The organism is Peteryoungia wuzhouensis (genome assembly GCF_003205195.1).
In the GTDB taxonomy this organism is placed as follows: domain Bacteria; phylum Pseudomonadota; class Alphaproteobacteria; order Rhizobiales; family Rhizobiaceae; genus Allorhizobium; species Allorhizobium wuzhouense.
This window is the reverse complement of the sequence record NZ_QJRY01000005.1, coordinates 115,344-228,800: the sequence shown is the minus strand read 5'-3', so window position 1 is coordinate 228,800 and position 113,457 is coordinate 115,344. Positions and strand designations below refer to the sequence as shown.

General features: G+C 60.9%; 111 protein-coding genes (2 of these 111 running past the window's edge). 42 read left to right on the top strand and 69 right to left on the bottom strand.

What is annotated here, in order from left to right:
- The 7 genes from DMY87_RS15020 to DMY87_RS14990 form a co-directional block, all read right to left on the bottom strand.
- Nucleotides 1-182, bottom strand: partial view of a sulfate ABC transporter substrate-binding protein gene (locus DMY87_RS15020; protein WP_110792439.1) — the beginning only. Its footprint begins 838 nt before the window's first position; 182 of the gene's 1,020 nt are visible here — the first part of the coding sequence; its start codon is at nt 180-182; its stop codon lies off the left edge, out of view.
- Nucleotides 183-421: 239 nt separating this feature from the next.
- Nucleotides 422-787, bottom strand: a complete 366-nt coding sequence (gene mnhG, locus DMY87_RS15015) for a monovalent cation/H(+) antiporter subunit G (RefSeq protein WP_110792438.1) — start codon at nt 785-787, stop codon at nt 422-424.
- Nucleotides 784-1,065 carry a K+/H+ antiporter subunit F gene (locus DMY87_RS15010; RefSeq protein WP_110792437.1) on the bottom strand — a complete coding sequence of 94 codons (282 nt, stop codon included), beginning with the start codon at nt 1,063-1,065 and terminating at the stop codon, nt 784-786. The genes mnhG and DMY87_RS15010 overlap by 4 nt, the downstream gene beginning before the upstream one ends.
- Entirely contained in the window at nt 1,062-1,538 is a 477-nt protein-coding gene (locus tag DMY87_RS15005; RefSeq protein ID WP_110792436.1) for a Na+/H+ antiporter subunit E, read from the bottom strand. Before DMY87_RS15005 ends, DMY87_RS15010 begins: the two co-directional genes overlap by 4 nt.
- Nucleotides 1,535-3,169 (bottom strand): monovalent cation/H+ antiporter subunit D, encoded by a 1,635-nt coding sequence (locus tag DMY87_RS15000; protein ID WP_110792435.1) that lies wholly within the window; start codon nt 3,167-3,169, stop codon nt 1,535-1,537. Before DMY87_RS15000 ends, DMY87_RS15005 begins: the two co-directional genes overlap by 4 nt.
- 2 nt (nt 3,170-3,171) lie before the next feature.
- Nucleotides 3,172-3,504, bottom strand: coding sequence for a Na+/H+ antiporter subunit C (locus DMY87_RS14995; RefSeq protein WP_110792434.1), 333 nt, complete (start codon nt 3,502-3,504; stop codon nt 3,172-3,174).
- The gene (locus tag DMY87_RS14990) at nt 3,504-6,419 is read right to left on the bottom strand and encodes a monovalent cation/H+ antiporter subunit A (protein WP_165826260.1); all 2,916 of its coding nucleotides are present in this window, start codon (nt 6,417-6,419) and stop codon (nt 3,504-3,506) included. The genes DMY87_RS14995 and DMY87_RS14990 overlap by 1 nt, the downstream gene beginning before the upstream one ends.
- A gap of 118 nt (nt 6,420-6,537) precedes the next feature.
- On the opposite strand from DMY87_RS14990, the gene DMY87_RS14985 reads away from it, so the two are divergent.
- Nucleotides 6,538-6,798, top strand: coding sequence for a helix-turn-helix domain-containing protein (locus DMY87_RS14985; RefSeq protein ID WP_110792432.1), 261 nt, complete (start codon nt 6,538-6,540; stop codon nt 6,796-6,798).
- A 42-nt stretch (nt 6,799-6,840) separates the two neighbouring features.
- Here DMY87_RS14985 and secD read toward each other — a convergent pair whose 3' ends face one another.
- The 6 genes from secD to DMY87_RS14955 all read right to left on the bottom strand — a co-directional run bounded on the left by secD (nt 6,841) and on the right by DMY87_RS14955 (nt 13,841).
- Entirely contained in the window at nt 6,841-9,357 is a 2,517-nt protein-coding gene (secD, locus tag DMY87_RS14980; protein ID WP_110792431.1) for a protein translocase subunit SecD, read from the bottom strand.
- An 82-nt stretch (nt 9,358-9,439) separates the two neighbouring features.
- Entirely contained in the window at nt 9,440-9,847 is a 408-nt protein-coding gene (locus DMY87_RS14975) for a hypothetical protein (RefSeq protein WP_133253024.1), read from the bottom strand.
- 189 nt (nt 9,848-10,036) lie between these two features.
- The gene (locus DMY87_RS14970) at nt 10,037-11,071 is read right to left on the bottom strand and encodes an extracellular solute-binding protein (protein WP_205908173.1); all 1,035 of its coding nucleotides are present in this window, start codon (nt 11,069-11,071) and stop codon (nt 10,037-10,039) included.
- Nucleotides 11,072-11,090: 19 nt separating this feature from the next.
- Nucleotides 11,091-11,894, bottom strand: coding sequence for an ABC transporter permease (locus DMY87_RS14965; RefSeq protein ID WP_110792429.1), 804 nt, complete (start codon nt 11,892-11,894; stop codon nt 11,091-11,093).
- The gene (locus tag DMY87_RS14960) at nt 11,887-12,780 is read right to left on the bottom strand and encodes an ABC transporter permease (protein WP_110792428.1); all 894 of its coding nucleotides are present in this window, start codon (nt 12,778-12,780) and stop codon (nt 11,887-11,889) included. Before DMY87_RS14960 ends, DMY87_RS14965 begins: the two co-directional genes overlap by 8 nt.
- A complete protein-coding gene (locus DMY87_RS14955; RefSeq protein WP_110792427.1) occupies nt 12,777-13,841 on the bottom strand; it encodes an ABC transporter ATP-binding protein in 1,065 nt (354 codons plus the stop codon). The genes DMY87_RS14960 and DMY87_RS14955 overlap by 4 nt, the downstream gene beginning before the upstream one ends.
- Before the next feature lie 96 nt (nt 13,842-13,937).
- On the opposite strand from DMY87_RS14955, the gene DMY87_RS14950 reads away from it, so the two are divergent.
- From DMY87_RS14950 to DMY87_RS14940, 3 genes are read left to right on the top strand one after another with little or no spacing between them, the layout of a single operon-like run.
- Nucleotides 13,938-14,624, top strand: a complete 687-nt coding sequence (locus DMY87_RS14950; protein WP_110792426.1) for a TetR/AcrR family transcriptional regulator — start codon at nt 13,938-13,940, stop codon at nt 14,622-14,624.
- Between the two features lie 5 nt (nt 14,625-14,629).
- Nucleotides 14,630-16,279 carry an amidohydrolase gene (locus DMY87_RS14945; protein WP_110792425.1) on the top strand — a complete coding sequence of 550 codons (1,650 nt, stop codon included), beginning with the start codon at nt 14,630-14,632 and terminating at the stop codon, nt 16,277-16,279.
- Nucleotides 16,269-16,754 (top strand): DUF3237 family protein, encoded by a 486-nt coding sequence (locus tag DMY87_RS14940; protein WP_110792424.1) that lies wholly within the window; start codon nt 16,269-16,271, stop codon nt 16,752-16,754. Before DMY87_RS14945 ends, DMY87_RS14940 begins: the two co-directional genes overlap by 11 nt.
- Nucleotides 16,755-16,796: 42 nt before the next feature.
- Here the strand turns inward: DMY87_RS14940 and DMY87_RS14935 are convergent, their stop codons facing one another.
- The 9 genes from DMY87_RS14935 to DMY87_RS14895 all read right to left on the bottom strand — a co-directional run bounded on the left by DMY87_RS14935 (nt 16,797) and on the right by DMY87_RS14895 (nt 26,865).
- Nucleotides 16,797-18,431, bottom strand: a complete 1,635-nt coding sequence (locus DMY87_RS14935; RefSeq protein WP_110792605.1) for an FGGY-family carbohydrate kinase — start codon at nt 18,429-18,431, stop codon at nt 16,797-16,799.
- A gap of 23 nt (nt 18,432-18,454) precedes the next feature.
- Nucleotides 18,455-19,150: a class II aldolase/adducin family protein gene (locus DMY87_RS14930; RefSeq protein ID WP_110792423.1), complete on the bottom strand. Its 696-nt coding sequence runs from the start codon at nt 19,148-19,150 to the stop codon at nt 18,455-18,457.
- Nucleotides 19,147-20,595, bottom strand: a complete 1,449-nt coding sequence (locus DMY87_RS14925; protein WP_110792422.1) for an FGGY-family carbohydrate kinase — start codon at nt 20,593-20,595, stop codon at nt 19,147-19,149. The genes DMY87_RS14930 and DMY87_RS14925 overlap by 4 nt, the downstream gene beginning before the upstream one ends.
- A gap of 68 nt (nt 20,596-20,663) precedes the next feature.
- Nucleotides 20,664-21,308, bottom strand: coding sequence for a nucleoside/nucleotide kinase family protein (locus DMY87_RS14920; RefSeq protein WP_110792421.1), 645 nt, complete (start codon nt 21,306-21,308; stop codon nt 20,664-20,666).
- Nucleotides 21,309-21,375: 67 nt separating this feature from the next.
- Nucleotides 21,376-22,224 carry a sugar phosphate isomerase/epimerase family protein gene (locus tag DMY87_RS14915; RefSeq protein ID WP_110792420.1) on the bottom strand — a complete coding sequence of 283 codons (849 nt, stop codon included), beginning with the start codon at nt 22,222-22,224 and terminating at the stop codon, nt 21,376-21,378.
- Nucleotides 22,225-22,236: 12 nt separating this feature from the next.
- Nucleotides 22,237-23,223: an ABC transporter permease gene (locus tag DMY87_RS14910; protein WP_110792419.1), complete on the bottom strand. Its 987-nt coding sequence runs from the start codon at nt 23,221-23,223 to the stop codon at nt 22,237-22,239.
- Entirely contained in the window at nt 23,220-24,242 is a 1,023-nt protein-coding gene (locus DMY87_RS14905; RefSeq protein WP_110792418.1) for an ABC transporter permease, read from the bottom strand. Before DMY87_RS14905 ends, DMY87_RS14910 begins: the two co-directional genes overlap by 4 nt.
- The gene (locus DMY87_RS14900) at nt 24,235-25,749 is read right to left on the bottom strand and encodes a sugar ABC transporter ATP-binding protein (RefSeq protein ID WP_110792417.1); all 1,515 of its coding nucleotides are present in this window, start codon (nt 25,747-25,749) and stop codon (nt 24,235-24,237) included. The genes DMY87_RS14905 and DMY87_RS14900 overlap by 8 nt, the downstream gene beginning before the upstream one ends.
- A gap of 132 nt (nt 25,750-25,881) precedes the next feature.
- A complete protein-coding gene (locus DMY87_RS14895) occupies nt 25,882-26,865 on the bottom strand; it encodes an autoinducer 2 ABC transporter substrate-binding protein (protein ID WP_110792416.1) in 984 nt (327 codons plus the stop codon).
- Between the two features lie 237 nt (nt 26,866-27,102).
- Here DMY87_RS14895 and DMY87_RS14890 point away from each other — a divergent pair, with 237 nt between their 5' ends.
- The 5 genes from DMY87_RS14890 to DMY87_RS14870 all read left to right on the top strand — a co-directional run bounded on the left by DMY87_RS14890 (nt 27,103) and on the right by DMY87_RS14870 (nt 31,781).
- On the top strand, nt 27,103-28,167 hold the full coding sequence (locus DMY87_RS14890; protein ID WP_110792415.1) for a LacI family DNA-binding transcriptional regulator: 1,065 nt from the start codon (nt 27,103-27,105) through the stop codon (nt 28,165-28,167).
- A 279-nt stretch (nt 28,168-28,446) separates the two neighbouring features.
- Entirely contained in the window at nt 28,447-29,877 is a 1,431-nt protein-coding gene (locus DMY87_RS14885; protein WP_165826248.1) for an APC family permease, read from the top strand.
- Nucleotides 29,874-30,254 carry a hypothetical protein gene (locus DMY87_RS14880; protein ID WP_110792413.1) on the top strand — a complete coding sequence of 127 codons (381 nt, stop codon included), beginning with the start codon at nt 29,874-29,876 and terminating at the stop codon, nt 30,252-30,254. Before DMY87_RS14885 ends, DMY87_RS14880 begins: the two co-directional genes overlap by 4 nt.
- 9 nt (nt 30,255-30,263) lie before the next feature.
- Nucleotides 30,264-31,184 (top strand): carbon-nitrogen hydrolase family protein, encoded by a 921-nt coding sequence (locus DMY87_RS14875; protein WP_110792412.1) that lies wholly within the window; start codon nt 30,264-30,266, stop codon nt 31,182-31,184.
- Nucleotides 31,185-31,199: 15 nt separating this feature from the next.
- Nucleotides 31,200-31,781 carry a TetR/AcrR family transcriptional regulator gene (locus DMY87_RS14870; protein WP_110792411.1) on the top strand — a complete coding sequence of 194 codons (582 nt, stop codon included), beginning with the start codon at nt 31,200-31,202 and terminating at the stop codon, nt 31,779-31,781.
- Between the two features lie 22 nt (nt 31,782-31,803).
- On the opposite strand, the gene DMY87_RS14865 is transcribed toward DMY87_RS14870, so the two are convergent.
- The 10 genes from DMY87_RS14865 to DMY87_RS14820 form a co-directional block, all read right to left on the bottom strand.
- The gene (locus DMY87_RS14865) at nt 31,804-32,880 is read right to left on the bottom strand and encodes an ABC transporter ATP-binding protein (protein ID WP_110792410.1); all 1,077 of its coding nucleotides are present in this window, start codon (nt 32,878-32,880) and stop codon (nt 31,804-31,806) included.
- Nucleotides 32,877-33,677, bottom strand: a complete 801-nt coding sequence (locus DMY87_RS14860) for an ABC transporter permease (RefSeq protein WP_110792409.1) — start codon at nt 33,675-33,677, stop codon at nt 32,877-32,879. Before DMY87_RS14860 ends, DMY87_RS14865 begins: the two co-directional genes overlap by 4 nt.
- Nucleotides 33,678-33,680: 3 nt before the next feature.
- The gene (locus tag DMY87_RS14855; RefSeq protein ID WP_110792408.1) at nt 33,681-34,538 is read right to left on the bottom strand and encodes an ABC transporter permease; all 858 of its coding nucleotides are present in this window, start codon (nt 34,536-34,538) and stop codon (nt 33,681-33,683) included.
- A 72-nt stretch (nt 34,539-34,610) separates the two neighbouring features.
- Nucleotides 34,611-35,621, bottom strand: a complete 1,011-nt coding sequence (locus DMY87_RS14850) for an ABC transporter substrate-binding protein (protein ID WP_110792407.1) — start codon at nt 35,619-35,621, stop codon at nt 34,611-34,613.
- Nucleotides 35,622-35,670: 49 nt separating this feature from the next.
- Nucleotides 35,671-36,000, bottom strand: a complete 330-nt coding sequence (locus DMY87_RS14845; RefSeq protein ID WP_110792406.1) for an NIPSNAP family protein — start codon at nt 35,998-36,000, stop codon at nt 35,671-35,673.
- A 5-nt stretch (nt 36,001-36,005) separates the two neighbouring features.
- Nucleotides 36,006-37,469 (bottom strand): aldehyde dehydrogenase, encoded by a 1,464-nt coding sequence (locus DMY87_RS14840; RefSeq protein ID WP_110792405.1) that lies wholly within the window; start codon nt 37,467-37,469, stop codon nt 36,006-36,008.
- Between the two features lie 7 nt (nt 37,470-37,476).
- Nucleotides 37,477-38,514, bottom strand: coding sequence for an LLM class flavin-dependent oxidoreductase (locus DMY87_RS14835; protein ID WP_110792404.1), 1,038 nt, complete (start codon nt 38,512-38,514; stop codon nt 37,477-37,479).
- 4 nt (nt 38,515-38,518) lie between these two features.
- Complete coding sequence (locus tag DMY87_RS14830) at nt 38,519-39,439, bottom strand: flavin reductase (RefSeq protein WP_110792403.1); 921 nt, start codon at nt 39,437-39,439, stop codon at nt 38,519-38,521.
- A gap of 20 nt (nt 39,440-39,459) precedes the next feature.
- The gene (locus DMY87_RS14825) at nt 39,460-40,260 is read right to left on the bottom strand and encodes an alpha/beta fold hydrolase (RefSeq protein WP_110792402.1); all 801 of its coding nucleotides are present in this window, start codon (nt 40,258-40,260) and stop codon (nt 39,460-39,462) included.
- Nucleotides 40,235-40,837: an amino acid synthesis family protein gene (locus tag DMY87_RS14820; protein WP_110792401.1), complete on the bottom strand. Its 603-nt coding sequence runs from the start codon at nt 40,835-40,837 to the stop codon at nt 40,235-40,237. Before DMY87_RS14820 ends, DMY87_RS14825 begins: the two co-directional genes overlap by 26 nt.
- A gap of 98 nt (nt 40,838-40,935) precedes the next feature.
- Here DMY87_RS14820 and DMY87_RS14815 point away from each other — a divergent pair, with 98 nt between their 5' ends.
- Nucleotides 40,936-41,631: a GntR family transcriptional regulator gene (locus DMY87_RS14815; RefSeq protein WP_110792400.1), complete on the top strand. Its 696-nt coding sequence runs from the start codon at nt 40,936-40,938 to the stop codon at nt 41,629-41,631.
- A gap of 96 nt (nt 41,632-41,727) precedes the next feature.
- Here DMY87_RS14815 and DMY87_RS14810 read toward each other — a convergent pair whose 3' ends face one another.
- The 3 genes from DMY87_RS14810 to DMY87_RS14800 are packed head-to-tail and all read right to left on the bottom strand — an operon-like array spanning nt 41,728 to nt 45,721.
- Complete coding sequence (locus DMY87_RS14810) at nt 41,728-42,756, bottom strand: histone deacetylase family protein (RefSeq protein WP_110792399.1); 1,029 nt, start codon at nt 42,754-42,756, stop codon at nt 41,728-41,730.
- The gene (locus tag DMY87_RS14805) at nt 42,756-44,810 is read right to left on the bottom strand and encodes an ABC transporter permease (RefSeq protein WP_110792398.1); all 2,055 of its coding nucleotides are present in this window, start codon (nt 44,808-44,810) and stop codon (nt 42,756-42,758) included. Before DMY87_RS14805 ends, DMY87_RS14810 begins: the two co-directional genes overlap by 1 nt.
- On the bottom strand, nt 44,765-45,721 hold the full coding sequence (locus tag DMY87_RS14800) for an ABC transporter substrate-binding protein (protein WP_110792397.1): 957 nt from the start codon (nt 45,719-45,721) through the stop codon (nt 44,765-44,767). The genes DMY87_RS14805 and DMY87_RS14800 overlap by 46 nt, the downstream gene beginning before the upstream one ends.
- A 194-nt stretch (nt 45,722-45,915) precedes the next feature.
- On the opposite strand from DMY87_RS14800, the gene DMY87_RS14795 reads away from it, so the two are divergent.
- From DMY87_RS14795 to DMY87_RS14785, 3 genes are all read left to right on the top strand, one after another.
- Nucleotides 45,916-46,713 carry an SDR family NAD(P)-dependent oxidoreductase gene (locus DMY87_RS14795; protein WP_110792396.1) on the top strand — a complete coding sequence of 266 codons (798 nt, stop codon included), beginning with the start codon at nt 45,916-45,918 and terminating at the stop codon, nt 46,711-46,713.
- Nucleotides 46,710-47,735: an ATP-binding cassette domain-containing protein gene (locus DMY87_RS14790; protein ID WP_110792395.1), complete on the top strand. Its 1,026-nt coding sequence runs from the start codon at nt 46,710-46,712 to the stop codon at nt 47,733-47,735. Before DMY87_RS14795 ends, DMY87_RS14790 begins: the two co-directional genes overlap by 4 nt.
- A 150-nt stretch (nt 47,736-47,885) precedes the next feature.
- Nucleotides 47,886-48,638, top strand: coding sequence for a GntR family transcriptional regulator (locus DMY87_RS14785; RefSeq protein WP_165826244.1), 753 nt, complete (start codon nt 47,886-47,888; stop codon nt 48,636-48,638).
- Nucleotides 48,639-48,651: 13 nt separating this feature from the next.
- Here DMY87_RS14785 and DMY87_RS14780 read toward each other — a convergent pair whose 3' ends face one another.
- Nucleotides 48,652-49,560, bottom strand: a complete 909-nt coding sequence (locus DMY87_RS14780; protein ID WP_110792393.1) for a LysR family transcriptional regulator — start codon at nt 49,558-49,560, stop codon at nt 48,652-48,654.
- A 108-nt stretch (nt 49,561-49,668) separates the two neighbouring features.
- On the opposite strand from DMY87_RS14780, the gene DMY87_RS14775 reads away from it, so the two are divergent.
- The 9 genes from DMY87_RS14775 (at nt 49,669) to DMY87_RS14735 (ending at nt 57,036) form a co-directional block, all read left to right on the top strand.
- The gene (locus DMY87_RS14775) at nt 49,669-50,661 is read left to right on the top strand and encodes an ABC transporter substrate-binding protein (protein ID WP_110792604.1); all 993 of its coding nucleotides are present in this window, start codon (nt 49,669-49,671) and stop codon (nt 50,659-50,661) included.
- 71 nt (nt 50,662-50,732) lie between these two features.
- On the top strand, nt 50,733-51,515 hold the full coding sequence (locus DMY87_RS14770) for an ABC transporter permease (RefSeq protein ID WP_110792392.1): 783 nt from the start codon (nt 50,733-50,735) through the stop codon (nt 51,513-51,515).
- A 7-nt stretch (nt 51,516-51,522) separates the two neighbouring features.
- Complete coding sequence (locus tag DMY87_RS14765) at nt 51,523-52,296, top strand: ABC transporter ATP-binding protein (protein WP_110792391.1); 774 nt, start codon at nt 51,523-51,525, stop codon at nt 52,294-52,296.
- On the top strand, nt 52,293-53,048 hold the full coding sequence (locus tag DMY87_RS14760) for an SDR family NAD(P)-dependent oxidoreductase (RefSeq protein WP_110792390.1): 756 nt from the start codon (nt 52,293-52,295) through the stop codon (nt 53,046-53,048). The genes DMY87_RS14765 and DMY87_RS14760 overlap by 4 nt, the downstream gene beginning before the upstream one ends.
- Nucleotides 53,042-53,749: an SDR family NAD(P)-dependent oxidoreductase gene (locus tag DMY87_RS14755; protein ID WP_110792389.1), complete on the top strand. Its 708-nt coding sequence runs from the start codon at nt 53,042-53,044 to the stop codon at nt 53,747-53,749. The genes DMY87_RS14760 and DMY87_RS14755 overlap by 7 nt, the downstream gene beginning before the upstream one ends.
- A gap of 10 nt (nt 53,750-53,759) precedes the next feature.
- Nucleotides 53,760-54,539 carry a creatininase gene (locus DMY87_RS14750; protein ID WP_110792388.1) on the top strand — a complete coding sequence of 260 codons (780 nt, stop codon included), beginning with the start codon at nt 53,760-53,762 and terminating at the stop codon, nt 54,537-54,539.
- A gap of 2 nt (nt 54,540-54,541) precedes the next feature.
- The gene (speB, locus tag DMY87_RS14745) at nt 54,542-55,513 is read left to right on the top strand and encodes an agmatinase (protein WP_110792387.1); all 972 of its coding nucleotides are present in this window, start codon (nt 54,542-54,544) and stop codon (nt 55,511-55,513) included.
- 571 nt (nt 55,514-56,084) lie between these two features.
- Nucleotides 56,085-56,585, top strand: coding sequence for a VOC family protein (locus DMY87_RS14740; RefSeq protein ID WP_110792386.1), 501 nt, complete (start codon nt 56,085-56,087; stop codon nt 56,583-56,585).
- Between the two features lie 46 nt (nt 56,586-56,631).
- Nucleotides 56,632-57,036, top strand: coding sequence for a hypothetical protein (locus DMY87_RS14735; RefSeq protein ID WP_110792385.1), 405 nt, complete (start codon nt 56,632-56,634; stop codon nt 57,034-57,036).
- Nucleotides 57,037-57,252: 216 nt separating this feature from the next.
- Here DMY87_RS14735 and melA (DMY87_RS14730) read toward each other — a convergent pair whose 3' ends face one another.
- The 6 genes from melA (DMY87_RS14730) to melA (DMY87_RS14705) all read right to left on the bottom strand — a co-directional run bounded on the left by melA (DMY87_RS14730) (nt 57,253) and on the right by melA (DMY87_RS14705) (nt 66,261).
- On the bottom strand, nt 57,253-58,623 hold the full coding sequence (melA, locus tag DMY87_RS14730; protein WP_110792384.1) for an alpha-glucosidase/alpha-galactosidase: 1,371 nt from the start codon (nt 58,621-58,623) through the stop codon (nt 57,253-57,255).
- A 23-nt stretch (nt 58,624-58,646) separates the two neighbouring features.
- Nucleotides 58,647-60,317, bottom strand: a complete 1,671-nt coding sequence (locus tag DMY87_RS14725) for an ABC transporter ATP-binding protein (RefSeq protein WP_110792383.1) — start codon at nt 60,315-60,317, stop codon at nt 58,647-58,649.
- Nucleotides 60,318-60,327: 10 nt separating this feature from the next.
- Nucleotides 60,328-61,446 carry an ABC transporter permease gene (locus DMY87_RS14720; RefSeq protein ID WP_110792382.1) on the bottom strand — a complete coding sequence of 373 codons (1,119 nt, stop codon included), beginning with the start codon at nt 61,444-61,446 and terminating at the stop codon, nt 60,328-60,330.
- Nucleotides 61,443-62,456 (bottom strand): ABC transporter permease, encoded by a 1,014-nt coding sequence (locus DMY87_RS14715; protein WP_110792381.1) that lies wholly within the window; start codon nt 62,454-62,456, stop codon nt 61,443-61,445. The genes DMY87_RS14720 and DMY87_RS14715 overlap by 4 nt, the downstream gene beginning before the upstream one ends.
- Before the next feature lie 71 nt (nt 62,457-62,527).
- Nucleotides 62,528-64,615, bottom strand: a complete 2,088-nt coding sequence (locus tag DMY87_RS14710; protein WP_110792603.1) for an ABC transporter substrate-binding protein — start codon at nt 64,613-64,615, stop codon at nt 62,528-62,530.
- 173 nt (nt 64,616-64,788) lie between these two features.
- Nucleotides 64,789-66,261, bottom strand: coding sequence for an alpha-glucosidase/alpha-galactosidase (gene melA, locus DMY87_RS14705; protein ID WP_110792602.1), 1,473 nt, complete (start codon nt 66,259-66,261; stop codon nt 64,789-64,791).
- A gap of 191 nt (nt 66,262-66,452) precedes the next feature.
- Here melA (DMY87_RS14705) and DMY87_RS14700 point away from each other — a divergent pair, with 191 nt between their 5' ends.
- Complete coding sequence (locus tag DMY87_RS14700) at nt 66,453-67,373, top strand: AraC family transcriptional regulator (protein ID WP_110792380.1); 921 nt, start codon at nt 66,453-66,455, stop codon at nt 67,371-67,373.
- 154 nt (nt 67,374-67,527) lie between these two features.
- Here the strand turns inward: DMY87_RS14700 and DMY87_RS14695 are convergent, their stop codons facing one another.
- The 7 genes from DMY87_RS14695 to DMY87_RS14665 all read right to left on the bottom strand — a co-directional run bounded on the left by DMY87_RS14695 (nt 67,528) and on the right by DMY87_RS14665 (nt 75,653).
- Nucleotides 67,528-68,076 (bottom strand): cysteine hydrolase family protein, encoded by a 549-nt coding sequence (locus tag DMY87_RS14695; protein ID WP_110792379.1) that lies wholly within the window; start codon nt 68,074-68,076, stop codon nt 67,528-67,530.
- A gap of 94 nt (nt 68,077-68,170) precedes the next feature.
- Nucleotides 68,171-69,541 carry a glutamine synthetase family protein gene (locus DMY87_RS14690; protein WP_110792378.1) on the bottom strand — a complete coding sequence of 457 codons (1,371 nt, stop codon included), beginning with the start codon at nt 69,539-69,541 and terminating at the stop codon, nt 68,171-68,173.
- Nucleotides 69,542-69,568: 27 nt separating this feature from the next.
- The gene (locus DMY87_RS14685; protein ID WP_110792377.1) at nt 69,569-70,951 is read right to left on the bottom strand and encodes an aminotransferase; all 1,383 of its coding nucleotides are present in this window, start codon (nt 70,949-70,951) and stop codon (nt 69,569-69,571) included.
- 51 nt (nt 70,952-71,002) lie between these two features.
- Nucleotides 71,003-72,442, bottom strand: a complete 1,440-nt coding sequence (locus DMY87_RS14680) for an aldehyde dehydrogenase family protein (RefSeq protein ID WP_110792376.1) — start codon at nt 72,440-72,442, stop codon at nt 71,003-71,005.
- 57 nt (nt 72,443-72,499) lie between these two features.
- Nucleotides 72,500-73,255 (bottom strand): SDR family NAD(P)-dependent oxidoreductase, encoded by a 756-nt coding sequence (locus tag DMY87_RS14675; RefSeq protein ID WP_110792375.1) that lies wholly within the window; start codon nt 73,253-73,255, stop codon nt 72,500-72,502.
- Nucleotides 73,256-73,390: 135 nt separating this feature from the next.
- Nucleotides 73,391-74,083, bottom strand: coding sequence for a GntR family transcriptional regulator (locus DMY87_RS14670; protein WP_245408926.1), 693 nt, complete (start codon nt 74,081-74,083; stop codon nt 73,391-73,393).
- 127 nt (nt 74,084-74,210) lie between these two features.
- Entirely contained in the window at nt 74,211-75,653 is a 1,443-nt protein-coding gene (locus DMY87_RS14665; protein WP_110792374.1) for an aldehyde dehydrogenase family protein, read from the bottom strand.
- A 194-nt stretch (nt 75,654-75,847) separates the two neighbouring features.
- On the opposite strand from DMY87_RS14665, the gene DMY87_RS14660 reads away from it, so the two are divergent.
- The 3 genes from DMY87_RS14660 to DMY87_RS14650 are packed head-to-tail and all read left to right on the top strand — an operon-like array spanning nt 75,848 to nt 78,892.
- Nucleotides 75,848-76,771, top strand: coding sequence for a 3-hydroxyacyl-CoA dehydrogenase NAD-binding domain-containing protein (locus DMY87_RS14660; RefSeq protein WP_110792373.1), 924 nt, complete (start codon nt 75,848-75,850; stop codon nt 76,769-76,771).
- 10 nt (nt 76,772-76,781) lie between these two features.
- Nucleotides 76,782-77,480: an aspartate/glutamate racemase family protein gene (locus DMY87_RS14655; RefSeq protein ID WP_110792372.1), complete on the top strand. Its 699-nt coding sequence runs from the start codon at nt 76,782-76,784 to the stop codon at nt 77,478-77,480.
- On the top strand, nt 77,477-78,892 hold the full coding sequence (locus DMY87_RS14650; RefSeq protein WP_205908172.1) for an aminotransferase: 1,416 nt from the start codon (nt 77,477-77,479) through the stop codon (nt 78,890-78,892). The genes DMY87_RS14655 and DMY87_RS14650 overlap by 4 nt, the downstream gene beginning before the upstream one ends.
- Nucleotides 78,893-79,615: 723 nt before the next feature.
- Here DMY87_RS14650 and DMY87_RS14645 read toward each other — a convergent pair.
- The 7 genes from DMY87_RS14645 to DMY87_RS14615 are packed head-to-tail and all read right to left on the bottom strand — an operon-like array spanning nt 79,616 to nt 88,280.
- Entirely contained in the window at nt 79,616-80,533 is a 918-nt protein-coding gene (locus DMY87_RS14645) for an FAD:protein FMN transferase (protein WP_110792371.1), read from the bottom strand.
- Between the two features lie 3 nt (nt 80,534-80,536).
- Nucleotides 80,537-81,136, bottom strand: coding sequence for a nitrous oxide reductase accessory protein NosL (locus tag DMY87_RS14640; RefSeq protein ID WP_205908171.1), 600 nt, complete (start codon nt 81,134-81,136; stop codon nt 80,537-80,539).
- A gap of 8 nt (nt 81,137-81,144) precedes the next feature.
- Nucleotides 81,145-81,966 carry an ABC transporter permease gene (locus DMY87_RS14635; RefSeq protein ID WP_110792369.1) on the bottom strand — a complete coding sequence of 274 codons (822 nt, stop codon included), beginning with the start codon at nt 81,964-81,966 and terminating at the stop codon, nt 81,145-81,147.
- Nucleotides 81,963-82,862, bottom strand: a complete 900-nt coding sequence (locus DMY87_RS14630) for an ABC transporter ATP-binding protein (RefSeq protein ID WP_110792368.1) — start codon at nt 82,860-82,862, stop codon at nt 81,963-81,965. The genes DMY87_RS14635 and DMY87_RS14630 overlap by 4 nt, the downstream gene beginning before the upstream one ends.
- On the bottom strand, nt 82,828-84,156 hold the full coding sequence (locus tag DMY87_RS14625) for a nitrous oxide reductase family maturation protein NosD (protein WP_110792367.1): 1,329 nt from the start codon (nt 84,154-84,156) through the stop codon (nt 82,828-82,830). The genes DMY87_RS14630 and DMY87_RS14625 overlap by 35 nt, the downstream gene beginning before the upstream one ends.
- Before the next feature lie 3 nt (nt 84,157-84,159).
- Entirely contained in the window at nt 84,160-86,088 is a 1,929-nt protein-coding gene (gene nosZ, locus DMY87_RS14620; RefSeq protein WP_110792366.1) for a TAT-dependent nitrous-oxide reductase, read from the bottom strand.
- Between the two features lie 35 nt (nt 86,089-86,123).
- Nucleotides 86,124-88,280 carry a NosR/NirI family protein gene (locus DMY87_RS14615; RefSeq protein ID WP_110792365.1) on the bottom strand — a complete coding sequence of 719 codons (2,157 nt, stop codon included), beginning with the start codon at nt 88,278-88,280 and terminating at the stop codon, nt 86,124-86,126.
- 273 nt (nt 88,281-88,553) lie between these two features.
- Between DMY87_RS14615 and DMY87_RS14610 the strand changes: the two genes are divergently transcribed.
- From DMY87_RS14610 to DMY87_RS14590, 5 genes are all read left to right on the top strand, one after another.
- A complete protein-coding gene (locus tag DMY87_RS14610) occupies nt 88,554-89,486 on the top strand; it encodes a DMT family transporter (protein ID WP_110792364.1) in 933 nt (310 codons plus the stop codon).
- A 449-nt stretch (nt 89,487-89,935) separates the two neighbouring features.
- Nucleotides 89,936-91,417 (top strand): PAS domain S-box protein, encoded by a 1,482-nt coding sequence (locus DMY87_RS14605; RefSeq protein ID WP_110792363.1) that lies wholly within the window; start codon nt 89,936-89,938, stop codon nt 91,415-91,417.
- A complete protein-coding gene (gene fixJ, locus DMY87_RS14600) occupies nt 91,407-92,018 on the top strand; it encodes a response regulator FixJ (protein WP_110792362.1) in 612 nt (203 codons plus the stop codon). Before DMY87_RS14605 ends, fixJ begins: the two co-directional genes overlap by 11 nt.
- A gap of 179 nt (nt 92,019-92,197) precedes the next feature.
- The gene (locus tag DMY87_RS14595; protein WP_133253023.1) at nt 92,198-92,578 is read left to right on the top strand and encodes a hypothetical protein; all 381 of its coding nucleotides are present in this window, start codon (nt 92,198-92,200) and stop codon (nt 92,576-92,578) included.
- A 67-nt stretch (nt 92,579-92,645) separates the two neighbouring features.
- Nucleotides 92,646-93,281 (top strand): helix-turn-helix domain-containing protein, encoded by a 636-nt coding sequence (locus DMY87_RS14590; RefSeq protein WP_110792599.1) that lies wholly within the window; start codon nt 92,646-92,648, stop codon nt 93,279-93,281.
- A gap of 387 nt (nt 93,282-93,668) precedes the next feature.
- Here DMY87_RS14590 and DMY87_RS14580 read toward each other — a convergent pair whose 3' ends face one another.
- The 4 genes from DMY87_RS14580 to nirK all read right to left on the bottom strand — a co-directional run bounded on the left by DMY87_RS14580 (nt 93,669) and on the right by nirK (nt 97,120).
- Nucleotides 93,669-94,109, bottom strand: coding sequence for a pseudoazurin (locus tag DMY87_RS14580; RefSeq protein WP_425353504.1), 441 nt, complete (start codon nt 94,107-94,109; stop codon nt 93,669-93,671).
- 104 nt (nt 94,110-94,213) lie between these two features.
- Nucleotides 94,214-94,915, bottom strand: coding sequence for a Crp/Fnr family transcriptional regulator (locus DMY87_RS14575; RefSeq protein ID WP_110792358.1), 702 nt, complete (start codon nt 94,913-94,915; stop codon nt 94,214-94,216).
- Between the two features lie 100 nt (nt 94,916-95,015).
- Nucleotides 95,016-95,912: an SUMF1/EgtB/PvdO family nonheme iron enzyme gene (locus DMY87_RS14570; RefSeq protein ID WP_110792357.1), complete on the bottom strand. Its 897-nt coding sequence runs from the start codon at nt 95,910-95,912 to the stop codon at nt 95,016-95,018.
- 68 nt (nt 95,913-95,980) lie between these two features.
- A complete protein-coding gene (gene nirK, locus DMY87_RS14565) occupies nt 95,981-97,120 on the bottom strand; it encodes a copper-containing nitrite reductase (protein ID WP_110792356.1) in 1,140 nt (379 codons plus the stop codon).
- A 227-nt stretch (nt 97,121-97,347) separates the two neighbouring features.
- On the opposite strand from nirK, the gene DMY87_RS14560 reads away from it, so the two are divergent.
- The gene (locus DMY87_RS14560) at nt 97,348-98,592 is read left to right on the top strand and encodes an NnrS family protein (RefSeq protein WP_110792355.1); all 1,245 of its coding nucleotides are present in this window, start codon (nt 97,348-97,350) and stop codon (nt 98,590-98,592) included.
- Here DMY87_RS14560 and DMY87_RS14555 read toward each other — a convergent pair.
- Together DMY87_RS14555 and DMY87_RS14550 are read right to left on the bottom strand one after the other, a co-directional pair.
- Entirely contained in the window at nt 98,556-99,080 is a 525-nt protein-coding gene (locus DMY87_RS14555; RefSeq protein ID WP_245408925.1) for a DUF2249 domain-containing protein, read from the bottom strand. The genes DMY87_RS14560 and DMY87_RS14555 overlap by 37 nt on opposite strands.
- Nucleotides 99,081-99,165: 85 nt before the next feature.
- Complete coding sequence (locus DMY87_RS14550) at nt 99,166-99,366, bottom strand: DUF2249 domain-containing protein (protein WP_342588659.1); 201 nt, start codon at nt 99,364-99,366, stop codon at nt 99,166-99,168.
- Between DMY87_RS14550 and DMY87_RS24405 the strand changes: the two genes are divergently transcribed.
- Entirely contained in the window at nt 99,316-99,606 is a 291-nt protein-coding gene (locus tag DMY87_RS24405) for a hypothetical protein (RefSeq protein ID WP_245408940.1), read from the top strand. The genes DMY87_RS14550 and DMY87_RS24405 overlap by 51 nt on opposite strands.
- Before the next feature lie 34 nt (nt 99,607-99,640).
- Entirely contained in the window at nt 99,641-100,993 is a 1,353-nt protein-coding gene (hemN, locus tag DMY87_RS14545; protein ID WP_110792598.1) for an oxygen-independent coproporphyrinogen III oxidase, read from the top strand.
- A 70-nt stretch (nt 100,994-101,063) separates the two neighbouring features.
- Here the strand turns inward: hemN and DMY87_RS14540 are convergent, their stop codons facing one another.
- The 6 genes from DMY87_RS14540 to DMY87_RS14515 all read right to left on the bottom strand — a co-directional run bounded on the left by DMY87_RS14540 (nt 101,064) and on the right by DMY87_RS14515 (nt 106,648).
- Nucleotides 101,064-102,962, bottom strand: a complete 1,899-nt coding sequence (locus tag DMY87_RS14540) for a nitric oxide reductase activation protein NorD (RefSeq protein ID WP_110792353.1) — start codon at nt 102,960-102,962, stop codon at nt 101,064-101,066.
- A 9-nt stretch (nt 102,963-102,971) separates the two neighbouring features.
- Complete coding sequence (locus DMY87_RS14535) at nt 102,972-103,775, bottom strand: CbbQ/NirQ/NorQ/GpvN family protein (protein ID WP_110792352.1); 804 nt, start codon at nt 103,773-103,775, stop codon at nt 102,972-102,974.
- Between the two features lie 61 nt (nt 103,776-103,836).
- Nucleotides 103,837-105,183 (bottom strand): nitric-oxide reductase large subunit, encoded by a 1,347-nt coding sequence (locus DMY87_RS14530; RefSeq protein WP_110792351.1) that lies wholly within the window; start codon nt 105,181-105,183, stop codon nt 103,837-103,839.
- 27 nt (nt 105,184-105,210) lie between these two features.
- Nucleotides 105,211-105,663 (bottom strand): c-type cytochrome, encoded by a 453-nt coding sequence (locus DMY87_RS14525; protein ID WP_110792350.1) that lies wholly within the window; start codon nt 105,661-105,663, stop codon nt 105,211-105,213.
- Between the two features lie 155 nt (nt 105,664-105,818).
- Nucleotides 105,819-106,094 carry a cytochrome C oxidase subunit IV family protein gene (locus tag DMY87_RS14520; protein ID WP_110792349.1) on the bottom strand — a complete coding sequence of 92 codons (276 nt, stop codon included), beginning with the start codon at nt 106,092-106,094 and terminating at the stop codon, nt 105,819-105,821.
- An 8-nt stretch (nt 106,095-106,102) separates the two neighbouring features.
- Nucleotides 106,103-106,648, bottom strand: a complete 546-nt coding sequence (locus DMY87_RS14515; protein WP_110792348.1) for a cytochrome c oxidase subunit 3 — start codon at nt 106,646-106,648, stop codon at nt 106,103-106,105.
- A 124-nt stretch (nt 106,649-106,772) separates the two neighbouring features.
- Between DMY87_RS14515 and DMY87_RS14510 the strand changes: the two genes are divergently transcribed.
- The 8 genes from DMY87_RS14510 (at nt 106,773) to DMY87_RS14475 (ending at nt 113,212) form a co-directional block, all read left to right on the top strand.
- Nucleotides 106,773-106,928, top strand: a complete 156-nt coding sequence (locus tag DMY87_RS14510) for a hypothetical protein (RefSeq protein WP_110792597.1) — start codon at nt 106,773-106,775, stop codon at nt 106,926-106,928.
- 10 nt (nt 106,929-106,938) lie between these two features.
- On the top strand, nt 106,939-107,415 hold the full coding sequence (locus DMY87_RS14505; RefSeq protein ID WP_110792347.1) for a hemerythrin domain-containing protein: 477 nt from the start codon (nt 106,939-106,941) through the stop codon (nt 107,413-107,415).
- Nucleotides 107,412-108,095 (top strand): NnrU family protein, encoded by a 684-nt coding sequence (locus DMY87_RS14500; RefSeq protein WP_110792346.1) that lies wholly within the window; start codon nt 107,412-107,414, stop codon nt 108,093-108,095. The genes DMY87_RS14505 and DMY87_RS14500 overlap by 4 nt, the downstream gene beginning before the upstream one ends.
- A gap of 117 nt (nt 108,096-108,212) precedes the next feature.
- Nucleotides 108,213-109,238, top strand: coding sequence for an ABC transporter substrate-binding protein (locus tag DMY87_RS14495; RefSeq protein WP_110792345.1), 1,026 nt, complete (start codon nt 108,213-108,215; stop codon nt 109,236-109,238).
- 18 nt (nt 109,239-109,256) lie between these two features.
- Complete coding sequence (locus DMY87_RS14490) at nt 109,257-110,057, top strand: ABC transporter permease (RefSeq protein ID WP_425353503.1); 801 nt, start codon at nt 109,257-109,259, stop codon at nt 110,055-110,057.
- A complete protein-coding gene (locus tag DMY87_RS14485; RefSeq protein WP_110792343.1) occupies nt 110,054-110,803 on the top strand; it encodes an ABC transporter ATP-binding protein in 750 nt (249 codons plus the stop codon). Before DMY87_RS14490 ends, DMY87_RS14485 begins: the two co-directional genes overlap by 4 nt.
- Nucleotides 110,800-112,020, top strand: a complete 1,221-nt coding sequence (locus DMY87_RS14480; protein WP_205908170.1) for an NnrS family protein — start codon at nt 110,800-110,802, stop codon at nt 112,018-112,020. The genes DMY87_RS14485 and DMY87_RS14480 overlap by 4 nt, the downstream gene beginning before the upstream one ends.
- 1 nt (nt 112,021) lies before the next feature.
- Nucleotides 112,022-113,212 (top strand): NnrS family protein, encoded by a 1,191-nt coding sequence (locus DMY87_RS14475; protein ID WP_110792342.1) that lies wholly within the window; start codon nt 112,022-112,024, stop codon nt 113,210-113,212.
- 19 nt (nt 113,213-113,231) lie between these two features.
- Here DMY87_RS14475 and DMY87_RS14470 read toward each other — a convergent pair whose 3' ends face one another.
- A protein-coding gene (locus tag DMY87_RS14470) for a UbiX family flavin prenyltransferase (protein ID WP_110792341.1) crosses the window boundary here: on the bottom strand, nt 113,232-113,457 show its 3' end. Its footprint extends 344 nt past the window's final position; only the last 226 of its 570 coding nucleotides appear in the window; its start codon lies off the right edge, out of view; its stop codon occupies nt 113,232-113,234.

The following is a 113,457-nucleotide window of genomic DNA, read 5'->3' as shown; positions in this document are numbered from 1 at the left end:
ACGTCCTCGCCGGTCTCGGCTTTCCAATGGGCTGCAAAGGCCTCGTTGAACTCCTTGTAGAATTCGCGTGTCGGGTCATACGACACGTTGAGCAGCGTGGTCTGCGCAAATGTCGAGGTCGCGCCCGAGAGAGCAAGGCCGATGCTGAGTGCAGCCACCAGGCTTTTGGAGATGAGAGACATTCGTTTCCTCCGTTCGTGGATGGGAGAAAGCCTATGGATTAAATAGACATAGTCAATTGACCAATTTGAGAAGGGAAAACTGGTTTCCTTTGAAGACGTTTCTTGGCAAAGCCTTCAGACCTCTCCGCCGGGAACAGCAAGCAAAACCAAGAAATCGCTCCCACCCGGAATGCCGTTTCTGAAAATCAGGGCCAATACCGCGTCCGGGCGTGCCCGTGGCAGCGTAATGCCCCTGCCGATCACCGTTCTCCAGGCTGCGCGCCATCGTCAGGCACGGACGGATTGCCCTCGGCGCGGTCACGGTGAAGTGCCGCCCTCGCGAGAAGAATCAAGGTCACAGGTGTCGTAAGCGTGACGAAAACTCCGATCAGGATTTCGTGCAGCACGGGGCGCGAACCGGCGACCGAGAAGTAGACGATGGAAGCCAGCATGATCGCGCCGATGCCCCAACTCGTTCCGAGCGTCGGGGCGTGGATGCGTTCATAGAAGGTGGGCAGCCGCAGGAGCCCGATCGCACCGAGCAAGGTCAGCCCGGAACCGATGAGCAGCAGTGCGGAGACGATCAGCACCACCCAAAGAGGAAGATCGCCGACAGGCATGGTCATTCGATCACCTCCCCGCGCATCAGGAATTTCGCCAGCGCCACGGTCGCAACAAAACCCATCAGGCCGATCACCAGCGCCGCCTCGAAATACACCGTACGTCCGCTGCCGATCCCGAAGGTCACGAGCAGCAGCATGGCGATAACATATGCGGCATCCAGTGCCACGATCCGATCCTGGGCCCGCGGACCGATGAAGATGCGCACGACAGCGATCATCAGCGCGACAGCCAGAAGGATCTTGGCGAGCGAAACGGCGGTGAAGAGGATGATGACGCTCATTCGATGATCTCCAGCAACAGGCTTTCGTAACGCAGCTTGATGTTCTTCACCCACTCGTCCTCGTCAATCAGGTCGAGAACATGGATCAGGACGGTCTTCCGGCGTCCGTCATAAGCGAGCCAGGCGGAGCCAGGGGTGCTGGTCAGGATCACGGCCATGATGGCGAGCGCCGTCGGGTGCTCGATCTCGAGAGGCACGGTGATGAAACCGGCCGTGTGTTTCTGCCGCTTGCCACGCAGGATCAGCAGGGCAACCGCGATGTTGGAGCGGATGACATCCGTGAAGACCCGCCAGAAGAGCTTAGGCAGCAGATACCACTTCTTCAGTTTCGGCTTGTCGGGCCTGAGCGATGCCATGGCCCAGCCGCCAAAGACCGCGACCACCGAACCGAGGATCAGATGGCCGAGCGTGAAATCGTTGAGCAGAAGCCACATGACGATCAGAGAAAGCGTCAGAAGCGGATACGGGATCATGGCGCACCTCCGCTCTGAACCGGCTCCGACGTATCCGGGTTTGCAACCACACGGGCGTTGCGCACCGCATCGACGTAGAGCGTCGGATTGGCCAGAGCCCGGATGGTGGTGTCCATATAGGTCATGGCGGGGCGGGCCTGGACGGTCAGGACAAGCGTCAGGGACAGAAGCAGCATAACGGGCAGCAGTTCCACGACAAGCACGCGCGGCACGGCACCCTCGATCGATCCCCAGAATGTACGGATGCCGGCTCGGGTCATGGAAATCAGCGCAGCGAGGCCCGACAGGATGACGAGCACGATCAGGGCCCAGACTGCAGCATCGGGCGTCATGCCGATCGATCCCGTTCCCATCATCGCCGACAGCATCGCGAACTTGGCGATGAAACCCGAAAGGGGTGGAAGACCGGAGAGAAGAATGCCGCAGGCCGCAAAGCAGATGCCGAGGATCGCCATTGTGCCCGGCATAGCCGTGCCTTCACCCTCCTCGATATCGGCCTCCTCCCCGTCGCCATAGGCTTCCATGGTGACGGCAAGCACGTTGGCACCGGCGTCCTGCCCGCGCTCCACCAGCTCGATCAGCATGAAGAAGGCGCTGATCGTGAGCGTGGAACTGACGAGATAGAGGAGCGCGCCGGACGAAACCACGCCGTCATTGATGCCGAGCACCATCAGCAGCGTCCCGGAGGAGACGAGCACGGAATAACCGGCAAGACGCCCGAGTGCCTGGGAGGCCAGAACACCAATCGTCCCGAAGATCAGGGTTGCCATGCCGCCGATCAGCAGGATCTCCGCACCAAACCCGGCCGAGGGACCGTCGCCGAAGAGAAGCATGGTCAGGCGGAGGATGACATAGATACCGACCTTGCTGAGGATGGCGAACATGCCGGCAACAGGCGCGGATGCCGCACTATAGGCCGTCGGCAACCAGAAGCAGAGCGGCCACATGCCGACCTTGATCAGGAAGGCCACGCCCAGAACGGCCGCACCGGCCTCCATCAGGATCAGCCGATCGGGCTCCATGTCAGGCATTCTGAGCGCGAGATCGGCCATGTTGAGCGTGCCCGCCGTCCCGTAAACAAGGCTCACCCCGATCAGGAAGAACAGCGCCGCGACCAGATTGACCGCAATGTAATGCAGCCCCGCCTTGACGCGAAGCGTGCCGGTTCCATGCAACAGCAGGCCATAGGAGGCCGCCAGCATGACTTCGAAAAAGACGAACAGGTTGAACAGGTCACCGGTGAGCAGCGCGCCGTTGACGCCAACCAGCAGAAGCTGGAACAGACTGTGGAAATGCGCGCCGACGGCGTGCCATTTGGCGAGCGAGAACGTGAGCGCAGCAAGTCCCAGGATCGCCGTCAGCAACAGCATCATCGCCGACAGGCCGTCGATCACGAGCACGATGCCGAATGGGGCCGCCCAGTTGCCGAGGAGATAGACGTTCTCAAAACTGTTCGGTCCACTTTCGACCAGGAACAGGATCAGGGCATTGGCCAGAAGAAACACGACGGAAACGAAGCTGACGAGCGCCTTGGTCGTTCTGTTGCGCTCATCGATGAACAGCAGAACGGCGGCTGTCATCATCGGAAACAGGATCGGCGTGACGATGAGGTGGTGGCTCCAGTGTGTCACGGCTATTCGTTCCTCCCGTCGACATGGTCGTTGCCGGTCAGTCCGCGAGCGGCCAAGAGCACGACGAGAAAGAGGGCGGTGGTGGCAAAACCGATGACGATGGCCGTCAGGACAAGCGCCTGCGGAACAGGATCGCTAAGCGTCGTCGACACCACACCGTCCTCAAGGATCGGCGGCATGTTGCTCTTCACGCCGCCCACACCGAAGATGAACAGGTTGACGGCATAGGACAGAAGCGACAGCCCGATGATCACCTGATAGGTGCGTGGACGCAGGATGAGCCAGACCCCGCAGGTGGTCATCAGGCCGATCGCTACGGACAGGACGATTTCCATCAGCGTTTCTCCCCTTTGGCTTCAAGCGCCCTCAGGCGATTGATCCGGATCGACTGGTGGGCAAGGGCGACGAGGATGAGGACGGTCGCGCCGACCACGAGCGAAAAGACACCGAGATCAAAGAGCAGTGCGGAGGCTGCAGGCACCTTGCCGATCAGCGGTATTTCCACATAACGGAAATGCGTGGTCAGGAACGGATAACCCAGGAGCCAGGCCCCGATCCCCGTCAAAGCGGCCGTCAGGATGCCAGCACCCATCCAGCGCAGCGGCAGGATGCGGATGCGATCTTCCGCCCAGCGCGTCCCGCCGGCGAGATATTGCAAGAGAAACGCGATGGACAGCGTCAGACCGGCCGAGAACCCTCCGCCGGGCATGTCGTGGCCGCGCATGAAGAGATAGACGGCGAAAGTGATGATGACAGGAAAGAGCCACTGCATCAGCACGGAGGGCACGAGCAGATACTCGCGCATCATGTCACCGGGCGAACGTTCCGGCTGCTCGTCATCGAAGCGGTTCTGGCTGAGTTGTTGCTCAGGCAGTTCCATGCTGTCCTCGGCCGGACGGAAACGGCGGAGCAGACCATAGACCGTCAGGCCGACGATGCCCAGCACGGCGATTTCGCCCAGCGTATCAAAGGCGCGGAAATCGACGAGGATGACGTTGACGACATTGCGACCGCCCCCCCCTGTGTAGGCGTTCTGCAGGAAGTAGGAGGCGATGGCATCGGGCACCGGCATGGTCATGACCGTGAAGGCCACCATCGACATGCCGATACCGCACGCGATCGCGAGAGAGAGATCCCGGAACCGCCGGAAGCGGCTCTGCAAGGTCATCGCCTCGCCCCGGTCTAGGCTGCGCTTCGGCAGCCAGCGCAGTCCGAGCAGAATGAGGACAGTTGTCACGATTTCGACCAGCAACTGCGTGATGGCAAGATCCGGTGCCGAGAGCCAGACAAAGGTCGTGCAGACGATCAGCCCCACTCCGCCCAGCATGATGAGGGCCGCCAATCGGTGATATTTGGCGGACACCGCAGCGCCGATCGCCAGCGCCATGCCGATCAGCCACAACAGCCCGAACGACGGATCGACGGTCGAGAAGACGATGGGCCTGCGCTCGAAACCCGAGAGATAGAGCGGCAAGGTCGCAGCAACGAAGCCGGTGACAACGATCCATCGGAGTTGGGGCTGGAGATTGCGGGTGCCAAGCCGGCTTTCCGCCAGACGGGCCCAGCGCCAGGAGACGGTCACGAGCACACGCTCGAAAAGTCGTTGTCCGCGCAGCCGGCGGAGATAGGGAGGCCCGTCTTCGCAGCGGGAAAGGTAGTCGCGCATGGCGAAGTAGAGCACGAACCCGCCGATCAGCGCGATGACGCTCATCAGCAGCGGAACGTTGAAGCCGTGCCAAATGCTGAGACTGTATTCGGGCGTCCTGTCACCCAGGACACTTTCGACGGCCGTCTGCAGGAAGGGCCCGATGGAAATCGCCGGCACAATGCCAACGACGAGGCAGACCACCACAAGGATCTCGATGGGAACGCGCATCCAGCGCGGCGGCTCGTGCGGCGTCTCTTTCGGCAGGCCCTCCGGCAACGGGCCGAAGAAGACCGTGTGGATGAAACGCAGCGAGTAGACGACGCTGAAGACGCCGGCAAGCGTCGCGACATAGGGCAGGATCACGTCGAGATAGGAATCCGCGTGGGTTTCCACCGCCTCCGCGAAGAACATCTCCTTCGACAGGAAGCCGTTCAGCAGCGGCACGCCGGCCATGGCGGCACTCGCGACCATGGCCAAAGTCGCCGTGGCCGGCATGAAGCGATAGAGCCCGCTCAGCCGCTGCATGTCCCGCGTGCCGGTCTCGTGATCGATGATCCCGGCCGCCATGAAGAGGGAAGCCTTGAACGTCGCGTGATTGAGCATGTGGAAGATCGCCGCCACCGTCGACAGCGGACTGCCGAGGCTCAGAAGCGTCGTGATGAGACCGAGATGGCTGATGGTCGAATAGGCAAGAAGCCCCTTGAGATCCCGCTGGAACATCGCCAGGAACGCGCCGAGCAACAGGGTCGTGACACCCGCCAGGCCGACGAGGATGAACCACTCATACGTGCCGGACAGCACCGGCCAGAAGCGCACGAGCAGAAAGACGCCCGCCTTCACCATGGTCGCGGAATGCAGGAAGGCGGACACCGGTGTCGGCGCCGCCATCGCATTCGGCAGCCAGAAGTGGAAGGGGAACTGCGCGCTCTTCGTCAGCGCACCGAGCAGGATGAACACAAGGGTCGGCAGATAAAGCGGGTGCGCCCGCACGATGTCCCCGGAGGCGAGGATCTTGTCGAGATCGTAGCTGCCGACAATCTTGCCGAGGAGAAGCATGCCGACCAGAAGGCAGAACCCTCCGATCCCCGTGATCGTCAGCGCCATACGGGCACCGTCTCTGGCCGCCGCACTGGTGTGCCAATAGCTGATCAGCAAGAAGGAGAAGATGCTGGTCAGCTCCCAGAAGATCGACAGCAGGATGACATTGCCGGACACGATGATGCCGAGCATGGCGCCCATGAAGGCCAGCAGGAACGAGAAGAAACGCGGGATCGGATCGTCTTTGCCCATGTAATATCGGGCATAGAGGATGACGAGAAAGCCGATCGAGGTGACCAGCATGGAGAAGATCCAGGCGAAACCATCCAGGCGCAGGGAAAAATCCAACCCGAACTGCGGCAACCACTCCGCCGTGAACCGCAGGACGCCATTCTGCCGGACAAACGGATAGGCGGCTCCGGTCAGGATCAGCGTCAGAAGCGTCGTTGCGCCCGCCACGAAGACCGGCAGATCGCGCGACGTCGTGTTCAAGATGAAAGCCGAGACAACACTGCCGGCAAAGGGAAGGACCAGCAACAGCAGCAAGAGGGTCGAAGCGTCCAGCGTTACCCCAAATCGAATTCCTCCGGTACAATGAGCCTGCGCATGAAGACCACAGACTGGAAATATCTCAAACGTCACCCTAAATAGGCAATATCACCCTAAATGGGCAACTTTGGCGATGATTCAACCCGTTAACGACAATGTTTTTTCACCCGCTCTCTGTCGCGCAGCCCGTGGCTATCTCGGCTGGAGCCAGGACGAACTGGCAAGCCGATCCAGTGTCTCGCGCAGCACCATAAGAGATTTCGAGGGCCACCGTCACGGTTTACATCGCTCCACCGAAGCACAGCTGCGTCTGGCATTTGAAAACGAAGGCCTCCGCTTTACCAATAATGCGGGCTTTCCAGGCCTCATGTGCTGCACCTCGAACGAGGGCTGATCGGGCGAGCCGGCACCGCTCGCCCGATCACGTCCAAAGCCGTCAGACTGCCGGCTGCTCCTGGGCACGCGCATCCATCCGCGACTTGCGGCGCGTCCGCCAGTCTCCGAGGAACAACAGGATCGGCGCTGCGATGAAGACCGACGACGATGCGGCGATGAAGATCCCGAACACCATGGGCACAGCAAAACTCTCTACCGCACTGCCGCCCCAGATCGCCATCGGGACCATTGCCAGGAAGGCCGTCGCCGACGTGTAGAGGCTGCGCGCGAGCGTCTCGTTGATCGACAGGTTGATCAGATCTCTGAAAGGCATGGCCTTGTAGAGACGCATGTTTTCACGCATGCGGTCATAAACCACAACCTTGTCGTTGACGGAGTAACCGACCAGCGTCAGCAGGGCCGCAATCGCCGTCAGGTTGAAGTCAAGCCCGGTCAACGCGAAGAAGCCGATCGTTTTCGTGACATCGAGGATCAGGGTCGCGATGGCACCGACGGCAAACGGCCAGTCGAACCGCACCCAGATATAGACGAGCATCGCGAGCGACGCGAGGATGACCGAGGTCAGACCCGCCGTCGCAAGCTCGCCGCTGACCTTCGGCCCGACCACTTCTGTCCGCTCGATCTTGGCGGAAGCATCGAGGGACTGGATGGTCTGACGGACCTTCTCGACTGCATCGGTCTGTGCCTGCTCGCCACCCGGCTGCCGTTCAAGCCGCAGCATGACATGATTGCTGTCTCCGAACTCCTGCAGTGCCACCTCTCCGAGGTTCAGCCCCTCGATACCGGAACGTAGCCCCGCCAGATCGGCCGGCCCCGTCGTCGAGAGTTCCAGCTGGATGCCGCCCTTGAAATCGACGCCGTAGTTGAGGCCGGGGGTGATGAACAGGATGACGGAGGAGATGGACAGGAAGGCCGACACGCCGATGCCGATCATCCGCGCCTTCATGAAGTCGATCTTGGTTCCGTCCTTGATCAACCGGAATGGCAGGAGCGGTTTGATCGAGATCGTCTTCAGCTTGTAGCGACGGGCAATGGCAATCATCGCCACCCGCACCACCGAAACGGCCGTGAACATCGAAATCGCGATGCCGAGACCCATGGTGACGGCAAAGCCGCGGACGGGACCGGAGCCGAACCAGAAAAGCAGCACCGTGGCAATCAGGGCGGTGACATTGCTGTCGATGATGGTCGAATAGGCCTTGGCAAACCCGTGATCGATGGCGGCAAAGGCCCCTCGCCCCTTCCCCACTTCCTCTCGGATGCGCTCGTTGATCAGCACGTTCGCGTCGACCGCAAGGCCGATGCCCAGCACGATACCGGCGATGCCGGGCAAGGTGAGAGTCGCCCCAAGCAAAGACAGGCCCGCAAAGGTCAGGATGACATTGAGCGTGAGTGCCAGAACGGCAAGCAGCCCCCAGGCGCCGTAAAGGCTCAGGATGAAGACGACGACGAGACCGAAACCGGCGAGACCAGACATGATGCCCATCTCGATCGCGTCGCTGCCGAGATCGGCGCCGACGGTACGTTCCTCGATGACCGTCAGCTTGGCCGGCAGAGCACCGGCCCTCAGCAATGCCGCGAGCGTGTTGGCCTCGTCGACCGAAAAATCGCCGGAAATCTGGCCGGCACCGCCGGTGATCGGCTCGCGGATGACAGGCGCGCTCAGCACCTTGTCATCGAGCACGATGGCAAAGGGACGACCGACATTGTCACGCGTGATGCGGGCAAACCGGTCCGCACCGACACTGTCGAAGCGGAACGAGACCACCGGCTGGCCGCCTTGCGGATCGAACTGCACGCGGGCATCGGTCAAACGGTCACCAGCCAGCAACACGGTCGTCTGCACCGGATAGGAACGCCCTCGGTCATCGACGAATGTCTTCACGCCGGCCGCCCCGGTCTCTCCGAGCAGATGGAAGCTCATCTTCGCCGTGGTGCCCAGGAGCGCGCGCAGCCGCGACGGATCTTGCTCGCCCGGAAGCTGGACGAGGACGCGGTCGGCACCGACGCGTTGAATGGTGGGTTCGGCGACGCCGACCTGGTCGACGCGCTGACGGATTACTTCGAGGCTCTGCTCGACGGCATGGCTCATGCGGGCGGTGATCCCCTGATCGGTGGGGGACATGCGAAGGGTGTCCGTGCCGCTGGTGGTGATCGCAAGTTCGGACGTGCCCGTTCCGGTAAGCGTCGCCACGGGGTTGTTGAGCACAGCGAGCGCGGTTGTCGCAGCGGCAAGCTGCGCGGGGTTGGCAAGCGCTATGTTCACGGCATTGCCATCGCGGCGAACACTGCGCGTCTGGATCCGAGCTTCAAGCAAGGTCGAACGGGCTTCCTGTGTCAGGCTTTGCAGCCATTCGTCGATCAGCGCCGGGCGATCCACTTCAAGAACGAGATGTGAGCCACCGCGCAGGTCAAGGCCGAGCGATACCCGCTGATGCGGCATCCAGGAAGGCAGTCTGGAAAGCGTGGTGTCGGGCAAGACGTTCGGCAAGGCGACGAGCAGGCCGAGCAGGATGACGAGCATATAGCCCATCACCTTCGAAAAGGAGTTTTTCATCGTAAATCCAGCATGTTGCGACCACAGCCATGAGGCGGTGGCACAATCGGGTCGAGCCATCGATCAGATGGCGGCGAAACGGTCAGGCAGGGAGCTGGATTTCAGGGGGCGCGCGAGACCAATAGGGATGCGGCGCGGCGGGATGCAAAAGGGCGGCCGAAGACTGCCGTGTCAGATCGCCAAGACGACACGTCCACAAGCTCGGCACGTCAACCGGAAGGCAGCCGTCGCCAGAGACCCATGGCCGCAGTTTCGGACGCACGGATTGATCGGCGGACGTGAGGAAGCGCGTATCGCCATGACCACCCGCCACGGCCTGCCCGGTGTCAGAACGAGACAGCGCGCCGGCGACGGAGGGACCCGAATGAAAGCGGCCAGAAACATCCCCGCCGAACAGAAGCAGCAGCGACGCGAACAGGCTAACGATGACGGCTGCAAGATGGCTATGCGGTCGGACCCGCGTCTCATCTCTCAGGTTTGGATCGTCCATGATCATCCTTCCACGGATGCATGTGGCACATTTCGCACCATTTTGCCACCCGGCAACGGGAAGGTATTCATGTGTTGATCAGCGCCCGGTCCTGAATGGCGCTCAACCCGCTTTGGGCGGACTTTCTCTCGCGCGCATCTCAGGCAGGGAAGATCCGGCCGACAAGGCAGTCGGCCGGATCGGGGTTTGTTACTTCGTCAGATCTGTCCAGATCCGGGCATAGATCTGCTGCACTTCGGTCGGGCACGTCACCTGGAAATGGGCGGCGGATTTGAACTCGGCCGGAATGTTCATTTCAGGTGCCTTCGGCAGCTCGGGATCCATGAAAGCTTCGGAACCGAGGATCGAATTGGCATAACGTGTGTAGTTGGAGATCAGCGCCGCGTTTTCCGGCTCCATGATGAAGTTCAGGAAGAGCTTGGCATTGTCGACATTCTTCGCATCCGCGAGGATGGCGACATTGTCCTGCCAAAGCGAGAAGCCCTCTTTCGGGAAACCATAGGCAAAGCCGGGGTTCTCGGCGCGAATGCGCATCGTGGCGCCCGACCAGAAGATCGAGGCGTTGAGGTCTTCCTTGATGAATTTCTCGAAGCTCGCATAGTCGATCGAAGCCCAGAAGGGCTTGGCGGCCATCAGCTTGTCGCGGGCAGCTTTCAGGATCGCCTTGTCGGTGGTGCAGGCCTCGCCGCCGACATAGTTGATCGCCATGTCGATGACGTCGTTCATCTGCGGCACGACGTTGATCTTGCCCTTCAGCTCTTCCGGTGGATCGAAGATGACGGCAGAGGTGTTGATGTCGCCCTTGTAGACCTTGGTGTTGACCATCACGCCGGTCGTACCCCAGACCCATGGTGCGGTATAGTGGCGGCCGCTGTCCCAGGAGACGTCGACCCATTGCGGATCGACGTTCTTGAAGTTGGACATCTGGCTGGGCTCGCTCTTCATCAAGAGGCCCTTCTCGATGTAGATCGGCACCACGGAGGCAGACGGCACGACGATGTCGAAGCCATGGCCGCCGGCCTCGATTTTGGCCATGGCGGTCTCGTTGGAATCGTATTCGGTCAGCGTGACCTTCACGTCGTACTTTTCTTCGAATTTCTTGATCAAATCCGGCGGCGTATAGAGGCCGAAGTTGAAGATGTTCAGCTGTCCTTCGGCCAAGGCCGGGAGTGCCGTTGTCAACAGGAGACCTGTCGCCATCGCCAGTCTGGATGCATTGTTCATTGCGTTCTCCTCTGAAAGTTCAGTCTTTCTTTCGCGTTGCTACCCACGACCCGGCCACGATCAGCACGCTGATCAAAAGAAGAAGCGAGGAAATGGCGTAGATTTCTGAGGTGAGGTTCCGTCGGAGTTCACCCATCAGATAGGTCGGCAGGGTTTCCTGCCCTGGAGATTTCAGGAAATCGGTCATGACGAGGTCGTCGAGCGAAACCACGAACGCCAGCATGAAACCGGCCATGATCCCGGGCGCGAGCAACGGGAGCGTTACCCGCCGGAAGGCATAAAAACGGCTCGCATAGAGATCGGCGGCAGCCGTCTCGAGGTTGAGATCCATGCTCGCCAGCCGGGCACGGATCGGCAGATAGGCGAAGGGAATGCAGAAGGTGGTATGGGCCGCGATCAGGAAGCCGAGCCCGGTATAACCCGTGGCCTGCTTGATCTGGCCGATGATGATCAGCAAGGCGATCGCCAGCACGATTTCCGGAACCATGAGCGGCTGGTTCAGAATGACATGCACGATCCCCTCGCCGCGAAAGGCAGCCGTCCGGCTGGTGGCAAGCGCTGCCATCGTCGCCATGATGGTCGCAAGCACCGCCGCCGTCGTGGCAAGAATGAGAGAATTGACGGCCGCATCCATGAATGCCGCATTCTTCAGCGCTGCTGCGTACCATCGCAGCGAAAAGCCTTCCCAGTTGCCGATCACCTTGCCCGCATTGAACGAGTAGGCAACCAGGATCCCCATGGGAATATAGAGGATGACGAAGCAGGTGATGGCCAGGAAGGCCGCACCGGGCAGCCGCTTGACGTTGAAAGTGCCCTCAGCCATGGCTGCGCTCCTTCTTGTCCGAGGTGATGCGCGTGTACCAGACCAGAGCCAGCAGCACGAGAATGGTCAGCGTGATGGCCAGCGCCGCACCCAAGGGCCAGTTACGCCCCTGGCCGAACTGCATTTCAATGAGATTGCCGAGCATCATCGATTTACCCCCACCCATGATGCGGGGTGTAACATAGGCACCCAGCGCCGGTACGAAGACCAGAATGGAACCCGCGATGATGCCGGGCCGAACCAGCGGCAGAATGACCCGGCGCAGGCAGTAGTATCGGGAGGCGTAGAGATCGTAGCTCGCTTCGGCCAGGGTGAAGTCGAACTTCTCGATGGCCGCATAGACCGGCAAGACCATCAGGGGCAGGAAGACATAGGCCATACCCAGAAGCACCGCGAAGTTGGTGAACATCAACTGGAGGGGCTCGTGAATAACTCCGAGCGCCAGAAGGATGCGGTTCAGCACACCTTCGGAGCGGATCATTTCCTGTACCGCGATCGTGCGGACCAGAAGATTGGTCCAGAAGGGTATGGTGATCAGGAACAGCCAGAAACCGCGCTGTGACAGGGGGCGGGTGGCAATGAACCACGCCGTTGGCAGGCCGAAAATCAGGGTAATAAGGGTGGTTGCAAGCGAGAGACCGACCGAGCGGCCGAGGATGACCAGATTGGCATTGGACACCGTCACGGTGTCATCGAATATGTCCCGCTCGAAGAGGACGGAGAACCAGCCGTTTGTGGAGAAGGTCCATTTGACATTGCCGAAATCGCCGGGGCTCAGGAATGAATAGAGGAGCACGACACCGAGCGGCAGGATCGAAAACAGCATGATCGTCACGATCGCGGGCAACAAGAGGCCCCAGCGGCGGGACGTCTCGGTCAGTTTCATGGACGCTCCTCCCCATCTGCAATAATCCGGAGCGCCTCGACAGGCAGCGCGACGGAGATCGCTTCACCTTCGGCGAAACTGCGCCCCCCGTTGAGGCTTTTCTGCACACGGGCGACGAGAGCGGTGCCATCGGGCAGAGCGAGATGCACATGGCTGTCGGTGCCGAGGAAGACGACCTGCGTCACGGTTCCCGTGAGGTTGAGTGCATGGGGAAGGTTTGCCCCCAGCGCCACGTGCTCGGGACGCACCATCAGCGTCACAGGGCCGTCCGCAGCACCTGGCATGGCAACCTGCGCCGTCCCGACATTGACCAGACCATTCGCGGCCCGACCGGACAGGAAGTTGGATTCTCCGATGAAGCCTGCGACGAAACGATTGGCCGGGTTCTTGTAGAGTTCGCCCGGCGTGGCGATCTGCTGAACGCGTCCACCGCTCATGACCGCAATCCGGTCAGACATGGTCAGGGCTTCTTCCTGGTCATGCGTCACGAAGATGAAGGTCAGACCGGTCTCGCGCTGCAGGCGCTTCAGTTCGACCTGCATCTCCTTGCGCAATTTCATGTCGAGTGCCGACAGGGGCTCGTCGAGAAGCAGGATCCGCGGCTTGGCGACGAGCGCCCGGGCAAGGGCCACCCGCTGCTGCTGACCGCCGGACAGCTCGACGCTCTTGCGGTGCTTCAGGTGCGACAGCTGGACCAGCGTCAGCATGGCATCCACGGCGGGGTCGATCTCGCTGCGGGGGCGGCCCAGAGCATCAAGCGCAAAGGCGACATTCTGGCCCACGGTCATATGTGGGAAAAGAGCATAGTTCTGGAACACCGTATTCACGGGCCGCCGGTTGGGCGGCATCGGGGCGATGTCTTCGCCGTCGAGCACCAGAGACCCGCTACTCGGGCTGCTGAACCCGGCGATCAACCGCAACAGCGTGGTCTTGCCACAGCCCGAAGGCCCCAGAAGTGTGAAGAATTCGCCCTCAGCAATGGAGAAGCTTACTTCATGCAGCGCGGTGACAGTCCCGTTCCCATGACCGAACCGCTTGGATAGTTCTCGGATATCAAGCATGTGCCTCTCGTTCCCCAAAGGTCTTTGTAATATGCGTATTGACAAAATTTCTTTAGTCAATAAAATTTTTTATCGAAGCAAATATTTTATGGCGAAATGCTGATGTCCGAACTGTCCAGTCATGTAACCTCAGGGGAGCCCGGGCTGAGAAGTCGGAAAAAGGCAAAGCGACGCGATGAGATCATAGCCGTCGCAAGGACGCTGTTTGATCAGCAAGGGGTCGACGCGACCACCATGGCTGACATCGCCGCAGCAGCCGGCATATCCCCGCCCACGGTGTTCAATTACTTCGGATCGAAGGATGGCGTCCTCATCGCGCTGATCAGCGAGGGGACAACGGAGGCCCGCGAAAGCGACCGGCACCAGCACTGGCGAGAAGGAACGGATCTCGGGGCCCTGCTGGTCGGGCTGTTCCTTCGTGTTTCGCGTCGCACTCTGGAGATCGCAGACAAACGGGTTTGGCGTTACGCGGAAGCGGCAGCCATTCGCCATCCAGACACCGAACTCGCAGTGCAATATCAGGGCGTTTCGGAAGCGTTGGTCGAGGTTGTCGGAGAATTCGTGGCGGATCTCGATATTCGAGCGAAGTCCGGAGAAGAAATCCCGCCGACTTTCGTCGCCAGGCTGTTCCACGATGTCTGGATGCCCTGCTTCATCAGCCTCATCACCAATGAAGACCAGAGCCTTGCGCAGCATGAAGCCGTTCTGCGGCGACGGATACTGCCACTCGTGACCCTGCTGTTCGACGAGCGCAGCATCCAGACTCCCAAGCGCAAAGGATAATCCGCATGACGGCATCGCTGCTCTTCATCAATGCCCGCGTCCTGACGATGGATGCAGGTAAACCGCATGCGAGTGCGCTTGCCGTTGCCGGCGATCGTATCCTTGCAGTCGGCGACGAGGGTGATGTTCGCGCGTTTGCCGGACCAGAGACCCGCATCATCGATGCCGACGGTGCGACCCTCATGCCGGGTTTCGTCGAAAGTCATCTGCACATCTTCTCCGGTGCCTATGGCCAAACCCTGCTGCAGCTTGCCGAGATCAGGGGCTTCGATGCCATGAAGGCGGCGGTCGCCGCTTTCGCCGGCGCACGACCGGATGAAGGCCTTCTGTTCGCACAGGGCGCGGACTACGAAATCCTCGGCAAAGGCACCCGTCTCGATCGCCACGCACTTGACGCCATGTGTCCCGATCGGCCCCTGGCCGTCATGGCCTACGACTTCCATACGCTCTTCGCCAATACGGCGGCCCTTAAGTCGGCCGGCCTCTTGCACGGACGCGACCTGCCGGTTGGGAATGAAGTGGTCATGGGCGACGACGGCCTGGCGACGGGAGAACTGCGGGAGAAGTTCGCACTTCTCCCCGTTCTGGAACTGCGCACCTCAGGCGGACGCGAAATGCTCGGCATGTCCGGCATCGAACCACCCGTGGCGCCCACGCAAACGGAGTGGCGGGAGGACATGGACGTCCTGAAGGCCGGAATGCGTTTCGTCGCATCGAAAGGTATCACCTCCATCCACAATATGGACGGCAACCGGCACCTGATGGAACTGTTGCGCGACGTGGAAAAGGAAGGCGGATTGCTGGCCCGCACCTCCGTCCCGTTTCATCTGACGCGCGAGATGCCGCTCGCTGAACTGGAACGCGCCTCCGCCATGACCCGCGACTTCACGGGAGACACGCTGACCTGCGGCCGAGTCAAGATCTTCGTCGACGGCGTGATCGAAAGCGGCACGGCGGCAATGCTGGCCGACTATGCCGACCGCCCGGGTCACAGGGGTGAGCCGATCTTTGACAGCGAGAGTTTCCGGGAAGCGGCAATCGAGGCGGATCGTCGCGGACTGCAGATTACCGTCCATGCCATCGGCGACGCAGCTGTGCGCATTGCACTCGATGGCTATCAGGCCGCCCGAGACGCGAACGGTCCCCGTGACAGTCGCCATCGCGTCGAGCACGTGGAAATGATCGACCCCGCCGATGTGCCGCGATTTGCCGAACTCGGCGTGATCGCCTCGTTCCAGCCGCTACACGCTCCGGTCGGTGAGACACCGACATCTCGCAGCATCGGGGCGGAGCGCGCACCGCATGCCTATGCCTGGCGCACCCTTGCAGAAGCCGGGGCGACCGTTGCCTTCTCCTCGGATTGGCCGATCGTGCCGGTTGACCCGCTGCTTGGCATCCAGACGGCACTCACCCGGGAACCGCACATCGCCGGATTGCCGGACCAGCGTCTGTCACTGCACCAGGTGCTCGAGACCTTCACCTGCAACGGCGCTTATGCCGGCCATATGGAGCAGAAGACCGGCCAGCTGAAACCGGGCATGTTTGCCGACCTCGTGCTCCTGTCCGGCAACATCGAAACGACACCGGCGCAGGACATTGCGTCACTCGGCATCGCCATGACCGTCTGCAACGGAAGGATCACCCATGAAGCCTGAGGACGTCTCCGCCGACATGACCAGCCTCGGTGCCGGGGAGACACTGGGGCCACCGACCCTCGTCAAGGCTTGCGTAATCCGCGCGGATATCGGTCCGGCGATCGAATATACGACGACGGACGGCCACGTCCGTGCCTTCTTCCCCATCGCCGGCGGCGAAGCACGCGGCGCTGGCTGGAAGGGACGCATCCTGCCGGGCGGTGCCGATTTCGCCATTGCCTTGCCGGATGGCTCCTATGCGATCGAGGCTCGATACTTCCTCGAACTCGAAGACGGCACACCGCTCATGGTCACCAATGCCGGCAAGATGGTCCGGCAAGCCGATGGCAGCTATCGCGGGCGGACCCGCGCCACGCTCGAGGTGCCAGAAGGTCCTCATGCGCATCTCGGCAAGCAGGTGTATTTTGGCACGGCACTGGCCGAGCCCGACGACCAGGACCACGTCTATATCGAGCTGTGGGCAGCGCCGATCTGAAGGCGAACGACCCACCCTTCGCCAGCTACGACGGCCGAACCGTCAATCGGATCGGGCCGTTCTGGCAACGTCCTGAAGGCTGAGAAAGGCACGGTAACGTCTTTCATGGATATCTGCGATGTCCCCGCCGCTTGGATCATATTGAGCGGCCATATGGGAAAGTGCGGCCATCGCATCGCGAACATCGGCGAAAGCACCTGCCGCTACGCTGCCAAGAATAGCCGAACCCAAAAGCACAGGTTCGGCTGCAGCCGTTGCAACGACAGGCTTGCCGCACGCGTCAGCCAAGATCTGCCGAACAAGCGGACTTGCCCCGGCACCTCCGCTGATCACGACCCGCTCGACGGAAGCACCGGCCTTGGCCTGAGTTTCGATGATCTGACGCAATCCATAACCGATACCACAAAGGCCGGCGACGTAGAGCGCGACCAGATTGTCGAAGTCTCGCTCCATTCCGAGACCCGCGATGATCGCCCGGGCATGCGGATCGGCAAAGGGAGCACGGTTGCCGAGGAACTCCGGCACGACATGCAGACCGGCCGCAAGCGTAACCGCCTCTGACGCCGTAGAGACCTTGCCGGCTGCGATCCCGGCCATATAGGCCGGAAGTGCCTGGCCCGCTTCACGCGCCTGGGCGGCTGCTTCAGCGGCGGCCGGATGAAAGGACAGCAACTGATCGATCGCCGCACCGGCGGCACTCTGGCCACCCTCGTTCAACCAGAGACCGGGGACCATGGCGGAGTAATAGGGTCCCCAAACCCCCGGCACGAAGATCGGCTCGGTGGTGGAAGTCATGGTGCAGGACGAGGTGCCGAAGACGTAAGCCAGGTTTTCCGACGGATTTCCGCCGATGCCGACGGTGCCGATGCCGCCGGCATGGGCGTCGATCATCCCTGCGGCCACGGACGTACCGGGCGTCAACCCCATCGCTTCGGCCGCCGCCACGGTGAGCCCCCCCTCCAGGCGCGCGCCCGGCTCCACCATCTGCGTACCGATACGGGAAAAACTCTCGGCCGCGAATTCCTCGAGGCCGATCTTCTCGAAATAGCTCGCATCCCAGCGCGCCTCATGGGCGAGATAGGTCCATTTGCAGGTGACCGTGCAGGTCGAGCGGGAGAGATCGCCCGTCGATTTCCAGGTGAGAAAATCGGCCAGATCGAAAAACTGCCATGCGGCCGCAAAGGTCTCCGGCCGGTTCTCCTTGAGCCACAGGATCTTTGGCGTTTCCATCTCCGGCGAAATGCGCCCGCCTACATAGCGAAGCACATCGTGCCCCCCGGCATTGATCCGCTCGGCCTGGACTACGGCGCGATGGTCCATCCACACGATAATGTCGCGCTCGGCGTCTTCCGACGGACCGACAGCGAGCGGCATTCCCCCCTCGCCGAGCACGACGAGCGAGCAGGTCGCGTCGAATCCGAGCCCGATCACGTGCGCGGGATCAACACCCGACCAGGCGACCGCCTCGCGGATGGTGGTGCAGACAGCGCTCCAGATCTCCGTGCTCGACTGCTCGACGATCGAACCCGCCTCACGAAAGAGCGTGATGTCGCGCTTGGCGACGGACAGCATTTTGCCGGTAAGATCGAAAAGCCCCGCACGCGCGCTGCCGGTTCCGACATCGACGCCGATGACGTAGCGGGGCGCGCCCTCGGTCGAGTTCTGTGCTGGGGCCATGATCATCCGCTCGGTTGTTCGTATCAATTCGAAACCCTGGGACGCGCGATATCGTTCGAGCCTTCCGCTTCGGGACCCAATCCGTAGCTCATCCGCTTCATCTGTTCGATCACGCGCGACATTTCCTCATCGGACAGGATCGGAGGTTCACCCAGCGTCAGCACCTGCACATACATGCGTGACAGGGTCTCGACCTCGATCGCCAGCCACAGCGCCTGTTCCAGGTCCTTGCCGAGCGAAATCTGGCCGTGCTGACCAAGCAGGCAGGCGAGGCGGCCGTCGAGCGCCTTCAGGGCGTGATCCGAAAGCGCCTGGGTGCCAAAGGTGGCGTATTCCGCGCAGCGAACCGTCGTTCCGCCGGCAACGCCCACCATGTAGTGGAAAGCCGGAATGGTCTTGTGGTGGCAGGCGAGCGTTGTGGCATACATCGAATGGCAATGCAGCACCACGTTGATATCAGGCCGGTTCTTCAGGATGTCGCGGTGGAAACGCCATTCGGAAGAGGGTCTGCGGCCGACATAGGTGCCGTCGAAATCCATCTCCACGAGATCGTCCGGCGTCATGATGTCATAGGGCAGCGAGGACGGGGTGACTAGAAAACCCGTTCCAGAACGGACGGAGAGATTGCCGGCCGTGCCCTGATTGATGCCGCTGGAATTCATCCTTCGGCAGATCTCCACCATCTTGCGGCGCAGGTCCTGGTTTTCAGTATCGGTCATGGGAATGTCCTTTCAGAAGAAGGTTTTGCCTGGCGGGCAAGTTCACGCCAGCGCCGGTGATAGGAGGTCGTGATATCAGGGGGCGCCTGGAAAACGTCGGCGCTGCGCAGATGCAGACTGTCGGAAGCGCTGCTCGTGCCGTGGGATGCGAGAAGTGCCGCACCCGTCGCAACGCCATAGGCGTCGAGATTGAAAAGCGTCTCGCCCCTGCCGCGAAAGGCGGCAACGAGAGGGGCAAACAAGGGGTCTTTCAGATAGGTGCCGTCAAGAACTGCTGTTCCCTCGACCTTCAAGGCATCCAGACACTCGGCCGAGAGTTGAGCCACGTAGATGAGCGCCAGGGCGCGGCGCTCGACGGCGCTCTGTGGTTCGGGCCCGACGACATGCCCGAGCCGGGCACTGCCGGGGAAAAATCCATCGCCGTCACCGAAGCTTGGCACCGCCATGGTACCACGCCCGATCAGCGCCATCACCGTGGCAGGGTCGACGGCAGCACTTCCGGTGCCCTCACCTGCAACATGAACGAATTCCCGGCCACCCATGGCCAGGGCACCCGCAACCGGATGCCCGAACACGTCGCTGTTGATCGTCATGCCAGCCGCTTCATCGAGATCATCCAGCCGGGTCCTGCGGCTCATGCCGACAATCCAGGTGCCGGTGGACAGGATCGCGGCATCGGTCAGACCGGCAGCCTGGTAGCGGTAGAGATTGGCGCTGCTATCGTGGATGCCGACCAGCACGTCGAGGGCGGGCGGCAGTCCGTAGCGCTGGGCCAGGGCCGGACGCACAGGACCAAGGCTGGACCAGGCCGGTGCGAAGGGAGGCAGCAGACGTTCCCAACCCCTCGTCGTGACGATAGGCGTCGGCCTGTTGTCCGGGATGTTCCACAGATGTGATTGCGCGCCGAGGCATGAGGCTTCCGAAACGGCGCTTCCCGTCATCCGCCAGGCCCAATATTGCGGCAGGCAAAGGAACCAGCGGGCGGTGGCGAAGCGCTCCGGCTCGGCCATCTCCATCCACAGCATCTGACGTGCCTGATGGGTCGCGCCGTGCATGATCGCACTGCCACGATCACGAAAGGATCCGGCAAGCGGCGCATAGGCCTCCCGAACCGCCGACGGCAACGGCTGTTCATAGTCGATCATCGGCAGCACCGCGCCATCCCCTGCATCGGGATCGGAACCGACCAGCACGCCACCGGAACCATGGGCGGCAGACACGAAGGTCTTGATCGGATGCCGGCGGGCGAGCGTGGCAAGTCCTTCGAACACCCAGTCGCCAAGTGCTGCGAGATCGTGGTGCTGCCACGGCGGGCCGGGCCGGACGGGATTTGCAATGGAGAGCGTCTCCACCACGTCACCCGTCGCCGTCATGGCGTTCAGCTTCACATTGGTCTTGCCGACGTCGAGGACGCAGATGCTGGCTGATGCCGTGTGATCAATCATCGTCGCCCCCCGGTGAACGCTGGGAGAATGCCTGCGGATCGAAATCTTTCATGGCGCTCCCGTCTCCCTCAGTTGGCGAGCCGCAGGTCCGGATCGGCACTACCCTCGATGATCGCGACGCCGTTTGGCAGATCGTTCTCCTCCAGCTTGAACCGGATCTGCTCCGGCGAAAGACCGTATCCCTGCCAGCGTTCCGTAAGACGCCGCCGAAGCTCCGCCTGCGTCACATCGACGAATACGGCAAAGTCGAAGATCGGCTTCAACCTGTCCCAGGGTGGCTGCCGGAGCAGCAGATAGTTCCCCTCGCAAAGGATGATCCCGGTCCCACGGTCGATCAGCCGTCCGCCTGCCCGTGCGATCTCGATCTGGCGGTCGAAGACGGGCACCGCGATCGTCTCCTCGGCGTTCTCCTTCAGTCGCAGCAGCATGTGCCTCAAGCCATGGGCATCAAATGTGTCGGGTGCACCCTTGTGGGCTCGCCGTCCCATCGCGTCGAGCACATGATCGTCGTAATGGTAGCCATCCATCGGGAAGACAGCGGCAAGCCCCGGCCGGTCACGGTTGATGCTGTCGGCGACGGCTTCGGCAATCGTCGACTTTCCCGATCCGGGCGCGCCGGCAATGGCAAGCAGGACCCGCGCACCGCCCCTGCCCGCATGCAGCCTCAGGGCTTCCCGAGCCAGTATGCTTATATTGTCTTCGATCGCCGCCATCGACAGCACTCCCTGGCGAGGTCGGACCCGGCCAAATGCCGGATGCCGACAGATCTCTTCCTATCGATCAGATGAGGCCGTATTGCGCAGCCTTGTTGCGCAGGAAGGGAAGGCCATTGTCCATCACCTCTTCCATGTCGCGCGCCACCGGCCGCCAGACGGCAAGCCCGTAGGCCACTTCGGGCGGCATGTTGATGAAGCTTTCCATGGCGAGTCCGCCCTTGAAGCCGATGGCAGCAAGCGTTGCGTAAATCTCGTCCCACGGCACATTGCCGTATCCGGGCGTGCCGCGATCACTTTCCGAGAGGTGGATATATTTCAGGTGGTCACGCGCGACGAGAATGCCGTTCGCCGCACCCTTTTCCTCGATATTCATGTGGTAGGTATCGAGATGCACGAAGACATTGTCGGCACCCACCCGCTCGACGACATCGACCGCCTGCTGCGCCGAATTGACCAGGTGGTTCTCGTAGCGGTTCACCGCCTCGACGCCGAGCTGTATGCCGAAGCGCTTGGCGTGCTTGGCTGCGGCATCCAGAACGCGGGTGATATTGTCGTATTCGGCTTGGGTCGGCGGCACGCCTGTCCTTTCGCCGATCCCGCCATAGATGACGCCTGAAAGCGCTTCGCCGCTCATCTCTGCGGTCTTTTCGATCGCGACCTTCAGATGGTCGATCGCCGCATCCGGACGGACCGAGGCCCAGGCGCTCTCCGGCAGCCCGAGCGAGCAGACGGCCCTGAGCTTGTTCTTTTCCAGAAGATCGCGCGTATGCTTCGCATCGACGGCCGGTGCGTTGAGCAGGGCGATCTCGATGAAATCCATCTTGTAGTGGACAGCCCCCGCGATCGCCTTTTCCGCGCCTGCGCGATCCCAGTTCATGGTCCACATGCTCGTGTGAACGCCAAAGCCTTCCATAACCATACTCCTCTATTTGTTTTTCTTAATGAATTTGACCGAAACCCAGCGCAGCATCATGACGGCGATGAGCAGCAGCCCCCAGAAGGCCGTCGCGAGATGCTGGTTTGCACCGAGCAGATTGAGCCCCGACGACAGCAGTTGCAGGACGACGAGGGCGACAAACACCGGGATCACCCGTCCGAAACCGCCGAAGGGATTGATGCCGCCAAGGAAACAGGCGAGCACCGTGATGAGCAGGTAAGATTCGCCATGGCCGACGCGCACGGAGTTGAAGCGTGCGAGCATGATGATCCCGGCAATTGCCGCGATCGCCCCGGACAGCACATAGACAAGCACCAGCACCTTGCGCGTATTGATGCCGGAATAGCGGGCGGATTCGATATTGGAGCCGATCATATAGGTCGAAAATCCGAGCTTCGTCCGCGACAACACGACGTGTGTCGCGGCCACGCAGCCAAGAAGGATCAGCAGCGGCACCGGCATTCCGAGTATGCTGCCATGGCCGATCGGCGCGACGAAGCTCGGGAAGCCCGAGATATCGCCGCCACGGGTCAGAAACTCGCCGAGACCGCGCAGGAAGATCATCATCGACAATGATACGAGGATTGGATGGGCTCGGGTAAACGCGATGACCAGCCCCATCACCAGTCCGCTGGCCGCTCCGACACCGATGGCAAGCATGGATCCGAGAACGAACGCCGCCGGACCGGCATCGATGCCACCATTCGCTTGCAGAACCCAGGCGAGCGTCAGACCCGCTATGTTGGCGGTGAAGGTGATTGCAAGGTTCAGACCACCGGTCAGGATCGGCATCAGCATGGCGAGCGTCAGGATCCCGAGTTCCGGCAGCTGGAACGCAACGGAGCCGAAGGTGGCGGCGGTAAAAAACTGCGGCGAAGCGAGGCCGAAGACGATCAGCACCGCAAGGAGTGCGGCAAGTGGCCCGGCCATGTCAGGCCCGAAGATGGCGTTGAAACGTGCGACGAGCCTATTCATGCCGCCCCTCCCTTTGAATCGGTATCGGACAGAGCCTGTTTGCGCGGGCCGAAAAGCCCATCAAGGCGCCCGCTCGACAGCGTGATGGCGACGAGGATGATCGCGCCGACAATCATCTTGAAGGCGAAGGGCGATACGCCCATCAGGTTCAGGCCGTTCTGGGTGATCGACACCAGCAGCACCCCGAGCACGCAGCCCATGACCGAGCCCTTGCCGCCGCCCAGGCGGGCACCGCCCAGAACCACGGCGGCCAGCACGTCGAGCTCCCGGCCGTAAAGGGCATTGGGCACCACTTCCTGGGCATAATGTGCCTGCATCAGCCCCGCGATGCCCGCCATCAGCCCGAGCCAGCCAAAGGCGATATACTGCATCGCGCCGACATTGATGCCGAAGCGGCGCGCCCCTTCCGGATTGTCGCCAAAGGCATAGAGCTGGCGGCCGGTCGTGGTCCGCGTGACGAAGAGCCATGTGGCGACGACGCAAATCAGCATGACGACGACGGGAAGCGTGATTTCAGCCCAGCTGCCGTCGGCCATCTCCCGCTCATAGACAATCACGCGCGTCGTCAGCCAGTCGGGCAGGTTGTAGATCGACACCCCCTTGGTGAAGAACATCAACAGACCGAAATAGACATTGAAGGTCGAAATCGTCGCAACGATCGAGATGATGTTGAAGCGGTGGATCAGGAAGGCATTGATCAGTCCGAGAGCGATACCGAACACTGAGGCGATGAGCAGCCCCGAGATCCAGTCGCCGCCGCCGATCTGGGCGAGTGCAAGCGCGGTCGCGTACTGCACGACCGAAGCCGCCACGGCAAACGAGATATCGATGCCGCCTGCGATCAGCACCACGAGCAGGCCCACGGCGAAGATGATGTTGACCGCACTGATGTTCAGCAGGTCGAAGGCATTGCCGAGGGTGAAGAAGCGATCGGTCAGGAACGAAAGCGCAAGGCTCATCGCCGCGATCACCAGGATCAGGACCATTTCGGTCGTGTGGGAAACGAGCAGCTTACGCATATACGGCCGCCTCCATATCCGTGAGCGTCGTCATGCGCGGATCATAGCTCGCCTTGATCCTCCCCTTGTCCATATGAAGGACCCGGTCGGCGTTGAAAAAGACTTCCGGCACTTCGTCCGAAATCAGGATGATGGCGAGACCCGCCTCGGCAAGACGAGCCACGATCTCGAAGATGCCGGCCCGCGCGCCGACATCGACGCCCACAGTCGGGGCATCGAGGATCAGGACCCGCGGGTCCGTGGCCAGCCATTTGGCAATTGCCACCCGCTGTTGATTGCCGCCCGAGAGCGTGGAAATCGCGTCTTCGGGACGTCCAATCTTGACGCCAAGGTCAGCAATCCAGCGTGAGACGAGTGCCTTCTTGTGATCAGGTGCGATCAGCCCGCGGCGCATGATGCGGTTCAGAGACGCCATGACCAGGTTGTCGGCAATCGATTGCGGTTGATTGAGGCCGAGCGCCAGCCTGTCCTCGGAAAGATAGGCGATACCGGCCGAGATCGCCTCCCGGTTCGACGCAAACGACAGCGGCCGCCCATCGAGACGGATCTGCCCCGCATCCGGACGTCGCATGCCGAAGAGGGTCAGTGCGAGTTCTGTGCGCCCCGACCCCAGAAGGCCGGTGATGCCGAGCGTTTCCCCGCGACGCAGATCGAAACTGATCTGCGAAAACTCCCCGTCCCGGCTCAAACCCTCGACGGAAAGCACCACCGGTTCTTTTTCCATGTCGCGGGCACGAACGTTCTGATCGAAGGTCCGACCGGTCATCAATTCCGTGACCTTAGACTGGGTCATGCCTTCGACCGGGTAGACGCCGACGAGTTTTCCATCCCGCAGCACGGTCAGGCGCTGCGAGATTTCCAATACCTCGGCCAGCCGGTGGCTGACGAAGACGACCGCCACGCCCGACGCCGAGAGATTGCGCACGATGTCGAGCAGATAGTCCGTTTCGGTCTGGGTGAGCGAAGCCGTCGGTTCGTCCATGAAGACGATCCGGGCGTCCCCGACCAGCGCGCGCGCGATGGCGACGATCTGCCGTTGCGCAATCGCGAAATCCTTGAGCGGCCGGTCGACATCGAAGGTCACGCCAAGTCGCGCGAGCGCCTTCTCTGCAATGTCCCGGATCCGGGTATAGTTGACGAGCCGTGGCGTGGCACCAGACAGCGTCTGGAAGGCAATGTTTTCGGCCACCGTCATTTCGGGAAACAGGGCAAGGTCCTGCCAGATGACCTGAATGCCGAGGGACTGCGCCTTGCCGGGGCTCATCTGTGCGACGGGCTCTCCGTCGAACACGATCTCGGCGCCGGGCGCCGGACGATAGACGCCGGTGATCACCTTGATGAGTGTGCTTTTGCCGCATCCGTTTTCGCCGGCCAGGCAGTGCACTTCACCGGGCATCACCTCGAACGAGACGTCTTTCAGGGCCTGCACGCCTCCGAACGTCATGTTGATGCCGCGCAACGAGAGAAGCGGCCGGGCCACCTTGCCCTGATCCGTCACGGTATTCATGGAAGAACCTGTCTGCTGTCATGCCGGGTTGGGTCCGGTGTCCGGCTAAGGGCTGCCGGACACCGGTTGCTCAGCGAAGATCCGGAGCTGCAGGGGGCTACAGGTCCGGAACCGGGGAGGTCTTTCGCTGGATCAGAGCCCCATGGCCGCGAGTTCGTCGACGGTATCCTTGTTGATCGCCAGCAGCTGGTCGACGATGATGTCGTTGCCAGCCGGCTTGATCACGCCGAGACCCGGGATGTCGTCGCCTTCCTTGATGCTTTCACCCTTGATCAGGCGGTCCGCCATGGTGACGAACACTTCGCCAGCCTGCTTCGGATTCCACATGAAGCCGCCGGCAATGGCATCGGCCTTGATCAGCTTCTGGCCCTGGCCTGGCGAGAAAGGACCGATGACGAAGATCTCGCCTGTCTTGCGGCGTTCTTCGACGGCACGGCCGGCACCGATCGGTCCCTGGCTGCCGAAGGCGAGGAATCCCTTGAGATCCGGATGCGCCGCGATCAGATCGAGCGCGGTGGAGCGGCTCTTGTCGACATCTTCTGCGACACCGTAGCGATCGCCGACCAGTTTCATGTCGGGATAATTCTTCTGGAGATAGGCGATGGCCGCATCTGCCCACGCGTTGTGGAGCGGGACGGTGAGCGAGCCGACATAAACGGCATACTCGCCCTTGCCACCCATCTTCTCGGCAAGCAGCTTGGCATGCGCTTCACCGAAACCTGTCGATGACGCGAGTTCGAAATTCCAGTCGGCGCCCTTCTGCGAGGGCGATTCATGCGTCACGACCTTGATGCCGGCCGCCTGCGCCTTTTGAAGTACGGGCTCAAGGACCTTGGCGTCGTTCGGAACCACGCCGATGACCTTGACGCCCTGGGCGATCAGGTCTTCGATGGCACGGACCTGCAGAGCCGGGTCCGCACTGGTCGGACCGACCATGAAGGCGTCGATCCCGAGCTTCTGCCCCTGTTCCTTGATGCCGGCCTCCATGGCATTGAACCACGGAATGCCACCGATCTTCACGACGACACCGACTTTCGGCGCATCGGCCGCGTAGGCGACAACGGCACCGGCAAGCGAAAGCGATGCGGCAAGAGCCGCCACGATAAGCCTTTTCATGTTCTCTCCTCCTCAAGGATCGTCAAAAACGATCTCCACCCGCAGCCTTCGCTCACGGACGTCTCAGGTTTCCTCTTGGCCCGGGAATACCCTTGCCTCCCATCGCCTCCTCCGGCGAACCACCCTGCACAATCGATGTTTCTTTTTTGCACAATCGATGGTGCAATCAATATCCGTCAAGGTTACACTTTCGTCAAGAGGGGAATTTTCCTAAAGAAGGCCGGCAGGGAGACGCAGATGAGTGACATGGGGAAAAAGAAGGCGACGATCTATGACCTTTCGGTCCTGTCGGGATGCTCGCCATCGACCGTGAGCGCCGTCTTGAACGGCAGTTGGCGCAAACGGCGCATCAAGGAAGCGACCGCGCAGCTGATCCAGGGGCTCGCGGAAGAGCATCAATACACCGCGAATTTGCAGGCCCGGGGACTGCGCTCCTCACGTTCCGGCCTTGTCGGCCTGCTCCTGCCCATCCATGACAACCGCTACTTTTCGTCCATGGCACAAACCTTCGAGGCGGAGGTCAGAAGCCGCGGGCAATGCCCCGTCGTTGTCAGCGCATGCCGTGACCCTGACGAAGAGCGGCAGATCGTCGAAACCCTTATTTCCTATTCGATCGATGAGCTGTTCATCGCCGGCGCCACGGATCCGGACGGCGTCCACGAAGTTTGCATCAAGGCAGGCCTCAGGCATGTCAACATCGACTTGCCCGGCACACGCGCGCCCTCGGTGATCTCCGACAATTTTGAAGGTGCGCGCATGTTGACCCGCGCCATCATCGAGCAGGCCCAGCAGGACGGTGCGGTCCCGATCACCGCAGACGAGGTCTACCTCTTCGGCGGTCGTGACGACCATGCGAGCCGCGAACGCATTCGTGGCTTCCGCGACATCAAGATCGCGATGCTGGGAGAGAGCCCGGAAGCCTGCATCCAGCCGACAGGTTACTCCCCCGCCATGACAGCGCGCGCCTTTGAAACATTCTACGAATCCCATGGCAAACTGCCACGTTGTTTCTTCGTCAACTCCTCGATCAACCTCGAAGGCCTGATGCGCTTTCTCGGACAGCATCCACACGAGACCTTCGCCGACATCGTGGTCGGCTGCTACGACTACGACCCGTTCGGATCATTCCTGCCCTTCCCCGTTTACATGATCCGGCAGGACAGCGAGGCCATGATTGCCGAGGGGTTCCGGATCCTCGACTCCACACGCCCTCCGGCGATCACGCATCTCATTCAGCCGATGCTGGTGCCTCCAAGGACCGCGCTCACCGGACCGCTTGATGCCCTGAAGGACATCGACTGAAGGCAGGTTGCGCTTGCCCCGGTGACGGGCAAGTTCTGCAACCCGCTGAATTGGCGGCCCATTTTCGTGCCGCGTTTGTCTCAACTCCAAAATACGAAACCTGCCGCCGGTCGCGATCCGCCACGCGTCCGCGCGCTCCCTTGCCCTGCCATGCGGCATATCGGGCATGGCGCGTGCGGTGGCCTCGATCACCCAGAATTGAGCACGATTGACAATCGACGCAACTCTCAAATAGTCTCCCTATCATTTGATAGGGAGACTCAAATGGGAGAGCAGACTATGAAAACATCGACACAGGGAGACGCCAGCCAACTGGCTGACCTCGGGTTCAAACAAGAGTTGAAGCGCGATATCGGGTTGTTCTCGGTATTCTCGATCGGCGTGGCGACAGTGGCGCCCGTCGTCGGCCTCTACGCGATCTTCTCGCTTGGAATTCAGCTGACGGGACCGGCCTGGATCTGGCTGCTTGTTCTGTCCTTGGCCGGCCAGTTGACGGTTGCCTTTGTCTATTCGGAACTGGCATCCGAGTTCCCGGTGGCGGGTGGGCCTTATCACTGGACGAGCCGGCTGGCGGGCAAGGGCTATGGCCTGGTGACCGGCATTATCTATGCCCTGGCGGTCACCGCCGCCTTGGCGACCGTTGCCTATCTGGCAGCCCCGTGGGTCAGCCTGCTCTTGACCGGGACCGAACCCAAGGGAATTGCACGAGCGGCCATCGCGATGGGGCTGCTTCTGGCCGCGCTCATCGTCAATGCCCGCGGCATACGCCTCGCGTCGTTCCTGGTGAACATCGGCATTGCGGCAGAGGTCCTGGGTTCGCTCGGCATCGGCCTCGTCCTGATCCTGTTCTTCCAGAACCAGCCGGTCAGCCTCCTTGTCGAAAACCTTAGCACGGCCCCGACGCTCGCAACCTATCTGACGGCACTTGCCGTATGCGGCTGGGCCTTTGTCGGTTTCGACGCCAGCGCCTCGGTCGCCGAGGAGACGGCGGGCGCCGGCAGCAACATTCCAAGAGCCATCATGGGGGCGACGGCCACCGTCGGCGCACTCGTCGTCCTCGTTGCCGCAGCCATCACCCTGGCCAGTTCGAACGTCCAGGCGCTGGTCGCCGGAGAGATTGCCGATCCCGTGACGGCGGCGGTGACCGAAAACCTCGGCGCCTGGTCCGAACGACCGTTTTACGCGATCGTCGTCACCACCTTCATGGCCTGCATCGTTTCCATGCAGGCCTATACGGGCCGCATCGTTTTCGGCCTGGCCCGTGACGGAGCACTGCCCGGCTCCAAAAAGCTTGCCGGCGTGAGCACCGGCAGCAAAGTCCCCCTCGCGGCGATGGCACTGGTAACGGTGGTGGCGGGTCTCGCCCTGCTACTCGGTTTGAATGACCAGGCGATCGGCACGATGATTTCCTTCGGCACGATGGGGCTTTATGCCACCTTCTTCCTGGTGGTGGCAGCCGCGCTCTATGCGCGGGCAAGCGGACGATGGAACCCGGCAGGCGCATTTCGCTCTGGCGCGCTCGGCATGCCCATAAACACCATCGCCTTTCTCTGGCTGGCCTTTGAAACCGCCAACATCGCGTGGCCACGTCCCGAACTCGCACCCCCCGGAGCCTCAAGCCTGCTGGTGGCTGCACCGCTGATCATCTTCGCGCTTGTCACCGCTTTCGCGATCATCCTCGCCACCCTGAGACACAAGGAACAAAAATGACCTTCATCACCCAAGCAGGGCTCGTGCTTCTGTCCATCGGCGGGATCTCCGGAATGTTGCTCTCCGTCGCTCTGGACAAGCCAAAGGGCTGGTTTGCAATCAAGCAGATCTCGCGCCTTCGCCAGGGTCACGTCGATGCTTTGATCATCGGAACCGTTCTGCTGGCATTGGGCTATGGCGCCACAATGCTGCACCCGGCCATTGGCTGGCTGCTCATCGTCAGCGGTTTCTATACAGCAATCGGCACGGGCGCCCTTGCCTGGTGGCCCGATTGGCCGACGCGCACCCGCCTCGTCTGGTGGCTGGACTTCTGTTCCCTGTCCACCTTCGCATTCGGACTGACGGCTGCAGCCGTTTCCTCCTTTCTTTATTCATGAGGTCAATCCATGACGAAACTTCACATCATTCAAGACACGCCGCCGCTCCTTGATCTCGACGCGGCGATCGCCATGGCGCAGCAGGCCATTCGGGTCGCGGCGCAGGATGGCGCAGATCTCGTAGTCTTCCCCGAAACCTGGTTGGGAGGATATCCGTCCTGGGTATTCGGCATGGCAGGCTGGGACAGCGCAGAGGCCCGCCACTGGTTCGGAAAACTGGTCGAGGCCAGTCTCGTCCTCGACAGCGCACCAGGACGCGCCCTTTGTGATGCCGCACGCGAAGCGGGCATCACGGTGGTCATGGGCATCAACGAGCGCGCCCGGTCTTCGGCGTCGATCCTGTTCAACAGCATGATCACCATTGGCCCGGACGGCACGCTGCTCAACGTCCACCGCAAGCTCCTGCCGACGCACACGGAACGAAACGTCTGGGCACCCGGCGATGCTGCCGGACTGTTGGCCGTCGACACTCCGGCGGGGCGCATCGGAGGCCTGGTCTGCTGGGAGCACTGGCATCCCCTCGCCCGGCACGCTCTTCATGCCTCAGACGAGCAGATCCATATCGCCGCATGGCCGGACATGCCGATCTCGCATCAATTGGCCTGCCGCACATATGCCTTCGAGGGTCGTTGCTTTGTGGTAAGCGCCGCCACCTACCTCCCCGTCGCGCGTGTGCCGGAAGCGCTCCGCGAGGCGTTCATATCAGGTCTTGGCGGCGAGGATGGCCTCAAGGGCGGCTCGGGGGTCGTCGGCCCGGACGGCGAATTCCTCGTCGGCCCTGTATTCGGCGGCGAGACAGTCGTTGCGACAATTGATCTTGCCGACACGATCCGCTTTAAGCACGATCTTGATGTCGTAGGCCACTACGATCGCAGAGACGTCTTCAACCTGACCGTCAACCGACGCCGGGAGATCGGAGGCGCGGTCTAACGCAGGAGAAGCCTCATGGAAACAGCCGATACGAGACAGGAAATCCTGATTCAGGCATCGAAGCTGTTCAAGAGGCTGGGCTACCGCGCCACCACCACACGCGAGATCGCGAAGGCTGTGAATATCAAGCAGCCTTCGCTCTTCCACCACTTCCCCAACAAGAAGGCGATTGTCGAAGAAATCTTCGCCCTGAGCCTGAATGAAGCCGCCATCCGGATCGATGAGGCATGCCGTCAGCCGGGCTCGGTGTCTGAACGTCTGCACCAATACCTGGTCTGGGATTTTTCCAGTCTCCACCGCATGCCGATGGCCATGTCCGCCATCTATACCGGCGACGCCCTCAAGAGCCCCGAACTGGCCGAACTGGCCGACAAGCTCAAAGCCTTTTATCGCTCTCTCGAAGACCTAATTGCCCAGGGCATCCGCAGTGGCGAGTTCGTCGAGATCGACCCCGCGCTGGGCCGACTGATGGTCGCCAGCATTACCATCGCCCATCTTGAATATGCCGAAGAGGCGGTGATCGAAGACCCCGACCGCTTGGCACGCGAGGGCGCTGATTTCGTCTTGCGCGCGTTTCGACGTCCCGAACAGGCCTAACCGCCGGCATCGGATCGTCGCGTCAGGCGAAAGCGTGCGTCGTCTGCGGTTCGAAGCTCAACCAAGCCTGATCGCCCCGGCTGATGCTGGAGATTGCCTCGTGCCCGAAGGGCAGGCGCACGGACAGGCTCTCGCCATTACCCGTCTGCGTACTCACCTCGACATTGTTGCCGAGGAAGGTGATGTCGTTGATCGTCACGGCCAGACCATTGTCGATCCGCGCGCTGGACAGTGACAGGCGTTCCGGCCGCAGCAGCAGCGATGCCGACTTGCCGGCCGCTTTGCCGGCATGCATCGGCACGCCGTCGACGACAGTGCCGCCCGGCAACGAGAGCTTGGCCTTGCCATCCGCCGCCGAAAGCACCTCCGCATTGATGAAATTGCTGTCGCCGATAAAGCCCGCGACGAAATGCGTGGCCGGGTTGGCATAGAGTTCCTGACCGGTGCCGATCTGGTCGATCTCCCCCTGGCTGAAGACAGCGATCCGGTCGGAGAGCCGCAGCGCTTCTTCCTGGTCGTGGGTGACGTAGAGAATGGTCACGCCGGTTTCCTGGTGAATGCGGCGGATCTCGAACTGGATCTCCTCGCGCAGCTTCTTGTCCAGCGCCGAAAGCGGCTCGTCCATCAGGAGGACCGGCGGATTGTAGACAAGCGCACGGGCAAGCGCCACGCGCTGCTGCTGGCCACCGGACATCAGCGCCGGCTTGCGATCTTCGAAGCCTTCGAGCCGCACCAGCTTGAGGGCTTTCTTGACCCGCTCGGTGACCTCCGCCTGGCCGACACGACGAATGCGCAAGGGGAAGGCGACGTTTTCACCGACGCTCAGGTGCGGGAAGAGCGTGTAGCGCTGAAAGACCATGCCGATATTGCGTTTGTGCGACGGGGTCGAAAGCAGGCTCTGACCTTTGAGCAGGATGTCGCCATCTGTCGGATCCTGGAAGCCGGCGAGGATGTAGAGCGTCGTCGACTTGCCCGATCCGGACGGACCGAGAAATGTCATGAACTCGCCCTCGGCCACGTCCATGGTGACATCCTTGACGGCGGTGAAGGCACCGAAGGTCTTACGGATGCCGCGAATGCTGAGAAAGGGTTCGGTCATTTGCTACGTCCCTTGCGGAAAAGTGCGGCCAAAACCATCAGGAGAATGGTGAAGGCGATGAGGAGAGTGGAGGCAGCCGCGATCACCGGCGTCAGGTCCTGGCGCAACGTCGCCCAGATCTTGACCGGCAAAGTCTGCAGGGTTGGGCTCGCCATGAAGATCGCCAGCACCACCTCGTCCCAGGAGGCGAGGAAGGAGAAGACGGCAGCGGCAAAGATGCCGTGGCTGACGGCCGGTACAGTCACCCGCAGCCGGGCCTCCCACGGGCTTGCGCCACACAGAATGGCCGCATCCTCGATCGAGCGGTCGAAGCCATCGAGAGCATTGCCGATCGAGATGATCGAGAACGGCAAAGCGATCAGAAGATGCGCAATAACAAAGGCGAAAGTCGTCCCTGCGAGGCCGAGCTTGAGGAAAAGCGCGTAGAGCGAGACAGCGAGCACGACGACCGGCAGGATCATCGGCGTCAAAAACAGGGCTCTGAGTGCATCGCGACCGTAAAAATCGCGGCGGTTCAGCCCAAGGGCGGCCAGAAAGCCGATGACCACGGAGAGCACGGTGACGATCGAGGCGATCTTCAGGCTCGTCCAGGCCGAATAGAGCCAGCGCGGATCAGCGAAAAGGTCGTGATACCACTTCAGCGTCCAGGACGGCGGCGGGAAAATCAGCCATTGCGACGAGCCAAAGGAGAGCGCTGCAATGAAGGCGATCGGCAGGATCAGAAACAGACAGACCAACGCCGTCAGACCGATCAGGACGATTTTGAGACCGCCGAGCTTATCGAAATCGAGCAGCATGCTTCACCCTGCCTTGTTCGGATTGAAGTAGCGCAGTTGCACGGCGTAAAGTGCGAGCGTGACGACGAGAAGGACCAGCGCCGCAGCGCCCCCCATCCCCCAATTCACCAGCGACTGGACGAATTGCGCGACAAGTTCGGCAAGCATCATGTTCGCGGTCCCTCCAAGCAGTGCGGGCGTGACGAAGTAACCGAGCGACATGACGAAGACCATCAACGCACCGGAGGCGACGCCGGAAGCCGAAAGCGGGAGGAGCACCCGAACAAAACACTGCCAGCGATTGGCGCCACAGAGTGCTGCGGCCCTGAGCGTCGCGGGATCGATCGAACGGATCACACCGATCAGCGGCAGGATGACGAAGGGCAGCATGATATAGGTCATGCCGATAGTGACGCCGACGAGGTTGTTGACCAGTGCCAGCGGCTTGTCGATCAACCCCAACCCGATCAGCGTCTTGTTGATCACCCCGGTGCGCTGCAAGAGAACCATCCAGGCATAGGTGCGCGCGAGGAGATTGGTCCACATCGACAGGATAATGATGGCGAGCACAATGCGCGACCAGCGCTCGGGCATGATGGCCAGCAACCAGGCGACGGGATAGCCGATGACGACCGAGATGAGTGTCACCAGACCTGCCACGATAAACGTATTGAGAAAGATGCGCAGATAGGTGGTCGACCCGAGAAGCGCCTCGTAATTCTGAAGTCCGAGTTCCGGCTCGAGAATGCTGCGCAACAGCAGCATCAGCACGGGTACGATGAAGAACAAAAGCACGAGCAGAAAGGCCGGCATCAGATAGCCGAATGCCCCGTCCCGTTTGGACGGCTTGGCGCCACCGCCGATTTTTGCCGCTAAGGTCATGTCTGGTCTTCCGGTGTTCGCGGTTGGTTGGGCCGGACATGCCGGCCCAACCTTGCGGTCGCGCTTGGGATTTTACTGGGCCTGCCAAGCGTACCAGCGTGTTCCGATTTCATCACGGTGCTCGGCCCAGTAGGTCATGTCGGCATTGACCTGCGTCTCGGCCTGCATGTCGGGAAGCGTTTTGCGGATCTCGGCATCCATCAGAAGATTGGAGTCGAGATTGGTCGGAGCATACCCGGTTTCCATGGCAAAGCGGGCCTGCGCCATGTCGGTTGTCGCATGGGCGATAAATTTCATCGCAGCGTCCTTGTTCTTCGTTCCCTTGGGAACGACGAGGGCATCGGCAGCGGTGATGTTGTTGGTCCAGGAGGTCTCGACATTGACACCCGTTTGGGCGAGCGCTGTCAGACGACCATTCCAGAAGGAGCCGAAAGGCGCCTCGGCAGACGCGAGCAGCTGCTGCGACTGGGCGCCACTATCCCACCAGACGATGTCGGCCTTGATGGTGTCGAGCTTCTTGAAGGCGCGATCGAGATCGAGCGGATAGAGTTTGTCTGCCGCAACGCCGTCAGCAAGCAGGGCAGCTTCGATCACGCCGGGAGCTGACCACTTGTAGAAGGCGCGCTTGCCGGGGAACTTGGCGGTATCGAAAACATCCGCCCAGGTCTTCGGGCACGCCTCGACGGCATCCTTGTTGCAACCGATGACGAAGGAATAATAGAAGCTGCCGACGGAGTAGTCGGTCACGAAACGCGGATCGAGCATCTTCTTGTCGATGATCGAGAAGTCGAGTTTTTCCAGAAGTCCGGCGGCACCGGCCTGGACGGCATAGTCGCCTTCGACGTCGACCACATCCCAGGTCACATTGCCGGCTTCGACCATGGCTTTGATCTTGCCGTAGTCTGTCGGGCCGTCCTGCACGACGTTGATCTGGGTCTGCTCGGTGAACGGATCGGCCCAGTTCGTCTTCTGAGCGTCCTGGGTCGTTCCACCCCAACTGGTGAACACCATGTCGGCGGCATGCGCCGGGCCGGCAAAGGCTGCGGCGGTTGCCATGAGGGCGATAATCAGATGCTTCTTCATGTTTTCTCCTCCCTGAGAAAAGCGATGGATCGCTTGTGAGACTGCGTGCCTAGGCGGGGTTTGTGCCGCCAAGTGGCGAAAAGGCTGCGGGTGACATGATCTTGTTGTCCGCCGTGACGATGAGGTCGCGGATCTTCGGCAGGAAGGCCTGCCAGTCCGGGTCGGCCATCAGACGCGCGCGACGAGCTTGGCGGTCATCAAGGCTCTCGAAACCCCAGATGTGGACGATCTCGTTGATCGGCCCGATTTCCGAGGAAAAATAGCCGACGAGATTGCCGAGATGCTTCTTCTGGATCGCGATGCCGATCTCGCCGACCACCTTGAGGTATTCGGGGATGGCGCCGTTCTTCAGCCTGTAGGTCCTGATCTCGTAGAACATCGCCGTCACCGCATCACGAAGGGGTCTGGGAAGGGTTCGTCGGATGTCCGAAGCCACACGGTCTTTGTGCGGGTGAAATCCAGTGCTGCGGCCATCCCGCCTTCCCGTCCATGACCCGATTGGCCATAACCACCAAAGGGCGCGATCGGCGAGACGGCACGGTAGGTATTGATCCAGACGATCCCGGCACGGATGCGTTTCACCATGCGGTGCGCGCGTGTCAGGTTCTGCGTGAACACGCCGGATGCGAGGCCGTAGCGGGTGTCATTGGCCAGAGCGACCGCCTGATCTTCACTGGTGAAGGAAACGACGGACAAGACGGGACCGAACAGCTCCTGTTCGAACGAGGGCGATTGCACGCCATCGCAGTCGAGGATCGTGGGCGGGTAGTAGAAGCCGTCACCCTCGACTGCCGAGCCGCCTGTGACGACCTTCGCCCCGGCCTCAACGGAAGCAGCGACCACGGTTTCGATATGCGCGCGCTGGCGCGCCGTGCAGAGCGGACCGACTTCGGTCGCCATGTCGAGCGGCGTGCCGATGCGGATGGCTTCCGCCTTTTGCTTCAGCAGGGCGAGGAAAGCGTCCTTCACCGAGTGTTCGACGATCAGCCGCGAGCCGGCGACGCAGCTCTGGCCGGTGGCCGCAAAGATACCGGCGACCTGCGCATTGGCGGCACTTTCCAGGTCGGCATCGGCAAAGACGATGAAGGGCGACTTGCCGCCGAGTTCCAGCGAGGTGCTGGCAAGGTTTTCGGCCGAGTTGCGAACGACCTGCGAAGCCGTGGCCGGTCCACCGGTAAAGGCGATATGGGCAACGCCCGGATGGCGCGTCAGCGCACTGCCACAGGAGGGACCGAAACCGGTGATGACGTTCAACACCCCCTTGGGGAAGCCTGCCTCATGCACGAGACGGGCAAATTCCAGCAGAGGTGCCGGACCATCTTCCGAAGCCTTGACCACCAATGTGCAGCCGGCAGCAAGCGCCGGGCCGATCTTGACCGCCGCGAGGAAGAGCTGGCTGTTCCAGGGCACGATGGCCGCCACGACGCCAACGGGCTCCCGCCGGGTCCAGACATCCATATCGGCCTTGTCGATCGACAGCGTCGAGCCTTCGATCTTGTCCGCGAGCCCCGCATAATAGCGGTAATAGTCGGCCACATAGGCGATCTGGGCGGAGGTCTCACGGATGATCTTGCCGGTATCGCGGGTTTCCAGCTCTGCAAGGCGGGGAGCATTGGCCTGCACGAGATCCGCCAGCCGATACAACAGCTTGCCGCGAGCGGTCGCCGTCATCGCCGGCCAGGCGCCGTTCCACAGTGCCTGCTCGGCAGCCTTGACGGCGCGATCGACGTCCGCTTCGCGGGCTTCCGGCATGGAGGCCCAGACCGCGCCCGTCGCCGGGTCGAGGCTGTCGAACCGTGCCGAACCGTCGTCGAAGACACCGTCTATGTATTGCTGGAACCGCTGCATATCGACCTCACCGGAACGCTGGCATGACATCGGCGATGAAGCGCTCGAGCGAAGCTTTCTTGCGCTCGAAGCTCATGCCGGTGTCGATCCAGAACGAGTATTCGTCCCAGCCCTGGGCCTCGTATACCTTCAGGCGGTCGATGACGGTTCCGGCATTGCCGATCGGCATGTTGGTCGTCATCTTCTCGGGCAGCAGATTGGGATTGGCCGCCAGTTCCTCTTCGCTGAGCGTCTGGATCAGGCCCTGGCTGATCGGGCGCTCGTTCTTGAACCAGGCGAAGAAGTAGTTGTAATAGGTGCTGATTTCCTTGGCGGCCTGGGCGATATCGGCCTCGTCCGATCCGACATAGGTATGCTGCAGCAGCATGATCTTCGGGCGTTTCACCTGCGGCGCCTTCTCGCAAGCCGCATTGAAGCGCTCCATCAGGCTGGCAATCTCGGCCTCGCCATTGGCGAGCGGCGTGCATTGCACGTTGCAACCGTTGGCGACAGCAAATTCATGGCTGTTAGGATCGCGGGCTGCAACCCAGATCGGCGGATGTGGCTGTTGAACCGGCTTCGGCGCCGAAGTGGTTGCCGGAAATTTCCAGAACTCGCCGTCATGGGCATAGTCACCCGCCCAGACACCCTTGACCGCCGGAATGAGCTCACGCATGCGCTGGCCCGCACCCCAGGCGTCCAGGCCGGGCATCAGGCGCTCATATTCAAAGCTGTAGGCGCCGCGGGCAATGCCGAGTTCGAGCCTGCCACCGCAGATGAGGTCGGTCATCGCCGCTTCGCCCGCCAGCTTGATCGGATGCCAGAAGGGCGCAATCACCGTGCCGGTGCCAAGCCGCACGTTCTTGCAGCGGTTTGCCAGATCGGCGAGGCTGACGAAGGGGTTCGGCGCGATGGTGAAATCCATGCCGTGATGCTCGCCGGTCCAGATGGCGTGCATGCCGCCCTTGTCGGCGATCTCGCAAAGCTTGATGAACTCCTCGTAGAGTTCCTCGTGGTTCTGGCTGGCGTTTAGCCGTTCCATATGAACGAAAAGCGAGAACTTCATCGGATTATCCTTTTTTGGCCACGGCGTGGACGCGGCCCTTTTCCTGATTGCCGAAATAGATACCGAAATTGCCGAGCATGCTTTCCTGCCCGTAGCGCTTCACGGTCTCGCGAACGGCTGAATCCTTGATCCTGTCGAGGGGCAGTTGCTGCAAGGGGAACAGCTGCCCGACCTTCGGCACACCCTCGCCGAGCGCCGCCCGGTAAACGATATGCTGACGACCGGCATTGGTGTCGTCATAGATCGAGTAGAGGAGGCCCGTACGGATCGACAGGCCGATCTCGGCTGTGAAGTGCGCCTCCAAAGCCTCCATGCTCTCGCTTTCGGCCTTGTCGAAGAAAGGCAGCGTCAAGCCGTCGTCACCATCGGGCACGAGAAGGATCTCGCCGGACCGTTCAGCGACCGCGCCGAGGCAGAGGCTGCCATCGACATTGGCCAGCAGGTTCTTCTCCGTGAGAGCGGGAGTGAAGTATCCACCCCGCGCATAGCCAAGTCCGGTCCTGCCCGAATTCTCGAAGGCCTCGATCTTGCCGATCAGAATGACATGGTCACCGGCATCGACACGATCATGGGCCGAGCAATCGAACCAGGCGGCAACGTCCGAGAACACCGGCGAACCGAACGGGCCGGCCCGCCAGTCGACTGCGGCAAAGCGATCCTCGACGGGGCGCGCAAAAGTATTGGACACATCCTTCTGATCCTCGGCGAGGATGTTCACGGCAAATCCGCGCGCGGTCATCAGCGTCTGATAATTGCGCGAGGTCTTTGCCAGGCAGACCAGAAGCAACGGTGGATCGAGCGAAACGCTCGTAAAGCTGTTGGCGGTAAAGCCGATCGGCGCGCCCTCGTCAGAGACCGTCGTCACGACGGTCACCCCGGTCAGGAATGCGCCGAAGGCGTCCCGAAGCGCTCTTGGATCACTCATTGTCACTCCTCCCAATCCCTTCATCGCGCCGGCTGCCAGGTGAGCCAGTCGGCCAGTGTCTCACTCGCCTCCTCCGGCGCCGTGAGATTGACCATGTGTCGATGGCCCCTGATAACCACCGCTCGCCCGTGCGGCGCAGCCCTGGCCATCTCCTCGGCCATCTCGGCCGTCGAATTCTTGTCGCCATCGCCGGTCAGAAACAGCGCCGGGCAGGTGACCTGCGGCCAACGATCCGAATAGACGGCATCGCCCGTGGCAAAAGCGCGGTATGCCGCCGCATAGCCCTTGGGATCGACCGCCTGCAGGAGGTCATGCACCAGGCGATAGGCGGCACCATCCTTCTCCGCATCCGAGAACCACCGCTCCAGCGGGGCCTGCCGGTCAAAATTTCCCGAGACGATTTCATCCGCCCGAGCTTCCACGGCCTGCCGCGCTGCCGGCGTACGTTTGTGAACGCCGTTCAGAAGCGCAACCCGGCGAAGCCTGTCACCTTTCGTTGCGGCAAATCCGGCCGCAATCAAAGCCCCCATGGAATGTCCCGCAACACTCACCGCGTCGAGCCCGAGTTCATCAACCAGCCCTGAAAACCAGGCAACGAAATTGGGCAGCTCCGGCGCAGCATCGAGCGGTCGAGAGAACCCATGCCCCGGGAGGTCGACAGCAATCACGCGATGCTCGCGGGACAGGCGCTCGATCTGCGGCCCCCAGGCCTCAATCCGCATGCCCACCCCATGGATCAGAACCAAGGTTTCACCACCCTGGCCCCGGTCAACATAGGCAACACCGGAAGGGGTCTCAGACCGCGGCAGGGTTTGCAGCATCGTGGCCAAGCTCCTTCAGATCCTGGTAACGGTCGCCGATCCGGTGATGCGGACGACCGCCGATCGATGCGCCGAGCGCAACGACGATCTCATCGGCTGCCGGCGCATCCGGGATGGCGCACTGGATCGTCAGGTAATGCGACCGGCGCCCTTCATCGTTCTTGTCCATCAGCGGGATCATGATCGGCGCATTGGCCGGGCCGCGCGTATTGCAGAAGGCGAGATAGGACTTGGCGCCGACAGCCGTGCGGTAGTGGTTTCCGAACCGGAGCGTGTGGATCAGCGCCGACGCATGTTCGATTTCACCATCAAGACCGACCACGGCCGACTTGCCATAGGCCTCGACGACTTCACCCGATCCGGCCGTATCGATGATCATCTTCGTCAACAGTTCGCCGAGGATCGGGGCAACCGCATGAATTTCCGGCTTCAGGTCCTCGACGTAACCACGACCGGCCCACGGGTTCTTCACGACGGCCAGAGCCGCAATCAGCTTGAGCGGTACGGAAGCCTCTTTCCCGCCTTCGATATGCGTCGTTTCAATCTGAAGAAACGTCTTGCGGATCAGCGATGCCATCAATTCTCTCCTGCAAACTCATCTGCCTGTATGTTGGTATACCATCATATCAGATGTCAATGGCTTGCCGGAATCATTTTTACCGACTATGCAAAAGCATGAGCAAAAATGCCGACAGCCTTGCCGCCCTCAGGATCGAAACCCCGCCGGCCACCTTGCGCGAGATCGCTCTCGACCGCATGCGCCGCGCCATCATCAGCGGCTTGTTCGAGCCGGGTGCGCGGCTCGTGGAACGAACGCTTTGCGACCAGCTCGGCGTTTCGCGCTCGGTCATCCGGGAGGTGATCCGTCACCTTGAGGCCGAAGGCCTTGTCGAAATGCTCGCCAAGCAGGGGCCAATCGTGGCACGGCTGGAATGGGATGACGCACGCCAGATCTATGAGATCAGGGCCGCACTCGAGGCGACCGCCGTTGCGGATTGCGCTCGGGTGGCCGATGCCCGGGTGAAGGACGAGTTGCGTCAATCGCTCGATGAACTTGAGCAAACCTCCAGACAGAACTCCCCGCTTGGCATCCTCGATGCCACGACGAGTTTCTATCGAACCATTTTCTACGCAGGCGGCCACACGATCGCCTGGGACATCGTCAGCCGCTTGAACAGCCGCATCTCGCGCCTGCGCGTCATGACACTGTCGACCACAAACCGAACGACGTCGGGCCCCGCGCAAATTCGCGAGATCTTCGCCGGTATCGAGAGAAACGATCCTGACGCCGCAGCGGCAGCCTGCCGCGCCCATGTGGCCGCAGCAGCATCAATCGCCGAGAGCATCATCGGCGGACGGAAATCGACCTAAGGGACCGGCCGCGACGGCATTCCCGGAAGCGGACATGCAACCCGGTGCGTACGGCCTGCGGTTCTCTCCCGAAGCCGGTCACCATGATCTCAGGCCTCACCGGATGGAATTGGACTTGAGGACGCGAGCAACGCAGTCTCCGAGCGCCGCCTTGTCGTACCCACCTTCGAAGACGAACATCTTCGGAGCCTTCAGCGAAGCAATCGCATCGCCAATGCGCGAGAAATCCTCCTCCTGCAGGTCGAGCTTTCCGGAGGGGTCGCCGCTGTAGCCATCGACACCGAGCGCGATGACGACGAAGTCCGGAGCAAATGCTCGGATCCGGCCACTTGCGGCATCGAGCGCTGCCGCATAGGTGCTCCAGGTCGAACCTGGCGCCAGGGGCAAATTCACATTGAATCCCTCCCCCGACCCGCCGCCCGTCTCATCGGCATAACCCGAGAAATACGGGTAGTCGTGAGCGGGGTCCGCATGGATGGACACGGTGAGCACGGAAGGATTGGCCCAGAAGATGTCCTGCGTGCCGTTGCCATGGTGGGCATCGACATCGAGGATGGCAACACGAGCGCCGCTCGATCCGAGCGTGGCTGCGGCCAAGGCCGTATGGTTCAGGTAGCTGGTACCACCGCCCATGTTTCGACCGGCATGATGGCCAGGTGGCCTCACAAGGGCGAATGTCGGCTCGCCGGTCGCCGACAGATGGTTGGCTGCGGCACGAGCAGCCCCGGAAGCCCCCGTCGCCGCGGACCAGACATGCTCGGTGATCGGGCTCACTCCATCGAAGAAATAGTAACCGAGCCTGCCCTCGATCGCCTGCGGTATGCGTGGCGGGCGATTGCGGTGTGGCCACACGAAGGCGATACCGTCGAGATCCGGGCTATAGCTCTTCACCCATTCGTCCCAGGCCGTTTCGAGAAACGACAGGTAATCATGATCGTGAACGGACAGAAGTTCGTCTGACGTCAAACGCGGGCAATCGGTTGGAGCGCCAAAACCCCGCGCAGAAAGGACGTCCCAGACAAGGTCGATGCGATCGGCTGTCTCGATCGTCGGAACGAGCTCACCGGGAATGAGCTCGCACTTCGCTTCGTGGGCGCGATGTGCACCATGCGTGAAGATTTTCATCAGGCCACCTTTGCCTTTCGTGACTTTTCCGGAGAGCAGCTCTCTGCAGCCGCGTTCATGATCCGATCGATCAGAATGGCGAGTGCACAGATGGCCAGACCGGCAACCAGGCTTCGACCCGCCTGAACCTTGGCAATGGCCTCGATGGTCTCCAGTTCCAGGCCCCGCGTGCCGATGAGCGACGTGATGACCACCATGCCGACGGCCATCATCAGCGTCTGATTGAGGGCCAGCAAAAGCCCCGGCCACGCAAGCGGCAGGCGCACCTTCATGAAAGTCTGCCAGTAGCTCGCGCCGAACATGTCGGCCGCTTCCAGCACGCCTTTGTCCACCTCCTTCAAGGCATGGGAGACATAACGGATGGTCGTCGCCATGGAATAGATGGCAATGGCAAGGACACCGGAGACATCACCCGGGCCGAGAAGCATCACGATGGGGATCAGATAGACGAAAGATGGCAGGGTCTGCAGTGTCGTGACGATCGCGTCGGTAAACTTGTAGACCCGTCGCGACGATGACGCCCACATGCCAACCGGCACGCCGACCAGAAGAGACAACAGAGTTCCGGCAAAGACCAGATGCAGCGTGATGATCGCCGGCTCCCAATAGCCGATGGCGGAGATCGCAAGGATGATCACGACGGAGAGCAGAGCAATCTGCGGCCGGCCAAGCGCGAGGCATAGGATACCGATGCCCAGTGCGGCCGGGAACCAGCCGATGCCCTGCATGACACCGAGCAGCGGTCGCAATATCCAGAAGGTCGTCGTCGCCCGGAAGGCCTCGAAGAACCATCCCCAATGCCCGTTCAACCAAACGATGGCTTTCGACCAGATGTCCGAGGACGACACCGTCCAAGCTGCCGGGAACTGACGAAAGGCCGGAACCAGAAGCGCCAGAACGACGGCAAGCAGGACAACGGACCCGAAGACGATGGTCCGCTTTCGCTTCTCCTGGCCGTCCTGATGGGACGGACGCCGGGTGGCGATGGCATGGCCGAAACTGTAAAGGTGTATGGCCATCAGGGTAATGGCGATGCCGGCTTCCAGTCCACGCCCGAACCGGAGTGACTGCAGCGCCTTCAAGACCTCGCCGCCGAGACCACCGGCCCCGATCATCGACGCCAGAATGACCATGGCAAGGGACATCATCACGAGCTGGTTCAGTCCAAGCAGGATATCCGTCCGCGCTGTCGAGATCAGGATCTTCCTCTGCTGTTGCCAGAAATTCGCGCCCGTCATGTCCGCGAGCTCCATGACCGAAACGGGCACGCGCCGGAGCGCATAGGCCGTTGCCTTTGCCATGGGCGGCAGGGCGAAAATCATCGTGGCCACCAGTGCCGCAACCGGACCGAAGCCGAACAGCACCAGCACCGGAACCAGATAGCTGAAAGGCGGGATCGTCTGCATGATGTCGAAGATCGGGTTGAGCACGGCCTCCAGCCGCGGCCAGCGCCACAGCGCGATACCCGCCAGAAGGCCGATCACGACCCCGAGAGCGATGGTGACCGACACCGATGCGAGCGTGAGCATGGCCTCGTTCCACAATCCGAAAACGGCGAAATAGGCGAAGGTCGCAAGGGTGAAGATGGCGAGGCGATAGCCGGCGGCCAGCCAGGCAGCCGCGGCAAAAAATGCCGTCACGACAAGCCAGGGCATAGGTGGAATCGTCGCGCGGGCACCACTCGCATCCGTGTAGTTCCAGCCGTTCGCCAGCGCGCTCTGGATGAACCGCATCGGCACGCCCAGCACTTCACCGAAACTGCGCGTCCACATCCGAAGCGGCTGATCGAAAATTACCGTACGGCGGAGAAGCTGATCGAGCCACTCGTTGGCCGTCGCCTGCAACGGGATACGATAGGCGTCTGGCCAGACATACAGGCTTTCCGGCAAGGCTCCCCTGGCGAAATAGCCGATCAGCACGACAGCGAGCGCGGCCCAGAGCAGAACTTTCGTGCCATTGACCCGCAAAGCGCCGGCGGCCGAAGCCGCCGTGCCTTCTGAACCTGCCATCAACGCAGCCATGACGACCAGATCCCGGAATTCGCGTCGATCCATTCCTGGGCCGCCTGCTCCGGCGTCACGCCGTCGACATCCTGGCGGGAAATTCCCTTCGCAACGTCGTCCGACGTCAGCTTGAACTGATCGAAGATCTTGAGCACGTCGGGCGCCTTCTCGGCGAATTCGACATTGTAGAGCTTGACGATGTCACCGGTCGACAGGGCGCAGTCCCAGACCGCATCGGGGTTTTCGCCCCAGCTCGGATCGGTCGGGCAGCGATCATCGTATTCCGGAAACTCGACGAACTTGCCCTGGTCGGAACCGTAGAGCCAGTGGGGGGTCATGCCCCAGCCGATGATCGGTTCCTTTTTCTGGATCGCACCCTGCATGGTCGCAACCATGGTGCCCACAGTGCCCGGCAGCGTGATGTGAACGTTGAGACCCAGCGCCTTGATGCGTTCATCATCATAGGCTGCAAAGTCGGGCGGCGTCCCGAGATAGTTGATCTGGTCGCCTGAGGCCGATGTCGACAAAGCCTTGATGCAGGCCGGGTCCTTCAGCGCCTTCCAGTCGGGAAGACCGGGGCAAAGCTCGCCCACATAGTTGGGATACCACCAGGTCTCCTTGGTCTTCACACCTGCAGAGCCTGCATTCTTGACCGAGCCGGACTCGACCGTCTTGTCGATCAGATCCTTGCTGGTGCCCCAAACGGCCGGCGACAGATCGACATCGCCGAATTCCAGGGCGGTGAAATGCGCCGTGTAATCGATCTTCAAATATTCGACGTTGTAGCCGGCCTTCTGCAGAACCTGGCCGAATGTGTAATCGACAAAGTCGGAGTCAGGCACGTTGTAGACCGGGATCCGAACGGTGCCCTGGAACTTGGCGTCCTGGGAGAGGGCCATCCCGGTTGAGGAGGCAAGCGCTGCCGCGATGGCTATGGTCAACTTGATACGGTGATTTTTCATTAACGTTCCCCTTTTCACTGCGTCCCAAGTGAGAGCCGATCGAGGCAATCTGTCAATCACAAAATTATCCCAAAATGAAAAAATACCGATATTGACGCGTTTTTCTTATTGATTTGTGATTTTTTTGTGCTTCTTATGGTTTTAACAATGTGAAGGCTTGGCGACGCCGCTACGGCCTGCTGAGAGGGAACCAGATGAAAATCCAAAGAGATACGCCGGTCGCAATGGTCACGGGAGGCTCGCGCGGCATCGGCCGTGCGACGGCAGAGCACCTTCTCAGGGAAGGCTATGACCTGCACGCCACCTACCGGACGAAAGCGGATGCCGCCGCAGGGCTCGTTGCCTATGGCGAGAGCCTGGGTCGACAGGTCACCCTCCATCAACTGGATACGAGCTCGAAAGACAGCCAGAACCGGTTCATTGAGGAGCTTTCCGGCGTCTCGTTCGACTGCATGGTCTTCAATGCCGGCATGATCGAATTCGAGGATTTCTCGGAATATGACGAGGACATCTGGGACAGGACGCTGGAAACCAATGTCAGCTCGATCCTACGCCTGTCGGTTCGCCTGCAGAACTCGTTGGTGGATGGCGGCTCGATCGTGGTGGTTTCGTCCACCGACGGTCTGATCGGCGCCTATGCCAGCATGGCCTATGCTGCATCGAAGGCCGCGCTCAACAACCTCACCCGCAGCCTCGCCTGCAATTTCGGCCCGCGGAATATCCGCGTCAATGCGGTGGCGCCAGGCTGGATCTCCACCGACATGACCAATGAGGGGTCCTCGGACTCCGCCTCGGTTACCCCGCTGGGCAGAGATGGCACACCGGACGAAGTCGCCAATGTCATCGGGTTCCTGGCATCGAAAAAGGCGAGCTTTGTCAGTGGCGCAACGATCGTCGTCGACGGTGGTTACACATCCTCGGATCCCATCATGCTGAACGAGGCCAGGCACTTCCAGGCCTCCAAGGTCGCCGAATCGGGAGAACAGCAATGATTATCGAATGTCAGAAACTGTGGAAGGTATACGGGGACGGCGGCGCGGCTTTCGGCAACGAGGACCGGTCTGTCCAGGAGAGGATCGAACTGGCGGAAAAGGCCGGCGCCTATGTCGCACTCGCCGACATCGACATCGGCGTCGAACGCGGCGAGACCCTCGTTGTCATGGGACTGTCGGGATCGGGAAAATCAACGCTGCTGCGTTGCCTGACCAGGTTGATCGAGCCGACATCCGGCGAAGTCAGGTATGAGGGGCGGCCGATCACCAATCTGCCGCGCACCGAACTGCTGGCCCTGCGCCGGCAACATATGAGCATGGTGTTCCAGAACTTTGCGCTGCTTCCACACCGCACGGTCCTCGGGAATGTCGAGTTACCGCTGGAAATTCAGAAGCAGGATGCAAGGTCTCGCCGGGCGGCCGCGCTCGAGATGATCGAGCTGGTCGGTCTCAAATCCAAGGAAGACCACTATCCGCACGAGCTGTCCGGCGGCCAGCAACAACGTGTCGGCATTGCGCGCAGCCTGTGCAGCAATCCGTCGCTCTGGCTTCTCGACGAACCATTCTCGGCCCTCGACCCCCTCATCCGGCGCGAAATGCAGGACGAAGTTCTACGGCTGCAATCCTCTTTGGCAAAGGCAGTCATATTCGTGACGCACGACTTCGAGGAAGCGGCGCGCGTGGGTGACCGCATCGCCATTCTGCGCCGGGGTCGCCTCGTTCAATGCGGCACGGCAGAAGAACTCGTGAGCAACCCGGTGGACGATTATGTTCGTGCCTTTACTGCCGAGGTGGATCGTGGCCGGGTCTTCAAGGTCGAGCGTTTCATGGAGAGAGGCGAACCCCAGGCTGCCGATAGACTTGTGCCGATGAACACCAGCCTCAAAGACGTCTCGCGCATCTTTGCCGAAGGCGCAAATGTTTTGGCGTTTTCTGACGACAAGCATCAGACGGTCGGTTTCATGCGACGGGAAAAACTCGGCGAGGCCTTGGCGGCTGCCGAGTTCGGTGGCCCGTTCTAGGCGAACGTTGAACGCACCAGCTGGAAGCCGGCTCTTCCTGTCGAGGCATCGTCGCGTTCGAAGTCGGGGAGCACGGTTTTTCGTGCGATGGTCGAAGGAGAAGACCAGGTCGATGCCGTCGATAGGTCTACACTACGGAAAGCCGGAAACATGAAGGATAAGCAGCGCGCCACGGAGGCCGGCAAGGAAACCATTGCCGACCAGATCTACAACTCCATCCGCAAGGATCTGATGGAGTGCCGATGGCCGGCCGGCCATACGCTCAAGATCAGGAACCTTGCGGCGGAATTTGGCGTGAGCGCCATGCCGGTTCGGCTCGCATTGAAACGACTGGGCAGCGAAGGCGCCCTGGCGATCGAGGAAAATCGGTCCGCACGCGTACCCGTGATATCGCAGCGCCGCTTCAGCGAATTCTACGAAGTCACGGTGCGGCTGGAGAGGTTGGCACTCGAAAAGACGTCACAAAGGATCACGCCGCAGCAGCTCGGCGTCCTCTTCGCTCAGGCAGACGCCATCCGGCAGGAAATCGACCAAGGCCGGACTGCCGGCTACGCCCAACGTTTCAATGCGATGCTGATGGAGCTTTACCGCATCGGCGGATCCAGCGCCTTGATCGAGATGATCGAATATGCCTGGGTTCATGTCGCACCACCGGCAAACGCCATTTTCGAATCCCCGGCATTTGTCAGCAAGATCCACATTCACTTGATCGAGATCCTCGAAGCCCTGCGGCGCAAGGATCACGTCGCCGCCGAAACCGCGCTGGCGGCAGCACTCAGCTATGCGGAGCGGGCGATGAACTTGTTGATGGACATGGAACGAAGCTCGAGCTCGCTCCGGGGCCAGAAGCACCGGACGCGGAAAGGAAGCGATCTGGCCGGGACTATCATCACGATCGCCTGAGGCCACCGGCTGCTCAGGAAACGGAAGAGAGCCTGGAGCTTTCGGCTGCCGAAAGAAAGGCGGAAACCACAGCGTTTGAGGCACTTGTCGTCCGAAATGCGATGCGATGGGTGGAAACGAAGTCGAAGGCGCTGGGCTTGATCGCTCGAAGTTCACGCTTGGCGACCCAAGGCTCGGCAAAGTGGCAAGGGAGAAACCCGATGAAGTGCCCCGAAAGGATCATCATCGCCTGAGCCTCCATCTCGACGGCCGATGCGCTCGCTTTCGGATGCCCCACCATGTAGATATCGTCGAAATGCCGATAGCGCCGAACGCAGAAACGGCTGTTCTCAATGTCCTTCGCATCGATGGCGCTATCGGCCTTGCCGAAGAGCGGATGCCCGGCACCGCAATACAGCGAGTGTGGCTCGGACCCGTAATCCCGGTAGGTCACGGTCGGCGCGCGCTGCGACAGCGGACCTATGGCGATATCGAGTTCGCCATCCACGACCTTTTGCTCCAGCTCGGATGGCGTGCCGAGCGTCAGCTCCAGGAAGACGTCCTTCCCATCGGCCAGGAAGCGGCGGATGGTGTGCTGAAGTCCCAGCGTTTTGCTGGTAAAGGTTCCATCTGAAGCCCCCAGACGCAGACGTCCCGCCAGGCTTCCGGTCGCAGACCCTACCCGCCGGGTAAACTCATCGAGATCGAGAAACAGCTTCTGCGCCGCGTTATAGGTTGCCTGTCCGGCCTCGGTCAGCCGGAACTGCTGTTTGCCCCTGAGGCAGAGTTGCGCCCCGAGCCGTTTTTCAAGCTCGGCAAGATGAGTGCTCAAGGTGGATTGCGATAAATTCAGCACAATCTGCGCATCGGCGAAGCCCCTTGCATCGGCAAGCGCCACAAACACCCGCAACAGCCTGATATCGATATTGTCCAGCCTGCGCACGAAACACCCAACATTGAAGATATTCGATACAAGATCGCAAATATTTTGATTTACTTCAATGTGTGGCGTGGCACGCTTCCCCTCATAAAACCAAAAAGGGGAATGACCATGAACAGATTGACCAAGCTTGCCTGCATCGCCACCATATTGTCGTCAACCGCCTCGTTTGCCGACGCGGCGGAACAGATCCGTGTACTGACACCCACCTGGCTCGGCTTCGCGCCTGTGCATGTCGCCATGAAAAACGGCTGCTTCGAGAAACGCGACCTCGATGTCTCCATGAAGTTCGAAGACGATCTCGCCAACGTGATGGCCGCCATGTCACGCGGCGATATCGAGATCCAGATGCGGTCGGTGGGCGAATATCAGGGCCGCCCGCGCGACAAGGATACCCCCGGCGTCATCATCGGGGTGATTGACGAGTCCGTCGGCGGCGACGGGGTCATCACGGATGAGAAGATCAAGACTGTCGCAGACCTAAAGGGGAAGGCGGTCGCTTCCGAGCTCAACATTCCCGCCCGCCTGCTGCTCCAGATGGCCCTCAAGCAGGCCGGCATGACGCTGGGCGACCTCCAGATCAAGGATATCGCCACGGCGGATACCGCTGCAGTCTTCGGCGATGAATCGATCGCGGCCATCGCCACGTATGAGCCGTTCATGTCGCAGGCCGTCCAGAATTCCTCGCGGGTCGGCGCGCGCACCTTGCTGACCTCGAAGGACTATCCGGGCCTGATCATCGACGCCATCATCGCCCGCAACGACGACCTGAAGGCCAGCCCGAAGAAGTATGCCGAGTTCCTGGCCTGCATTTACGAGGCCATCGACTTCATCAAGGCAGAGCCCGGTCAGTTCGCCGAACTGGTTGCCCCGGAATTCGGCCTCACGGCGGACGAAGTGACGAGCGTGGTAAGCGGTAGCCTTGCCTACACGGACCTCGCCACGGCGAAGGGCTACATGGGCACCGATGGCAAGCTCGGCAAACTGGGTGACATCTTCGACACGCTCATGGACCTGAATCTCGAGAACGGCGCTGCCGACACCAAGCTCGTGGCGGCGGACCAGATCGATAATTCGATCATCAGCACCGTCGGCGCCAAGTAACCGATCATCCAACCAGGTCTTCGCCGGGCGGCAACAGCCGTCCGCGAAGCACCGTTTATCGGCGGCAACTCATGATTTCCGGTCTATTCAAGTTCAGGGGCAAGACCAGCCCCGCCATAGAAGCCACGGTCGGTGTCATCGCGGCAGCGGTTCTTCTGCTGGTTTGGGAAGGTGCAGCCCGCGGCGGCCTCGTCAGCCCACAGTTTCTTCCAGCACCCAGCCGTGTGTTCTCCGCACTCTGGAACATGCTGCTCAACCAGTCCCTCCTTTATCACGTCGGTGTGTCGTTCGCCCGGGTATGGGGCGCATTCCTGATCGCCGCCGCCATGGCCATCCCGATCGGCATCATGATGAGCAGCTACCGCATCGTCGGCGCCTCGCTGGAACCCGTGATCGATTTCATCCGCTATCTGCCCGTTCCCGCGCTGGTGCCGCTGTCCATCATCTGGTTCGGCGTTGGAGAGACCACCAAGATCTTCCTTCTCTGGCTCGGAACCTTCTTCCAGTTGGTTCTCTTCGTCGCCGACGACATGCGCCGGGTCCCCAACGAATATGTCGAGGTCGCAAGAACGCTCGGCGCCAGTTCGCGCAACGTGATGACGGACGTTGCCTTGAGATCGATGGCCCCCTCGCTCGTCGACAATCTCCGCATCACGCTCGGCTGGTGCTGGACCTACCTGATCATTGCCGAGATCGTGGCCGCCGATTCCGGCATCGGATATCTGATCTGGACAGCCCGCCGCTTCATCAAGACACCGGAGGTCATCGCCGGCGTCGTTGTGATCGGCCTCATCGGGCTGGTGACCGACCAATTGCTCCGGCTGCTTCATCGCAGCATGTTCCGTTACCTGTGAGGCGATGATGACCGAAACCTATCTCGAGTTCGACAATGTCTCGAAGTCCTTCGGCCCGGTCGAAGTGATCACACCGACCAGCCTCTCCATCGACAGGCAGCAGTTCGTCGTCTTCCTTGGCCCCTCCGGCTGCGGCAAGACAACCCTGATGCGGATGGTCGGCGGCCTGGACACGCCGTCCAAGGGACAGGTGCGTCTGTCGGCGGAGACGGTTGAAGAGCCCGATCGCCGCCGTGGCATGGTGTTCCAGTCCTACTCGTCCTTCCCCTGGCTGACAGTGGAGGAAAACATCCGCTTCGGCATGAAGTACCGGACGGATCTGACTGCGGCTGAAAAGACGGAACGGACACACCACTATCTCGGTCTGGTCGGCCTGGAGGATTTTGCGAAGTCCTACCCGAACAGGATTTCCGGCGGCATGCGTCAGCGCGTCGCGATTGCCCGCACTCTCGCGGCAGGATCCGAGGTACTGATGATGGATGAACCGTTCGGCGCGCTCGACGCGTTGACGCGTGAGCGCCTGCAGGTCGAATTGCGACTGATCCAGGCCCGTGAGCAGAAGACCATCATCTTCGTGACCCATGACGTCGAGGAAGGCGTCTTTCTCGCCGACCGGATCATCCTCTTCTCGAAACGCCCTGCCCGCGTGGTTGCGGATATCGATGTCACAGCGAAGCTGGGTACCGAGCGCACCCTGGAAACGCGCGAACTGCCTGCCTTCTACGAGCTGCGAAACCATGTTCTCCACCTCATCAGAAACGAGACGGGGGACATGTTGTGAGCGGGTCGTTTGCCGGCAAGACGGTGGTGATTACAGGTGCAAGCCGGGGTATCGGGCTGGGCGTCGCAGCCAGCTTCGCAGCCGAAGGCGCCGACATCCACCTGATCGCGGATGACGACGGCGTTGTGGCGGCGGCCGGGACGATCGGCGCCAGTGCCCATCAGGCAGACATCACGGATGCGCCTGCGGTGGAGACGGCCCTGTCCTCGATCTCCCGGATCGACATCCTGATCAACAATGCCGGCTATGAGCGGATGACACCCCTGATCTCAGAAAGCGACCGGGTGGAAGAGACCTTCAAACGCGTGATCGAGGTCAACATCATCGGCACGAGCAACGTAACGCGCCGGGCCATTCCAAAGATGCGCCCGGGGTCTGCCATCGTGAACACCGCCTCGATCTGGGGGCGTGTCGCAGAAGCACAGTTCGATGCCTATGTCGCGTCCAAGCACGCGATCATCGGCATGACCAAGACCTGGGCAAAAGAGCTCGGCCCACTGGGGATCCGGGTAAATGCGGTCTGCCCTGGCTGGGTCAGGACCGAAGCTTCGATTCGCTCCCTCGGTTTGATGGCCGCCGCTCGGGGCATGGATGAGGAGAGCCTGCTTCGCGACGTCGTGGCAGGTCAGGCGCTGAGCGGGCTCATGGAGCCTGAAGACATGGGCGAAACCTACCTGTTCCTGGCATCCGACCGTGCCGCCAACATTACAGGGCAGTCCCTCGGAGTCGATCGGGGAGAAGTGCCATGGTGAGGCCACTCGACGGAAGGACGGCCATTGTCACCGGTGCGGCCCGAGGCATCGGGCGGGCGAGCGCGCTGTCGCTTCAGGCAGAGGGTGCTCAGGTGATCGGCCTCGATCTGAAAGCGGGCCGCGACGGGTTCGAAACCCTGGCCTGCGACCTGACCGACGAGGCCGATGTCACCCAAACCATCGCTGCGGCAGCGGGCCGACTGGGCAGGATCGACATTCTCGTCAACAATGCCGGCATCCTCGAAGAGCGCGCATTGGGTGAGATCGACACCGCCCATCTCGATCGCATGTTTGCGGTGAATGTCCGGGGCGCCGTCCTTGCCGCTCGGGAATGCCTGCCTCACATGCCGACGGGCGGGCGGATCATCAACATCGTCTCGGAACTGGCCTATCTCGGCCGCAGCAACGCCTCCGTCTACTGCGCCACCAAGGCCGCACTTCTGGCCCTCACCCGGTCATGGGCGCGCGAACTTGCGCCCCGCATTCTCGTCAACGCTGTTGCGCCCGGTCCGACCGATACGCCGCTTCTGGATTTCGGCAACCTCACGGCGGCTCAACAGGCCGTGGAGGTCGCCAATCCGCTGAACAGGATCGGAAAACCTGAAGAAGTCGCAGCCAGCGTCGTGTTTCTCGCGGGACCCGGTGCCACGCTTTTTACCGGACAATGCCTTGGCCCGAACAGCGGCGCGGCGATGTATTGAGGAGTATGCAATGAAAGATAGCGTCTATTGGGCCGACCAGACATGGCCGGAGGCTAAGGCCATGGTGGAGAAAGGGGCACCGGTCTTCCTGCCGCTCGGCTCGACCGAACAGCACGGGCATCATATGGCGGTCGGCGTCGACATCATCCTGCCCACCGCGATCTGCGAACGTGTTGCACGCCAGGTGGGAGGCCTCGTGCTGCCGACCATTCCCTATGGCAACCGTTCCCAGCCCCGTTCCGGTGGCGGCCCCGCCTTTCCGGGCACCATCAACTTGTCTGCCCAAACCTTCTCCCTCGTGGTGCGCGATGTGATTGTCGAGCTGTTCCGCCAGGGTGTGCGGCGGGTTGTCGTCGTCAACGGGCATTATGAGAATATCTGGCCGTCGATCGAGGGCATCGAACTCGCACTCGACGCCATCGGCCGCTCCAATCTGGAGGACCTCAACATCCTGCGGATGGATCACTGGGAATTTGCGCGCCCCGAGACGATCGCCCGGATCTTTCCGGATGGTTATCCTGGCATCGAGCTTGAGCATGCGAGCGTCATCGAGACCTCGATGATGCTCGCCGTTCGGCCGGACCTCGTCGATCTCGACCGCTCTCTCCACGATGGGCCGGCACAGTTCCGGCCTTACGATCGCTTCCCCAGACCTCCCATCGAAGTCCCGCCATCGGGCGTTCTCTCGATGACAGAGGGATCGACGGCGGAAAAGGGCGAATGGCTGTTCGCCGATGCGGTCGAAAAGATGGTCGAGATCGTCAGAGAAGAATTTGAAATTGGGAATTGATCATGAGAGACACGTTTCATCAGCCCGTTGACGCGGCCCGGGTGCCCCGGTTTGCCGGCCATGCCACCTTCATGCGCCTGCCCGCCGTCGGATCGGCAGAAGGCCTGGATATAGCGCTGGTCGGTATCCCCTGGGATGGCGGCACGACCAATCGGGCCGGCGCGCGCCATGGCCCGCGCGAAGTCCGCAACTATTCGAGCCTAATGCGCAGCACGCACCATGTGTTTGGCACCGAGCCTTACAAGGTCGCCAATATCGCCGATGTCGGCGACGTCGCGGTCAATCCGATCGATCTTCTCGACGGATTGAAGCTGATCGAAGCCGGAATTGCGGATATCGTCGCCAAAGGTGCATTGCCGCTCTCCGTCGGCGGCGATCATCTGACGACGCTACCGGTCCTCAGGGCAGTCGCCCGGAACCGCGCCGTCGGGCTCATCCATTTCGATGCCCATTCCGACACAAACGATACCTATTTCGGCGACAATCCGTACACCCATGGAACGCCCTTCCGCCGGGCCATTGAAGAAAAGCTTCTCGATCCCCGTCGGGTGGTGCAGATCGGAATTCGCGGTTCCATCTATGGGCCGGATGAGCACGACTGGGCAAAGCAGCAGGGCATTCGCATCATCTACATGGAGGAATTTGCGGCACGCGGCCCCGAAGCCGTCATGGAGGAGGTGCGCGCCATCGTCGGTGATCTTCCGACATATGTCACCTTCGACATCGACTCGATCGATCCCTCCATGGCGCCAGGCACTGGCACCCCGGAAATCGGCGGCTTCTCCACCAGGGAAGCACAGCAGATGCTACGCCTGCTCGACGGATTGAACCTTGTCGGCGCAGACGTTGTGGAGGTCTCGCCGCCGTTCGATGTAGGCGGAATGACCTCGATCGTCGGCGCAACCATGGCTTTCGAATTGATGTGCATCCTCGCCAGACAGGTCGAACGGCAAAGGGCAGTGTCCGCCGCCTGAACTTCAAACTGCGCGGAGACCTGTGACAAACCGCGATGGCCTCCGCCAGGCGGGAGCTGCAGGAAGTCCGGCGATCTTGTCGCTCTGGATGAGATCCGCCGGCGCGCACTGTCGCGCCTTGATCGCCCCCCCTTTATCATCGGACTGCATCGAGAGGTGGTGGGCATTCTGGTGCCTGTCACCTATCTCGCCCAACGAGCAGCTCCATAAATTATCACAGAGACTTCGTGATAACCCTCTCACTTCAGCGACGTGCGTGCCACTTCACGGCTAAGCATCGGTTATCTATGTCTTCAGCCCGCACAAGTCAGCGGCCGCAGTCATTTTGTGATATTTTTGTTATTGTTGAATTGCCATTCCGTGATAACAATCGTGCCGGCATTTGGAGGCACTGCGGCGCATGCCAGCGCAGGAAATGAGATGGGGGATGGCTGGCTCGAAACGCAGTCGGGCCTGCCTGTCCATCTGAACACAGGTCTGCACCACCATCCGGAATGGTTCCACGAACTTTCTCCGGCTCGATCGTGAGCGTTCACAATTCTCAAACGACACCGCCTTGGAGGAGGCCACCATGGAAACCCAGGACAAAGAAGAGGCCTTCAACAGCCGGATGATGCGCTTGGTCGAAAAATGCCACCGCGAAAACAGGCTGATCATGAACCACGTCTGTATCCGGGTGGACGATATCGACCGCACCGAAAAAGTGCTGACGGAGTCGTTCGGCATCGGCGCAGAAGGTTTTGTACGCGTCCAGGGCTCCCTGTTCAAAGGCGAAGCCGCCGTGAGCGGGACCTGGGTCAATGACGAATTCTATCTTGAACTGATGCAGCCGCTCGAAAAGCAGACACTGGGATATGAGACCGGCTGCGGCGCCCCGATCGGGCACCTGAGCGAAGTCGGCTTCCTGACGCCGAACATGGACGCTGAACTCGAACGCCTCTCCAAACTGGGCTGGCAGATCACTGACAAGCTCTCCTCCGATCACTCGACAGAGGTCAAGATGGACATGAACCCATCCATCGGCTTCCCGATCGAGCTCATGGAGATAAAAATCGCGAAAAACGAGAACTGATCGCGGCCTGACGGACGCGAAACTGATAGCATAGCCGGAGTTCTGGATGGCCTATATTGAAATTCTCCCCAAATCTTCCGAGGCGCAGCAGACGCTGTTCGACGACAGTCACTCGGCGCTGAACCTTCTCTTTGAAGCAGTGAAAGAGACCCTCGAAGTTCCTGACCACGATATCATCGTTGAGTTGAACCAGTGCACCGTTCTGGCGTTCAACGCCACCGCAGTGAAGGCAGGCTCGGCACCGGATGTCGTCATCAAGATCGCCACCAGCGACCACGACTTGCAGCCACGGTTTCAGACCTTGAGCGACCAAATCGTCGCCGGTTGGAACGCGCATTTCGGAAGCGCGTTGAAGATGGAGCTTTGGATCGGTTTGATCGACACCTGGGGATGCAACATTCAGTTCGATGACTCTGTCGATATGGACGTCGCCACCTCAGCCGTCGCTTAAAGCAATCCCAGCAAACTTCGTAGCGGTTTTGCGCAAAAACAAAGATTGAGAGCCTTTTCGCAATTCGAAGAGAGGCGGAGAAGCTCTCATTGGACACGGGGGAAACCGCCTCCCTTGGCGCATCCTGCGGAGACCAAGGCAGGCGGACCGAAATCGTTGCCGACCGCGCAGCACTTGCCTGATGGCTAGGCTGCGCGGTCAGTGACAAAGGCGTAATCAGGCGGCTCGAACCTTCTTCGAGACGCGAGCCCATTCCGGAATCCAGTCACCATGGGCGGCCAGCAGATCGTCGGTCAGAGACCAGATTTGATCGAGATCCAGTTCGGCCGCCGTATGGGGGTCCATCATCGCCGCGTGATAAAGATGCTCGCGGTTTTCGGTCATCAGGGCCGCAACCGTCAGCTCTTGCACATTGATGTTGGTGCGGATCAGCGCCGTCAACTGTGGCGGCAGGGCACCGATATAGGTCGGTTGAATGCCGTTTTCGTCGACAAGGCACGGAACTTCCGCAGCGCAATTGTCCGGCAGTGACGTGATGCAGCCATTGTTGCGCTGGTTGCCATAGATCACCGACGGTTCGCCGGTCCAGACGGAATTCATGATCGAGGATGCGTATTCCTTGGACTGCGTGACCTCGATCTTGTCGGCGGATCGATAGGCCGCCGCCTGCCCTTCCCATTTTTCCACCTGCTCGATGCAACGCTTCGGATATTCGTCGAGCGGAATGCCGAATTTCTCGATCAGGTCTGGGCGCCCTTCCTTGATGAAATAGGGCGTGTATTCGGAAAAATGCTCCGAGCTTTCAGTGACGAAATAACCAAGCCGGGTGAGCATTTCGTAACGCACCTTGTTCGGGCAGCGCGGGTTCCAGGTGGGCTTGGGCGCCCGCCCCTCCCGGTAGCCGCGCAGGAGATCCGGATAGAGATCGCGGTAGGAACCATCAGCCTGGCGGTGCTCGAACTTCAGGAAGAAGGCCATATGATTGATACCGGCCGACCGGTAGCGGATCTCCTCGTAGGGAATATCCAGATCGTGAGCCAGCTCCATGGCCGTCCCCTGCACGGAGTGGCACAAGCCCACCTGCTTGATCCTGGGATATTTCTCCGAGATCGCCCAGGTGTTGATGGCCATGGGATTGACGTATTGCAGCAGGATCGCCTCGGGGCAGACCTGCATCATGTCTTCGCAGATCCGCCAGAGATGCGGAACAGTCCGAAGCCCGCGCATGATGCCGCCGACACCCAGCGTATCGGCGATTGTCTGCCGCAGCCCGTACTTCTTGGGGACCTCGAAATCCGTCACGGTGCAAGGCTCATACCCCCCGATCTGGAAGGCGACGACGACGAAATCAGCCCCCTCCAGGGCTTTGCGCTGGTCCGAATGCAGTTCGACAGTGGCCTTGACGTCCAGCGTCGAAATCAGCTTGCTGACGACGACCGAACTTTCCTCCAGGCGTTGCGGATTGATGTCCATCAGCGCGATCTTCGCCCCTGAGAGCGCCGGACGCTGCAGAACGTCGCCGATGATATTCTTCATGAACACCGTGGAGCCGGCGCCGATGAAGGTGATCTTGGGTTGTCTCGTCATGAATGATGCCTCGTGTCTGTGAATTATGCGGCGACTTCGAATGCGGCCCGGACGAGCCGTTCGGTATAGGCGGTCTTGGGATGGGATAGGACGTCCTCAACCGGCCCCTCTTCGACAATCCGGCCGTGCTGCATGACCACGACGCGGTGGCAGAGAGCCCGCACGACCTTCAGATCGTGAGAGATGAAGAGATAGCTGAGGCCTTTCTCGTCCTGCAGCTTGCGCAGCAGGTCGATGATCTGCGCCTGGACCGAGAGATCCAGCGCGGACGTCGGTTCGTCGAGCAGGATGAATTCCGGCTCGAGGGCGACGGCGCGGGCAATCGCGATGCGTTGACGTTGGCCGCCGGAGAACTCATGCGGGAAACGCGCCAGGATATTGGTGGGGAGACCGGCGCTCGCCAGAGCCTCACGCACCCGGTCAAGCCGCTCGCTTCGGGTGCTGCCCAGTCCGTTGACGATCAGGCCTTCCTCGATGATCTGGCCGACGGACATGCGCGGATTGAGCGAGGAGAACGGATCCTGGAAGACCACCTGCATGCGCGAGCGCAGCGGCCGCATCTGCTCACGGCTCCTGGTCTCGATCGATTGGCCGTCGAAGAAGATCTCGCCACCTTCGACCGCCTGGAGTCGGATCAAGGCCTGGCCAAACGTCGTCTTCCCGGAACCGGACTCGCCGACGAGCCCCAGGGTTTCGTGGCGATGAAGCTTGAGATTGAGGCTGTCGACCGCAACCAGCTCCTTCAACCGGGGCTTGAAGAAACCGCCGGCCTTCAGCATGAAGGACACACGAACATCCCGGCCCTCCAGAATGGTGGCGGAGCCGGCCGGCATCGGATTGGCCTTTCCGCTCGGTTCGGAGGCAAGCAGGTGCCGCGTATAGGGATGCTGCGGACTGCGGAAGAGCTCTGCCGTCGTGTTGTGCTCCTTCACCTCGCCGCTCTGCATGACATAGACGTAGTCGGAGAATTGCCGGACCACCGTCAGATCGTGGGTAATCAGGATCACGGCCATGCCAAGTGTCTTCTGCAGGTCCCGGATCAGGTTGAGGATCTGCGCCTGCACCGTGACGTCGAGGGCCGTAGTCGGTTCGTCCGCGATCAGCACATCCGGATTGTTGGCAAGCGCCATGGCAATCATCACGCGCTGGCGCTGCCCGCCTGACAGCTGATGCGGATACTGGTTGAAGCGCGATTCCGGGTCGGGGATCTGCACCTGGCGCAAAAGCTCGAGCGTCCGGTCCGTGGCCTGCTGGCGGCTCATCTTCTGATGCACGCGGATCGCTTCGATGATCTGCGCGCCGATCGTATAGACCGGGTTGAGAGAGCTCATCGGCTCCTGAAAGATCATCGAGATCCGGTTGCCACGCAGCGCCCGGCGTTGCCGATCGGAAAATTTCAACACGTTCTGGCCGTCATAGGCAATGCTGGAGGCTTTCGAGACCGAGGCGCGCTTGGTCAGGAGCCCCATCACCGCCCGGGCCGTGACGGATTTACCCGAACCCGACTCCCCGACGACCGCGATCGTCTCCCCCCGATAGAGCTGGAACGACACGTCCTTGACGGCGTCCACCTCGCCGTTCTCAACCTTGAATGTCACCGCCACATGACGCGCATCGATGATCGGTTTGCCAATGGCGGCCGCGTGATCATGCCGTTCTTCGGGGGCGAGCTTACTGATGTCGACGATGGCCATGGTCAGCTCCTCAATAGGGGTCGATCGCGTCGCGCAGACCGTCGCCAAGCGCATTGAACGCAAAGACGGTGATCAGCACGAAGGCAACGGGTGAGAGGATCCAGGGGTAGGACCCGATGACGGAATAGGTGGCGGTATCCTGCAGCATGAGACCCCAGGACATCAGCGGCGGCTTCACGGCAAACCCCAGGAAGCCGAGGAAGGATTCCAGAAGCACCACGCTCGGGATGGCGAGCGTTACCGACACGATCACGTGGCTCATCACATTCGGAAAGATGTGCTGGAAGATGATGCGCCTGTCGGTCGCGCCGATTGCCATGGCCGCCCGCACATATTCGATGCGCGCCAGCGCCAGCGTCTTGCCACGCACTTCGCGTGACATCTGTGCCCAGCCAAGCGCCGACATGAAGAAGATCACGAAGGCCAGGAAGACATGGGTGGGCGCGGTGACCGGGATCAGCGAGGTGAGCGCGAGGTAGAGCGGCAGTTGCGGGAAGGCGAGCACCAGTTCGACGAAGCGCTGCATCCAGGTGTCGAAGCGGCCACCGAAATAGCCCGACACCATGCCGACGGTGGTCCCGATGATCGTCACGATGAAGACGACCGTGAGCGCGATCATCAGGGACACCCGAGACCCATGCAGGATGCGCGACAGCACATCCCGTCCGAATTTGTCGGTGCCGAGAAAATTGACCGGCGTCCCGTCAAGGCCCCCGAAAAAATGGCGATCCGTGGGGATCAGGCCGAGGAGCTTGTAGGAAAAGCCCTTGACGAAGAAGCCGAGGTCAACCGGATTGGCGTAATCGGGGCCGATGATCGGCTGGAAAGTGATGGGGTCGAGCTCCGTGCCTTCGCCGAGCTTGTAAGTGCGGGGCCAGACCAGAGAGCCGTCCTGATCCGTGAGGCTGACGGTCTGCGGCGCGGCAAATGCAACACCTGTCAACTTCGGGTCCACGGGGGAGAAGAATTCGGCGAAGATCGTCATCAGCATCAACAGGCAGACGAGGACCAGTCCCGTCATCCCGGTCCAGGAACGCTTCAAACGCCGCCAGACAAGTGCCTGATAGGTTTCACTGTGATGGATTTCGGTGGCCGTTTCGACCATGGCGGGGCGGACATCAGCGGTCATGCGTGCGCTCCTCCACCCAGGCGAACACGCGGATCAAGCAGGGCCAACAGCATGTCGGCGATGATGTTGCCGACGATGAGCGTGGCCGAGAGAACCAGCATGAAGGTTGCCGTGACATAGACGTCGCCCACCCACATGGACCCGACAATGGCAGGGCCGACCGTCGGCAGCGCGAAGATGATGGCCGTCTCGATTTCGCCCGTCAGCATGTAGGGCAGCACGACGCCCTGATACATGACCAGCGGATGCAGCGCATTGGGCACGGCATGGCGCATGATCACCCGGCTTTCGCTTAGTCCCTTGGCGCGGGCGGTCTCGACATATTGCGCGTTCAGCGTATCGAGCAGATTGCCGCGCATGACCCGCATATTGTAGGCGAGCCCGCCAAAGGTGGCGATGGCGATGACCGGCCAGACATGTTTTAGAAGATCTACGAACTTGTCCCAGGACCAGGGCGCACCGCCGTATTTTGCCGAATGGAAGCTGTTGATCTCGGTCACATTGAAATGGAAGACCAGGATGTAGACGATGATCAACGCCATGAGGAAGCGCGGCACGGTCATGCCGAGGAAGGATATGCCCGACAGCAGACTGTCGACCCAGGTATACTGGCGTGTGGCCGCGAGAATGCCGAAAGTGATGCCGATGACGGAAGCGAGGATATGGCAGACGAGCGCCAGCGCCAGCGTACGCGGCAGTCGTTCGCCCACCACTTCGGACACCGGCTTGTTGTAAAAGAGGCTATGGCCGAAATCACCTCGGGTGACGATCCCGGTGACCCAGTTCACATACTGGACGACCATCGGTTTATCGAGCCCGTTGGCGATCTTGTAGGCTTGCGCCTGGGCATCGGCCTGCTCGAAGGAAGCGCCGCCCTGGTTGATCATTTGCGAGCGAATATAATCGCTATAGTCACCCGGCGGCGCCTGGATGATTGCAAAGGTGACGACGCTGAGCACGAACAGAACGGGTATGGCTGACGCGATGCGCACAAGCAGAAATCGGAACATGGCTGTTAGGTTCTCTTGTGTGTTCGGGGACATCGGGCCGCACCACAGCGCGGCCCGACGGGAAGCATGGATCAGTTGATCGGACCGGTCTCGCCGGGCTTGCCAGGAAGCTGCTGCGGGAAGAGCTCGAAGTCCCCCTGCTTGTCGGCAGCCACGTACATGCGCTCACGGATCACGGTGTCTTCCGCCCAGTTGAACATGAAGATCGGAGCACCCACCGGAACGTTGGAGAAGCGCTTGTTGATGATCAGTGCGCCCGGATATTCGGTCAAGCCGACCGTATCGACATTCTCGGTCGCAATCTTCTGATACTGCTTCATCAGGTCGGATCGTTCTGCATTGTCCTGCGAGGCGATGAACTTGTTGACGATCGTGACCATGTCCTTCTCATAAGGGAGAAGGTCGACGGAACCGTCAGTGCCTGCGCGATGGTGCCAGCTGGTCCGCGGCCCGGTCGGGGCAAGCTGGGTGGTGCTCTGCACCACGGATGTCAGCTCGGGATCGTTGCGGCGGATCGTCCAGTCGAACTGCCCGGCATAATGCGCATTGTCCTTCTTCACACCGTCGAGCGAGTTCAAGGTCACCTTCAGGCCGAGCTGCTCCATCTGGCCGATCACGCCTTCAGCGAGATTGCGGTCGGTGCCGTAGTCGCTATTGCCCAGTAACACGATCTGGACGTCCTTGCCTCCCTCGGTCCCCTCCGGGAAATTCACGAAGCCGTTGCCATCTGTGTCCTTCAGACCGACCTTTTCGAGAAGAGCCTTCGCACCCTCGAGATCGAAGGGATAATAGACGGTCGACGCACGATCGTAGAAGCTGGTCCCGGAGGACAGGCCGCCCGGATAAATGGCCGTGAATGGTCCCTTGACCAAGGAGTCACCGATCTTCTTGCGATCGAGCGCCATGGTGACGGCCTTGCGGAAGTCCGTGTTGCGATTGAGCTCGCGCACCGCCTTGGCCCGTCCGTCTGGTTCGCCCCAGCCATTGCCCGAGAGGTTCATGCGCAGATTGTAGCCGATCAGTCGGCCGCCGAAGGCGAGACGCGCCGGCGCCGTTTCCTGGGCGGCCCGTTTCAGCGACTCGACGAAGTTTTCGGGCTGCTCAAGATTGGAGAAGTCGCCCGAACCCGCAATCGCCTGCACGTCGCGGTCGGCCCAGGTCGACAGCTTGTAGTGCATTTCGTTGATGTAGGGCAGCTGCTGGCCGTTTTCGTCGACCTTCCAGTAATAGGGATTGCGCCGCAGGACGATGATGTCGTCGGGCCGATACGAGACCGGAACCCAGGCGCCCATGACGGGAATGTTCATGAACTCGGCCGGGAAGCCGTTCTTGTACTGGTCGTAGGTCATATCCTTGTTGTATTTCGGATGTTTGGTCTTGAGGATATGAGCCGGGCCTGGGCAGAAGGTGCCATAGGCCATGGAATAGAGATACTGCCGCGGGAAGGCCTCTTTGAACGTCCACTCGACGGTATAGTCGTCGATGGCCTTGAGCACTGTCCCTTCACCGAAGGTTTCCGGTGTCGCGCCGTTGAGCGGCGATACGTTCGTATCGACCACGTTGTCATTCCAGTAGAACATCACATCTTCCGAGGTGAAGGGCACACCGTCCGACCACTTGGCGCCCTCGATGAGATGCATGGTCAGCTTGTGACCGTCTTCGGACCATTCCCAGCTGCGCGCCAGGTTCGGCAGCGGCTCGACATCCTTGGCTTCGACCTGGAACAGGGGAGCCGTGCGGGTCAGGCATTCGGACATGGCAATGTCGATACCGCCCCAGCCCTGGGTCTGGCCGGCGGAGTAGTTCCAACCTTCAGGTCGCCCGCCAATGACGTGACGCAAGGTGTCGCCATAGACGCCAATCCCGTCCGGCATGTTGCCGGTCTTGAAGACCATGGGTTCCTTTGGCAAACGCTCAGCGACCGGGGGCAGCTTGCCCGTCTTGACGAATTTCTCGGTCACCCAGTCCGGCTCATGATATTCGGGCAGCGCCTTGAATTCGAGAATGGAATCCCGTGGCACATAGGTGATCTTGCCCTGAGCCGGGAAAGGCGGTGCTTCCGGCACAACGGTCGGTTCAGACGCCATGGCGCCGATGGCAAAGCTGGATACGCCCAGTAGAAGGGCAGCAGTGGATCTCAGATAGCGGTAGCGTTTCATTGTCGTTGTCATCCCTCATGCTCCAGACCACCCGGAATGGGCGGCTCTCCTCCAAAAAGCACCCGGTCTGACGACGGCATGCCGCCGACCGGAGGAGAGGACGAAACCTCGCCCAACTCCCCGACGCGGCTCCTCCTCAAAAAGCCGGTCGGAATTTCACGTCATAACCAGCCTCAGCCCGCCGGCTGCAGCTTTCTGGCTTCCTTCTCCGCGCGCAATTCGTCGATCGAACGAACCTCGCGACGCGCAACACCATTCCAATCGCGGGTCTTGACTGTCGACCGGCTCAGCCTTTCCTTGGCCGCAGGGACGGCATGAGCGTATTGCGGCAGCCATTGAGCCTGGGCGACGACCATCTCATCGACCATTTGCCACACCTCCTCCGGCGTGCAGATCGCGCCGACCAGCGGGTCATGCAGGACCGCCAGTTTCAGGAGATCGATATCGCCGGAAATTGCGGCGTGAACCGACATGCGCTGGACATTGATCGACGAGATGCAAGTGGCGGCACAGGCTTCAGGCAACGTGATCCCGGCCACCATATTGATGCCGAAGCGATCGACGAAACCGGGTGACTCGATGATCGCGTCCGACGGCAGATTGGTGATCACGCCGTTGTTCTTGACGTTGAAGTGGCCGCGATAGACACGCCCTGTCTCCAGCGCCTCAAGGATATGGCTGGCATGTTCATTGGACCGACGGGCGGGGTCGATCGGCTTACCGGCGTCTTCCAGGAACTGCGGAAACTCCGTCTCGAACCAGTTGCGGGTTTCGGTCGAGTAGCGCAGATACCCACCGGTCTCGCCGTGGATCCAGTCGGACATGTCGATCCAGCGACCGATCTCGTCCGGCCGCTTGCGATACCACGGAAGATATTCCGACAGATGACCGTTGCTTTCGGTGGAATAGACACCGAAGCGCTTGAGCACGTCGATCCTTAACTTTTCCTGTTTCGAGAAGACCGGATGCGCTTCAAAGGCGGCGACCAGTTCGTCCTTGCCGATCCGACGGCCTTTCAGACGCACATCCACGAACCAGGTCTGGTGATTGATGCCGGAGCAGATGTAGTCGAGTTCTCCGGGTCCGGCGCCGAGGATTTCCGCGATCTGTTCAGCGCCGTGCTGAACGCCGTGGCAAAGACCGATCGTGTCGACCTTGCCGTATTCGATCGCCGCCCAGGTGTTCATCGCCATGGGATTGGCATAGTTGAGGAATTTCGCGCCAGGCTCGGCCAATTCCCTGATATCCTTGCAGAAATCCAGAATGACCGGGATATTGCGCTGACCGTAGAGGATGCCGCCCGCACAGATCGTATCGCCGACGCATTGATCGACACCGTATTTCAGCGGGATACGGATATCATCCGCATAGGCTTCCAGCCCGCCGACACGCACGCAACTGATGATGTAACGCGCGCCGGCAATGGCTTCGCGGCGATCGGTCGACGCGGTGACTTTCGCCGGCAGGTTGTTCGACTGCACGATCTTGTCGAGGATCGCCTTGATCATCCCGAGATTGTGCTCGCTGACATCGGTCAGCGCGAATTCGACATCGCGAAACTCCGGCACGCACAGGATGTCGGTGAAGAGTTTCTTGGTGAAGCCGACACTACCGGCACCGATAATGGCAATCTTGAAGCTGCTCATGCTGTCCTCTTCGCTGATCATTCGGTCGGCAGAATGGACAGGGTAAAATCAACGCGCCAAGGGTCGAAGTGCAAGCACGCCCTCCCCTCCTCACACCTCCCTGCCGACACCGCTCCAACCCGGTCATCTTGCATTGTTGGATGCCATTATGCGTATAATGAAAGCCGTCACCAGAGAGGTATTGTGCTTTCATGGGTAATTCTGTGCTGAACCGACTGATCGAAAATGGGCCAACCATGCGCACGGTTTCTCTGCCGCGCGGTCGCCACAGCCTTCACACGATGCCGACAAGCACGGGCTACGAGGTCCGCACAGACCCGAGTTATGACTGGGATGGACGAAAACGCGGGCAAACACCGTTCACGGTGCTGCAACACACGATCGCGGGTGCCGGCAACCTGCGGTATGAAAACCGCAACTATCGGATCAAGGAGGGCGAAACCCTTCTGGTCCTCGTGCCCCACAACCATCGCTACTGGCTGGAGCAGAACGGCCGGTGGGAGTTTTTCTGGATCTCCATGAACGGCGAGGAAGCGCTGCGCATTCACAAGGCCATCCTCGCGACCAGCGGCCCGGTCCTCAATCTGAAACCGGAAACGATCGAGCGCCTCGCGGACTGCAGCCTGCGGCTGATCGCCGGGGGAACGGATGCGCCCGGCAAGGCATCCGCCATTGCCTACGAAGCAGCCATGGTTCTCTACGATGATGTGTTCGGCTCACATCCGGTCTTCAGCGAGGAACAACGCCGGATGAAGCATGTCATCGATCACATCGCGGCCAATCTGGAGCATCCTCTCCCGGTCGAAACGCTTGCGGAAGTGTCCGGCCTCAGCCGCGCGCATTTCTCCAGAGTGTTCACGATGAGCGAGGGCGTGCCGCCGGCCGAGTTCGTGATGCGCAAGCGGCTGCAACGAGCGACCAAACTCCTGACCAAGGCCGCCGACCTGTCGGTGAAGGAGGTCGCCGTCATGTCCGGTTTCGAGGACCCGAACTATTTCGCCAAGGTCTTCCGCCGCCATTTCGGCGCAAGCCCGACCGATTTTCGCACCACCGGCATGTATTCGAGCATTGCCGCAAACGGTCACGTCTCTCCATCGGCCCGCAACGAGTAGCGGTCTTGCAAGCGGAATGGGACCGCGCGCCACGCGCGAGGCAACACGCGCAAGCTCACGGCGAGCGGCCCGTAGATGCACGCCCGAAACGCAGTCAGGCGCATCTACGGCATGTCGACAACAGCGGGTTTTGGGCGCCTCACGGCGCCACCCTTCAGTTGTTCAGGACGTCTTCAGTGCTCACGACATTCGCATAGGCGAACGCCAGAGCGGCCATGAACGATGCGTGCACATCGGCGGCAGCGACTGTCCTGCCGGCGAATTCCAGATCCCGGGTGGCGACGGCATCATGGACCACAGTCACGGCATAACCGAGATCGGATGCGGCGCGGGCGAGCGCATCGATGCACATGTGGCTCATCGCGCCCACGACAACCAGATTCGTCACGCCCTGTACATCCAGGATCGCCTTGAGGTCGGTTCCGAGGAAGCCGTTGATGTTCGATTTCGTCACGACCGCTTCGCCTTCCACCGGCGCAACCGTCGTATGGATCTCGGCGCCCGATGTTTCCGGAATGAAGAAACTCGCATCCTCTTCCCCCGCATGATGGCGGATATGGACGATCGTTTCCTTGTTGGTCCGGAAACGGTCAAGGATCTTGCGGGCCTTCTCCGCCGCTTGGGCGGTACCGACGAGGGTAAATGCCCCACCATCGAAATAGTCGTTCTGGAAATCCACCAGGACCAAGGCTGTCGCGGTCATGTCTGCTCCCTGAGAGTTGGTTTCGTTGATCCTCACTTCGAGGAAGTGAATGGCATCAACACCCCCTTCCGTCTATCGTTGAATGGGCCTGCCGCTAGACGACATGCCCGTAAAGCGCCCATTCGACCTCTGTAACCGTTGAGGCGAGCCGTTGATATTCTGCCTTTTTGACGGCGATGAAGGCCCGGTGCAGGTCTTTTCCGAGAACCTCCTCCACGAACGGAGAGCGTTCTGCGCGATCGATGGCGTCCAGCCAGGAGCGCGGCAAGGTTGCACCATCCGCCGGATCAACTCCGGACTTGGCCGGACCGGGGTCGATTTGCCCGGCAATGCCGTCGAGGGCGCCTGCGAGGGTAACCGCAGCAACCAGATACGGATTGGAATCGACGCCCGCGACCCGGTGTTCGAAATGGCGGGCATTGCCACCGGACGCCGGAACGCGGATGGCAACGGTGCGATCCTCGACACCCCAGTCATCGGAGGCGGGGGAATAGGACGTCGAGGCAAATCGGCGCCAGGAGTTGAGGAAGGGCGCCAGCACCAGCATGGTGTCACCGATCGTCCGCCTGATGCCGCCGATCGCCTGCAGCATCAACGGGTTCAGCTTGTCGCCGTGGATATCGGCGAAGAGATTTTCGCCAGCCTGGCCGGCAAGCGACAGATGCAGATGCATGCCGGAGCCAGCCTCTCCTCCGAATGGTTTGGCCATGAAACAGGCCTCCATGCCAAATCTGCGCGCCGTGGTCCGGATCAATCTCTTGGCGACAATCACATCATCGGCGGCCCTCAAGAGATCACGATACTTGATCGTCAATTCGTATTGGCCCGGCGCATATTCCGAGATCAAGGACTCCAGCGTCAGGTCCAGATGTCGGGCGCCGGCATAAACCGCTTCAAAGAATGGCGCCATCTCATCGAGTTCGTCGACCGCCATGGTGTTGCGGTAGGGCGAGCGGCGACCGGTCAGGGCATACCGCGCGGATTGCCTCTGACCTTCCGGACCGACGTCCATGTCGATCAGGTAAAACTCAAGTTCGAAGGCTCCCATGGGCGCATAGCCCAACCGGCGGGCGCGTTCCATCTGGGCCACCAGTGCAAAACGCGGATCGGCGGAATAAGGCTGCCCGCTCTCGTCATACATGCTGACGAGAACCTGGCCGCGCCCCGTCGACGGCAGGAAACCAAGGGTGCCGGGCAGAGGGAAGCAACGCTTGTCCCCTCCTCCATCATTCAACACCTGTCCCGACTCCTCGACATCATCGCCCGTCACGTCCTGCCCGAACAGCGAACTCGGCATCGCCCTGCCGGAGCGGTAGAGCGACTGAAGCTCGTGCCGACGAATGATCTTGCCGCGTCCGATGCCATGGCAGTCCGTCATGACGACGTCGATCGCTTCTGCCTCGGGATAGGTGGCCAGAAAGGTTTCGGCTTCCTGAGCCGAGGCACCGGATGGGAGGTAAGTCATGTCGTAGCGAGGTCCACCTTGGAGATATCAGGCAATCAGCCCGTTGGATTTTGCGTCGGCATAGGTCAGTTCGATGACCTTCTGCGCGATCGACACCAGTTCGTCCGCTTCCTCATGGGTCAATGTGAACGGAGGCGCAATCACCATGCGGTCACCGACGGCGCGCATCACGAGCCCATTCTTGAAGGAATGCTCACGTGCAATCATGCCGATGCGCGCATCCTCGTCGAAGCCCTTCCTGGAAGACTTGTCCTTCGTAAACTGGAACGCGCCGATCAGACCTTCTATGACAGCTTCTCCGACGATGGGATGGTCGGCAAGCGTCTTCCACTTCTGCTTCAGATAAGGGCCGATATCGGTGCGAACGCGATCGACCAGCTTCTCCTCGCGGAGAATTTTCAGGGTCGCGATGGCTGCTGCGCAAGCGGCAGGATGGCCGGAATAGGTATGACCATGGGCGAATTCGCCGCCCTTTTCGAGGAGAACCTTGGCCACCCGGTCGGACACGCCGACAGCACCGAGCGGGATATAGCCCGAGGTGATGCCCTTCGCCATGGTGAGGAAATCCGGTTCCGTCCCCATCAGTTCACAACCGAACCACTCCCCGGTCCGACCGAAACCGCAGATGACTTCATCCGAGATGAGAAGGATGTCGCGTTCCTTAAGACCGGCCGAAAGCGCCGGCCAATAAGTCTTCGGAGGAACGATAACGCCACCCGCGCCCATGATCGGCTCACCAATCATGGCGCCAATGCGATCTGAACCAATCGCGTCGATCAGCGACAGCGTCTGATGCGCCACATGGAGGCCGAACTCATCCGAGCTCATGTCGCCACCATAGCTCCACCAGTCCGGCGACGGGGCGTGATAGATGCCGGCGATCGGCAGGCCACCCTGCTTGTGCATCGAGCCGAAGCCACCCAGCGATGCAGCAGCGACCGTGGAACCGTGATATCCGCCGCGCCGGGAGATGAAGATGCTCTTCTCCGGCTTGCCCTCAAGTTCCCAGTAATAGCGGACGAGACGGAAGATCGTGTCGTTCGATTCCGATCCGGATCCGGTGTAGTGGAAATAGTTGAACTGAGGCGGTGTGACCTCGCTCAGCAGACCCGAAAGCTCGGCGACCGACGGGTGCGTCGTGTTGAAGAAGGTGTTGTAGAAGGTCAACTCTTCGAGCTGGCGCGAAACGGCATCGATGATGTCGCGGCGACCATGGCCAGCATTGACACACCACAGACCGCTCATGCCGTCGAGGATGCGATTGCCTTCGGAATCTTGGAGATAAACTCCCGACGACTGGGTGATAACCCGCGCACCGCGCGCATTGAGCTCACGCGTATTGGTGAAGGGATGCAGATGATGGGCGGCGTCGAGGCGGCGGATCTCTGCCGTGGAGTTCGAGAGGGTCATGGCATCTCCTGTTCTTGGCTCTGCGCGAGCGCGACATGAAGGGGGCCGGCATCAACCGGCGAAAACATAACTGGTCTTGACAGTGGTGTAGAATTCGGCGGCGTAGCGGCCCTGCTCGCGCGGGCCATGGCTGCTGCCTTTGCGGCCGCCGAACGGCACGTGATAGTCGACGCCGGCTGTCGGCAGGTTGACCATCACCATCCCGGCCGTCGAGCGACGCTGGAACTCGCGGGCGTATTTGAGGCTGCCCGTGCAGATGCCGGAAGACAGTCCGAACTCGGTGTCATTCGCGACGGCGACCGCCTCTTCGAAATCGCCAACCTTGATCACGCTTGCGCAGGGACCAAAGATTTCCTCACGGCTGACGCGCATGTCGTTCGTTGCGCCGACAAAAATCGCAGGCTTCTGGAAATGACCTTGCGGCAATTCATCAATCCGCTCGCCGCCCAGAACCTCGCATCCCTCTTCGCGGGCGAGCGCGACATAGGCGAGGTTGTGGTCGAGCTGGGACGCGGACGCCACCGGCCCCATCTGGCTGTCGGCCGCAAGCGCCGGTCCGACCTTGAGCCCCAGCGCCGCCTTACTCAGCGCCTCAACGAAGCGGTCGTGAATACGCTCTTGCACGATCAGTCGAGAGGACGCCGTGCAGCGCTGCCCCGTCGAGAAGAATGCACCGTTGAGGCATGCCGCGACGGCAAGATCGATGTCGGCATCATCCATGACCACCATCGGATTCTTGCCACCCATTTCGAGCTGAACCTTCTTCAGGCTCTCAGCGGCAGAGCGGGCAATGCCCCGCCCCGTGGGAACGGACCCCGTAAACGACACGGCCTGGACCAGAGGATTCGACAGCATGGCCGGGCCAATCCGCGAGCCGGGCCCCATGACGAGATTGAACAAGCCGGCGGGGCAGCCTGCCTCGACAATGATCTCGGCGAGAAGATGTGCAGTTCCGGGCGTCAGGTCTGCCGGCTTCAGGATGACGGCATTGCCATAGGCAAGAGCGGGCGCGATCTTCCAGGCCGGGATGGCGATCGGGAAATTCCAGGGGGTGATCAGTCCGACGACGCCCAGAGGTTCACGCCGAATATCGACATCCACACCGGCTCTGACGGATGCAACGCTCTCGCCCGAAAGCCTGAGCGCCTCCCCGGCAAAGAAGCGAAAGATCTGGCTGGCTCGGATTGTCTCGGCGCGCGCCTCAGACAGGATCTTGCCCTCTTCGCGTGCCAGCATATGGGCAAGTGGCTCGACCTTTGCCTCGATCCCGGCCGCGATCCTGTCGAGCAGATCGGCCCTGGCCTGAGGCCCCTTGGCATAAAACGAACGTTGCGCATCGGCAGCCGCTTCGGCCGCACGATGAACATCCTCGGCGCTACCACTGGCATAGAGACCGATCAGGTCGGAAACATCCGAAGGATTGCGATTCTCGGTCAGCGAAACCCCATCCAGCCATCGGCCGGCGACGAGGTTCTTATGCGTGTCGGACATGGGGATCTCCGATTGGCGGATTTCAGATGAGGTTCTGGCGTCAGACGAACGCCGGCTTCATTGCGCCGACGTTCCGCCATCGACCGGAACGAGAGCGCCCGTCATGAAACCGGCATCGTCGGAGGCGAGAAAAGCGATGACTTTCGCGATCTCGTCGACACGCGCAACGCGCCCCATGGGAATGGTTGCCGCAAGCTTTTCGAGCTTCCAGTCTCGGCCATCGCCTTCATAGGCGAGATCGAGCATCGGCGTATCGGTGTCTGTCGGGCAGATCGCGTTGACCCGGATGCCGTCTGCGACGTGGTCCAGCGCCATGCAGCGGGTGAGCTGCGCCATCGCGGCCTTGGAGACGCAATAGGCAACGGCACCGCGAGCGCCCATCAGCGCCCAGTCGGACGCTACATTGACGATCGCACCCTTGTTCGCCCCACGCATCGGCGCAATTACCGCGCGCGACATGCGCATGGCCGAACCGAGATTGATATCCATGATGCGATCCCATTCGTCATCGCTTGTCTCGTCGACCCGGCCATTGATGAGCACACCTGCATTGTTGATCAGAACGTCGATGCGGCCGAAGTGCCGGAGACTTTTCTCCACGATGCGATCCGGCGCGGAGCGATCTGCCAGATCGGCCTCGATGAAGAGCGCACGCCGGCCGCTGGCCTCGATTTCCGCAGCCAGTGACGCACCCCGCGTGACGTTCCTGCCGACCAGCACGACGTCCGCTCCGCGCTGAGCGAGCTCCAGCGCAGTTCCGGAGCCAATGCCCGATGTTGCACCGGTGACGATACAGATTTTCCCATTCAACATGCCGGTTCTCCAAATTTGATCAAATAATTTTTACGATCTGCGATCGCATTTTTCAAGAGCGTGAGAAGGCCGCAGATCAAAAAAAAGCGCCGGTGCCGGCGCTCAGATTATCCGTTGATTCAAAGCCGCAAATCCTCAGCCGTCCGCGAAGTCGGCATTTTGCGTCAAAAAGGCGAGCCCCTCGGAAATGTCCTTATACATCAACTCAGCCGCGACCTTGCCGTCACCGCGGGCAAGGGCTTCGACGATTTCCTCGTGATAGTCGATTTCGAGAATGCCGGAGAGGTTGCCCCCGAAGCGCCCGCCGAATTGCCGCAGGAACGGCCCGACCTGCAGCCAGACGGTCTCGATCAGGAACAGCATGCTGTCGGATCCCGCCGCCCTGTAGATGCTGAACTTGAACTCGTAATTGTGCAGCAGATAGCCGTCGATGTCCTGATCTTGCGCGGACTGGGTCAGGGCTGCCGCCTCTTTACGGATCGCCCGAAGGTCGGCCGGCTTGATGTGCCGCGCGGCGATCTCCGTCAGCGCAGGCTCACATATGATGCGGCTCTGCATGAGATCCGCAAATCTCTCTTTGGTCATCGGCGGAAGCACATGCGAGCCGTTCGGCAATTGCTCGAGCGCTCGCAGAGCCTGCAGCTTGGCCAGCGCCGCACGGACGGGCATGTCGCTCGTGCCGAGTTCCTTGGCAAGCTTGCGAGACGTGAGCTTCTGCCCCGGCTTGATTTGCCCGGCCATGAGGGCCTTGTTCAGCCGCTGGTAGACAATTTCGTGCAGCGGCGTGAGGTCGACCGTGCCAAGCCCGATAACTGCAGGTGATTTCACCTCTTGCTCCCGTCTCGATGCGTCTGGACTGGGCTTGCGAAAAGCCCTGATTGTGCGTCTGTATGGATGTCCTCCGATACCACCGAATAAGCGGGGAAGACAGAGGACATCCGTTGGCGGAATAATGTCAGGCCGCGTTGGGCCAGCCACTGATCGCCTTGACTTCGAGATATTCCTCGATGCCCCAGACGCCACCTTCGCGCCCGATACCCGACTGCCCGAAGCCGCCGAAAGGTGCTCCGTAAGGCAGATCCGTCCCGTTGAGACGCACCATGCCGGCACGCAGCTTGCGGCTGACGCGGCGAGCCTTCTCCGCATCATCAGTCCAGAGATAGGCAGCCAGGCCGTAGACGCTGTCGTTGGCGATCGCGATCGCCTCTTCTTCGGTGTCGAAGGGCAGGATGGTCAGGACTGGCCCGAAGATCTCCTCGCGGGCAACCGTCATGCCGTTATGCACGTCGGCAAACACGGTCGGGCGAATGAAGTAGCCGCTGTCGACCCCTTCCGGCAGATCGGCGCCACCGGCGACAAGCCGCGCACCTTCCTGAATTCCGGCCTCGATCAGACCGCGGATCCGGCCGAACTGGCCGGCATTGACGACCGGCCCCATTTCCGTGCGATCGCTGGCCGGATCCCCGACACGAACCTCCTTTGCGACGCGCGCCGCTGCCACGACCGCCTGCTCATACACATTGCGCTGGACCAGCATGCGCGAAGGCGCATTGCAGGACTGTCCGGAATTGCGGAACATGTGACGGGCAGTCGCTTCCGCCGCCGCCTCGACATTGCAATCGTCGAAGATGATATCGGCACCCTTGCCGCCAAGCTCGAGTCCCACCCGCTTGACGGTCTCGGCAGCAGCCTTGCTGACGGCGACGCCCGCGCGCGTGGAGCCGGTCAGCGAGATGACAGCCACGTCAGGATGGCTCGAAAGCCGTTCGCCGACGGCCACGCCGGTGCCGTGAACGAGATTGAAGACACCCGCCGGCACGCCGGCCTCATCCAAAACTTCGGCAAACAACGCAGCGGAAAGCGGTGCGAATTCGGACGGTTTGAGCACCATGGTGCAACCCGCAGCCAGCGCCGCACCCACTTTGAGCGTCACCTGGTTCATCGGCCAGTTCCAGGGCGTGATGAGCGCCGCGACACCCTTTGCCTCAAGCACGATCTGGTTCGAGGTATCGCCAGGGAACAGCGGGCGCTCCCAATGGATATCGTCCATCGCGCGAATGAAATCTTCGAGATGGCCAAGACCCGAACCGGCCTGAGGACCGCGGGCAAGCCCCTTGGGCGCGCCCATTTCGATCATGATGGCATCGGCAATTTCGTCACTGCGCCGACGATAGACCTCCACGACACGCTGAAGCACGGCCTTGCGTTCCGCAGGCGCGGTGGCGCTCCAACTGTCGAAAGCCCGGACAGCCGCCGCAACGGCAAGATCCACATCGGTCCGGTTTCCGAGCGCGAGCTTGCCGCAGGCCTCTCCATTGGCAGGATTGATGATATCCATCACATCGGCCGAATCCGGCTGAACCCAGGCGCCACCAATGTAAAACTGAAGGGTATTCATATGTCACTTCCCCGAATTAGAACGGCCAATGGCCGGTACTGCATCTGAAATTTCGGCGGCAACTGCCTGCCACGCATCGCTCGGCGAACGCTTCGCATCTCCGAAATGGCAGTATTGACGAAAGTTTCACGAACTTCTAGCCTGTTTTGCGATCGCAAATCGCATAATGTGAAAATTCGTGCTCTGAGGTGTACATGACCACTCGTCTCGCTGTCATAGGTTGCGGCCTGATTGGTGAAAGCTGGGCGGCATTGGGTCTGGCGCGCGGTTGGGATGTATCGGCATGGGATCCCGCCGAAAAAAGCCGCGCCTCGCTGCCAGAGCGCATCATCCGTCCCCTCACACATCTCAACGAGTTGCATGGCTGGCCGATATCGACAGCAAAGCTGAGGGTAACCCAAACGCTGGAAGAGGCCGTCGAAGGTGCGACCCTGATCCAGGAAAACGCGCCGGAGCAGGTTCCACTCAAGCAGGCCCTCTATGCTGATATCGAAGCCACAGCGGATGCACGGGCCATCATCGCATCCAGCACCTCCGCATTGACATGGTCGTCCCTCAGCGGAACGCTGAAGGTGCCGGAGCGCTTCATCACGGCGCACCCCTTCAACCCGCCACATCTCATTCCCCTGGTGGAAATCTATGGCGTGGATGAAGGCACCCTGACCCGTGCAGAAGCGCTCTATCGTGAACTCGGCCGCAGTCCGGTGCGGCTGAAGAAAGAAGCCGTCGGGCATATCGCCAACCGGCTTGCCTCCGCGCTTTGGCGCGAAGCCGTGAACATCGTGGCGGAGGGCATTGCAGACGTTGCGGATATCGACACGGCGATGCGGGACGGCCCGGGCCTTCGCTGGTCCGTCACCGGTGCCCATATGGCCTACCATCTTGGCGGAGGTCCCGGTGGCATCCGTCACTACCTCGCCCATCTCGGTCCGAGCCAGGTAAAACGCTGGCAGTCGCTCGGCACACCCGAACTGACGCCAGAGCTTTGCGAACGCCTGATCGACGGTATCGAACGTCAGGCGGCCGGCCGGACAATTCCTGAGCTCGAAAACGAGCGGGATCGGCTGTTGATCCAGCTGCAGAAGGCCCGCCAGAGCGGAAGAAATGATCATGGCTGAAGAGAGAAGAATGAGGATTGCTCTCATCCATGCGCTGACGGAATCGGTGCTTCCAGCGCGTCAAGCCTTCCGTGCGCTCTGGCCCGAGGCATACTGCTTCGACCTGCTCGACACCTCCCTGTCTGGCGATCTCGCGGCCGGCCAAAGGCTCGAGGACGGCATTGCCGACCGCATCCGACACCTGGCGGACTATGCTGCAGCGTCTCAAGGGGAAGCGGGCGAGACCAGGGCTCTTCTCTTTACCTGCTCTGCCTTCGGACCGGCGATCGATGCGGTCAAGGAGCACATGCCGATCCCCGTGCTTCGTCCGAATGAAGCGGCGTTCGAACAGGCGCTTACCCTCGGCGGCCGGATCGGCCTTGCCGTGACATTCGGCCCGTCATTCGCGTCGCTGAGGGATGAACTCCTCTCCATGGCGTCACAACGAGGCCAAGCGGTCGAAGTTATCCCCGTCCTGGTGGAAGGCGGACTTACAGCCCTCAAGGCCGGAAACGGCGACGAGCATGATCGCCTGGCAGCAGAGGCCTGCCGACAGCTACCATCCGTCGACGCACTCGTCCTCGGGCAGTTTTCGCTCGCCCGCGCGGCAGATGCTGTGCGGCATTACATCGACGTGCCGGTCCTGACGACGCCCTCAAGCGCCGTCCTGGCACTGAAAAGCCTTACCAAACCGACACCGGACCTTCGCAAACCTGGAACCAAATCATGACCGATCAGCCGAACGACACCCTACGCGACATGGACCGGGCAAGCCTCTTCCATCCCGTGACATCCATTCACGACCAGCAGACGAATGGCCCGCAGATCTACCAGTCAGCCTCCGGCGTGGAGTTGGTGTCGGCTGAAGGCAAGCGGCTGATCGACATGGGGGCAGGTCTCTGGTGCGTGAATGTCGGCTATGGGCGCACCGAACTGGCAGACGCTGCGGCACAAGCCATGCGTGACCTGAGCTTCCAGCACCTCTTTGGCGGGGCAGCCTCGGAACCCTCGATCCGCCTTGCAGACCGTCTGCTGTCCCTGTTTCGCGAACGCGCCGGTGCTCCGCACATGGCCCGCGTCTTCTTTGGCACATCCGGCTCCGATGCCAACGACACCGCGTTCAAGCTGGTACGCTACTACAACAATCTGCGTGGCAAACCTGCAAAGAAGAAGATCATCTCACGCATCGGCGGCTATCACGGCGTGACCCATGCCAGTGGCAGCCTCACTGGCATCGATGGCTATCACAAGGCATTCGACCTTCCTGTGGACGGCGTGCTGCACACCAGCTGTCCGCATTACTTCACGTTCGGCCTCCCGGGCGAAACCGAGGAAGGATACACGAACCGCCTGATCGCGGATTTGGAAGACATGATCGCAAGGGAAGGCGCCGATACGATCGCCGCCTTCATCGCCGAGCCTATCATGGGCACCGGCGGCGTCTTCCTGCCACCGACAGGCTACTTCGAACGTGTCCAGGCGGTTCTCGACCGCCACGACATTCTGCTGATCGTGGACGAGGTCATCACGGGCTTTGGTCGCCTTGGGGAATGGTTCGGCACCGGTGCCTACCGGCTTCGCCCCGACATCGTCTCGCTGGCCAAGGGGCTGACCAGCGCCTATTTCCCCATGTCGGCCTCGATCATCTCCGACAGGATCTGGTCTGTGCTGGCCGACAAATCGGCGGAAACCGGCGCCTTCATGCATGGCTTCACCTATTCCGGACATCCGGTCGGCGCGGCCGTGGCGCTTGCCAATCTCGATCTCATTGAAAGAGAAGGTCTGGTGGAAAATGCCGCAGCCGTCGGGCCGCACCTTCTGGACACCCTGAAACAGGCGCTGGCGGACCATCCCTTCGTCGGCGACATCAGAGGCCACGGCCTGATGGTCGGCATTGAGTTCATGGCCGACAAGGCAACCAAGCGACAGTTCCCCAAGGGGACCGCACCGCATCGAGTGGTCGCACGGCATGCAACGCAGCACGGCGTATTGACCCGCGCCCTGCCATTCCTGCCCGTGAACTCGTTCTCTCCGCCATTATCGATCACCAAAACGCAGATCGATATTGCCGTAGAACGCTATTCAGCCGCGGTAAAGGCCGCCGAAGCCGAGTTAATGTCCCTGGCAAGAGGTGCTGACTGACCTGCCACGGAAAATTTCCTGCAGAATGAGTGATTTCAGGAAGGTACGGTCAATCCGTGGTCGATTGCATTTACGGGCACCATCGCGAGGTAGAACTATCCTCTCTGCCAGCACGTTTTCTGTTTAGGTAAAGACGGCGGGGATAAACGCCGGAAGCTCCTCGGCGAACATGCGGAGGGTTTTGAAGGTGTGAGCGCTTGCATTCCGTTCCCATCGTTTTGGCGAGCCCGAGCCAGCGGGAATTTTCCGCGCCCACCTCATAAAGCTGCACGGATCTATCGACTGGCACCTGTCGCCCACGGGGGAAATATACCGTATCCGTGACGGTGACCTATATCCCGACCGCACGGGCCGCGTCCTTATCTATCCCCAAGCTACCAAATACGTGGCGACACAAAGGGATCAAATGCGGCGGCTGTGGCACAACATGGAGCGTCTCTTGGCGCCATCCCGGCGCTGACCAGCAGCTTCACTTTGAAGTGTTCGCGGAGCGCCCGCAACCTACCGGAGGGGCGGATCGTTTAAAAGCAACGCAAAAACCGCCCCTGGTGGACAGAGGCGGTGCGGATGATTTGGCGGTTAAGCGCCTGTTATATTGGTGTGATGAGCGATTTATGTTTGAACTGGTTGCGGGGGCCTGATTGCGCGGAGACTTGTACAAAACCCGGGTCTAGAGCGCTGAACCCGACCATTTGTCGGGTAAGCAGAATTATGGAACATTTTTCACCGTCGATCTGCGGCCTCCAGTCGAGCCCCTGGGAACAATTCGACAAGGTGTTCCACCTGGTCAATATCCTTCAGAAGGCATGCTGTCGTCGAAAGCGCGTCTGCGACCGCCGCCGTGGGCGCAGAGATCGACAAAGCGCGCCATATCGCCGGTGCTGGTGTTCCGCTCGCTGGATCAAGAATGTGGCCGTGCCGCCCTGCAGCGTCGAATGTCGTTCCAAGTGGCGACGAAGTAGCGAGAGCACGTTGCCGCAAACCGAGAGACCCGCCAGCTTCGAGCCGGACCGTCCACTCGCCCCCCTCTGGACTGCCGCCAAGAGCACGAAATTCTCCTGTATCGATGAGGATGTCCGTCAGTCCCTCGGCCTCCAGTAACGCTGCCACTCGGTCGGCGACATAGCCCTGGCCGATGCCGTTCAGCGTCAGCGCCATGCCCGGCCGTAGCGCGATTTTTGCCGTATCCAGCTCGACCTTATGCCAGCCGACCAAGGCTTTCGCCGCCGCAATCGCCTCAGGGTCCGGCCGCCCGCCACGCACGGCAGCTTCAGCCCAGAGCGTCCAGAGCGGCTGCACGGTCGGATCGAACCGCCCGCCGCTCGCATGGTTCACGGCGCTGGCCAGCGACAGGCATTCCAGCAACTCGAAGGGCGGCTCGGCAAGATGGCTCTGCCGGTTGAGCCGCGACAGCGCGCTATCGGCGCGATAAAGGCTGAGGATATCCTCCAGCCGATCGATTTCGGCCATCACGCGCGCGGCAATCGCTTCACTATCTGGATGGTCGATTCGGATCGAGGCACGCGCGCCAAGCGCCTGCCCGGTCCAGTGTTTCGAGGTCTGCGGGGCGGCCCGCGCCACGGCCGGCAGAAGAGCCAAGGCGGCAGAAATCGTGATCAAACGGCGGCGGGTTATCGGCATGGCTCAGCCTCCAGCTTTGTTGTGCAGGGCGCGCAGGCGGTTCTCAAAATCGATATCGCCGCTCTCCGCGTTCGGATCGGACCTGACTTGGATCGGGGTCAGCACCATGTCGTCGGTGATCTCCGCAAAGGCCAGCACCCGGCCCCCCTCGGCACGTGCAAATACCTCTGCCTTCTCGCGGCTTGAAAACGGCACCGTCTCCGGCGCGCCCATGCCGCCTTGCCGCGTTGAGCCGACGACGTAGACGGCCTTGTCGACGGCGATCCAATTGCCGTCACCGGGATGATCCCAGGTTGCGCCCGGAGCTCCCATGTCGTTGACATAGACGGCGACGATCGGCGCCATCTGCTCTGGTCCCCGCATATAGGCGATCACGTCGCGCACCTGGCTGAAGAACAGGGGCGCAGGCATGCCCTCGAGGAACACCTGCCCTTTGGGGCCAGGATGTTCCAGCAGGTTCATCTGGCAGTAATGACCGAGCGTTTCGGCCGTCATGTCCTGCGGCGTCGTATCCTGCACAGTTTTTTGCTGGCAACTGGCCAACAGCGCCAGCCCGAGGATGAAGAGGATCGGGCGAAGCAACGCTTTCAACGGTGCTTTCAATGGATCTCTCATGGCGTGACCTTTCGAAACGCGGCGAGTGCAAGCGCGATGGCGAGCAAGGGCCAGGCAAACAGCGAGGTGGCCGATTGCCAGAGCGGGATCGCACCAGCCGCGCCGCCTATACCGCCGGCAGCGGCCACCGCCTCGCCTGCCGAGAGATTGAAGACACGGAAGGCGTCGGCGGGATTGGCCAGCAGAGCGACGGGCAGGGCCTGCGTGGTGAAGGCGCCGCCGCCATCCGTCACGATCAGCGCCAGAAGCGCCAGGTCGTAAAGCACGACCGCAACCAGCCAGAGCGCGATGGCAAGACCGGCAGCGCCGGAGGGACGGCGCGCCAGAGCGGACAGCGCATAGCCCGCGCCCAGAAAGGTCGCGCCCAAGAGAACAGAGGACCAGATCAGCCTCCATAGCGAGCCGATACCCTGGATCGCGCCCGGATCGGACCAGATCGCAACCACCAGCGCTGCGCCGTAACCGAGCGTGACGGCGAGTGCCAGGATTGCCAGATGCGCGAGAAGCTTGCCGAGCAGGATCTCCAGGCGGGAGACCGGATAGGTGAGAAGCAGAGGCAGCGTGCCGCGCTCCACCTCGCCCGCCACGGCATCGAAACTCATCAACAGCGCCAGAAGCGGCACGAGATAGACGGCCAGCGACGTCAGCGAGGCGACCGTGACCGACAGCCGATCAACGCCAACATCGCCTGTCGGCGCAGAACCGGCGGCGGCCAGAACCAGGGCAAACAGCACCATCATGCCGGTGGCGATCAGCACCCAGCGATTGCGAAACGAAATGCGGAATTCGGTGATCCCGGTGGCGAGGATGCGGCTCATTGCCCGTCCCTCCGGCTGAAATGGCTGTAGATATCCTCGAGGCTCGGCGGGATCACGTCGAAGTCGGCGACGTCTGCGCCACGCGCCGTGATCCGGGCGAGCAGCGGCAGCTTCTGCGCCTGCGCGCAGGAGATGCGCAGCAGCCCGTCGGCGCCGACAACGGCCTCCGGAAAGGCGGCCGCGAGCGGTGCCGCATGGGCTGCCGCCGGGCGAACGAGGAGCATGATCGGCAGGGCGGCCCGAGCGCGCAGATCGGCAAGCGTGCCCTCGGCTACCAATTGTCCGCCGGACAGGATCAGGATGCTGTCGGTGCGCGCCTCGACCTCGGTCAGGACATGCGAGGACAACAGGATCGTGGTGCCATCGGCGGAAAGACCATCGAGCAGGTCGTAGAAATCCCGGCGGGAGACCGGATCGAGGCCGGACGTCGGCTCGTCGAGCACCAGAAGACGGGGGCGACCGATCAAGGTCTGGGCGAGGCCGACCCGCTGGCGCATACCCTTGGAATAGGTTCCAATCCGACGCCGCGCCGCGTGGGCGAGCCCGACACGGGCCAGAAGCTCCGGCGCGTTGCGCGGATTTTCACCGCGCAGCGAAAGATAATGGCGGATCTGTTCCTCGCCGGTCAGCGCCGGATGGAAGGCGACATTTTCCGGCAGATAGGCCACCTGCATGCGCGCGGCAGCCGAGCCCGGCGCCTCGCCGCAGACCGTGACGTCACCGCTGTCGAACGGGATCAGCCCCAGAATGATCTTCATCATCGTCGACTTGCCGGCGCCGTTATGCCCCAGCAACGCGGCGCGCTTTCCCGGCTGTAAGGACAGCGAGACCTGGTTCAGCGCCTCGACGGAGTGGAAGCGCTTAGTGAGCCGAGAGATTGTCAGCGTCGGTGTCATCGTAATGTCCTTCGGCCCAGCGGCCGGCGGCCTGGGTTTCGTAACCAAGGATTTCGGGCGGAACGGCAATGGTCAGGGGCCGCATCAACGGCGCACTGTCGCGCACGCCGCCCGGGAGCGTGGCGGGGAAGTCCCGCTGGCTCCAGCGGACGAGTTGGACGGCTGGCGAGCCGATCAACAGGCTTGCGGCGGGCTGGGACCAGAGGATCTGGTCCATCACGTCATTGGGACGATAAAAGCTGTCGGCAACGCCGTCGCCATTCAGATCGAAGGCCGGATGGTCGGACCAGAAATTGCCCCTGCCCTCATGGCTCCACTCCATGTTGCGGGTGCCGACATATTTAACCTGTTCGCGATTGGCGATGAAGGCATTGCCGGTCAGCACGTTTTTCTCAGAGCCAGCGGTGAAGTGAATGCCGATATCGCACCCCTCGAAACGGTTGTCCCAGATCAGGTTCTTGTGGGCGTTGTAAATGAAGAAGCACTTCTTCGTGCCGCCGCGCACCAGATTGCCGGTGACGTCGGCATTGTTGGCATAGTTCAGCATCAGCCCGTGCTCGCGGTCGCCGAGGCTGAAATTGTTCAGGATCCTCGCCTGGTTCGAGAACATGATGGCGAAGCCGAGATGGTTGCCGATCGAGATATTGTCGGAAACCTCGGTGTTGCGCGTATACATGAAATGCACGGCAAACCTGAGGTCGCGCATGAGATTGCCGCGATAGATGCTGTTCGAGCTGGCATTGGAGAAGATACCGTCGCGGCCGAAGCGGATGACATTGTTCTCCAGCAAGGTGCCGGGACTGTTCCAGACATAGATGCCATTGCCGCGCTCGTTCATGCGGGGGCTATCGAGGCCGATGATCTCGTTGCGGGCCACCACCGCATCACGGCCACCATGCACGTCGATGCCATGCAGATTACCAGTCACGAGCAGGTCTTCGACCTGGGAGCGATCTGCGCCCTTGTCAATCTTCACGCCAGCATCGAGGTTCTGGTTGATGCGTCCGGAGCCGGTGACCGTAAAGCCCTTGAGGGCGACGTCAGAGGCGGTGATGGTGATCACGCTACCGGAGCCCCGGCCATCGACGACAGCGCCGCGCGGGCCGGTGACGACAAGCGCCCGATCGACAACGACAGGTCCCAGATAGGCCCCGTCGGTCAGCATCAGCACATCGCCGGGTGCTGCCTCGGCGATGGCGGCGGCAAGGCTGCCCGTTCCCGGCGCGACCCTGTGCTCCGCCGCCGCCAGCGGCGAGGCGAGAACAAGGCTGAACAGGAGGACGGGCAGCCACATGGATCAGGCGCCCTTCCGTTCGACGAACATGCGTCCGCGCATTTCCATGTGCAGGGCATGGCAGAACCACTGGCAATAATACCAGTAGACGCCCGGATTGGCCGCGACGAAGGTGACAGAACTCGTCTGCTGCGGTCCGATCTCCATCGCCACACCATGATTGCCCATGGTGAAGCCATGCGTCAGATCGTCGATCTCGTCGAGATTGGTGACGATGACGGTGACTTCGTCGCCTTCCTTGACCGTGAAGCTCTCCTGGCTGAAAGCCGGAGCGACGGAGGTCAGATAGACGCGGACCTTGTTGCCGTCGCGGATCACCGCATCCGTCCATTCATCGATATTGACGCCATCGGCTTCGGCCTGCTTACGCGTCTCTGCCCAGAGCGGATCCTTGCGATCCCAGGTCGAGCGAATGTTCGGCAGGATCGACGGAGCAACCGCGATCGCGTCATGCGGCTCGGCAAAATTCGGGCCGTCATGCACGAGCTTCATCTTGTCGCCAGAGATGTCGATCAGCTGGTCGTTTTCCGGCTTCAGCGGGCCGACATTGAGGAAACGGTCCTTGGAGAACTTGCACAGGCAGACCAGCCAGTCGCTCGAAGCATCCAGCGTTTCGCCCATGACCGTCTTCAGGTGGCCCGGCTGATACTGGACGTCGATCTTGTCCTTGATCGGATTGATCTTCTCGCCAGCATAGGCCTTGATGGCGTCCTCGATGTTCCACTTGGCAACCTGGCTGTCGAGGAAGAGCGAGGTATAGGCATTGCCGCGGCCGTCGAAGGCGGTGTGCAACGGGCCGAGGCCAAGTTCCGGTTCGGCAACGACAGCACTGCGCGGTTCGGCGTTGTCGTAAAACAGGGCATCGAACTTGGTCACGTCAAGCACGGTGACGGTCGGCGAAAGCTTGCCGCCAATGCACAAGTGCTTCTTGTCCGGGGCCATGTTGCAGCCATGCGGATTGTTGGCGATCGGGATGTAGCGGGTGAACAGTGACTTGGCTTCCTTGCGACCGTCGAGCACCTTGACGCCATTGACCTCCTCGAATTGCCCGGCGGCGATCGCCTTTTCGATTTCGGCGAGGTTGAAGATGACGACATGGTCCATTTCAGACTTGGTCATCTCTTCGAGGGTCATCCCCATTTCGGAGTTGTAGCTGGTGGAGAAGGCCCATTTGCCTTCGTAGTCGGCGTCGCAATTGTCGAGATTGCCCGACACCTTGACCTGCCAGGCGACATCCCACTTTTCGGCATCGACGGCCGTGAAGATGTTCACATAGGTGGAGACATCCGTCATCGTCGAGCCATCATTGACGAGCGGCGCTTCGTCTTCGCCGTTGCAGAAGACGTAGTTGGTCTTCGGCCATTTCTGCGGACGCATGCCATGGATGCCCTTGGCATTCGGGATTTCCAGAATGGCATCGGTCTTCATGACGTCGCAGCGAACGCGGGCGACGCGGGTGTTGGCCTTGTCGTTCATGAACAGGAAGCGGCCGTCATATTTGCCCTCGGTGAAGGACATGTGGACGTGGTGAAGATCGCCATTGTCATGGATCTTCTTGCCGTTGGCGGCGAGCTGCTTCTTGGTCTTCTCGGACATCGTCCGCTGATGGATGCGGATCGATTCGTTGGTCTGGCCCCAGCCGGTGGCCGAGCAACGGTTGAACACCGGAACGCGCATCAGCTCGCGCATCGAGGGAATGCCAAGAATGCGCATTTCACCGGTCTGGCCGGAGGACCAGAAGCCGTAATAGTCATCGAGTTTGCCGGGCGCGACAGAGCCGTCGCCTTCCGCGGCCGCGAGCGCCGGTGTCGCCATGACGGCGGCTCCGAGGCCCAGTGCGCCGGCTCCCATGCTTCCGGCCAAAACGGCACTGCCGGCCGTGGCGCTGAACAGCTCTCGCCGGCTCAGGCCCTTGGTTTCTTTGCTTTTCATCGTCGATGTCCTCCTTCGGTTAGATTTGGCTTCAGTTAGACTTTGGCTGTGGATTGGTTGATCGGTGCCCCGCCCGGGCTTGCCGCTAGCTTTGCCCGCGACTTCATCTTCTTGATCACCACGGGGCAGACGGTTTCGGACTGGTAGAGCACCTGGCAGTGGAGGCAGTTGATGCACTCGTTCGGATTGATTTCGCCGGTCTTGTGGATGGCCTGCACCGGACACTGGTTGGAGCAGGTCTGGCAGGGATTTCCGCATTCGTGGTAGCGCTTCAGCCAGTCAAACATGCGCATGCGGGCCGGGATCGCGAGTGCGGCACCCAGCGGGCAGAGATAGCGGCAGTAGAAACGCTCGACGAACAGGCCGGCAACGAGAAGGGCGCCGGCATAGGCCACGAACGGCCAGGCACGGATGAACTTCAGGATGATCGCCGTCTTGAAGGGTTCGATCTCGGCCAGGTGCTCGGCCTGCTCCACACTCATCAGCGAGACGCCGAACAGACCGAGGAAGATCATGTACTTGAGCGGCCACAGGCGCTCATGCAGTCCCCAGGGTAGGGTCCATTGCGGGATATGCAGCTTGCGGGCGATCTGGTTGGTCAGTTCCTGCAGCGCGCCGAAGGGACAAAGCCAGCCGCAATAGGCGCCGCGCCCCCAGAACAGAAGTGCCGCCGCCACCGAGAACCAGAGGATGAAGGTCAGTGGATCGAGCAGGAAAGCCTGCCAACTGAAACCGGTGACGAGACTACCGAACAGGGCCATCAGGTTGACCACGGAGAGCTGGGCATTGGCATACCAGCCGAGGAAAACCAGTGTCACCGTCAGGAACAGGATCCGGAAGATGTAGAAGGCGCGGGCGTTTCTGACGGCATAGGTCTGGAAGAAGAAGACCGCCGTCAGCACGAAGAGCATGGCACCGAGCACCGTGATCTCCAGCGTCTTGTCGCGCCAGATACGCTTCCAAAGATCCGCCTGGGCGGAGCCCTCGTCCTGCTCGGCAACGGCCTTGACCTCGACGGGAGGGGCGACGACGGCCTTCAGATACGTCTGCGGCAGCTGATAGCCAAGCTCGAAGGTATGAAAAACCTTCTCGATCGGCCCGACCTCGCGATGCGCCAGAAGCTGGATACGGAACGGCTTGCTCGGATCGAAGCCGACATTCGCAGGAATGCGAAAGAGGTCCATCTCAGAGAATTCGGGCGCTCCAGGCAGTGCGATCCCGCCCAGGCGGCGATGATCGCGGTCGCGAAAGCGCACCGAAACGTCATCCTGGATCAGCACGATGCGATCGAAGATGCCGCCGCGCACATAGCCGGAGCCTTTGAACGAGTAGAGCCCCCTGCCAACGATGGCGATGGCGCTTTCGCCCTCCTTCAACCAGCTCTTTAGATTGGCCTCCTCGGCCGGGCCAAGGAGAGCCTTGCCGATGGCAGGCACCGAGACCAGCGCCGCATGCATGTCGATGAAGGTGGTTTCAGGCGGCTCCGTCAGGGCACGCTCGCGGGCACGCACATCGGCATGTTCGGCGAATGCGGCATTGACCTGCGCCACGTCCAGCGACAGCCGGCGGATCGTCCCGTCTCCCTCCGCCTCGGTCCAATCGACCGGCGCAGACGCATCGACATTGACCGTGAAGCGTGGGCCGGCCTGGTCGCTCTCCGGCGTCAGGCCACCAAGCCCGAGCGCCCGCGCCACCTTCAGGCCGGAGCGCACGATCGAATCGTCGATCACCATCACGGTGACCGTCGCACCGGAGATGATATCCACATCGTGGGACGTACCGCCGGATTTCGCCTCGGCGGCGAGGTCCAGTCCTGCATAGCCCGACACCAGCGCCTTGACCTTGGCTTCGGGAATACCGATCAGGACGATCGGCTCGGAATGCTTCACCAGCTGCACGCCGATAATCTTGGCGTCGAGACCAACGGCCACCAGGGTGTGGATGGGTTTGCCGGAATAGCCGGTCGTGCCGACGAAATCCGAGGTGAGGAAGATCCAGCCCACAGTCTCGCCGCCCTTCAGTACGGGCGCGACCGGCAGATCTGCGCGGATGGGACCGAAGCCGTCTGCCCCCGGCACCAGATCGGAGACCTTGGCCGCCGGCAGATACTTTTGCAGCACCGATGCCGCGCTAGCCGAGTAAGCGAGGCAGAGAGAGGCACAGAGCAAAAGAACCAGACGGAAGAGTTTCATTCCAGATTTCCCGCAAATCGTTGCAGGAGCATTGGCGTCTTCCGGGTTCAGGATCGTTGCGCCAGATCAAGCATCGAAGCAATTCTTGAATGATTGCAGGCGACTGGAAGGCGGCATATCAGTTGGGTGATCCGAGAGCCGCCGACGGTTGCCGACGGCCCGCAGACTGCGGGTCAACCTCTCGATTTCCCCGGCAAACAATGACATTGCACGCCTCGGCGACCGGCAGATCCGGGTCTCATCTCGCGTTTTTACAGTCGGTGGCGGTGGCATATGAAGAATGAGAGCAGCGCGAAGCCGGAACAACTGGACCGCCCTGCCCTCGGCATCATGCTGCGCATACTCTCCGGCGCACTTTTTGCGGCGATGGCTGTTTTCGTCAAAGCGGTTTCTGCAGATGTGCCCGTGGGCCAGATCGTATTCTTCCGGTCGGCATTCGCGCTCGCACCCCTCGTCTGCTTCCTCTGGATACGAGGGGAGTTTCCAGGCGGACTGGCGACAAGGCGTCCACTCGATCACCTGTTGCGATCGGCACTCGGCGCGGCAGCCATGTTTGCGTCCTTCGCCTCGATTGCCCGCCTGCCACTCGCGGAGGCAACCCTCCTAGGTTATCTCTCTCCCGTTTTCACGGCAATTGCGGGCGTCCTCATCCTTTCGGAACGGGCAACGGTCTGGCGGATCGCGGGGGTCATCTTGGGCACTCTCGGCATAGTGGCACTCGTCTGGCCGGAACTTGGTCAAGCAACGGTCGACGATACACGTCTAGCCGGCTTCGGCTTCGGTCTTCCGATGGGGCTGCTCACGGCATTCGCTCTGATTATGGTGCGCAGCCTCAGCCGAACGGAAAGTCCAGGCGCCATCGCATTTTATTTCGTCGTAGCATCCATGATCGGCGGCATCGCGACGCTCCCATTCGGCTGGGCAGCGCCGAGCCTATCCCAATTGCTGTGTCTCGTCGGCGCCGGCATTTTCGGAGGCTTTGCACACATCTGCATGACGCTGGCCTTCCGCTACACGGAAGCCTCGCGCCTCGCCCCGTTCGAATATCTGGCGATCCTGTGGCCGATCTTGGCCGATCTCGTCCTGTTCGGTCAGCCGCTGACGCATCCCTTTCTCCTCGCCCTGCCGCTCGTCCTATCGGGGGCCGCCGTTGCGGCACTCGAAGCAAAGCGGCGCGCCTCGCCCTCAAAGAGCAAGGCCCCATGAGCTTGCAGACACATTGTTTACCCGCGCCAGCGCAACGATGACCGAGCACACCTTGCACCGCAGCACGATGTCATCGAAGTGACGCGCAGCAATGCGAAGACTATCCTGACTGGTCCATGCAGGAGGCTCGTTACCCCTCTGCGTTCAACTCTGTCGAACCCGACAGCATGGCAAAGGCAGGCGGGAACAAAGCTGCATCCATCGTGTTCGGCAAACCAAAAAACCGCATTCGGCGAGCCGATCGCCGCCGTCTGACTGCCACCTTGCAGCCCACGGCAACCCACTCCTTTGGGGAGGTGGAGAATACTGATGAGGATCACTTTTTGACTTCTATCAACCGGAGGCAGGGGCTAGGTTGCCGCTCACGAATGGCGAATCGTTCGCAACCGGTGCGGATGACGGCCCGCGCAAAATCGCTTCGGTAAAGTGAACTAGAAATCACGGTCGCTATGGTAAACTCGCAAAAGAGGAACACCCGATCGCTCCCCAACGCGCGGGGCTATGTCGTCGCGGTTGTCGGAACGGTAGCGGCCATCGGTGGCGCACGTTTTGCCATGGGCGACGCCGCTTCGGAAACGCTCTCCCTGTTTCTGGCGATTTCGGTCGTCGCCACAGCTCTGATTGGCGGGGCGGGCCCGGCCCTGCTCGCAGCTATCTTGGGCCTCACCGGTTGGCTCCTTTCCGGTCAGTTTCCTCTCCCCGAAACAGCGGGCTTCGAAACAGGCGCGCTTGCCGTCTTAGCCGCGCTTATTGTCTGGCTTGCCTGGCGATCAGACAAAAATCGAGACACGCAGTCGGAACTGAAGGAAGCACTGGACGACCGCGAGGCGCGGCTTGGGTCGATCCTCGACACCGTGCTCGATGCCACCATCGTCAGCGACGAGAACGGGATCATCATTTCGTTCAACTCCGCAGCCGTCCGTCAGTTTGGTTATTCGGAAGACGAAGCGATCGGTCAAAACCTGAAGCTGCTCATGCCTCAGCCCTACCGCCTGGAGCATGATGGCTACATGCGCCGCTACATGGAAACGGGCGAAAAGAGGATTATTGGTGTCGACCGGGTCGTGGTCGGCCAGCGCAAGGACGGTTCGACCTTTCCGATGAAGCTTGCCGTCGGCGAGATCAAACGCGGCGGAAAACGGTTCTTCACCGGGTTTGTCCGCGACCTCACGGAGCGAGAAGAATCTGCGGCGCGCCTGCAGGAGATCCAGACCGAACTCGCAAGGCTCGGCCGATTGAACGAGATGGGCGAGATGGCGTCGACGCTGGCGCACGAGTTGAACCAGCCATTGTCGGCTATCGCCAACTATGTGCATGGCTGTGCGCGTTTGTTGCAGAACGCGGTTGACGATCGCGATATCCAGGTTCGCGACGCCTTGCTGGAAGCGGGAGAACAGAGCATCCGCGCCGGGCAGATCATTCGACATCTGCGCGAGTTCGTCACCAAGGGCGAGACGGAAAAGCGCACGGAGAGCCTGCGCCAACTCGTGGAAGAGGCCGGAGCGCTGGCGCTTGTCGGCTCACGGGAAAAGGGCGTGCGCACCGTGTTCGATTTCACCTCCGACAATGATCAGGTCTTCGTCGACCGCATCCAGATCCAACAGGTGCTGACCAACCTTATGCGCAACGCGATCGAGGCGATGAAGCACACGGAAAACAAGGAAATCCGCGTCAGCGTCCGCTCGGACAAGATGGACCTGCTGACGGTGAGAGTTGAGGATTCCGGTCCCGGGATATCTCCTGAAGTCGCTCAGGATATCTTCAAGCCATTCACCACCACCAAGGCAGGAGGAATGGGGATCGGCTTGTCGATCTCCAGGCGGATCGTCGAAGCCCATGGCGGAGAGATGACCGTGTCCAAAAGTGAACTTGGCGGCGCCTGTTTCAGTTTTACCCTTTTGCAGCACGACGAGGGCCAGAATGCAGCCTGACGATTTTACCGTCCACATCGTTGATGACGAAGAGGCACTTCGCAAATCGCTGGGGTTCATGCTGACGGTGAACGGTTTCGGCGTGAGGCTTCATCCGACCGCAACCGCCTTTTCGGAGATTGCCCAGAGCCTTCGCAACGCAGTCCTGGTCACGGACATGCGCATGCCCGACATGAGTGGCCTGGACCTGGTGCGCAAGATATCGAGCATCTCGCCACCGATACCCTCGATCATCGTAACAGGGCATGGCGATATCCCGATGGCCGTCGAAGCGATGAAAGCCGGCGCCGTGGACTTCATCGAGAAGCCGTTCGAAGAGGCCGTGATCATTGAAGCGGTGCGACGGGCGGCCGAAAAACTGGCGGATTCGTCTGCGGGCACGGTGAGCGTGGACGATATCCGCTCACGCATTGGTAGCCTCAGCGAACGGGAACGGCAGATCCTGGCAGCCGTCGTGGCCGGGCAGCCGAACAAAGCCATCGCTTTCAATCTCGACATCAGCCCGCGAACCGTCGAAGTCCATCGCGCCAATGTGATGATGAAGATGAAGGCACGCAGCCTGCCGGAACTGGTGCGCATGTCGCTGACCGTCAGCATCTAGCCTGTCCAGCAAAGTTCTCTTAGTGGTTTTGCGTCCGGACTGCGGAAAAACAAATAGATATATAATTTCAGGTGGTCGGCTTTTCACCGGAAATTCTCCCGCCGATTTCTCGCGTAATCCGACTTACGCTTGATCCATGACAAGGTCGTGCGTCTGCCAATATGCGATCACGAAGCTTGGTGAAAGACTACGACCGAGCTTCTGAGATCCCATTGTCCACGCTGTCTGCCATTGTTGCTGTTGTCAAAGACCCGGCCTTGCTGCGGTCGATCAGCTTTGCCCTCAACACGCACGGCCAGACAGTAGAGCAGTTCAACGACTGGACGATGGCTGCCGAGGCGATCAGTCATGCGCAATGCGTCATTCTCGACACCTGCCTCCCGCCCGCCGATCTGACGGCCGGCCTCAGCCTGGCCAGCCGCGGCGTAAAAGTCGTCGTGCTCGCCGAGGACGACAGAGACTACGAGGGCGTGAACCCGGACGACATTTGTGTGCTGTCCAAGCCCCTCAAGGGACCGGATATTGCCAATGCCGTATCGGCCCTACGTAAGAACCCGTAGTGGAAGAACTCAATAGCGACAAAGCCTCCGATCCAACATGATCTCCTCAACCAGAGGGGACATGCCGATGCAGACCGCCGCTTCGATCACACTCAATTCGCGTATCTCCGCCCCGCCGCGTGCGCGGAGCCAGGCGCATATCAGGCCCGTGATCTTTCATGCGCCGGATTGCGTGATCTACGCCCAGGGCGAACGCACGCGTTCACTCTATCAGATCGAATATGGGGCGGTGCGCATTTACCGCCTGCTGGCCGATGGCCGCCGTCAGATCGTCGCCTTTCACCTCGTCGGTGAGACCTTCGGCTTCGAGATCAACGACACCCACAGCTTCTATGCCGAGGCCATGGTGAACACCGGTCTGATCTCCATCGAACGCGACGCCGGCGGCCAGCTCAACGACCGCCTGGTCGGCGTTGCCTTGAAAGCCATGGTTCGCGCCCAGGAACACTTGCTGGTCGTCGGCCGCCAGAGTTCGCTCGAGAAAATCGCCGTTTTCCTGGTGGACCTCGCCGATCGCGAGGGCGGCGCGGATGTGATCGACCTACCCATGAGCCGCATCGACATCGGCGACTACCTGGGGCTGACCATCGAAACCGTTTCGCGCACGATCTCGAAACTCCGCGATATGGGGATCGTCAGGCTGCGCAATGCCCGCAGCATCGAGATCGTGAAACCCGAAAAGCTTCGGATGCTGAGCAACTAGAGCAAGTCCAGCAAAAGTGCGAAGCGGTTTTGCGTCCGAAATTGCGTGAAAACAAAGAGATAGAGCATTGAAGGCGCATCCGTTTTCGCCGGAAGTGCTCTATAGTCTTTCCGGCAAAACTGCGTCGGCATATGCGAAACAGCGGACCGAAGCCGGGCCCTGAGAAACGGTCGTCGCTCGGTCTCCGCACGGATCACCAGATCACTCATCTCCGCTTGCGACACGACGCTCGTCGTGACCGAGGCGACACCGCCCCCCCAGGCGACATGGAAGGTCTCTGCCTGCCGGAACGCGCGGAAGCGCGATCCACATAGAGGCTGGTTCAGTCAAAAAATGCCGCCCAGGGCCTCCCGGGCGGCATTTTCCATTCTGCAACAATCTTCCGGTTTACTTCGCTGCGGCGACAGCAGCGTCGATGCGCTCGCGGGCCTTCTTCGGAAGCTTGGCGGCGTTGAAGGCGTCGAGATTGGCGGCAGGGGCGTCCCCAACGAGGATGGCAGCGACCATACCCATGCCGACATGGGGTGCGCATTTCACACCGTAGACACCGGGAACCTCGAAGGTAACCTTGATCGTCTCGTTCATCTTGCCCTTGAACTCCGCAGCACCATCCGGGATCATGCCCTTGATGGTTTCGGCATTGTGGCCCTTGTCGGTGGGGATGAAGGTGACGGTATCACCGGGGGCAATCTTCAGGCCCGCAGGCTCGAACACCATGGCACCATCTGCACCCTTGTTCAGCAACTTGACTTCGAAGTCAGCAGCGATCGAGAGCGCCGGGGCCGAAAGCAAAAGAACGGCTGCCATGGTTACACTACGCAGTTTCATTTTCATCTCCTAAGACGGGAACACCTCGTTCCGATGGAGAAGAGATAGGCCGGGATGGACGAGCCTTCTTTGCGCAATATCAAGTAAGGGAACGCTTTCCCTGGCTATCGACGTTCGGGAAGCGAATCCGCCAGCGATGCCAGTTCGGCCATATCGCGCACAAGCAGTTTCTGACGACCGCCTTCGATCAGGCCTCTGCTCTCCCAGGAACTGAATATGCGCGAGACCGTATGAATCGTGGTTCCGGTCATTTCGGCGATATCCTGCCTTGAAATCGGAAAATCGATCCGAATTCCCGCAGCCTCCTTGCGACCGGCCTTCTGCGCCAGCCGCAACACGGTATGCGCTACCCTCTTCTCGACTTCTTGCGTGGACATTTCGCGAATGCGGACATGCGCTTCCTCGAGCCTTTGTCCGATCGTCTCCATCGCGCTGACGGCAAGCCTTGGATTCCGTTCCACGAATTTCGGCCACATATCAGTTGGCCAGGACAGAACAATGCTTTCGGCAGCAGCAAGGGCGGTTCCCGGATAATCGTGTCGTTGCAGAGCCTTGGCGAAGCCGAACAGGTCACCTGGATGGACGACGCGCACGATGATCTGCTGACCCGCGCTCGTGACCTGCGTGACCTTCAAACGCCCATGCAGAAGGAGGAAGAAATATGAAGCCGGCTGTCCCTGTTCGAACACGGACTCACCGATCGGCAGTCGTCTCGTTTGCGCGGGAACGAGCAGCGCGTCCAACTCGTCATCGGTCATCTTGTCGAATAATGACAAGGACTTGATGATCGTCCGATCAAGTTTCAAAACAGATCCCTCTCCCGCCAACCAGCGTGCACTTTCAGGCCTTGAGGAACCCGATAACGACTGTCATGGCGAGTGTCCAATGCGACAGGGGCAACCTACCTCACAAGGCACCGATCGAAAAGAGCAAAGGAGCGTACCAGCGACGATCTTCGACCAGCCGGAAGCCGACATGGTCTGGAGGAACACCGACTGAGCAGCCACCGCTTTTCGGGTCGCGGATGAACGAACTCAGGGGCGATCTGTGTTTTCCGGCGGCAATGTAGACGCCGCAGGCTTCGGTTGTGACCGACCGTCCCTCCGTGACGAGATCGACGCGTTTATTGCAGGTCGTCGTCCATTCCCAGACGTTACCAGCAAAATCGGCCAGACCATGCTCGTTCTCGCCAAAGCTGCCATAGGGAAGCGGCTCTGGCTCCTTGGATCTCTTGCGAGCGGCTTCGCGCTCGTAGTCGGCGAGCCAACGCAGTGCCGGGTTCCGAGTGTCCGGATCTATGCCGAGGGCGTCATCCGGAAACTTTTCACCAGCCGCAAAGGCCAACTCCACGTCACTCGGCAGACGCCAGACCCCACCGCTCTTTTCCGAAAACCAGCGGGCATAGAGTGTCGCGTCGTCATGACTGACGCCAGTTGCCGGCATGTCGGGGCGAGATAGGGTGGCCGATTCCCGGGCCGGGCATGCCCCATCGGCAACGCAGGCATCGTAATCCTGCGTGCTCACCTGATACTTCATGATCGTCAGAGGCGCTGTCATCACATAGTCTGCCTTCGGCCCGTCGACGGCATATCCGGCGCGGTAAAACTCACCGGGCTGGCGGTAGGTGAAACTTGCCGGAGCCACCGAGATCGTCTGCGGCGGGAGCAGATCAGTGCCACCACTCAACCGCACGATCCCCGATTGAACCAAGACGGCAGTGGACAAAGCACCGATGAGCAGAAGCGGCAGCAATACCGAGCCGACCGAATTCGGATGCCTGGGGGTGAGAACAGCGCCGGACATGGCGATTTCCAACAGATTAGAGAGGAAGTTCACGGGGCGCTCTATCAGCACCCCGTGCGTCGCAAGGATCAGCTGTCCGGCTTGACCACGGCGGTCATCAGATCGTCGTTCCAGTCGCCGGTGACCTTAAAGTGTGCGGCCGCACCCTTTTCGAAGGCTTCGATCAGGTTGTGGTTCACATAGGCGTAGATGCCCGGCTGCTGGAAGGTGTAGTAGGCGGCACCCGCAGCGCCTCCGGGAATGAACCAGGTTTCCTGATCGAGTTGCGGCGGGTTGGCGAACTTGCCGGTTGCCCAGACATAATCGCCATGGCCACCGATCAGATGCGGACGGGTGTCGCGATTGGCCTGCGAATGCAGGATCAGAACCCGTTCGCCGACCGCAGCAGTCAGGGCATTGTCGCCCGTCAGGGCTCCGACCGCACCGTTGAAAACAATGTGGCTCGGGGTCAGCGTGTTCATGACTTCGAGCACATCGGCATAACCATCGCCGGCACTTTCATACTTCTTGTAATTGCCGTCGGCATCCTTCGGAACATAGAAGTCCTGCTCGCCAACATAATAGACCTTGTCATAGGGTAGATCGTTGCCCTTGTGATCCTTCAGGCCGTCGCGCGGCAGAACCATGATCGCGCCATTCATGCCCGAGGTGACATGCCACGGCACCATTCCGGGAGGTGCGCAGTGGTAGACGAAGACACCTGCCTTGGTGGCCTTGAAGCGCAGGACGGCTGTCTCGCCCGGATTGACCAGCGTCAGCGCACCACCGCCAAGGGCACCTGTGGCCGAGTGGAAATCGATGTTGTGCTGAAGCGTGTTGGTCTCGGGATTGATGAGGGTCAACTCGACATAATCGTCCTGATGAACGACCATCATGGGACCAGGGACCGAGCCGTTGAACGTCATGGCATGGACTTCGGTTCCGGCATCATCGACGATGATCTTCTTTTCCTGGATGGTGAGTGTGAACTCGACAACCTTCGGGGGCCCTTCAGCCTTCTGCGTATGGGCATGAACGAAGGGCGGCGCCACCAGGTCGACCTTTACCCGCTCCAGCTTGGCAATGTCGGCGGCGGTGGCAGCGGCGTTGGTTTTGATGTCACCGCCTTCGGCGCGAGCAACCGTGCCTGACAAAGCAGGTGCGAGTGCGCTCGCGAAGACAGCGCCGGCAAGCATTGTTCTTCTGGTTAGGTTCAGGCACTCGGTCATGGTCGTTTCTCCTTATCAATCAGTGAGCGTTTCGCTCGAACTGTTGACACTGTTTTACTTCATGACGCGCCGATCTATTTGTTCTGGAACAATGAACTTCGGAGGGCGACTGCGTCATTCAGCCGCCGATCTAATAATAGGTTTGTCGGCGCCCTTTGATCGAGATCAATTACTTCGTCTGAAAATCTTCGAGGCAGCATCATCGGCGACTTTGGAGAGCAAGTTTCATGAAGGAAGAGACACGACCAACCCGTGGCGGCATTCCTCGCGGCCTGGGGCGCGACGGCGCCATTCTGCTATCCTACGGATTCCGGCCTTTCTATCTCGGCGCGTCTCTTTGGGCCATTGCGACGATCACGATCTGGATCTGCACGATTAGCGGCTGGCTCCAACCAGCAGAAACATATGGCCAGTCCGCCTGGCACGCGCACGAACTTCTTTTCGGCTTCATGCCGGCGGTACTGGTGGGATATCTGATGACGACCGTCCCGAACTGGACGGGTCGCTTTCCCCTCTCAGGCAAGCCTCTCGGCCGCCTCTTCTTCATATGGCTTGCGGGCCGCCTCTCCATGCTGATGGTCGGGGAAACAACGGCCGTCATCGCGCTCCTGATCGACTGGATCTTCCTTCCACTCTTTGCCTATTTCTGCTTGCGGGAGGTCTGGGTCGCGAGACGAATTGCGGATGTAAAGCCAATCCTTTGCGTTAGCTCTCTCGCGCTTATCAATGGCGGGTTTCATATCGCAGCCATGCACGGCGGAGACGTCGGAGCCTGGGCACGGGCAGCCCTTTCCGTCTATGTCCTGTTGATCACCGCGACCTCCGACAAACTCATTCCAAGCTTCACAAACAGCTGGCTTGCCCAGTCAGGCAGACCGCGCCTCGCCACCGGCAATCGCATTGTCGATCGCTTCGTCCTGACTGCCACGCTCCTGACCGCGACGATGTGGACATATGAACCGTCCAGTCTGCTTACGGCGACCCTGGCGGCTGTTGCGGCTGGTGCGCACCTCGTTCGCGCAGCAAGATGGTTCAGGCCAATGATCCTGCGATCTCCCCTGATCTCAGGGATGCACTTCTCTTACGGCTTCATCCCTCTCGGGCTATTGGGAATGGGCGCGACCGCACTCGACCTGCTCGGCCCGCTTACGGCAATGCATCTTCTAGCCATCGGATCCGTCACGGGGATGATGCTTGCGGTTATGAACCGGTCGATCCGGCTTCATACCGGTCGAAACGAGAAAATTTCGTGGGTTCAGCGGCTGTCCGTTCCATGCGTGCTGTTTGCAGCAGGCGTTCGCATCGCAGCCGACCTCATTCCGGAATACTATGGGCCCGTTATCGCAACGTCAGGACTGTTCTGGATTTCCGCCTTTGTCTTGTTTCTCAGGGACAATGCGGGTCTCCTATGCCACGTTCAGCGGCAACCGGGTCGTCAACCTTCACCGCCAACCCGGATCAACATGCGATAGGCGCGCTTCGACGCATCGAGATTGCCGACCCATTGATGACCGCGCTGTTCCAGCTCCGCGCATAAAAAGCGCGATTCCTCTGACAACACCGCGAAAAGCACTTCGCCGGGCTCCATGAGTTCGATCAGCGAGAGAACCTTTTCCATCGGTACCGGGGGCTGCTGCTCAGAAAGGTCGACCCGCCACAGCGGATCAGGCCAGGCCGCTGCTTCTTCTGCCCCGATCGAGTGGAGAACTTCTGCGGAAGCTTCCGTCACCGGAAGGAACATCACCTCCCACTCGCCGTCATCCAGTTCCTTCAGTTCGGCCGAATAGCCCCGGCGCGCCATGACGCTCAGCAGCGGTACCGGGCGAAACGTTGCCAGCAGGCGCAGGCCTTCTCCCGGCTGCAAGGACTGAACCGCATCCATGATCGCGGGAAACGGCTCCCCTCCGTCACGAAGGATGGGCCTTACGTCGAGTTCTTTGAAGTTGGCTGTCGTCGACACTTGACCTCCCAATTTCCGACTTCACCTGTCCGATCACCATGGATGGCGTGGAGCGACCGCTGTCTCCCGATCGCTCCCTCATGGTTCAGTGACCGCCACCGCAGTTGCAGTTGCAGCCTTCGTGCTTCTTTCGGCGAATCCGGACTTCCCATATCTCCGGACCGCGGGAAAGGTATTCCCATCCGAACATCCCATCATAATGCATTTCCAGATGGTAGTAGAGCGGGACCGGATCATGATCGACGGTCAGGAGCAGCTGGAAATCCGGAAGCAGCGCATTCAACATTCCGAATATGCGGGGATGTCTTTCCATGTGGGGAATTTCGCGCACGTCGAGTTTGAGAACATGATCTTCAACAACGGTCATTCGGTGGCTTTCTTCAATGCAGGTTTGCAGGTCGCATGCAGCTCTGCCGCACCACAGGACATTGCAGCCCGCGTGCCCAGCCTTCGTTGTGCTGTGACAAGCAAAAGCTGGAAAGCAGCGTTCCTCTTTGCCTTTCGACAACGAAACGACGGCACCTGACAGTATCGTCACGGCACAAAACCGGAGCGATATGATGAACTCAGAGATTATCCGCCGTTATGGCGAAAGCCGCCTGCCCCGTTACACGAGCTATCCGACGGCGCCCCGCTTTTCGCCCAGCATAGGTGCGGGCACCTATCGCGACTGGCTGGCCGCCGTGCCGGAAAACGATCCGGTCTCCCTTTACCTGCATGTGCCCTTCTGCCGCTCCATGTGCTGGTATTGCGGCTGCCACACGACGATTACCCAGAAGGATGCACCGATCCTCGACTACCTGACCGTGCTGAAACAGGAAATCAGACTGGTGGCGAGGGCCATCGGACGGCGGCAGGACGTCAGCGACATTCACTTCGGCGGCGGCACGCCCACCATCATGACGCCGCAGGAATTCCGAGATCTGGCTGCCACGCTTGCCGCAGCCTTTGGCACCGGGAGCACGACAGAGCTTGCGGTGGAAATCGACCCGAGAACGCTGACCGTCGATATGTCTGTAGCACTCGGCGAAGCAAGAATGACCCGGGCGAGCCTCGGCGTACAGAGCTTCGATCCCAAGGTTCAAAAGGCGATCAATCGCATCCAGTCGGCAGAACAGACGGCAACAGCCCTTTCAAACCTGCGCAAGGCAGGAGCCAGAAGCGTCAACTTCGACCTCATCTATGGTTTGCCGCATCAGACCGTCGACTCCGCGATTGAAACTGCGAAGATGGCGGCCGCCATGCGTCCCGAACGCTTCGCCGTGTTCGGCTACGCCCATGTTCCGAACTTCAAGAAGCATCAGCGCCTGATCGATGCGGCAGCCCTTGGCGATGCTCATGAGCGGCATGCCCAGGCAGAGGCAATCGCGGCAACGCTGTGTCAAGCCGGATATCGCCGCATCGGCCTCGATCATTTTGCCCTTCCGGAGGATTCGCTTTCGATCGCGGCCGATCGCAAAGCACTGCGCCGCAATTTCCAGGGATATACGACCGATGACGCCTCGACACTCATCGGGTTTGGATCCTCGGCGATCGGACGCCTTGACGAAGGCTACGCGCAAAACGACGTCGCGATCGGACGTTATGCAAATGCCATCTCATCCGGTGAACTGGCGACGTCGAAAGGCTATCGTCTCACCCGAGAAGACCGCGTCCGTGCCTGGATCATCGAGCGGCTGATGTGCGACTTCCAGGTCGATTTTGGAGCCATGCCGGAAGGTTTCGAACTTCCAGACGACAGCATCGGCAAAGCCAATCTGCCACTGAAGACGTTGTTGGAGGAAGGTATCGTTAGCTGGCGTGGGGATCTGCTGAGTGTCGATACGCAGCACAGGTTCCTGGTGAGAACGGTGGCTTCGTGCTTCGATGCCTATCTCGGTGAAACGGACAGAACACACGCCACTGCGGCCTGAGCCAAAACGGTGAAACGAGAAAGCCCGGACCGATCGCTCGGTCCGGGCTTTCCCTTTGCGCGATCGCGGATCAGCGAACGAGCGCGCGGTAGATCTGCGGCAGGGCTGCCGGCAGGCGCCGGATATCGGGTACGACGGCATAGCCGTGATGGCCGAACACGGCGGGCACGTAGGTCTTGGCATCCTGGTCGACGGTCACGCCGAAGACATGGATGCCGCGGCGGCGCGCCTCGGTCACTGCCCGGCGGGTATCTTCAAGCGCAAAACGGCCCTCGTAGTGATCGACATCGTTCGGCTTGCCGTCGGTCAGAACGAGCAGCAGGTGCTTTCTGTTGGGGCGCTCCGCAAGCTTGGCCGTCGCATGGCGGAGTGCCGCTCCCATGCGGGTATAGTAGCCGGGCTTGAGCGCGGCGATGCGATGGCGCACATGCGCGCTCATCGGCTCGTCAAAGTCCTTGATTGTCTCGACACGCACCCAGCCCCTGCGCCTCGACGTGAAGCTGAGGATGGAATGCATGTCACCACAGGCGGCAAGCCCCTCGGCCAGCACCAGAAGGGCCTCCTTCTCGACATCAAGTACCCGGCGGTCGTTGAACCAGGCGTCAGTCGACAGCGATACGTCGACCAGCAACGTGACGGCGAGATCATGGGCCTGCGGCCGGCTTGCCAGATGGATACGGTCCGAACATTCACCGCTCGCGGCCAGTTCGGTACGGCTGCGGACCACAGCGTCGAGATCGAGATCGGCACCGTCTACCTGCGCGCGCAGCATCTCGTGGCGCGGGCGCATCGCCTCAAACTGTCGCCGCACTCGGCGAACCAGCGCCTTCATCTCCGGCGACGGGCCAGGCGAAAGGCCTTCATCGGATGCCGGGCCGGCAATGACCCGGCAGTGGTCCTTGAGATAGACCCCGTGCCTATAGTCCCATTCCGGATAGGTCGTTTCAGCTTCGATGGCAGAATGAATGAGCGCTTCCGGCGGCAGGTCGAGGTCGAAGCGGAAATTCGCCGCAGGTCGGCCCTTGCGTTCGCCAAGCACCATCTCGTCGAGTTCATCGGCAGCCGACGCATCGTGATCGTCGCTGTCATCGGCGGGACGATCGACATTGGCCATTTCGGCCATGGCGAGGATCTTTTCGAAGCGGTTGAGGATGAAGGGGCTGCGCTCGCCCTTGGCGGCAGAATCCTTTTCGCGCGTCGCGACATAGCGGCCAGCGGCTTGTGCATCCGCCTGACTGGCGCCGACCGGCTGGTCCGTGTACTGGCGATCAGCCCATTCTTCCCGGACGACGGCTTGCGGCCAAAGCGGCACGGGCAACATCGGCAGATAGCCTAGAGGCGCCCTCCCCGGCATATCATCCCCCGCCGAAAGCGGGGCAAGCCCGACACCACGGCGCAGGAGATCGATGATACGATCCTCCAGCAACCCCTCGACCCTTGGCAGAGAGCCACGCCGGCGCTCCGACAGAAGGGCGAGGCAAAGCCGGCGATAGCAATCAATGAGACCAGGAAAAGCCTTCAACACCCGCTCTTCAAGCACCGACGCCGCCTCCAGCATGGCGAAATCTGCCTTAAGCGGATCGATTTCGGTGATTGGCTGAAGCGGCATGACGGCCATGGCAGCCGCCAGCCAGATATAGAGATCGCGGTTGAGCGCCTGCTCCGGCATCAGGTCGAGGACCGGGGGCAACATCACGCTTGCTTCGTCCCGCGCCGGGTGGATGAGCTTTTCCTCGCCGAGCCCCATGCGCTGGCGCAGCTTCAGCCGGTGTTGCGAGGTCTTGCCCCGTGCGGGGACCAGTTGCACGGTCCTTTCGCCGCCGAAGCCGCGAAAACAGACGGAAAGCACCGGAAGCACCTCTTCCAGCATGACGGCAGCGTTTGGGTAACGCGGCCAAGTGCGGGTATCGCCAGCGAGCCTGTGCCAGGCGCGCCCGACCGTTTCCTCGAGCTCCAGAAAGTCCAGCATGACATTCTCCTAGCGGATGACCGCCTTTGCCAGTTCGAGAAGGGCAGTGCGCACGTCGGGTTCGTCGGTCAGCGGCTCGATCATGGCGGCGCGAACGGCGTCACGCGGAGACAGACCGGCATCGATCAGGCTGGCGCAATAGACGAGGAGGCGCGTCGAGACGCCTTCCTCCAGGTCATGACCTTTCAGTGCGCGCAGCCGTCTGGCGAGTTCAACGAGGGGCTCGACCGTGACAGCGGGCAATCCGCTTTCGGCCGAGACAACCTCGATTTCCCGCGCCTTGGGCAGGAAGTCGAATTCAATGGCGACGAAACGCTGGCGGGTCGAGGGCTTCAGCGCCTTGAGCAGGCTCTGGTAGCCGGGATTGTAGGACACGACCAGCATGAAGGCCGGCGGCGCCGCGAGTTCTTCGCCGGTGCGTTCCAGAGGCAGGATACGCCGGTCGTCGGTGAGCGGATGGAGGACCACGGCGACATCCTTGCGCGCCTCGACCACCTCGTCGAGATAGCAGACGCCACCGTCCCGGACCGCCCGGGTCAGCGGTCCGTCGACCCAGACCGTCTCTCCGCCCTTGAGCAGGAAGCGGCCGGTGAGATCGGCAGCGGCCAGATCGTCGTGGCACGAGACGGTGGTCAGCGGCAGATCGAGCTTCTGTGCCATATGGCTGACGAAACGGGTCTTGCCGCAGCCCGTCGGACCTTTGAGGAGCAGCGGCAGTTGCCGTGTCCAGGCTGTTTCGAACAGGGCGCATTCGTTGCCGGCTGGAGAATAGGCCGGGATTTCAGGCTGAATGTTGCGGGCGATGAGATTCATGGTGCTGATCCTTCAGAAGTTTGGAAAGGCCCCGCCGCCGTTTAAGCAGCGGGCCGCTCAGTCACTCGGCAGGCTCGATGTAACTGCCGAAGGCAGGCTCTTTTTCCTTGCCGGGTATCAGCACGGCCCAGACGAACATCAGGGCGGAGACCAGGACGACGGCGCCCGAGCCGAGGCGCACCCAATAGAACAGGGCCAACTGGTCCTGGACGTCCATGTAGCTTTCGCCAAGCACGCGCTGCAGATGGACCTGCAGGACACCGGCAAAGGTGAGCGCGAAGGTCATGACCGACATGGCCGTGCACATCATCCAGAAGCTCGCGATGGACAGCCACTGGTTATAGGGCTGACGTCCGCGCATCTCGGGAATGGCATAGGCCATGATCGCGAGGTTCAGCATGACATAGGCGCCGAAGAAGGCGAGATGTCCGTGAGCTGCGGTCACCTGCGTACCGTGGGTGTAGTAGTTTACCGACGACAGCGTGTGCAGGAAGCCCCAGACACCGGCCCCGAAGAAGGCCATCACCGAGCAGCCGAGCGACCACAGGAGTGCCGCCTTGTTCGGATGCTTGCGGCCGGCCTTCCAGGTCATGACGAAGGTGAAGATCACCATGGTGAAGAAGGGGGCGACTTCGAGCGTCGAGAAGAGCGAACCGATCCACTGCCAGTAGCCCGGCGCACCGATCCAGTAATAATGATGGCCCGTGCCGAGGATACCGGAGAACAGCGCCAGACCGATGATGACATAGAGCCACTTCTCGACGACCTCGCGGTCGATGCCGTTGAGCTTGATCATCAGGAAAGCGAGCACGGAGGCCATGATCAGCTCCCAGACGCCCTCGACCCAGAGGTGGACGACATACCACCAGTACATCTTGTCGAGCGCCAGGTTGGCCGGGTTGTAGAAGGCGAAGAGGAAGAAGATCGCGACGCCCCAGAGCCCGAAGATCAGGATGTTGGTGACGACGGTCTTGCGACCTTTGAGCGATGTCATGGTGACGTTGAACAGCAGCATCAAGGCGACGATGACAATGCCGACCTTGATGATGAAGGGCTGCTCGAGAAACTCGCGTCCCTCATGAATGCCGAAGAGATAACCGACGACGGCGGCAGCAGCAGCGATCAGGAAGATCCAGAACTGCGCGATTGCGAGCTTCGGGCTGTAGAGCTCTGTCTCCGCCTCTTCAGGCAGCAGATAGTAGGTCGCGCCCATGAAGCCCATGAGCAACCAGACGATCAGGGCGTTGGTGTGGATCATGCGCACGATGTTGAAGGGGACGAGTTCGGACAGCGTGTTCGGCAAGACATAGATCGTGCCTGCCAGCACGCCGAAGAGAACCTGTGCGAGGAAGAGGCCGAGCGCGCCGTAGAAATACAGCATCGCGACCTTCTGGCTTTGATATTTCATGATAGATCTCCTTGGATCACGAAGGGCTCAGCCCGCCTCGTTCGGCGGCCAGTTCTGCGTCTTGATCTTGCTGGTCCATTCGAGGAAGTCGGCGAGATCGTTGATCTCGTCGTCGGTCAAATTGAATTGCGGCATCTGCCGTCGGCCTTCGATGCCGGAGGGCTGCGAGGCCATCCAGGCGCGCAGTGTTTCGCGCGCGCCATCCCGATCATCCTTGCCGCCCCACCGGGTCCAGACATTGCCGAGCTCAGGTGCAAAATAGGCACCCTCCCCCAGAAGCGTGTGGCAGTTGATGCAGGCGTTCTTTTCCCAGACATGTTTGCCGCGGGCGACGCTGTCGGTGAGCGTCGCCTCGTCGGTCGAGGTTGTGCGGATGTAGTAGTGGCTGTGGGCCGTGAGCCCCACGAAAATCGCAAAAAAGAATACGGAGCCGCCGTAGAAGACGTTGCGCGCTCCGGTCTTGGTCAGGCGCTCTGCCATGCCTTTGTCCTTCCGTCTGCCGGGCTGGAAAGGCCCGACCTGGTTTCCCCGCCTCGAACGCTCCGGCGATCCCCTCGCCGGCTCTGCGGGATGTTCTTTTCATAGAGAGTGATCGGAGTTGTTCTTTGCGCTTTGGCAAGCAACGGCGCGAATGTTCATCCCAACAGAAGGACCACCAGCGACCGAGACAGTGCGGCGATCAGAATGATGCTTAACCAGCAGATGAGCGCGATCCGCATTGGGTGATGCCCGCCCCTGAGTTCGAGGAAGTCGAGAACCACAAGCCGTCCCTTTACAAAGGCAATCCCAAGAACTGCGGCAATCGGTACGATCGTTGGACCAGCGAGCGCCGCAACAATTGCGCCGCCAATCGCGAAGGTCGTCAGCATGGCGAGCACACCCACCAATTCCTCGTGCTGTCTGCGGGTCATGGGAAGCCTCACGCGAGATAGAGAATGGGAAAGATGACCAACCAGACGAGGTCGATCACGTGCCAGAGTGTGGCGATCAGAATCAGGTTCTCCCGTGCCGGGCGCCAGGCGACGAGAAGAAGCGCAATGGCGCCGAAGAAGACATGCAGGAGATGAAAGCCGGTAATGATGAAATAGAGCTCGAAGAAGGTATCGAGCGTCGCATCGTGGGCGTAGCGAACCTCACCCCAATATTCGAAGAGCTTGACCGCTACGAAGCAGAAGCCAAGCAGGGCAGCAATGGTTAACGGCCGTTTCACCGCCTGAAGTTCAAGCCGATTTCGCATCGCCACGGCGACGAAGTAGCCGCTGACCAGCAGGATAAGCGTGTTCGCGCCGGCGGTCCCCGGCCTTAAATGCAGACGCGCCAGTTCGAAGGCTTGGGCATCGAAGGTCGAGACGACGAGGAAGCCAAAGATCAGGATGCCAAAAGCGATCAGCTCGCTCCACACCAGGATCCAGAGCAGCACGTGGTCGTCCTTTGCCTCGTCCTGGAGGCTCGTTTGCATGGCCATGGTCACATCTCCCGTTGGTCGGGATCGTTTCTAGAGAAAAATCCGAAGCGCTCTTTGTGGGAGCGCAAAGAAGACTGACGAAAGACAAGGCAGAGTACGTCCACAACAGAAGGGAATGACTGAAATGACGGATGCACAGATCGGCCTTGTCGTTGCGACACCTGTCATCGTGGGCTTTGCCCTGATGCTGAAGCGCATGGGCGTACTCCAGGGCGGAGGCACGCTTGCCGCCGTCCTGGCTTCGCTGGTCATTGGTGTCATCCTGTTTTTCGGTCAGTAGGGAGACACGAATGGAAACGACCAGATCCAGTCTGACGGCAACCGAGGTCACGGCGCTTGAGGACAAGCACCGCGATCTTCTCATTCTCTGCTTGAAGCTGGAGGAACTGGCGGCAAACCTTGACACAGGTGAGATTCCCCGTGGTCTCCAGAAGGTTGCCAAGCACATCGAACCGCTGGTCGCCGCCGCCCATACTTTAGAGGAGCAAACGCTCTATCCCGACCTCGAGCTGCATGCCGGCTCCTGCTTCGGCTCCCTTCTTCTCGATCAGGTCAAGTCCGAACATCGTGTGGACCGCCGCGCGGCCCGTGAGCTATCCCTTACTTTAGCCGCTGTCGCTCACAAGCGATGCAAACTAAACCTGGACACGGTGGCCTATATGGTTCGCGGTTTTCAGGACGCTGTCCGGCGCCATATCACTGCGGAGCAGATGCTGCTGCAGCAGCTCCTAAACGTGGAACCCTATATGCAGGCGTTCCCGACATGACCCAAGTCGTTCTTGCGCTCGCAGCATTCCTGTTGTTGCATTCGTTGCCGGCCATGCCAACCATCCGTGGCAGATTGACCGCAGCGCTTGGATTGCGGCTCTACCTCCTGGTCTATTCGACAACATCCGTGGCACTCCTGATATGGGTCCTGCATGCGGCCTGGAGCACCGAGTACGTTGAGATCTGGGGGCCGGATTCCAGTCGTGCCCTTGCCAATCTCGTGTTGTCGCCACTCGGGCTGTTTCTGGTCACCGCAGGCCTTATCAGCCCCAACCCGGCATCTGTCAGCTTTATGACGGGTCCTGTGCCTGGCGCGATAACGGCAATTACGCGCCATCCGGTTCTATGGGGTTTTCTCCTCTGGTCTGTGGGCCATGTCGCGGCAAACGGCGACACCAGATCGCTGCTCGTCTTCGGCGGGCTCGGTCTGTTTTCTGCTGTGGGTATCGGTGTCACGGAAAAGCGCGCGAGACGCAGGTTGGGGAATAACTGGTCGCCACTCGAGAACTCAACATCGATATTTCCGTTGATCGCCCTGTTTTCAGGACGCGCGAAGCGGCGTCTGGATGGACATCTGGTCGTCGCGCTTGCCATGACGCTGATTGTCACACTCTGGCTACTCGCGGGAGGTCACGCCGCACTGTTTGGCGTGGATCCCATGCTCGCGCTCGACATCTGAGAACGATTCCAGCCGGCAATTCCACGCGTTCCTTGCTCTGCGTCAAACATCCCGCGCGCAGACGGCGATAATATGAGTAAATAAATCAATTTTTCGTAGAGCGGATTGCCCAACACCATGAAACAGGTCAGCAAGACGAGGATCATTGAAGCCGACACCCTGGGCTATGCACCAACCCGCCGTACTTTGTGCGCTGGCATTGCCACGACCCTCGCCCTCCCCTTCCTCAATAAGCGAGCACGCGCTTCTTCGCTTGACCAGCTCGTCCTTTACGGTCCTCCTGCCGGACCATCGATAACGCTCACCTATGCGGTTGGCAAAAGCCTGCTGCGCAACGTCGCAGATAGGGTGGAGTTTAGGGTCTGGCGCACGCCCGATGAAATGCGGGCTGGCCTGTCGTCCGGATCCATGACAGCCGTAGTCATGCCGACAACGGCGGCGGCAAACCTCCATACGCGCGGTCTTGGCCTGAAACTGGCCAGCGTAATGACCAATGGCCTTCTCTATATAGTGTCGCGCAACGATAAGATCGCGGCTTTCGCCGATCTCGAAGGTCAAAGTGTAACCGTGCCATTTCCCAATGACACGCCGGAACTTGTCTTCGATGCGGCGCTTGCCCACCATCGAATGACCGGCAAGGTCAAGGTAGAGCGGGCCGGCACGCCGATCGAAGCCGTGCAGATGCTGCTCGCAGGGCGTATCGACACGGCGCTCCTACCCGAACCGGCAGTCTCTGCCGCCATCTTCAAGGCCAGTACAGGTGGTCAGGCGCTTCACCGCGTCATCGACATGCAGAATGAATGGGGTACGGTCACCGCAAGTACGCCGGTCATGCCCCAGGCAGGTCTCGCCCTGACGCAAAGCTTCCTGGACGATCATCCGGAACAGGCGAACGCTCTTCTTGCAGGACTTGCGCGGGCAGCAGTCGAGGTGAACGCCAATCCTGCAGCGGCCGCGAGCCAGGCCGCATCGGCCCTTGAACTCCCATGGCCTGTGCTGGAGGCATCGATCCCTTATTCGAACCTCGTCGCCATTGCCGCGCGTGACGCGCGCGGATCGATCGAGACCCTGCTCAAAGCCGTGGCACAGAGGCATCCCGAAATGGTGGGCGGTCGCATGCCGGACGCGTCACTCTATCTGTAGGGCGGGATCATCATGGGCGTGGCTTATCGTGCTGGGAGGCTGGCGCGCTTCCTCTGGTCCGGCTGGGCGGGTCTCAGCGGCCTTGCCGTCTTTGCCGCCGTTTGGCAGCTCGGAGCCGAAGCCTATGGCAGCTTCGTGTTGCCTGCACCGGCCGAGACTATCCAGACCCTGTTCAAGCTGGCGGCAGATCCCGACAACCGTGTGTTGGTGCGGTCAACGAGCCTGAGGGCGCTCGCCGGCTTTTCACTCGCCGCCGTGTTCGGAACGATGGCAGGCGTGGTGGCCGGATACCATCCCGCGATCATGAGGATTGCGCGTCCGCAGGTAACCTTGCTGATCGGCGTCCCGCCAATCGCCTGGATCGTCCTTCTGATGATCTGGTTCGGCATAGGGGCAGGAACGGTTATTGCCACCACAGCTATCGCCGCCTTGCCGCTTGTCTTTGTGGGTGCAGCCGAGGGCATCCAGACACGCGACCGGTCGTTGGAAGACATGGCTCGCATGGCCGGCCTGTCGTGGCTGGCCCGCTTGTTTCAGATATCCCTACGGCAAATGCTTCATGCGGTATTTCCTGCTTTGGTCATGGCACTGGGCACGGCTTTCAAGGCAGCAGTCATGGCCGAGTTGCTGGCCAATGCCGGCGGTATAGGAGGCGCGCTCGCCAATGCCCGTTCCGCACTCGATGTGGAAGCAGCTCTTGCGTGGATCCTCCTGTCGGTCATTGCGCTGATCAGTGTCGAATATGGAATTGTTCAGCCTCTGCGCGCCGAAGCCGAGGCATGGCGGGAAGCCGCCCAACCCTGGGGCGTGCGCCGATGACCCTCCTCCAGCTCAAAGCCGTGGGGCACGTCTATCTCGGCCGCGCCGTCCTCGAACAGGTCAGCTTTGATGTCGTACAAGGGGAAATGGTCGCGCTGGTCGGACCATCCGGTTGCGGCAAGAGCACGCTTGCCCAGATCGCCGCCGGGCTGATTATCCCCCGCCACGGCGAAGTCGCTCGAGGTTATTCACGCTGCGCTTTCGTCTTTCAGGAACCGCGCCTCCTCCCATGGGCGACGGTCGAGGCAAACGTGGCGCTCGGCCTATCTGGCCTCCCATTCGCGCGGTCCGAGCGAAGGGCGAAAATTGCAGCGGCCTGTCATCAGGTGGCCCTGGAGGAAAGCGATTGGCACAAGTTTCCATCGCAGTTGTCGGGCGGCATGCGCCAGCGCACGGCGCTTGCCCGCGCGCTTGTCGGTGAACCCGATTTCCTCTATTTCGACGAGCCCTTCACTGCGCTCGACGCCGCCTTGCGACGACGAATGCAGGATCTCGTTGTCGCCACGGTCCTAGATAACGGCAAGGGCGGGCTCTTCATTACCCATGACATCCATGAAGCGCTGCGGATCTGCCACCGGATCGCGGTTCTCGATCGTCACGGCCAAGGAATACTTGACTGCGTCACCGTTCCCGAGAGGCCCGGAAACCGCAGCGAAGAGATGATTTTCGAGACGGCACGAAGGCTCATTTCCGATCATCCGCTGTTTGCCGTCGTTGAAGAACATGACGAGCGGAGGCTGGCATGAGTGTGCTTCCAGCCATACGCATGCTTCCCTCGGCCGATCTTGCCAGGGCCATGTCCACCGAAGGCCTCAGACTGATGTTTCCACTTGCCGCCTTGCATGCGGCGCTGTGGCCCTTTCTTTGGGTCGTGGTTTGGTCTCTCGATCTACCTTTTGCCGTTTCCTCCCTTCCCCGCCACTGGCACGCCCAGGAAATGCTGGTCGGCTCCTTCGGAGGCGCGCTTTTAGGCTTCCTGACCTCTGCCCTACCGGAATGGACGGACACGCAACGCCTCAGTGGACGCCCCCTGTTCTTGGCTGCAGGTCTTTGGGCCGGTGCCCGCTTGTTGGGCTTCTTCGCAGTCGAGAACGGATGGCTGCTTGGCCTCGTATTCGATCAGGCGTGGATGCTGTTCCTGCTTACCTATGCGCTACGCCTGTCCTGGATCAAGAAAAGCACCGGCCTCCTGGGTTTCATCCTGTTCGTCACCACCTTTGCGGCGGCCGCGGCTCTACTGCGGATCGCGATGGCCCTGGAAGCCTACGACCTGTCGGACCGCGCAATCAGAATTCTTGGGCTCTCGCTTCTAGGCCTGCTGGGTCTCGCCCTTGCCCGCATCACCGTCCCAGTGACCAACCTGATCCTTGATCCGACGGAAAAGACCTCCCCTTACAGACCGCATCCGGGCCGGGTCCATCTCTCAGCGGGTTTGACCATGCTGGTGATCGTGGCAGAGGCAGCCACGCTCTCGGACGCCGTGCGCGGCTATCTGATGTTGGCTGCCGGTGCGGCCTTTCTCGATCGGGTCGCCGAGGGGTTTGTGGGGCGCGAAGGCTTTTCCTTCGAACTTGGCGGTCTTTGGCTGTCGAGTGCGCTGGCCGGCACCGGCCTTCTTGTCTGCGGCCTCTCGCTCATTGACCTGCCTTTGCCCTGGCTGGGCGGACTGCATCTGGCGTTGATGGGGGGATTGGGTCTTGGTGTGCTGCAGGTTCTCTCGATTGCAGGCCTGCTCCATACCGGTCAACCGCTGCGCTTTTCGAAGACAACCCGGATGGCGATCCAGCTTCTGGTCCTGTCGGTGCTTCTCCGGGTCCTCCCGGAATTCGCGCCGTCCCTCTCCCTGCCCTTCGGCGCTTACGGTCTGACCTCTGCGCTGTATTCGCTCTCATTTCTCCTTTGGGCCAAGGCCTATATTCCTCTGCTCTGGTCACCGGAAACGGTCGATCAGGAAAGGTGCTGACATGACCATCCTTCCAGACCCGTCCATCCCACAGCGTCTCCTAACTGGAGGCTTCCGCCTGTTCTTTCCGGGCAGCGCGCTTTTGGCCGCCGCCTCCATCGCTATCTGGGTCCCGTGGTTCCTCGGCTTCCTGCATGTTCCGACCCTCTTGCCCCCGGTTGCCTGGCACCAGCACGAGCTTCTCTTCGGCTTTGTCCCGGCCGTGATAGCAGGGTTTCTTCTCACCGCCGTGCCGAACTGGACCGGCAGGCCCGGTTTGAAGGGCATACCGCTTCTGGCGCTGTTTCTTCTCTGGATCGCCGGGCGGCTGACGATCAGTTTTTCAGAATGGACCGGCATGCTTGGCGCGACACTCGTTGCGCTGGCCTTCCTGCCAGTGCTCGCCATCTTTGTTCTGAAAGAACTTGTTACTGCCTCGAACCGACGCAACTACAAGATAGTCGCCGTTCTCGCGCTCCTGAGCGCCGCTCAGATGTTTTTCCATCACGAGATCGAGCGCTACGGTCGCGTCGAAATGGCCGACCGTCTGGCGCTGTCTGCGATCCTCATCCTGATCTCCCTGGTCGCAGGGCGCATTATTCCGGCATTTACCGGCAACTGGCTGAAGGCGAACAATCCAGGGCGGCTGCCGCAGAATTTCGCCCCTTTCGATCTCGCCGTCATGATCCTTGGAAGCTTTTCACTGGCGATGTGGATCGCTGTCGGCGGCGGTTTTGAAAGCCTCCGGTTTCCCACGGGGCTGCTGATGCTTGTCGCCAGCCTTGCTCATCTCGTGCGACAGGCAAGATGGTGCCCCGAGCGCACGCTCGGGGAGCCCCTCGTGACGATCCTGCATGTCGGCTATCTCTTCATTCCCTTAGGCTTTTTGCTGACCGGCCTGTCAATGCTGTTGGACCACTCCGGCTTCGCTTCGGCAGGCATCCATGCCTGGACGACAGGTGGGGTCGGGGTCGTGACGCTGGCGGTGATGACCCGCGCCACGAGAGGCCATACGGGCCAGGCTTTAACGTCCCCGCACTCAACAACCTGGTTCATCTATGCACCAATCATCCTCTCGGCACTGCTGAGGATCCTGGTCGCAATTTGGCCGCAGCACACCATGCTGCTATTGCCGATCGCAGGCCTTGCCTGGATCGTGGCATTCCTGGGTTACGTGGTCTTCTACATGCCGTTGATAGCGCGAAAGGGATAGGAGGGAGCCATGAGCGCCCTCACCCTCTCCACTCCGGTATCAAGGGTGCATCCGTCAACCCGAGCAGATCCACGGCACGAGCCGCAATATGGGCGACGAGATCCTCCACGCTCGCTGGATTGCGGTAGAAAGAGGGGACCGGCGGCATCACCACGGCCCCCATCTCGGTCACCGCCACCATGTTGCGCAGGTGCCCGAGGTGAAGCGGCGTTTCGCGGGCAAGGAGAACCAGCCTGCGACGCTCT

Bases quoted from the DNA above. Each gene is read 5' to 3' on its own strand.
- mnhG (WP_110792438.1), bottom strand. From the start codon at position 787: ATGACCATGCCTGTCGGCGATCTTCCTCTTTGGGTGGTGCTGATCGTC.
- DMY87_RS15010 (WP_110792437.1), bottom strand. From the start codon at position 1,065: ATGAGCGTCATCATCCTCTTCACCGCCGTTTCGCTCGCCAAGATCCTT.
- DMY87_RS15005 (WP_110792436.1), bottom strand. From the start codon at position 1,538: ATGATCCCGTATCCGCTTCTGACGCTTTCTCTGATCGTCATGTGGCTT.
- DMY87_RS14995 (WP_110792434.1), bottom strand. From the start codon at position 3,504: ATGGAAATCGTCCTGTCCGTAGCGATCGGCCTGATGACCACCTGCGGG.
- DMY87_RS14985 (WP_110792432.1), top strand. From the start codon at position 6,538: ATGATTCAACCCGTTAACGACAATGTTTTTTCACCCGCTCTCTGTCGC.
- secD (WP_110792431.1), bottom strand. From the start codon at position 9,357: ATGAAAAACTCCTTTTCGAAGGTGATGGGCTATATGCTCGTCATCCTG.
- DMY87_RS14975 (WP_133253024.1), bottom strand. From the start codon at position 9,847: ATGGACGATCCAAACCTGAGAGATGAGACGCGGGTCCGACCGCATAGC.
- DMY87_RS14970 (WP_205908173.1), bottom strand. From the start codon at position 11,071: ATGAACAATGCATCCAGACTGGCGATGGCGACAGGTCTCCTGTTGACA.
- DMY87_RS14965 (WP_110792429.1), bottom strand. From the start codon at position 11,894: ATGGCTGAGGGCACTTTCAACGTCAAGCGGCTGCCCGGTGCGGCCTTC.
- DMY87_RS14960 (WP_110792428.1), bottom strand. From the start codon at position 12,780: ATGAAACTGACCGAGACGTCCCGCCGCTGGGGCCTCTTGTTGCCCGCG.
- DMY87_RS14955 (WP_110792427.1), bottom strand. From the start codon at position 13,841: ATGCTTGATATCCGAGAACTATCCAAGCGGTTCGGTCATGGGAACGGG.
- DMY87_RS14950 (WP_110792426.1), top strand. From the start codon at position 13,938: ATGCTGATGTCCGAACTGTCCAGTCATGTAACCTCAGGGGAGCCCGGG.
- DMY87_RS14945 (WP_110792425.1), top strand. From the start codon at position 14,630: ATGACGGCATCGCTGCTCTTCATCAATGCCCGCGTCCTGACGATGGAT.
- DMY87_RS14940 (WP_110792424.1), top strand. From the start codon at position 16,269: ATGAAGCCTGAGGACGTCTCCGCCGACATGACCAGCCTCGGTGCCGGG.
- DMY87_RS14935 (WP_110792605.1), bottom strand. From the start codon at position 18,431: ATGGCCCCAGCACAGAACTCGACCGAGGGCGCGCCCCGCTACGTCATC.
- DMY87_RS14930 (WP_110792423.1), bottom strand. From the start codon at position 19,150: ATGACCGATACTGAAAACCAGGACCTGCGCCGCAAGATGGTGGAGATC.
- DMY87_RS14925 (WP_110792422.1), bottom strand. From the start codon at position 20,595: ATGATTGATCACACGGCATCAGCCAGCATCTGCGTCCTCGACGTCGGC.
- DMY87_RS14920 (WP_110792421.1), bottom strand. From the start codon at position 21,308: ATGGCGGCGATCGAAGACAATATAAGCATACTGGCTCGGGAAGCCCTG.
- DMY87_RS14915 (WP_110792420.1), bottom strand. From the start codon at position 22,224: ATGGAAGGCTTTGGCGTTCACACGAGCATGTGGACCATGAACTGGGAT.
- DMY87_RS14910 (WP_110792419.1), bottom strand. From the start codon at position 23,223: ATGAATAGGCTCGTCGCACGTTTCAACGCCATCTTCGGGCCTGACATG.
- DMY87_RS14905 (WP_110792418.1), bottom strand. From the start codon at position 24,242: ATGCGTAAGCTGCTCGTTTCCCACACGACCGAAATGGTCCTGATCCTG.
- DMY87_RS14900 (WP_110792417.1), bottom strand. From the start codon at position 25,749: ATGAATACCGTGACGGATCAGGGCAAGGTGGCCCGGCCGCTTCTCTCG.
- DMY87_RS14895 (WP_110792416.1), bottom strand. From the start codon at position 26,865: ATGAAAAGGCTTATCGTGGCGGCTCTTGCCGCATCGCTTTCGCTTGCC.
- DMY87_RS14890 (WP_110792415.1), top strand. From the start codon at position 27,103: ATGAGTGACATGGGGAAAAAGAAGGCGACGATCTATGACCTTTCGGTC.
- DMY87_RS14885 (WP_165826248.1), top strand. From the start codon at position 28,447: ATGAAAACATCGACACAGGGAGACGCCAGCCAACTGGCTGACCTCGGG.
- DMY87_RS14880 (WP_110792413.1), top strand. From the start codon at position 29,874: ATGACCTTCATCACCCAAGCAGGGCTCGTGCTTCTGTCCATCGGCGGG.
- DMY87_RS14875 (WP_110792412.1), top strand. From the start codon at position 30,264: ATGACGAAACTTCACATCATTCAAGACACGCCGCCGCTCCTTGATCTC.
- DMY87_RS14870 (WP_110792411.1), top strand. From the start codon at position 31,200: ATGGAAACAGCCGATACGAGACAGGAAATCCTGATTCAGGCATCGAAG.
- DMY87_RS14865 (WP_110792410.1), bottom strand. From the start codon at position 32,880: ATGACCGAACCCTTTCTCAGCATTCGCGGCATCCGTAAGACCTTCGGT.
- DMY87_RS14860 (WP_110792409.1), bottom strand. From the start codon at position 33,677: ATGCTGCTCGATTTCGATAAGCTCGGCGGTCTCAAAATCGTCCTGATC.
- DMY87_RS14855 (WP_110792408.1), bottom strand. From the start codon at position 34,538: ATGACCTTAGCGGCAAAAATCGGCGGTGGCGCCAAGCCGTCCAAACGG.
- DMY87_RS14850 (WP_110792407.1), bottom strand. From the start codon at position 35,621: ATGAAGAAGCATCTGATTATCGCCCTCATGGCAACCGCCGCAGCCTTT.
- DMY87_RS14845 (WP_110792406.1), bottom strand. From the start codon at position 36,000: ATGTTCTACGAGATCAGGACCTACAGGCTGAAGAACGGCGCCATCCCC.
- DMY87_RS14840 (WP_110792405.1), bottom strand. From the start codon at position 37,469: ATGCAGCGGTTCCAGCAATACATAGACGGTGTCTTCGACGACGGTTCG.
- DMY87_RS14835 (WP_110792404.1), bottom strand. From the start codon at position 38,514: ATGAAGTTCTCGCTTTTCGTTCATATGGAACGGCTAAACGCCAGCCAG.
- DMY87_RS14830 (WP_110792403.1), bottom strand. From the start codon at position 39,439: ATGAGTGATCCAAGAGCGCTTCGGGACGCCTTCGGCGCATTCCTGACC.
- DMY87_RS14825 (WP_110792402.1), bottom strand. From the start codon at position 40,260: ATGCTGCAAACCCTGCCGCGGTCTGAGACCCCTTCCGGTGTTGCCTAT.
- DMY87_RS14820 (WP_110792401.1), bottom strand. From the start codon at position 40,837: ATGGCATCGCTGATCCGCAAGACGTTTCTTCAGATTGAAACGACGCAT.
- DMY87_RS14815 (WP_110792400.1), top strand. From the start codon at position 40,936: ATGAGCAAAAATGCCGACAGCCTTGCCGCCCTCAGGATCGAAACCCCG.
- DMY87_RS14810 (WP_110792399.1), bottom strand. From the start codon at position 42,756: ATGAAAATCTTCACGCATGGTGCACATCGCGCCCACGAAGCGAAGTGC.
- DMY87_RS14805 (WP_110792398.1), bottom strand. From the start codon at position 44,810: ATGGATCGACGCGAATTCCGGGATCTGGTCGTCATGGCTGCGTTGATG.
- DMY87_RS14800 (WP_110792397.1), bottom strand. From the start codon at position 45,721: ATGAAAAATCACCGTATCAAGTTGACCATAGCCATCGCGGCAGCGCTT.
- DMY87_RS14795 (WP_110792396.1), top strand. From the start codon at position 45,916: ATGAAAATCCAAAGAGATACGCCGGTCGCAATGGTCACGGGAGGCTCG.
- DMY87_RS14790 (WP_110792395.1), top strand. From the start codon at position 46,710: ATGATTATCGAATGTCAGAAACTGTGGAAGGTATACGGGGACGGCGGC.
- DMY87_RS14785 (WP_165826244.1), top strand. From the start codon at position 47,886: ATGAAGGATAAGCAGCGCGCCACGGAGGCCGGCAAGGAAACCATTGCC.
- DMY87_RS14775 (WP_110792604.1), top strand. From the start codon at position 49,669: ATGAACAGATTGACCAAGCTTGCCTGCATCGCCACCATATTGTCGTCA.
- DMY87_RS14770 (WP_110792392.1), top strand. From the start codon at position 50,733: ATGATTTCCGGTCTATTCAAGTTCAGGGGCAAGACCAGCCCCGCCATA.
- DMY87_RS14765 (WP_110792391.1), top strand. From the start codon at position 51,523: ATGACCGAAACCTATCTCGAGTTCGACAATGTCTCGAAGTCCTTCGGC.
- DMY87_RS14755 (WP_110792389.1), top strand. From the start codon at position 53,042: ATGGTGAGGCCACTCGACGGAAGGACGGCCATTGTCACCGGTGCGGCC.
- DMY87_RS14750 (WP_110792388.1), top strand. From the start codon at position 53,760: ATGAAAGATAGCGTCTATTGGGCCGACCAGACATGGCCGGAGGCTAAG.
- speB (WP_110792387.1), top strand. From the start codon at position 54,542: ATGAGAGACACGTTTCATCAGCCCGTTGACGCGGCCCGGGTGCCCCGG.
- DMY87_RS14740 (WP_110792386.1), top strand. From the start codon at position 56,085: ATGGAAACCCAGGACAAAGAAGAGGCCTTCAACAGCCGGATGATGCGC.
- DMY87_RS14735 (WP_110792385.1), top strand. From the start codon at position 56,632: ATGGCCTATATTGAAATTCTCCCCAAATCTTCCGAGGCGCAGCAGACG.
- melA (WP_110792384.1), bottom strand. From the start codon at position 58,623: ATGACGAGACAACCCAAGATCACCTTCATCGGCGCCGGCTCCACGGTG.
- DMY87_RS14725 (WP_110792383.1), bottom strand. From the start codon at position 60,317: ATGGCCATCGTCGACATCAGTAAGCTCGCCCCCGAAGAACGGCATGAT.
- DMY87_RS14720 (WP_110792382.1), bottom strand. From the start codon at position 61,446: ATGACCGCTGATGTCCGCCCCGCCATGGTCGAAACGGCCACCGAAATC.
- DMY87_RS14715 (WP_110792381.1), bottom strand. From the start codon at position 62,456: ATGTTCCGATTTCTGCTTGTGCGCATCGCGTCAGCCATACCCGTTCTG.
- DMY87_RS14710 (WP_110792603.1), bottom strand. From the start codon at position 64,615: ATGAAACGCTACCGCTATCTGAGATCCACTGCTGCCCTTCTACTGGGC.
- melA (WP_110792602.1), bottom strand. From the start codon at position 66,261: ATGAGCAGCTTCAAGATTGCCATTATCGGTGCCGGTAGTGTCGGCTTC.
- DMY87_RS14700 (WP_110792380.1), top strand. From the start codon at position 66,453: ATGGGTAATTCTGTGCTGAACCGACTGATCGAAAATGGGCCAACCATG.
- DMY87_RS14695 (WP_110792379.1), bottom strand. From the start codon at position 68,076: ATGACCGCGACAGCCTTGGTCCTGGTGGATTTCCAGAACGACTATTTC.
- DMY87_RS14690 (WP_110792378.1), bottom strand. From the start codon at position 69,541: ATGACTTACCTCCCATCCGGTGCCTCGGCTCAGGAAGCCGAAACCTTT.
- DMY87_RS14685 (WP_110792377.1), bottom strand. From the start codon at position 70,951: ATGACCCTCTCGAACTCCACGGCAGAGATCCGCCGCCTCGACGCCGCC.
- DMY87_RS14680 (WP_110792376.1), bottom strand. From the start codon at position 72,442: ATGTCCGACACGCATAAGAACCTCGTCGCCGGCCGATGGCTGGATGGG.
- DMY87_RS14675 (WP_110792375.1), bottom strand. From the start codon at position 73,255: ATGTTGAATGGGAAAATCTGTATCGTCACCGGTGCAACATCGGGCATT.
- DMY87_RS14665 (WP_110792374.1), bottom strand. From the start codon at position 75,653: ATGAATACCCTTCAGTTTTACATTGGTGGCGCCTGGGTTCAGCCGGAT.
- DMY87_RS14660 (WP_110792373.1), top strand. From the start codon at position 75,848: ATGACCACTCGTCTCGCTGTCATAGGTTGCGGCCTGATTGGTGAAAGC.
- DMY87_RS14655 (WP_110792372.1), top strand. From the start codon at position 76,782: ATGAGGATTGCTCTCATCCATGCGCTGACGGAATCGGTGCTTCCAGCG.
- DMY87_RS14650 (WP_205908172.1), top strand. From the start codon at position 77,477: ATGACCGATCAGCCGAACGACACCCTACGCGACATGGACCGGGCAAGC.
- DMY87_RS14645 (WP_110792371.1), bottom strand. From the start codon at position 80,533: ATGCCGATAACCCGCCGCCGTTTGATCACGATTTCTGCCGCCTTGGCT.
- DMY87_RS14635 (WP_110792369.1), bottom strand. From the start codon at position 81,966: ATGAGCCGCATCCTCGCCACCGGGATCACCGAATTCCGCATTTCGTTT.
- DMY87_RS14630 (WP_110792368.1), bottom strand. From the start codon at position 82,862: ATGACACCGACGCTGACAATCTCTCGGCTCACTAAGCGCTTCCACTCC.
- DMY87_RS14625 (WP_110792367.1), bottom strand. From the start codon at position 84,156: ATGTGGCTGCCCGTCCTCCTGTTCAGCCTTGTTCTCGCCTCGCCGCTG.
- nosZ (WP_110792366.1), bottom strand. From the start codon at position 86,088: ATGAAAAGCAAAGAAACCAAGGGCCTGAGCCGGCGAGAGCTGTTCAGC.
- DMY87_RS14615 (WP_110792365.1), bottom strand. From the start codon at position 88,280: ATGAAACTCTTCCGTCTGGTTCTTTTGCTCTGTGCCTCTCTCTGCCTC.
- DMY87_RS14610 (WP_110792364.1), top strand. From the start codon at position 88,554: ATGAAGAATGAGAGCAGCGCGAAGCCGGAACAACTGGACCGCCCTGCC.
- DMY87_RS14605 (WP_110792363.1), top strand. From the start codon at position 89,936: ATGGTAAACTCGCAAAAGAGGAACACCCGATCGCTCCCCAACGCGCGG.
- fixJ (WP_110792362.1), top strand. From the start codon at position 91,407: ATGCAGCCTGACGATTTTACCGTCCACATCGTTGATGACGAAGAGGCA.
- DMY87_RS14590 (WP_110792599.1), top strand. From the start codon at position 92,646: ATGCAGACCGCCGCTTCGATCACACTCAATTCGCGTATCTCCGCCCCG.
- DMY87_RS14580 (WP_425353504.1), bottom strand. From the start codon at position 94,109: ATGAAACTGCGTAGTGTAACCATGGCAGCCGTTCTTTTGCTTTCGGCC.
- DMY87_RS14570 (WP_110792357.1), bottom strand. From the start codon at position 95,912: ATGTCCGGCGCTGTTCTCACCCCCAGGCATCCGAATTCGGTCGGCTCG.
- nirK (WP_110792356.1), bottom strand. From the start codon at position 97,120: ATGACCGAGTGCCTGAACCTAACCAGAAGAACAATGCTTGCCGGCGCT.
- DMY87_RS14560 (WP_110792355.1), top strand. From the start codon at position 97,348: ATGAAGGAAGAGACACGACCAACCCGTGGCGGCATTCCTCGCGGCCTG.
- DMY87_RS24405 (WP_245408940.1), top strand. From the start codon at position 99,316: ATGATCGACGGTCAGGAGCAGCTGGAAATCCGGAAGCAGCGCATTCAA.
- DMY87_RS14550 (WP_342588659.1), bottom strand. From the start codon at position 99,366: ATGTTGAATGCGCTGCTTCCGGATTTCCAGCTGCTCCTGACCGTCGAT.
- hemN (WP_110792598.1), top strand. From the start codon at position 99,641: ATGAACTCAGAGATTATCCGCCGTTATGGCGAAAGCCGCCTGCCCCGT.
- DMY87_RS14540 (WP_110792353.1), bottom strand. From the start codon at position 102,962: ATGCTGGACTTTCTGGAGCTCGAGGAAACGGTCGGGCGCGCCTGGCAC.
- DMY87_RS14535 (WP_110792352.1), bottom strand. From the start codon at position 103,775: ATGAATCTCATCGCCCGCAACATTCAGCCTGAAATCCCGGCCTATTCT.
- DMY87_RS14530 (WP_110792351.1), bottom strand. From the start codon at position 105,183: ATGAAATATCAAAGCCAGAAGGTCGCGATGCTGTATTTCTACGGCGCG.
- DMY87_RS14525 (WP_110792350.1), bottom strand. From the start codon at position 105,663: ATGGCAGAGCGCCTGACCAAGACCGGAGCGCGCAACGTCTTCTACGGC.
- DMY87_RS14520 (WP_110792349.1), bottom strand. From the start codon at position 106,094: ATGACCCGCAGACAGCACGAGGAATTGGTGGGTGTGCTCGCCATGCTG.
- DMY87_RS14515 (WP_110792348.1), bottom strand. From the start codon at position 106,648: ATGGCCATGCAAACGAGCCTCCAGGACGAGGCAAAGGACGACCACGTG.
- DMY87_RS14510 (WP_110792597.1), top strand. From the start codon at position 106,773: ATGACGGATGCACAGATCGGCCTTGTCGTTGCGACACCTGTCATCGTG.
- DMY87_RS14505 (WP_110792347.1), top strand. From the start codon at position 106,939: ATGGAAACGACCAGATCCAGTCTGACGGCAACCGAGGTCACGGCGCTT.
- DMY87_RS14500 (WP_110792346.1), top strand. From the start codon at position 107,412: ATGACCCAAGTCGTTCTTGCGCTCGCAGCATTCCTGTTGTTGCATTCG.
- DMY87_RS14495 (WP_110792345.1), top strand. From the start codon at position 108,213: ATGAAACAGGTCAGCAAGACGAGGATCATTGAAGCCGACACCCTGGGC.
- DMY87_RS14485 (WP_110792343.1), top strand. From the start codon at position 110,054: ATGACCCTCCTCCAGCTCAAAGCCGTGGGGCACGTCTATCTCGGCCGC.
- DMY87_RS14480 (WP_205908170.1), top strand. From the start codon at position 110,800: ATGAGTGTGCTTCCAGCCATACGCATGCTTCCCTCGGCCGATCTTGCC.
- DMY87_RS14475 (WP_110792342.1), top strand. From the start codon at position 112,022: ATGACCATCCTTCCAGACCCGTCCATCCCACAGCGTCTCCTAACTGGA.